This window comes from Amycolatopsis sp. 505, assembly GCF_031625235.1.
GTDB lineage: Bacteria > Actinomycetota > Actinomycetes > Mycobacteriales > Pseudonocardiaceae > Amycolatopsis.
The window spans coordinates 1-112905 of record NZ_JACKQP010000009.1 but is presented as its reverse complement, the minus strand read 5'-3'; the positions used below and the strand labels follow the sequence as shown (position 1 = coordinate 112905).

At 71.8% G+C, this 112905-nt stretch carries 108 protein-coding genes, 1 tRNA gene and 1 rRNA gene (1 of these 110 only partly in view); 59 read left to right on the top strand and 51 right to left on the bottom strand.

Annotated elements, in window-relative coordinates; all coding sequences use genetic code 11:
• The 3 genes from dxr to ispG all read left to right on the top strand — a co-directional run.
• Positions 1-539, top strand: the final stretch of a protein-coding gene (gene dxr, locus H5965_RS31340; RefSeq protein WP_310974393.1) for a 1-deoxy-D-xylulose-5-phosphate reductoisomerase. Its footprint begins 664 nt before the window's first position; the window shows 539 of its 1203 coding nt (coding positions 665-1203); its start codon lies off the left edge, out of view; the stop codon is at positions 537-539.
• Positions 540-542: 3 nt separating this feature from the next.
• Complete coding sequence (locus tag H5965_RS31335) at positions 543-1769, top strand: site-2 protease family protein (protein WP_310974392.1); 1227 nt, start codon at positions 543-545, stop codon at positions 1767-1769.
• A gap of 136 nt (positions 1770-1905) precedes the next feature.
• Positions 1906-3039: a flavodoxin-dependent (E)-4-hydroxy-3-methylbut-2-enyl-diphosphate synthase gene (ispG, locus tag H5965_RS31330; protein ID WP_310974753.1), complete on the top strand. Its 1134-nt coding sequence runs from the start codon at positions 1906-1908 to the stop codon at positions 3037-3039.
• A gap of 56 nt (positions 3040-3095) precedes the next feature.
• On the opposite strand, the gene H5965_RS31325 is transcribed toward ispG, so the two are convergent.
• Positions 3096-3350 carry a hypothetical protein gene (locus H5965_RS31325; protein WP_003057586.1) on the bottom strand — a complete coding sequence of 85 codons (255 nt, stop codon included), beginning with the start codon at positions 3348-3350 and terminating at the stop codon, positions 3096-3098.
• An 82-nt stretch (positions 3351-3432) separates the two neighbouring features.
• Here H5965_RS31325 and H5965_RS31320 point away from each other — a divergent pair, with 82 nt between their 5' ends.
• From H5965_RS31320 to map, 5 genes are all read left to right on the top strand, one after another.
• Entirely contained in the window at positions 3433-4227 is a 795-nt protein-coding gene (locus H5965_RS31320) for an AraC family transcriptional regulator (RefSeq protein WP_310974391.1), read from the top strand.
• A gap of 4 nt (positions 4228-4231) precedes the next feature.
• On the top strand, positions 4232-4621 hold the full coding sequence (locus tag H5965_RS31315) for a VOC family protein (protein WP_310974390.1): 390 nt from the start codon (positions 4232-4234) through the stop codon (positions 4619-4621).
• A 177-nt stretch (positions 4622-4798) separates the two neighbouring features.
• Positions 4799-5653: a GNAT family N-acetyltransferase gene (locus tag H5965_RS31310; protein ID WP_310974389.1), complete on the top strand. Its 855-nt coding sequence runs from the start codon at positions 4799-4801 to the stop codon at positions 5651-5653.
• A gap of 61 nt (positions 5654-5714) precedes the next feature.
• Complete coding sequence (locus tag H5965_RS31305; RefSeq protein WP_310974388.1) at positions 5715-7508, top strand: penicillin-binding transpeptidase domain-containing protein; 1794 nt, start codon at positions 5715-5717, stop codon at positions 7506-7508.
• Between the two features lie 23 nt (positions 7509-7531).
• Complete coding sequence (gene map / locus H5965_RS31300) at positions 7532-8389, top strand: type I methionyl aminopeptidase (protein WP_310974387.1); 858 nt, start codon at positions 7532-7534, stop codon at positions 8387-8389.
• Position 8390: 1 nt separating this feature from the next.
• Here map and H5965_RS31295 read toward each other — a convergent pair whose 3' ends face one another.
• The 5 genes from H5965_RS31295 to H5965_RS31275 form a co-directional block, all read right to left on the bottom strand.
• A complete protein-coding gene (locus H5965_RS31295) occupies positions 8391-9194 on the bottom strand; it encodes an ABC transporter permease (protein ID WP_310974386.1) in 804 nt (267 codons plus the stop codon).
• A complete protein-coding gene (locus H5965_RS31290; protein ID WP_310974385.1) occupies positions 9194-10150 on the bottom strand; it encodes an ATP-binding cassette domain-containing protein in 957 nt (318 codons plus the stop codon). Before H5965_RS31290 ends, H5965_RS31295 begins: the two co-directional genes overlap by 1 nt.
• 26 nt (positions 10151-10176) lie before the next feature.
• Entirely contained in the window at positions 10177-11019 is an 843-nt protein-coding gene (locus H5965_RS31285) for a DUF4097 family beta strand repeat-containing protein (protein ID WP_310974384.1), read from the bottom strand.
• A 55-nt stretch (positions 11020-11074) separates the two neighbouring features.
• Entirely contained in the window at positions 11075-11563 is a 489-nt protein-coding gene (locus H5965_RS31280) for a hypothetical protein (RefSeq protein WP_310974383.1), read from the bottom strand.
• Between the two features lie 81 nt (positions 11564-11644).
• Positions 11645-12328 (bottom strand): FadR/GntR family transcriptional regulator, encoded by a 684-nt coding sequence (locus tag H5965_RS31275; RefSeq protein ID WP_310974382.1) that lies wholly within the window; start codon positions 12326-12328, stop codon positions 11645-11647.
• Positions 12329-12375: 47 nt separating this feature from the next.
• Here H5965_RS31275 and H5965_RS31270 point away from each other — a divergent pair, with 47 nt between their 5' ends.
• The 3 genes from H5965_RS31270 to H5965_RS31260 all read left to right on the top strand — a co-directional run bounded on the left by H5965_RS31270 (position 12376) and on the right by H5965_RS31260 (position 16149).
• Positions 12376-13593, top strand: a complete 1218-nt coding sequence (locus H5965_RS31270) for an MFS transporter (RefSeq protein ID WP_310974381.1) — start codon at positions 12376-12378, stop codon at positions 13591-13593.
• Between the two features lie 51 nt (positions 13594-13644).
• Entirely contained in the window at positions 13645-14544 is a 900-nt protein-coding gene (locus H5965_RS31265; protein WP_310974380.1) for an XRE family transcriptional regulator, read from the top strand.
• Between the two features lie 78 nt (positions 14545-14622).
• Positions 14623-16149, top strand: a complete 1527-nt coding sequence (locus H5965_RS31260) for a proprotein convertase P-domain-containing protein (protein WP_310974379.1) — start codon at positions 14623-14625, stop codon at positions 16147-16149.
• 38 nt (positions 16150-16187) lie between these two features.
• On the opposite strand, the gene H5965_RS31255 is transcribed toward H5965_RS31260, so the two are convergent.
• Positions 16188-17582, bottom strand: a complete 1395-nt coding sequence (locus tag H5965_RS31255; protein ID WP_310974378.1) for a mycothione reductase — start codon at positions 17580-17582, stop codon at positions 16188-16190.
• Between the two features lie 96 nt (positions 17583-17678).
• Positions 17679-18533 carry a M15 family metallopeptidase gene (locus H5965_RS31250; RefSeq protein WP_396136964.1) on the bottom strand — a complete coding sequence of 285 codons (855 nt, stop codon included), beginning with the start codon at positions 18531-18533 and terminating at the stop codon, positions 17679-17681.
• A 162-nt stretch (positions 18534-18695) separates the two neighbouring features.
• On the opposite strand from H5965_RS31250, the gene H5965_RS31245 reads away from it, so the two are divergent.
• Together H5965_RS31245 and H5965_RS31240 are read left to right on the top strand one after the other, a co-directional pair.
• Positions 18696-19511, top strand: a complete 816-nt coding sequence (locus H5965_RS31245; protein WP_310974377.1) for a serine protease — start codon at positions 18696-18698, stop codon at positions 19509-19511.
• A gap of 17 nt (positions 19512-19528) precedes the next feature.
• Positions 19529-19960 carry a GNAT family N-acetyltransferase gene (locus H5965_RS31240; RefSeq protein WP_310974375.1) on the top strand — a complete coding sequence of 144 codons (432 nt, stop codon included), beginning with the start codon at positions 19529-19531 and terminating at the stop codon, positions 19958-19960.
• Between the two features lie 7 nt (positions 19961-19967).
• On the opposite strand, the gene H5965_RS31235 is transcribed toward H5965_RS31240, so the two are convergent.
• The 3 genes from H5965_RS31235 to H5965_RS31225 all read right to left on the bottom strand — a co-directional run bounded on the left by H5965_RS31235 (position 19968) and on the right by H5965_RS31225 (position 24110).
• The gene (locus H5965_RS31235; protein ID WP_310974374.1) at positions 19968-21143 is read right to left on the bottom strand and encodes an 8-amino-7-oxononanoate synthase; all 1176 of its coding nucleotides are present in this window, start codon (positions 21141-21143) and stop codon (positions 19968-19970) included.
• Positions 21144-21243: 100 nt separating this feature from the next.
• Entirely contained in the window at positions 21244-22827 is a 1584-nt protein-coding gene (locus H5965_RS31230) for a DEAD/DEAH box helicase (RefSeq protein WP_310974372.1), read from the bottom strand.
• Positions 22828-23150: 323 nt separating this feature from the next.
• Positions 23151-24110, bottom strand: a complete 960-nt coding sequence (locus H5965_RS31225) for an RIO1 family regulatory kinase/ATPase (RefSeq protein ID WP_310974370.1) — start codon at positions 24108-24110, stop codon at positions 23151-23153.
• A 274-nt stretch (positions 24111-24384) separates the two neighbouring features.
• Between H5965_RS31225 and H5965_RS31220 the strand changes: the two genes are divergently transcribed.
• The 4 genes from H5965_RS31220 (at position 24385) to H5965_RS31205 (ending at position 28212) form a co-directional block, all read left to right on the top strand.
• Entirely contained in the window at positions 24385-25920 is a 1536-nt protein-coding gene (locus H5965_RS31220; RefSeq protein ID WP_310974368.1) for an NAD(P)/FAD-dependent oxidoreductase, read from the top strand.
• A gap of 166 nt (positions 25921-26086) precedes the next feature.
• Entirely contained in the window at positions 26087-26377 is a 291-nt protein-coding gene (locus H5965_RS31215; protein WP_310974366.1) for a hypothetical protein, read from the top strand.
• 156 nt (positions 26378-26533) lie between these two features.
• A complete protein-coding gene (locus tag H5965_RS31210) occupies positions 26534-27313 on the top strand; it encodes a hypothetical protein (RefSeq protein WP_310974365.1) in 780 nt (259 codons plus the stop codon).
• Complete coding sequence (locus H5965_RS31205; protein WP_310974364.1) at positions 27310-28212, top strand: hypothetical protein; 903 nt, start codon at positions 27310-27312, stop codon at positions 28210-28212. The genes H5965_RS31210 and H5965_RS31205 overlap by 4 nt, the downstream gene beginning before the upstream one ends.
• 6 nt (positions 28213-28218) lie before the next feature.
• On the opposite strand, the gene H5965_RS31200 is transcribed toward H5965_RS31205, so the two are convergent.
• The 3 genes from H5965_RS31200 to H5965_RS31190 all read right to left on the bottom strand — a co-directional run bounded on the left by H5965_RS31200 (position 28219) and on the right by H5965_RS31190 (position 32447).
• Positions 28219-30903 carry a tetratricopeptide repeat protein gene (locus tag H5965_RS31200; RefSeq protein ID WP_310974362.1) on the bottom strand — a complete coding sequence of 895 codons (2685 nt, stop codon included), beginning with the start codon at positions 30901-30903 and terminating at the stop codon, positions 28219-28221.
• Between the two features lie 113 nt (positions 30904-31016).
• The gene (locus tag H5965_RS31195; RefSeq protein WP_310974360.1) at positions 31017-31469 is read right to left on the bottom strand and encodes a hypothetical protein; all 453 of its coding nucleotides are present in this window, start codon (positions 31467-31469) and stop codon (positions 31017-31019) included.
• Positions 31470-31565: 96 nt separating this feature from the next.
• Positions 31566-32447, bottom strand: a complete 882-nt coding sequence (locus H5965_RS31190) for an MBL fold metallo-hydrolase (protein WP_310974359.1) — start codon at positions 32445-32447, stop codon at positions 31566-31568.
• 82 nt (positions 32448-32529) lie between these two features.
• Between H5965_RS31190 and H5965_RS31185 the strand changes: the two genes are divergently transcribed.
• Genes H5965_RS31185 through H5965_RS31175 form a run of 3 tightly spaced genes read left to right on the top strand, consistent with a single transcriptional unit; the run spans position 32530 to position 34766 of the window.
• Positions 32530-33381: a LysR substrate-binding domain-containing protein gene (locus H5965_RS31185; protein WP_310974357.1), complete on the top strand. Its 852-nt coding sequence runs from the start codon at positions 32530-32532 to the stop codon at positions 33379-33381.
• A 50-nt stretch (positions 33382-33431) separates the two neighbouring features.
• Positions 33432-34235, top strand: a complete 804-nt coding sequence (locus H5965_RS31180; protein ID WP_310974355.1) for an SAM-dependent methyltransferase — start codon at positions 33432-33434, stop codon at positions 34233-34235.
• Positions 34236-34766, top strand: a complete 531-nt coding sequence (locus tag H5965_RS31175) for a TetR/AcrR family transcriptional regulator (RefSeq protein ID WP_310974354.1) — start codon at positions 34236-34238, stop codon at positions 34764-34766.
• Here H5965_RS31175 and H5965_RS31170 read toward each other — a convergent pair.
• Positions 34763-35317 (bottom strand): suppressor of fused domain protein, encoded by a 555-nt coding sequence (locus H5965_RS31170; protein ID WP_310974353.1) that lies wholly within the window; start codon positions 35315-35317, stop codon positions 34763-34765. The genes H5965_RS31175 and H5965_RS31170 overlap by 4 nt on opposite strands.
• Before the next feature lie 83 nt (positions 35318-35400).
• Between H5965_RS31170 and H5965_RS31165 the strand changes: the two genes are divergently transcribed.
• The gene (locus H5965_RS31165; RefSeq protein ID WP_310974351.1) at positions 35401-36489 is read left to right on the top strand and encodes an FAD-dependent oxidoreductase; all 1089 of its coding nucleotides are present in this window, start codon (positions 35401-35403) and stop codon (positions 36487-36489) included.
• Here H5965_RS31165 and yaaA read toward each other — a convergent pair.
• Positions 36476-37222 (bottom strand): peroxide stress protein YaaA, encoded by a 747-nt coding sequence (gene yaaA / locus H5965_RS31160; protein ID WP_310974350.1) that lies wholly within the window; start codon positions 37220-37222, stop codon positions 36476-36478. The two genes, H5965_RS31165 and yaaA, sit on opposite strands and share 14 nt — an antisense overlap.
• A gap of 55 nt (positions 37223-37277) precedes the next feature.
• On the opposite strand from yaaA, the gene H5965_RS31155 reads away from it, so the two are divergent.
• Entirely contained in the window at positions 37278-38243 is a 966-nt protein-coding gene (locus H5965_RS31155) for a GNAT family N-acetyltransferase (protein ID WP_310974348.1), read from the top strand.
• On the opposite strand, the gene H5965_RS31150 is transcribed toward H5965_RS31155, so the two are convergent.
• From H5965_RS31150 to H5965_RS31140, 3 genes are all read right to left on the bottom strand, one after another.
• Entirely contained in the window at positions 38224-39126 is a 903-nt protein-coding gene (locus H5965_RS31150; protein WP_310974346.1) for a 2-hydroxyacid dehydrogenase, read from the bottom strand. The genes H5965_RS31155 and H5965_RS31150 overlap by 20 nt on opposite strands.
• 16 nt (positions 39127-39142) lie before the next feature.
• Positions 39143-40945 carry a S1 family peptidase gene (locus tag H5965_RS31145; protein ID WP_310974344.1) on the bottom strand — a complete coding sequence of 601 codons (1803 nt, stop codon included), beginning with the start codon at positions 40943-40945 and terminating at the stop codon, positions 39143-39145.
• 407 nt (positions 40946-41352) lie between these two features.
• Positions 41353-41703: a VOC family protein gene (locus H5965_RS31140; protein WP_310974343.1), complete on the bottom strand. Its 351-nt coding sequence runs from the start codon at positions 41701-41703 to the stop codon at positions 41353-41355.
• A 122-nt stretch (positions 41704-41825) separates the two neighbouring features.
• On the opposite strand from H5965_RS31140, the gene H5965_RS31135 reads away from it, so the two are divergent.
• The 3 genes from H5965_RS31135 (at position 41826) to H5965_RS31125 (ending at position 45127) form a co-directional block, all read left to right on the top strand.
• Complete coding sequence (locus H5965_RS31135) at positions 41826-43574, top strand: proline--tRNA ligase (protein ID WP_310974341.1); 1749 nt, start codon at positions 41826-41828, stop codon at positions 43572-43574.
• Between the two features lies 1 nt (position 43575).
• Positions 43576-44391, top strand: a complete 816-nt coding sequence (locus tag H5965_RS31130) for a hypothetical protein (RefSeq protein WP_310974340.1) — start codon at positions 43576-43578, stop codon at positions 44389-44391.
• A 61-nt stretch (positions 44392-44452) separates the two neighbouring features.
• Positions 44453-45127, top strand: coding sequence for a hypothetical protein (locus H5965_RS31125; protein WP_310974339.1), 675 nt, complete (start codon positions 44453-44455; stop codon positions 45125-45127).
• On the opposite strand, the gene H5965_RS31120 is transcribed toward H5965_RS31125, so the two are convergent.
• The gene (locus tag H5965_RS31120; protein ID WP_310974337.1) at positions 45105-47168 is read right to left on the bottom strand and encodes a DUF2156 domain-containing protein; all 2064 of its coding nucleotides are present in this window, start codon (positions 47166-47168) and stop codon (positions 45105-45107) included. The two genes, H5965_RS31125 and H5965_RS31120, sit on opposite strands and share 23 nt — an antisense overlap.
• Positions 47169-47342: 174 nt before the next feature.
• A complete protein-coding gene (locus H5965_RS31115; RefSeq protein WP_310974335.1) occupies positions 47343-48038 on the bottom strand; it encodes a haloacid dehalogenase-like hydrolase in 696 nt (231 codons plus the stop codon).
• 104 nt (positions 48039-48142) lie between these two features.
• On the opposite strand from H5965_RS31115, the gene H5965_RS31110 reads away from it, so the two are divergent.
• On the top strand, positions 48143-49135 hold the full coding sequence (locus H5965_RS31110; RefSeq protein WP_310974333.1) for an ABC transporter permease: 993 nt from the start codon (positions 48143-48145) through the stop codon (positions 49133-49135).
• Here H5965_RS31110 and H5965_RS31105 read toward each other — a convergent pair.
• Both H5965_RS31105 and H5965_RS31100 read right to left on the bottom strand, forming a co-directional pair.
• A complete protein-coding gene (locus tag H5965_RS31105) occupies positions 49073-49483 on the bottom strand; it encodes a secondary thiamine-phosphate synthase enzyme YjbQ (protein ID WP_310974331.1) in 411 nt (136 codons plus the stop codon). The two genes, H5965_RS31110 and H5965_RS31105, sit on opposite strands and share 63 nt — an antisense overlap.
• Positions 49484-49493: 10 nt before the next feature.
• Positions 49494-50705, bottom strand: a complete 1212-nt coding sequence (locus H5965_RS31100; RefSeq protein WP_310974329.1) for an MFS transporter — start codon at positions 50703-50705, stop codon at positions 49494-49496.
• A 72-nt stretch (positions 50706-50777) separates the two neighbouring features.
• On the opposite strand from H5965_RS31100, the gene H5965_RS31095 reads away from it, so the two are divergent.
• The gene (locus H5965_RS31095) at positions 50778-51437 is read left to right on the top strand and encodes a TetR/AcrR family transcriptional regulator (RefSeq protein ID WP_310974327.1); all 660 of its coding nucleotides are present in this window, start codon (positions 50778-50780) and stop codon (positions 51435-51437) included.
• On the opposite strand, the gene H5965_RS31090 is transcribed toward H5965_RS31095, so the two are convergent.
• From H5965_RS31090 to H5965_RS31070, 5 genes are all read right to left on the bottom strand, one after another.
• The gene (locus H5965_RS31090) at positions 51422-52066 is read right to left on the bottom strand and encodes a response regulator transcription factor (protein WP_310974324.1); all 645 of its coding nucleotides are present in this window, start codon (positions 52064-52066) and stop codon (positions 51422-51424) included. The two genes, H5965_RS31095 and H5965_RS31090, sit on opposite strands and share 16 nt — an antisense overlap.
• Positions 52067-52075: 9 nt before the next feature.
• Positions 52076-53338: a sensor domain-containing protein gene (locus H5965_RS31085; protein ID WP_310974322.1), complete on the bottom strand. Its 1263-nt coding sequence runs from the start codon at positions 53336-53338 to the stop codon at positions 52076-52078.
• A 339-nt stretch (positions 53339-53677) separates the two neighbouring features.
• On the bottom strand, positions 53678-53878 hold the full coding sequence (locus H5965_RS31080) for a hypothetical protein (RefSeq protein ID WP_310974321.1): 201 nt from the start codon (positions 53876-53878) through the stop codon (positions 53678-53680).
• A 7-nt stretch (positions 53879-53885) separates the two neighbouring features.
• Positions 53886-54992, bottom strand: coding sequence for an acyl-CoA desaturase (locus tag H5965_RS31075; RefSeq protein WP_310974320.1), 1107 nt, complete (start codon positions 54990-54992; stop codon positions 53886-53888).
• A gap of 11 nt (positions 54993-55003) precedes the next feature.
• Entirely contained in the window at positions 55004-56062 is a 1059-nt protein-coding gene (locus H5965_RS31070; protein WP_310974318.1) for an FAD-binding oxidoreductase, read from the bottom strand.
• Between the two features lie 94 nt (positions 56063-56156).
• Here H5965_RS31070 and H5965_RS31065 point away from each other — a divergent pair, with 94 nt between their 5' ends.
• From H5965_RS31065 to H5965_RS31045, 5 genes are all read left to right on the top strand, one after another.
• Positions 56157-56816, top strand: a complete 660-nt coding sequence (locus H5965_RS31065; RefSeq protein ID WP_310974317.1) for a TetR family transcriptional regulator — start codon at positions 56157-56159, stop codon at positions 56814-56816.
• A 123-nt stretch (positions 56817-56939) separates the two neighbouring features.
• On the top strand, positions 56940-58052 hold the full coding sequence (locus H5965_RS31060; protein WP_310974315.1) for a Re/Si-specific NAD(P)(+) transhydrogenase subunit alpha: 1113 nt from the start codon (positions 56940-56942) through the stop codon (positions 58050-58052).
• A gap of 5 nt (positions 58053-58057) precedes the next feature.
• Positions 58058-58360 (top strand): NAD(P) transhydrogenase subunit alpha, encoded by a 303-nt coding sequence (locus tag H5965_RS31055; RefSeq protein ID WP_091319377.1) that lies wholly within the window; start codon positions 58058-58060, stop codon positions 58358-58360.
• The gene (locus H5965_RS31050; protein WP_310974313.1) at positions 58357-59745 is read left to right on the top strand and encodes an NAD(P)(+) transhydrogenase (Re/Si-specific) subunit beta; all 1389 of its coding nucleotides are present in this window, start codon (positions 58357-58359) and stop codon (positions 59743-59745) included. Before H5965_RS31055 ends, H5965_RS31050 begins: the two co-directional genes overlap by 4 nt.
• Complete coding sequence (locus H5965_RS31045; protein ID WP_310974312.1) at positions 59742-60473, top strand: lipoate--protein ligase family protein; 732 nt, start codon at positions 59742-59744, stop codon at positions 60471-60473. Before H5965_RS31050 ends, H5965_RS31045 begins: the two co-directional genes overlap by 4 nt.
• Positions 60474-60489: 16 nt before the next feature.
• Here H5965_RS31045 and H5965_RS31040 read toward each other — a convergent pair whose 3' ends face one another.
• Positions 60490-60879, bottom strand: a complete 390-nt coding sequence (locus H5965_RS31040) for a histone-like nucleoid-structuring protein Lsr2 (RefSeq protein ID WP_310974309.1) — start codon at positions 60877-60879, stop codon at positions 60490-60492.
• Between the two features lie 139 nt (positions 60880-61018).
• On the opposite strand from H5965_RS31040, the gene H5965_RS31035 reads away from it, so the two are divergent.
• A complete protein-coding gene (locus tag H5965_RS31035) occupies positions 61019-62407 on the top strand; it encodes an NAD(P)/FAD-dependent oxidoreductase (RefSeq protein ID WP_310974307.1) in 1389 nt (462 codons plus the stop codon).
• A gap of 3 nt (positions 62408-62410) precedes the next feature.
• On the opposite strand, the gene H5965_RS31030 is transcribed toward H5965_RS31035, so the two are convergent.
• Complete coding sequence (locus tag H5965_RS31030; protein ID WP_310974306.1) at positions 62411-64804, bottom strand: hypothetical protein; 2394 nt, start codon at positions 64802-64804, stop codon at positions 62411-62413.
• A gap of 275 nt (positions 64805-65079) precedes the next feature.
• On the opposite strand from H5965_RS31030, the gene H5965_RS31025 reads away from it, so the two are divergent.
• Together H5965_RS31025 and H5965_RS31020 are read left to right on the top strand one after the other, a co-directional pair.
• A complete protein-coding gene (locus H5965_RS31025) occupies positions 65080-65583 on the top strand; it encodes a DUF3145 domain-containing protein (protein ID WP_191315073.1) in 504 nt (167 codons plus the stop codon).
• A gap of 31 nt (positions 65584-65614) precedes the next feature.
• Entirely contained in the window at positions 65615-66211 is a 597-nt protein-coding gene (locus H5965_RS31020) for a hypothetical protein (protein ID WP_310974304.1), read from the top strand.
• A 51-nt stretch (positions 66212-66262) separates the two neighbouring features.
• Here the strand turns inward: H5965_RS31020 and H5965_RS31015 are convergent, their stop codons facing one another.
• The 7 genes from H5965_RS31015 to H5965_RS30985 form a co-directional block, all read right to left on the bottom strand.
• Positions 66263-67513 (bottom strand): beta-ketoacyl-[acyl-carrier-protein] synthase family protein, encoded by a 1251-nt coding sequence (locus tag H5965_RS31015; protein WP_310974303.1) that lies wholly within the window; start codon positions 67511-67513, stop codon positions 66263-66265.
• A 28-nt stretch (positions 67514-67541) separates the two neighbouring features.
• Positions 67542-67787, bottom strand: coding sequence for an acyl carrier protein (locus H5965_RS31010; protein ID WP_004559006.1), 246 nt, complete (start codon positions 67785-67787; stop codon positions 67542-67544).
• 74 nt (positions 67788-67861) lie between these two features.
• Positions 67862-68845, bottom strand: a complete 984-nt coding sequence (locus tag H5965_RS31005; protein ID WP_310974283.1) for a beta-ketoacyl-ACP synthase III — start codon at positions 68843-68845, stop codon at positions 67862-67864.
• The gene (locus H5965_RS31000) at positions 68842-69765 is read right to left on the bottom strand and encodes an ACP S-malonyltransferase (protein WP_310974280.1); all 924 of its coding nucleotides are present in this window, start codon (positions 69763-69765) and stop codon (positions 68842-68844) included. Before H5965_RS31000 ends, H5965_RS31005 begins: the two co-directional genes overlap by 4 nt.
• A 182-nt stretch (positions 69766-69947) precedes the next feature.
• The gene (locus tag H5965_RS30995; protein ID WP_310974278.1) at positions 69948-70403 is read right to left on the bottom strand and encodes a nitroreductase family deazaflavin-dependent oxidoreductase; all 456 of its coding nucleotides are present in this window, start codon (positions 70401-70403) and stop codon (positions 69948-69950) included.
• Between the two features lie 21 nt (positions 70404-70424).
• Positions 70425-70862, bottom strand: a complete 438-nt coding sequence (locus H5965_RS30990) for a VOC family protein (RefSeq protein WP_310974276.1) — start codon at positions 70860-70862, stop codon at positions 70425-70427.
• A gap of 74 nt (positions 70863-70936) precedes the next feature.
• On the bottom strand, positions 70937-72151 hold the full coding sequence (locus H5965_RS30985) for a helix-turn-helix domain-containing protein (protein WP_310974275.1): 1215 nt from the start codon (positions 72149-72151) through the stop codon (positions 70937-70939).
• 118 nt (positions 72152-72269) lie between these two features.
• On the opposite strand from H5965_RS30985, the gene H5965_RS30980 reads away from it, so the two are divergent.
• From H5965_RS30980 to H5965_RS30960, 5 genes are all read left to right on the top strand, one after another.
• The gene (locus tag H5965_RS30980; RefSeq protein ID WP_310974273.1) at positions 72270-73178 is read left to right on the top strand and encodes an ATP-binding cassette domain-containing protein; all 909 of its coding nucleotides are present in this window, start codon (positions 72270-72272) and stop codon (positions 73176-73178) included.
• On the top strand, positions 73175-74392 hold the full coding sequence (locus H5965_RS30975) for an ABC transporter permease (RefSeq protein WP_310974271.1): 1218 nt from the start codon (positions 73175-73177) through the stop codon (positions 74390-74392). Before H5965_RS30980 ends, H5965_RS30975 begins: the two co-directional genes overlap by 4 nt.
• 321 nt (positions 74393-74713) lie before the next feature.
• Complete coding sequence (locus tag H5965_RS30970) at positions 74714-75490, top strand: mechanosensitive ion channel family protein (RefSeq protein ID WP_310974269.1); 777 nt, start codon at positions 74714-74716, stop codon at positions 75488-75490.
• 152 nt (positions 75491-75642) lie between these two features.
• Complete coding sequence (locus H5965_RS30965) at positions 75643-76347, top strand: MOSC domain-containing protein (RefSeq protein ID WP_310974267.1); 705 nt, start codon at positions 75643-75645, stop codon at positions 76345-76347.
• Between the two features lie 54 nt (positions 76348-76401).
• A complete protein-coding gene (locus H5965_RS30960) occupies positions 76402-77040 on the top strand; it encodes a nicotinamide mononucleotide transporter family protein (protein WP_086852227.1) in 639 nt (212 codons plus the stop codon).
• Here the strand turns inward: H5965_RS30960 and H5965_RS30955 are convergent.
• Together H5965_RS30955 and H5965_RS30950 are read right to left on the bottom strand one after the other, a co-directional pair.
• Positions 77021-78631: an L-lactate permease gene (locus H5965_RS30955; RefSeq protein ID WP_310974265.1), complete on the bottom strand. Its 1611-nt coding sequence runs from the start codon at positions 78629-78631 to the stop codon at positions 77021-77023. The genes H5965_RS30960 and H5965_RS30955 overlap by 20 nt on opposite strands.
• A 117-nt stretch (positions 78632-78748) precedes the next feature.
• On the bottom strand, positions 78749-79339 hold the full coding sequence (locus H5965_RS30950) for a TetR/AcrR family transcriptional regulator (protein WP_310974263.1): 591 nt from the start codon (positions 79337-79339) through the stop codon (positions 78749-78751).
• Positions 79340-79421: 82 nt separating this feature from the next.
• Here H5965_RS30950 and H5965_RS30945 point away from each other — a divergent pair, with 82 nt between their 5' ends.
• The gene (locus H5965_RS30945; RefSeq protein WP_310974261.1) at positions 79422-80165 is read left to right on the top strand and encodes an SDR family oxidoreductase; all 744 of its coding nucleotides are present in this window, start codon (positions 79422-79424) and stop codon (positions 80163-80165) included.
• On the opposite strand, the gene H5965_RS30940 is transcribed toward H5965_RS30945, so the two are convergent.
• Both H5965_RS30940 and aceE read right to left on the bottom strand, forming a co-directional pair.
• Entirely contained in the window at positions 80162-81373 is a 1212-nt protein-coding gene (locus tag H5965_RS30940) for an alpha-hydroxy acid oxidase (RefSeq protein WP_310974259.1), read from the bottom strand. The genes H5965_RS30945 and H5965_RS30940 overlap by 4 nt on opposite strands.
• A 74-nt stretch (positions 81374-81447) precedes the next feature.
• The gene (gene aceE / locus H5965_RS30935; protein ID WP_310974258.1) at positions 81448-84243 is read right to left on the bottom strand and encodes a pyruvate dehydrogenase (acetyl-transferring), homodimeric type; all 2796 of its coding nucleotides are present in this window, start codon (positions 84241-84243) and stop codon (positions 81448-81450) included.
• Positions 84244-84660: 417 nt separating this feature from the next.
• Between aceE and H5965_RS30930 the strand changes: the two genes are divergently transcribed.
• From H5965_RS30930 to H5965_RS30920, 3 genes are all read left to right on the top strand, one after another.
• The gene (locus H5965_RS30930) at positions 84661-85092 is read left to right on the top strand and encodes a DUF3052 domain-containing protein (protein WP_003084504.1); all 432 of its coding nucleotides are present in this window, start codon (positions 84661-84663) and stop codon (positions 85090-85092) included.
• Between the two features lie 73 nt (positions 85093-85165).
• The gene (locus H5965_RS30925; RefSeq protein WP_310974256.1) at positions 85166-85630 is read left to right on the top strand and encodes a peroxiredoxin; all 465 of its coding nucleotides are present in this window, start codon (positions 85166-85168) and stop codon (positions 85628-85630) included.
• Positions 85631-85670: 40 nt separating this feature from the next.
• Positions 85671-85745 (top strand) — tRNA-Val (locus H5965_RS30920).
• 217 nt (positions 85746-85962) lie between these two features.
• On the opposite strand, the gene H5965_RS30915 is transcribed toward H5965_RS30920, so the two are convergent.
• Complete coding sequence (locus H5965_RS30915; RefSeq protein ID WP_310974255.1) at positions 85963-87423, bottom strand: MFS transporter; 1461 nt, start codon at positions 87421-87423, stop codon at positions 85963-85965.
• A gap of 284 nt (positions 87424-87707) precedes the next feature.
• Between H5965_RS30915 and H5965_RS30910 the strand changes: the two genes are divergently transcribed.
• A complete protein-coding gene (locus H5965_RS30910; protein ID WP_310974254.1) occupies positions 87708-88031 on the top strand; it encodes a hypothetical protein in 324 nt (107 codons plus the stop codon).
• A gap of 28 nt (positions 88032-88059) precedes the next feature.
• On the top strand, positions 88060-88926 hold the full coding sequence (locus H5965_RS30905) for a hypothetical protein (RefSeq protein ID WP_310974253.1): 867 nt from the start codon (positions 88060-88062) through the stop codon (positions 88924-88926).
• A 43-nt stretch (positions 88927-88969) separates the two neighbouring features.
• Here H5965_RS30905 and H5965_RS30900 read toward each other — a convergent pair whose 3' ends face one another.
• Positions 88970-89464, bottom strand: coding sequence for a carboxymuconolactone decarboxylase family protein (locus tag H5965_RS30900; protein ID WP_310974252.1), 495 nt, complete (start codon positions 89462-89464; stop codon positions 88970-88972).
• Positions 89465-89589: 125 nt separating this feature from the next.
• On the opposite strand from H5965_RS30900, the gene H5965_RS30895 reads away from it, so the two are divergent.
• The gene (locus H5965_RS30895) at positions 89590-90054 is read left to right on the top strand and encodes a MarR family winged helix-turn-helix transcriptional regulator (RefSeq protein WP_310974251.1); all 465 of its coding nucleotides are present in this window, start codon (positions 89590-89592) and stop codon (positions 90052-90054) included.
• On the opposite strand, the gene H5965_RS30890 is transcribed toward H5965_RS30895, so the two are convergent.
• Entirely contained in the window at positions 90051-90467 is a 417-nt protein-coding gene (locus H5965_RS30890) for a cupin domain-containing protein (protein WP_310974249.1), read from the bottom strand. The two genes, H5965_RS30895 and H5965_RS30890, sit on opposite strands and share 4 nt — an antisense overlap.
• A gap of 62 nt (positions 90468-90529) precedes the next feature.
• Between H5965_RS30890 and H5965_RS30885 the strand changes: the two genes are divergently transcribed.
• From H5965_RS30885 to H5965_RS30875, 3 genes are all read left to right on the top strand, one after another.
• Complete coding sequence (locus H5965_RS30885; protein WP_310974247.1) at positions 90530-91666, top strand: acyl-CoA dehydrogenase family protein; 1137 nt, start codon at positions 90530-90532, stop codon at positions 91664-91666.
• 40 nt (positions 91667-91706) lie between these two features.
• Positions 91707-92657 (top strand): SDR family NAD(P)-dependent oxidoreductase, encoded by a 951-nt coding sequence (locus H5965_RS30880; RefSeq protein ID WP_310974245.1) that lies wholly within the window; start codon positions 91707-91709, stop codon positions 92655-92657.
• Between the two features lie 146 nt (positions 92658-92803).
• Positions 92804-93625, top strand: coding sequence for a serine protease (locus H5965_RS30875; protein ID WP_310974241.1), 822 nt, complete (start codon positions 92804-92806; stop codon positions 93623-93625).
• Here the strand turns inward: H5965_RS30875 and H5965_RS30870 are convergent.
• The gene (locus H5965_RS30870) at positions 93622-94791 is read right to left on the bottom strand and encodes an aminotransferase class V-fold PLP-dependent enzyme (protein WP_310974239.1); all 1170 of its coding nucleotides are present in this window, start codon (positions 94789-94791) and stop codon (positions 93622-93624) included. The two genes, H5965_RS30875 and H5965_RS30870, sit on opposite strands and share 4 nt — an antisense overlap.
• 46 nt (positions 94792-94837) lie before the next feature.
• Here H5965_RS30870 and H5965_RS30865 point away from each other — a divergent pair, with 46 nt between their 5' ends.
• Positions 94838-95464 (top strand): GntR family transcriptional regulator, encoded by a 627-nt coding sequence (locus H5965_RS30865; RefSeq protein WP_310974237.1) that lies wholly within the window; start codon positions 94838-94840, stop codon positions 95462-95464.
• A complete protein-coding gene (locus tag H5965_RS30860; protein WP_310974236.1) occupies positions 95461-96213 on the top strand; it encodes a metallophosphoesterase in 753 nt (250 codons plus the stop codon). The genes H5965_RS30865 and H5965_RS30860 overlap by 4 nt, the downstream gene beginning before the upstream one ends.
• A 5-nt stretch (positions 96214-96218) precedes the next feature.
• Here the strand turns inward: H5965_RS30860 and H5965_RS30855 are convergent, their stop codons facing one another.
• Positions 96219-96944 (bottom strand): hypothetical protein, encoded by a 726-nt coding sequence (locus H5965_RS30855; protein ID WP_310974234.1) that lies wholly within the window; start codon positions 96942-96944, stop codon positions 96219-96221.
• Between the two features lie 154 nt (positions 96945-97098).
• On the opposite strand from H5965_RS30855, the gene H5965_RS30850 reads away from it, so the two are divergent.
• The 3 genes from H5965_RS30850 to H5965_RS30840 are packed head-to-tail and all read left to right on the top strand — an operon-like array spanning position 97099 to position 99210.
• Complete coding sequence (locus tag H5965_RS30850) at positions 97099-97524, top strand: hypothetical protein (RefSeq protein ID WP_310974232.1); 426 nt, start codon at positions 97099-97101, stop codon at positions 97522-97524.
• A gap of 13 nt (positions 97525-97537) precedes the next feature.
• Positions 97538-98053, top strand: a complete 516-nt coding sequence (locus H5965_RS30845; RefSeq protein WP_310974230.1) for a hypothetical protein — start codon at positions 97538-97540, stop codon at positions 98051-98053.
• The gene (locus H5965_RS30840) at positions 98050-99210 is read left to right on the top strand and encodes a M48 family metalloprotease (protein ID WP_310974229.1); all 1161 of its coding nucleotides are present in this window, start codon (positions 98050-98052) and stop codon (positions 99208-99210) included. Before H5965_RS30845 ends, H5965_RS30840 begins: the two co-directional genes overlap by 4 nt.
• Here H5965_RS30840 and H5965_RS30835 read toward each other — a convergent pair.
• From H5965_RS30835 to H5965_RS30815, 5 genes are read right to left on the bottom strand one after another with little or no spacing between them, the layout of a single operon-like run.
• Entirely contained in the window at positions 99200-100825 is a 1626-nt protein-coding gene (locus tag H5965_RS30835; RefSeq protein WP_310974227.1) for a CocE/NonD family hydrolase, read from the bottom strand. The genes H5965_RS30840 and H5965_RS30835 overlap by 11 nt on opposite strands.
• Before the next feature lie 50 nt (positions 100826-100875).
• Complete coding sequence (gene aspA, locus H5965_RS30830; RefSeq protein ID WP_310974226.1) at positions 100876-102267, bottom strand: aspartate ammonia-lyase; 1392 nt, start codon at positions 102265-102267, stop codon at positions 100876-100878.
• Positions 102264-103181, bottom strand: a complete 918-nt coding sequence (locus H5965_RS30825; RefSeq protein WP_310974224.1) for an asparaginase — start codon at positions 103179-103181, stop codon at positions 102264-102266. Before H5965_RS30825 ends, aspA begins: the two co-directional genes overlap by 4 nt.
• On the bottom strand, positions 103178-104608 hold the full coding sequence (locus H5965_RS30820) for an amino acid permease (RefSeq protein WP_310974222.1): 1431 nt from the start codon (positions 104606-104608) through the stop codon (positions 103178-103180). Before H5965_RS30820 ends, H5965_RS30825 begins: the two co-directional genes overlap by 4 nt.
• Complete coding sequence (locus tag H5965_RS30815) at positions 104605-105252, bottom strand: FadR/GntR family transcriptional regulator (protein ID WP_310974751.1); 648 nt, start codon at positions 105250-105252, stop codon at positions 104605-104607. The genes H5965_RS30820 and H5965_RS30815 overlap by 4 nt, the downstream gene beginning before the upstream one ends.
• A 389-nt stretch (positions 105253-105641) precedes the next feature.
• Between H5965_RS30815 and dnaE the strand changes: the two genes are divergently transcribed.
• The 4 genes from dnaE to H5965_RS30795 all read left to right on the top strand — a co-directional run.
• Complete coding sequence (gene dnaE, locus H5965_RS30810; RefSeq protein ID WP_310974220.1) at positions 105642-109229, top strand: DNA polymerase III subunit alpha; 3588 nt, start codon at positions 105642-105644, stop codon at positions 109227-109229.
• Positions 109230-109296: 67 nt separating this feature from the next.
• Positions 109297-110766 (top strand): MFS transporter, encoded by a 1470-nt coding sequence (locus H5965_RS30805; RefSeq protein WP_310974218.1) that lies wholly within the window; start codon positions 109297-109299, stop codon positions 110764-110766.
• A gap of 428 nt (positions 110767-111194) precedes the next feature.
• Positions 111195-112376 carry a low temperature requirement protein A gene (locus H5965_RS30800; protein ID WP_310974216.1) on the top strand — a complete coding sequence of 394 codons (1182 nt, stop codon included), beginning with the start codon at positions 111195-111197 and terminating at the stop codon, positions 112374-112376.
• 424 nt (positions 112377-112800) lie between these two features.
• Positions 112801-112905, top strand: a 16S ribosomal RNA gene (locus H5965_RS30795); the annotation flags it as partial.

Genomic DNA, 112905 nt, shown 5'->3' with positions numbered 1-112905 from the left:
TCAACTCGGCCACCCTGGTCAACAAGGGCCTGGAGCTGATCGAGGCGGCGCTGCTGTTCGACATCGCTCCCGAAAAGATCGACGTCACCGTGCACCCGCAGTCGATCGTGCACTCGATGGTGACCTTCACCGACGGCTCGACGATCGCCCAGGCCAGCCCGCCCGACATGCGGCTGCCGATCGCGCTCGCCCTGCACTGGCCCGACCGGGTGCCCGGCGCCGCCCCGGCCTGCACCTGGGACAAGGCCGCCACCTGGACCTTCGAGCCGCTGGACGACGACGCCTTCCCGGCCGTCGAGCTGGCCCGCCACTGCGGCAGCGCCGGCGGCTGCCTGCCCGCGGTCTACAACGCCGCGAACGAGGAGCTCGTGGCAGCTTTCCTCGCGCAGAACACCAGCTTCACGTCGATAGTGGACACTGTTTCCGAGGTGGTGGGAGCCGCCGACGAATGGCGTCGCGAACCACGCGACGTGGAGGACGTACTCGCGGCCGAGCGCTGGGCTCGTGCGCGGGCCGGTTCGATCATCGAGGGGAAGTAGCGGGTGCTCGCCTACATCATCGGTGTGGTGCTCTTCGCGCTGGGGATCTGCGTCTCAGTCGCACTGCACGAGGCCGGTCACATGCTGACCGCGAAAGCCTTCGGCATGAAGGTCCGCCGGTACTTCGTGGGCTTCGGGCCCACGGTGTTCTCCTGGCGCCGCGGCGAGACCGAGTACGGCCTGAAGTGGATCCCGCTCGGCGGGTTCTGCGACATCGCCGGCATGACTGCGCTCGACGAGGTGACGCCGGACGAGGCGCCGCGCGCGATGTGGCGGTTCAAGACCTGGAAGCGCACCGTCGTGATGTCGGCCGGGTCGATCACCCACTTCATCCTCGGCTTCGTGGTCCTCTACCTGATGGCCGTGACGATGGGCCTGCCGAACCTGGCCCCCGTCGACACCACGCCGGTGCTGGCGGCGACGTCGTGCGCGCAGTCGGCGACGACCGAGGCGCAGGCCCAGGCCCAGTCCGACGACCCGAGCTGCCCGCCGGGTGCGGTGCGGCCGGCCGAGGCGGCCGGGCTGCGGGCCGGCGACAAGATCCTCGCGGTCGGCGGCAAGCCGGTCGCCAGCTGGACCGAAATGCTCGCCGCCGTGCAGGCCACCAGCGGCCGGACCCAGTTCGACGTCCAGCGCGGCGACCAGCGGCTCGCGCTCATCGTCGACGTGCCGCAGGTGCAGCGCTGGACCAGCGCCGGCGTCAAGACGGTCGGCATGATCGGTGCGTCCCCGAAGCAGCCCGCGGTCACCACCCAGTACGGCCCGGTCGCCGCGGTCGGCGCCACCTTCAGCTTCACCGGCACGATGTTCGCCGAGACGGCGCAGCGGCTCGTCGAGTTCCCCCAGCGCATCCCCGCCGTCGTCACCGCGATCTTCGGCGGCGAGCGCGACCCGAACACCCCGGTCAGCGTCGTCGGCGCCAGCCGGATCGGCGGCGAGGCCGTCGAGCGGGGTATCTGGGTGCTGTTCTTCTTCCTGCTGGCCAGCCTGAACTTCTTCATCGGCGTGTTCAACCTGCTGCCGCTGCTGCCGCTGGACGGCGGGCACATCGCGGTGGTCTGGTACGAGCGCGTCCGCGACTGGATCCGGGCCCGGCGGGGCAAGGTCGCCGGCGGGCCGGTCGACTACACCAGGTTGTCCGGGATCACGATGGTGCTGGTGCTCATCGGCGGTGCGGTCACGCTACTCACGGTGACCGCGGACATCGTCAACCCGATTCGGCTGCAGTAGCGAACCGCCACGGAGGGGTTCCGGCCCCTCCGTGGCGCGCCACACGGCGCGTAATGCTGCTCACCGTGACGGTTGACATGGTGAAGGTGGCCCAGTAGGCGTGGGTACGCTGGAAGCCGTGACCGTCGCACTCGGTATGCCCGCCCTGCCCCCGCCCGTCCTCTCCGAGCGCCGCAAGACCCGCCAGCTCCAGGTGGGTCCGGTCGGTGTCGGCAGCGACTTCCCGATCTCCGTCCAGTCGATGACGACGACGCTCACCTCCGACGTCAACGCGACGCTGCAGCAGATCGCCGAGCTGACCGCCGCGGGCTGCGACATCGTCCGCGTGGCGTGCCCGTCGGCCGACGACGCCGAGGCGCTGCCCGCGATCGCGAAGAAGTCGCAGATCCCGGTGATCGCCGACATCCACTTCCAGCCGAAGTACGTCTTCGCGGCGATCGAGGCCGGCTGCGCGGCGGTGCGCGTCAACCCCGGCAACATCCGGAAGTTCGACGACCAGGTCAAGGAGATCGCGCAGGCCGCGAAGGACCACGGCACGCCGATCCGGATCGGCGTCAACGCCGGCTCACTGGACAAGCGGATCATGGACAAGTACGGCAAGGCGACGCCGGAGGCGCTGGCCGAGTCGGCGCTCTGGGAGGCGTCGCTGTTCGCCGAGCACGACTTCCACGACATCAAGATTTCGGTGAAGCACAACGACCCGGTGGTCATGGTGCGCGCGTACGAGCTCCTCGCCGAGCAGTGCGACTACCCGCTGCACCTCGGCGTCACCGAGGCGGGCCCGGCGTTCCAGGGCACGATCAAGTCGGCGGTCGCCTTCGGCGCGCTGCTGCGCCAGGGCATCGGCGACACGATCCGCGTCTCGCTGTCCGCGCCGCCGGTCGAAGAGGTCAAGGTCGGCATCCAGATCCTGCAGTCGCTGAACCTCAAGCAGCGCAAGCTGGAGATCGTCTCGTGCCCGTCGTGCGGGCGCGCGCAGGTCGACGTCTACACGCTCGCCGAGCAGGTCACCGCCGGGCTCGAGGGCATGGAGATCCCGCTGCGCGTGGCGGTCATGGGCTGCGTCGTGAACGGCCCGGGCGAGGCCCGCGAGGCCGACCTGGGCGTCGCGTCGGGCAACGGCAAGGGCCAGATCTTCGTCAAGGGCGAGGTCATCAAGACCGTGCCCGAGCACGCGATCGTCGAGACGCTCATCGAAGAGGCCATGCGCATCGCCGAGGAGGCGGGCGAGTCCCTCGGCGAGGGCGCGCCGGTGGTCACCGCCGGCTGAGCACTCCCGCTCGGAGCCCTCCTCGCCGGATCGGTGAGGAGGGCTCCGGCGCGTTTTCAGCCCTGCAGGTGGTGCTGGGCGGCGTCGCGGATCTGCAGCCGCACGTTCTCGAGCGCGGCCGCGACCTCGTCGATCTGCTGGGAAGCGAGTTGGATGGCACCCTGGATCGCGGTCGCGGTGGACGTCTCCCCGAGCAGGCCGAGCACCTGGGCCTGGAGGTCTTCGAGGTCGCTCTTCGTGGCGAGCGCGATGCCGGTCGGCACCTGGTCGGCGAGCAGCTCCAGCTGCTGCGCCTGCTCCTGGATCGTCATCGGGTGGTTCCTTCCGCGGTGGGGACGCACGTCCGTGTTATCAGACCCGGAACTGTCGGTGGTGACCTTTACCCTGGCAACCGTGAGCGTGACCTGGGCCGTCCACGAGCCGCACCCGGTGGTGCGGCCCCTGGTCACGCGCTATGTCGGGTACGCCCAGGACGACGTCACGCTGCCGGTCCACCGCGGCCTGCCGTCCCGGCATGTGACGCTCGTCATCAGCCTCGCCGGGCCGGTGCGCATGGGCGGGCAAAGCCTGCAGGCGCTGGTCGGCGGGCTCCACACGCGCGCGGTGCTGATCCGGCAGGACCGCGTGCAGGAGGGCATCCAGCTGGAGCTCGACCCGCTGGGCGTGCGGACGCTGTTCGGCGTGACGGCGGCGGAGCTGAGCGGCGAGGTGGCCGACCTCGCCGGATTCGGTCTCGGCTCGCTGCCGGATCGGCTGCGGGAGCTGCCGTGGCGCGAGCGGTTCGCGCTGCTGGACGACGTCCTGGCCGCCCGGGCCGTCGAGCCGGTGGTGCCGCCGCCCGAGCTGGGTGAGGCGTGGCGCCGGATGCGCGGCGCGGACGGGCAGGTGCGCGTCGCGGACCTCGCCGAGGAGGTCGGCTGGAGCCGTCGCCACCTGGGCGAGCGGTTCCGCACCGAGCTGGGTCTGGCGCCCAAGCAGGCGGCGCGGGTGCTGCGGTTCGAGCGGGCCGGGCGGCTGCTGCGGCGCGGCCGGACGGATCTGGCGGCGCTGGCCGCGGAGTGCGGGTTCTACGACCAGGCACACCTGACCAACGAGTGGCACGCGCTGGCGGGCTGCACGCCGGGCACGTGGATCGCCGAGGAGCTCCCGTTCCTCCAAGACCAGGAGGCGGAGGTGGCGCGAAGCTGACGGCATGACTCCTGAACCGAACGTCTGGCCCGCTCTCCGGTACGACGACGCCCCGGCCGCGGTCCGCTTCCTCGTCGACGTCCTGGGCTTCACCGAGGCGCTGGTGGTGCCCGAGGGCGACCTGATCGCGCACGCCGAGCTGCGCTGGCCCGAGGGCGGCGCGGTGATGCTGGGCAGCGTCCGGCCACCGGACGGCGTCCACGACGCGATGAAGCCGGGCGCCTCCGCGGTGTACGTGGTCTCGGACCGGGTGGACGAGGTGCACGCGCGGGTGACGGCGGCGGGCGCCGAGATCACGGCCGAGCTGACGGACACCGAGTACGGCTCGCACACGTTCAGCCTGCGCGACCCGGAGGGCAACTCCTGGACGATCGGCACCTACCGCGGTGCCTGACCGCGCCGGGGAGTGCCGCGAATGACTCATTCGGGACCTCCGACGTCCCGGATGAGGCATTCGCGACGCGGGCGGCCGCGGCACCGGCCGCCCGAGGTGGCCGTCGGCGGCTGTTCATCTCACCGTGTCGGGAGGCTTGCGTTCCGTTTAGCAGTCGAATCTGGCACCCTGGAGCCCGTGTTGCGGCTTGCAGGTGCACGGCTGCTCGATGATCGGGACTATCCGGCGGTCCGTGCCGCTCTGGCCGCGGACCCGGTGGGCAGCTGCATGGTCAGCGCCCGGGTCGAGGCCGCGGGCCTCGACCCGTGGCGGCTCGGTGGTGAGCTCTGGGCCGCCGACAGCCGTCCGGTCCGGGCCGGACGGCTCCAAGGGCTGTGCTTTTCCGGGCCGAACCTCATCCCGCTGAGGGGCAACGCGCCCGCGTTGCGCTCCTTCGCCGACCGCGCCCTGAGAAGGCAGCGCACCTGCTCCTCGCTCGTCGGCCCGGCCGAACAGGTCCTCGGCCTGTGGGACGAGCTCGAAGGCGAGTGGGGCCCGGCCCGCGAGGTCCGCGACGACCAGCCGCTGATGGCCCTCGACGCCACCCCGCTCGTGGCCGCCGATCCGCTCGTGCGGCCCGTCCGGCCGGACGAGCTCGAGCGGTACCTGCCCGCGGCCGTCTCGATGTTCATCGAGGAGGTCGGTGTCGACCCGCGCAGCGGCGACGGCGGGGCCAGCTACCGCGCCCGGGTCACCGAGCTGATCGGGGCCGGCCGCGCGTTCGCCCGTTTCGAGGACGGCGAGGTCGTCTTCAAGGCCGAGATCGGCGCCATGTCGGCCACCGTCGGGCAGATCCAGGGCGTCTGGGTGCACCCGGACCGCCGCGGCGACGGGCTCGGCACCGCCGGCACCGCCGCGGTCGTGAACCGGCTCGTCCGCGGCCTCGGCCGCACCGCCAGCCTCTACGTCAACGCCTTCAACACCCCCGCCCTCGCGGCCTACCGCAAGATCGGCTTCCAGCAGGTCGGCCAGTACGCGACGGTGCTGTTCTAACCACTCTTCCGTGGCGGTGTTGCGAAGCCGCCACAACGCTCTGACCAGGCATGATCCGGCCATGAGTGCACGTCGACACCGTGCTCTCGCGGCGCTGCTGCTGCTCGTCGCCGCGACCACGGCCGGGTGCTCGGGCGACGGTCCCGAGGAAGCCCTTTCCGCCTTCCTGGACGCCCTCGCGTCCGGGGACGTCGCCGCCGCGGCCGCGAACACCGACTCACCCGATGCCGCCAAGACCGTGCTGAGCCAGGTCCGCGGCGTGCTCGACCCCGAGGCCCTCGACGTCGACGACGAAGAAGTGAAACAGCCGGAGGGCGACGTCGTGACCGCCGGCTACCGGCTCACCTGGCACCTCCCGCACGGTCGCACGTGGTCCTACCGCGCCGACGCCCAGCTGCGGGCGGCCGAGAGCGGCTGGCAGGTGCACTGGCAGCCGACGGTCGTGCACCCTCAGCTCGCCGTCGGCCAGACCCTCGGCATGCTGCCGCAGCTGCCCGAGACGGCGCCGGTCCTCGACCGCGACGGCGTGGCGCTGATGCGCCCGCAGACCGTGATCGGCGTGGTCGTCGACCCGCAGAAAACCGGCAACGCGAGCGCTGTCGCCGGGACGCTGGCCAAGGCGCTGCACCGGTACGAGCCGTCGGTCACCGGCCGGTCCGTGCTGGACGGGATGAACAAGACCAAGCCCGGCGACGCCTACCCGGTGATCACCCTGCGCGCCGGCGACTACCAGCGGGTCAAGCCGGTGATCTACGACCTGCCCGGCGTCCGCTTCGCCAGCCAGGAGCGGCTGCTGCCGGTGACCCGCGGGTCCGGGCAGCAGGTCCTGCCGGGCATCCGCGCGCTGGTCGAGCAGCAGCTGGCCGGGGCGGCGGGCTGGCGGATCGTCACTCGCGACGTCACCGGGGGCGAGGCCGCCGAGCTCAAGGCCGAGCCGCCGCGGCCCGCGCCCGCCGTCACCAGCACGCTCAGCGCGAAGATCCAGGCCGCCGCCGAGAAGGCCCTCGAAACCGAGCCGTACTCCGCCGCGCTGGTCGCCATCCAGCCTTCCAGCGGGGACATCCTCGCCGTGGCCCAGAACGACGCCGCCGACGAGGAGGGCTCGCTGGCCTTGTCCGGGCGTTACCCACCGGGGTCGACGTTCAAGATCGTCACGGCGGCAGCCGCGCTGTCGGCGGGGGAGGTCGAAGCGGGTGGCCCGGTCGACTGCCCGGGGACGACGACGATCGAAAACCGCGTCGTGCCGAACGAGGGCCGGTTCGACCTGGGCCGGGTGCCGCTGAAGACGGCGTTCGCGCGGTCCTGCAACACGACGTTCGCCCGGCTCGCCGCCGGCCTCGACAAGGCGGCGCTCACCGACACCGCCCGCTCCTTCGGGCTCGGCGCCGACTTCGTCGTCCCGGGCCTGACCACGGTCACCGGGGACGTCCCGGCCGGCGACTCCGCCGTCCAGCGGGCGGAAAACGGCTTCGGCCAGGGGACGGTCCTGACCAGTCCGTTCGGCATGGCGCTGGTCGCGGCCACCGTGCAGGCCGGGAAGGTGCCGTCGCCGTCGATCGTCAAGGGCCTGCCCGCGGCGACGCAGAACGTCGGGGACCCGCCGTCGCCGGAGGTCCTCGACGCGCTGCGCGGGATGATGCGGGAGGTCGTCACGGCGGGCACCGCGACCGGCCTGCGGGACATCCCCGACGTCGCGGGCAAGACCGGCACCGCCCAGTTCGGCGACGGCTCCCGCTCGCACGGCTGGTTCGTCGGCTACCGCGGCGACCTGGCGTTCGCCGTGCTCCTCACCGACGCCGGGTCGTCGAAACCGGCGGTGCAGGCCGCGCACCGGTTCCTGGCGGGGATCGGCTGAGCGGACCGTCGTAAGGTGGAGGCATGTCCGTTCGTGCTCCGCTCGTTCCCGGCGTCCAGACGCCGCGCCGTGACGTCCCCAGTTCCATCGCCCGTCCCGAGTACGTGGACAAGCCGGCGCCGAAGCGGGACACCGGCAACGGCGTGCGCACGCCCGAGGTGATCGAGAAGATGCGGATCGCCGGCCGTATCGCGGCCCAGGCGCTGGAAGAGGGCGGCAAGGCCGTCAAGCCGGGCGCCACCACGGACGACATCGACAAGGTGGTGCACGAGTTCCTGCTCGACCACCACGCCTACCCGTCGACGCTGGGCTACCGCCGCTTCCCGAAGTCGTGCTGCACGTCGCTCAACGAGGTGATCTGCCACGGCATCCCGGACTCGACGGTGATCGAGGACGGTGACATCTGCAACATCGACGTCACCGCCTACATCGGCGGCGTCCACGGCGACACGAACGCGACCTTCCTGGCCGGCGATGTCTCCGAGGAGGCCCGCCTGCTGGTGGAGCGCACCCGCGAGGCGACCATGCGGGCGATCAAGGCGGTCCGGCCGGGCCGGCAGCTGAACGTCATCGGCCGGGTCATCGAGTCCTACGCCAAGCGCTTCGGCTACGGCGTGGTCCGCGACTTCACCGGCCACGGCGTCGGCCCGGCGTTCCACACGCCCCCGACGGTCCTGCACTACGAAGAGCCCTCCGTCGACACGATCATCGAGGAGGGCATGACCTTCACGATCGAGCCGATGATCACGCTGGGCACCATCGACTACGACATCTGGCCGGACGACTGGACCGTCACCACGAAGGACAAGAAGTGGACGGCCCAGTTCGAGCACACCCTCGTGGTGACGGCCGACGGCAGCGAGATCCTCACGCTGCCCTGAGTCAGTGGCTGGTGGCCTTCTTGTAGCAGCGCACCGAAAGCGGCACGAAGACCACCAGCAGCAGCGCGATCCACAGCACCGAGGCGAGCACGGCGTGCTGCATCGGCCAGGCGGCGTGCACCGGCATGGCCGCGCTCGTGTTGCCGAACAGCTTCCGGGACGCCTGGGTGATCGCCGAGACCGGGTTCCAGTCCGCGATCACCCGCAGCGGGGCAGGGAGGCGGCCGCTGTCGACGAACGTGTTGGCCAGGAACGTCAGCGGGAAGATCGCCACGCTGGAGACGTTGTTGAACACCTCCGGCTTGCGGACGGCCAGGCCGAGCGTGCCCATCACCCACGACAGCGCGTAGGCGAACGCGAGCAGCAGGAGCACCCCGCCGAGCGCTTCGAACACGCCGGTGTGGATGCGCCAGCCGACCAGCAGGCCGACCAGGCCCATGATCAGCAGGCTCGTCACGTTCAGGATGAGGTCCGCGGTGGTGCGGCCGATCAGCACCGCGGCCGGGGACATCGGCAGCGATCTGAACCGGTCGATGATGCCCTTCTGCAGGTCGTCGGTCAGCCCGTAGCCGGTGACGATGCTGCCCATCGCCACCGCGAGGACGAAGATCCCCGGGAGCATGAACTCGCGGTACGACATGCCGGGGATGTCGATCACGCTGCCGAAGACGTAGCCGAAGAGCAGCACGAACATCACCGGCATGAACACGATGGACCCGAGCAGGTCCAGCGACCGGACGATCTTGATCGAGTTGCGCTTGGCGACGGTCACGCCGTCGGTGACGGCCATCTGCACCGCGTTCATCACACGGCCTCCTTCGCGGGTTCGGCCGTCTCGTGGCCGGTCAAGGTGAGGAAAACGTCGTCGAGGGTGGGGCGGCGGACGCCGACGTCGCGGACGTCGACGCCTTCCGCGGCGAGCAGGGCGAGCGCTTCGGTAAGCGCTTTCGCGCCGTGGGTCACGGGCACGGTGAGCCGGAACGCCTCGGCCTGCGGCTCGCCGCTGGCCAGCCGGGCCAGCGCGCGCCGGGCCACGAGGACGTCGTCGTGGGTGCCGACGGTCAGCTCGATCCGCTCGCCGCCGACCAGGTCCTTGAGCTCGTCGGCGGTGCCGCGGGCGATCACGCGCCCGTGGTCGACGACGGCGATGCTGTCGGCCAGCCGGTCCGCTTCTTCCAGGTACTGCGTGGTCAGCAGCAGCGTGGTGCCGCCGGCGACCAGCTCGGTGATGACGTCCCACAGCTCGGTGCGGGCCCGCGGGTCGAGCCCGGTCGTGGGCTCGTCGAGGAACAGCACCGGCGGGTTGGCCACGAGCGCGCCGGCCAGGTCGAGCCGGCGCCGCATGCCGCCGGAGTAGCCCTTCACCGGCCGGTCGGCCGCGTCCTCCAGGCTGAACCGGGCGAGCAGCTCGCGGCCGCGGGCCTTGGCCCGCTTGGTACCCAGGTGGTAGAGCCGCCCGACCATCTCGAGGTTCTCCGCCCCGGTCAGTTCCTGGTCGACGGCGGCGTACTGCCCCGAAGCGCCGATGTGCGAGCGCAGCTCGTGGGCGTCCTTCACGACGTCGAACCCGGCGACGGTCGCGTGGCCCGCGTCCGGCTTCTGCAGCGTCGTGAGGATCTGGACGGTGGTGGTCTTCCCGGCGCCGTTCGGCCCGAGCACCCCCAGCACCGTGCCCTCCGGTACGCGCAGCGACATCCCGTCGAGCGCGGTGACCTTCCCGTACTTCTTGACCAATCCCTCGGCCACGATGGCGTCCGGCATGGATTTCCCCTGTCTGTGTGGAGTCTTCAGGCGCGTCGGATGACGATGTCGCCGGTGTAGGTGTGGGCCTTGACCTCGACGGTCTCGGTGGTGCCGCCCGGACCGTCGGACGGCGTGAGCGTGTTGCGCACGGACCCGGTCAGCGAGTTCAGCTCGAGCCACGCGGCACTGCCGTCGCGGATGCCGACCTCGATCTCGCCGACGGCGGTCTCGAGGACGACCCGGTCGCGGATGACCTCGCCGAGCCGGATGTCACCGGCGGCGGTCTTCGCGTTGACGGCGGCATGGGCGACGTCGACCAGGATGTCGCCGTTGGCGGTGTTGACGCGCAGTTCGCCGGTCACCTCGCCGACGCGGGTCTCGCCGTTGGAGTTCTTGAGGACCGCGGTGCCGTCGATCTCGCGGATCCGCAGCTCGCCGGAGCCGGTGCCGACCTCGGCGTGCCCGGTGGCCCGGTCGACGAAGACGTCACCGGTCGCGGTGTTCGCTTCGAGCCGCGAGGTCTCGTCGAGGTGGATGTTGCCTACGGACGTCTTGAGCCGGCTGTCGCCCAGGCGGCCGGTGACGTGGAAGTCGCCCATCGCGGACGTCGCCTTGACACGGGAGCCGGCCGGCAGCTCGACCGTGACGTGCAGCGCGCCGCCCTTGCCCCACAGTCTCGTCGTGTACTTCGGGCCTTTGACCAGCAGCTCGCCGTCGGCGAACTCGACGCGGGTCTTGGCCGCGGCCTTGACGTCCTCGTTGTCGCCGGGGTCGGCCGGCTGGACCTCGACGGTGGTTTCGGTGCGGTCGCCGGCGACGATCCGGACGTCGGCCATGCTGACGTCCAGCGTGGCCGTGATCGGCTCGGGGGTGGGGAAAATTGGCATGGCTGCGCCCTCCTGGGGTGCTTTGGGAGCGTTTTGGCTGGTCAGAACGGGTGGGTCAGCGAACCCAGCCGGTGTACTTCTCGCCGTAGACGGACCGGCGGTGCGCGGGCCGGCTCGCGTCGGCGCCGAGTGCGGCGTTCGCGGCCCGGACGAGCCAGGCGTTGATGGAGAGCCGGTCGCGGCTCGCGGCCTCCTCCACCCGCTGCTTCAGCTGGTCGGGGAGCCGCAGGTTGATCCGGGAGACGGCGCCGTCGTCGGCCTCGGGTGGTGGCGGGGCCTCCGCCGGAGCCGGTTCGGGCGCCGTGGGCACGGAAACCGCGAACTCCGCTTCGCGGCGGCGAAGGCGTACTTCGACGGATCCGGGAGCGAGGTCGCGGGTGATCTCGTCGGCCGCGGCCGACAGCGCGTCGAGCAGGGTGAGCCGGATAGCGGACTCCAGCGGGGAGGCCAGCCGTTCGGCCAGGGTGACAGCGTCCTCGCCGGCCGCCTCGGCGGCTACCGCGAACTCGCGGCGGAGGCTGTCCACGAAGGGTGTCAGGTCCATGGCACAAATATGGCACCACGGTGGTGCCACAACAACCCTGAAATGGCACCCTTAGGGGTCATCGATGGCAGAACCCGCAGGTCAGGCGTGTTCGATCCGCTCCAGGAGCTCGTCGAGGAACCCGCAGGCCTCCGCGGCCGCGCGGTCCGGGTCGCGGTCGGCGATGGCCTCGGCAAGGCCTTCGTGGCCGATCTCCGGTACGTGATCCGCGCCCGGCGCGATGCTGGACGTCGTCGCGATGCTCGCCGCGATGACCTCGGTCAGCCCGCGGTAGAGCTCGGTGAGCAGCCGGTTGTGCCCGGCGGCGACCACGGCGCAGTGGAACTCGGCGTCGGTGCGGGCGAAGTCCTGCCACTGGCCGGCCCGCAGGTCGGTTTCGCGGCGGGCGAGCAGGGCGCGCAGCTCGGCGACCTCGTCTTCGGTCCGCTCGACGGCCGCGAGCCGGGCGCCTTCGACTTCGAGGGTGCGCCGGACCTGCAGGACTTCACGCAGTTCCGTGCCGCAGAGCCGGCGGATCGCGCCGGAGACCTCGCTCGTGGCGCGCACGTAGGTGCCGTCGCCCTGCCGGACCTCCAGGAGCCCGGTGTGCGCGAGCGCGCGCACGGCTTCGCGGACGGTGTTGCGCCCGACGCCGAGCTGCTCGACCAGCTCGGCCTCGGTCGGGATGCGTTCGCCGATCGGCCATTCGCCCTGCGTGACCGCGGTCCGCAGCTGGTCGATGACCTGGTCGACGAGGCCTGCTCGGCGCGTGGTGGCCAGAGGCACAGGATTATCCCTTCATCCAATCATCCTACGTATGCGATAGTAGCGCCATGCCCGTCGAACACCGTGAACCCGAACTGGACGGCGTCATCGAAGTCCGGACGCCCGGCGTGGTCGCCGCCGGCGCGCTGCTCGCGGTCGCGGTGGTGCTCACCGCCCTGAACCTGCGCCCGGCGATCACCGGCGTCGGGCCGATGCTCGCCGAAATGCGCCAGGACCTGGGCACTTCGGTCGTCTGGGCCGGGCTGCTCACGACGTTGCCGACGCTCTGCTTCGCCGGCGCCGGGCTCGCCGCGCCACTGCTGGCGCGCCGGGCCGGGATCGGCGCGGCCATCGCGATCGCGCTGGCCGCCCTCGCCGCCGGGCTCGTGCTGCGCGTGCTCGACGGCCCGGCCGTGGTGCTCGGCGGGACGCTCGTCGCGACCGCCGGGATCGCCCTGATCAACGTGCTCATCCCGGTCGTCATCAAGGACTCCTTCCCGGCTCGGATCGGCGTGCTGACCGGCGTCTACACCGCCGCGCTGCAGGGCGGCGGCGCGCTCGGGTCGGCGGTGACCCCGCGGCTGGGCGACACCCTCGGTGGCTGGCGCCCGGCGCTGGGCGGCTGGGCGGTGCTCGCCGTCGTCGCGCTGCTGGCCTGGATCTTCGCAGCCCGCGGCACCGGCCGGGCACCGCGGCCCGCCGAAGGCGCCGAGGGTGGCCGGTCGCTGCTGCGCAACCGGCTGGCCTGGATCGTCACCGGGTTCTTCGGCCTGCAGGCGTTCTACGCCTACGCGGCGATGGGCTGGTTCCCGCAGGTGCTGATGGACGCGGGCGTCCCGCGCGAGGACGCCGGGCTGCTGTTCGGCCTGGTTTCGCTGATCGCCGTGCCGATCAGCCTCGTCGTCGCGCCGATGGCGGCCCGGCAGCGCGGGCAGAGCCCGTGGATCGTCGGGCTCGGCGTCTTCGGTGTCGCCGGGACCACCGGGCTGATGCTCGCGCCGTCGTGGTCGCCCCTGCTCTGGAGCATCCTCGTCGGGCTCGGGATGAGCACGTTCTCGCTGGCCCTGACCGTGATCGCGTTGCGCGCGCGGACCGGCGCCGACACCGCCCGGCTGTCCGGGATGGCGCAGGGCTTCGGCTACCTGTTCGCCGCGCTCGGGCCGTTCCTCTTCGGCCTGCTGCACGACCTCGCGGGCGGCTGGACCGTGCCGCTGGCGATGCTGCTCGGCTTGCTCGTGGTCCAGCTGGCGTTCGGCGCCCTCGCCGGCCGCCACCGCTTCGTCTGATTCTTGATTGTTAACGGCTTTCGCCCGGTTGCCGCGGCCTAAGATCACCGGGTGGCCGTGCCGGTGCCCGACCTCGGGACGTTGCTGCGCGAGGGCCCCTTCGACGCGGCTCTGCGCGCGGCCATCCGCGCCCGCGGGCTGAGCCTCGACCGGCTCCGCGAGCACCTGCGCACCCGCGGTGTCTCGGTCACGACGGCGACCCTGAGCTATTGGCAGTCCGGCCGCAGCCGCCCCCGGCGGCGCGACTCGGTGCACGGGCTGCGGCAGCTCGAAGCGATCCTCGAGGTGCCGGCGGGCTCGCTGGTCGCGCTGCTCGGCCCGCCGCGGACCGGCCGGTCCGCGCCCGCCGGGATCGGCCGGTTCTGGCCGGACGGGCCGCGCATCGAGGCCGCGGTGTCCGATGTGGACACCCGGTGGGACGAGCGGCTGACCCGGCTCAGCCAGCACGACGTCGTCCTCGTCGGCCCGGGTCGCGAGGAGCTGGAGATCCGGTCGCGGCAGGTGCTGCGGGCCGAGGCCGACGGCCCGGACCGGTGGGTGGTGATCCTGCACCTCGACGAGCACGACCGGCCCCTGCCGGAGCTGCGTTCGCTGCGCGGCTGCCGAGCGGGCCGCAGCGTGCTGCAGCCCGAAGACGGCCTTCTCGTCGTCGAACTGCTCTTCGGCAGGCCGCTGCTGCGCGGCGAAACGGTGATCACCGAACACACGCTGGCGAATTCCGCGCCGCACCCGGTCGCGCTGAACTACGAACGGAAGTTCCGGCTCCCGGTTCGCGAATACGTGCTCGAAATCCGGTTCTCCCCGGAGGCGGTGCCGCCGGTGTGCCGCCGGTTCGCCGAGCCCGGCGAAAACGCCGACGTCGTGCCGGAATCCGGTGCGGTGCACGGGGTCGCGCTCAATTTCGGGCCTGGCCGGTACGGCTTCGCATGGGACTGGCCGGTTGATTGTTAAGGACTTGCGGATCTGCACCGCGGACCTTCCGGCGGCTTACCGTCTGCGCACTCCACTCGCCGATCCGAGGAGAAACCGATGCGCAGATTCGTTTCCGCCGTCAGTGTGGCCGCGCTGGCCACGCTGGGACCGGGTGTCATGCCCGCCGAAGCGGCGCCGGACCATCCGGACGCCGAAGTGGCGGGTGTCGCCGCGGCGTTCGGGCTGTCCGCGGGCCAGGCCCGGACCCAGCTCGCCGCCCAGGATCGCGCGCACCGGCTGGCCGGGACCCTGCCCGCGGCCGTCCGTGCGCAGGCCGCGGGACAGTGGTTCGATGCCGCCGCCGGGCAGCTGACCATCGCCGTCACCACGCCGGAAGCGGCTGAGGAGGCCCGTGCCGCGGGGGCGGCGGCCCGGGTCGTGGCCCGGAGCCGAACCGAGCTCGACCGCACCGCCTCGGCCGTCCGCGACCTCGTCGGCGGGGGCGTCCCCGGCGTCTACGGCTGGGGCGTCGACGTCCGCGCCAACGACGTCGGGGTGGACGTCGACCGGACGAAGAAGACCGCCGCGACCGACAGCTTCCTTTCGCGCGTGCGGGAGCTGGGGGTCCGGATCACCGAGACCACGACGTCGCCACGGCAGCAGTCGGGCACGATCCAGACCGGCAACCCGTGGTGGCCGGGCAGTGAGAGCAACTGCTCGGTCGGCTTCCCGGTGACGGATTCCGCCGGTGCGAAGCACTTCCTGACCGCGGGGCACTGCACGAACGACCGCGACCAGGCCGCCTACGGCGCTTCGGGGCAACAGAACCGGATCGGCACGTCGAACGTCGGCGGCACGCACAGCGTCAACGCCCGCGAAGGCGACATGGGCGTCGTCGCGGTGACGGAGGCCGGGTGGAACCTCTCGGCGTCGGTGAACACCTGGGGCCAGCCGGCGATCACGCTGTCCGGCGCGGCCGAAGCGATGGTCGGCGACCGCGTCTGCCACTCCGGCAACACCTCGCACTGGCAGTGCGGCGAGGTGAAGTACACGCACAAGTCCGTCGACTACGGCGGCGGCCTGGTCATCGACGACCTGACCTGGACGACGGCGTGCTCCCTCGGCGGCGACTCCGGCGGCGGCTGGTTGCTCGGCGACAAGGCCACCGGCCTGCACGACGGCGGCCCGTCGCAGTGCGTCCAGAACCCTTCGGACGGGGATCTGTCACTCTTCCAGCCGGTGGCCGAGGCGCTGGCCAAGTGGCGGCTGACCCTGGTGACCGGCAGCGGCCCGGCGCCGGGCGGCCGGACCTTCACCAACGACACGGACTACCCGATCCGCGACCACCAGCAGGTGTTCAGCCCGGTCACGTCCACGCTGACCGGCCAGGCGGCGACGCCGCTTTCCGTCGCGGTGACGATCCGGCACACGTGCGCCGAGGACCTCGGCGTCACGCTGCTCGACCCCGGCAGCAAGGCGTACCCGCTCAAGTACAGCGGTGGCGGCACGTGCACGGCGTGGAACGGCACCCGGACGTTCTCGGTTCCGGCGTCCGCCCCGGCCGGCGGCCGCTGGCAGCTGCGCGTCACCGACTACGGGCCCGGCGACACCGGCACCCTCGACACCTGGTCGATCACCCTGTGAGCCGCCGCGGGCCGGGTGCGTCCCGGCCCGCCGGCGCCTCAGTCCAGGGGCAGGTTCAGCAGCGCGTTCTCGATCAGCTCCGGCATCGCCGGGTGGATCCAGTACTGTCCGCGGGCCATGCTGCGCGCGTCGAGGCCGAAGCTCATCGCCTGGATGAGCGGCTGGATCACCGACGACGCCTGCGGGCCGATGATGTGCGCGCCGAGCAGGTGCCCGGTCGCCGGGTCGGCCAGGAGCTTCGCGAAGCCCGTGGTGTCCTCCATCGCCCAGCCGTACGCGATCCCGGCGTAGTCCTGCTTCGAGACCACGTAGGACACGCCCAGCTCGCGGGCCTTCTGCTCGGTCAGCCCGACCGAGGCCACCTGTGGGTGCGTGAAGACGGCGTGCGGCACGAACCGGTGGTCGGCGGTGATCCGCTCGTCCGGGTGCAGGAGGTTGTGCTGCACCACGCGGGCTTCGTGGTTCGCGACGTGCTTGAGCTCGTGCGGCGACGACAGGTCGCCGAGGGCGTAGATGCCCTCGACCGCGGTCTGCTGGTAGTCGTCCACCACGACGTGTCCACTGTCCATTGTGGTCACCCCGGTGGCGGCGACGTCGAGGAGGTCGGAGTTCGGCTTGCGGCCGGTGGCGATCAGCAGGACGTCACCTTCGACGGTCTCGGCGCCCTGCGGCCCTTCGAGGTCCAGTGCGATGCCGCTGTCGGTCTTGCGCGCCCGCACGGTCTTGCGCTCGAGGCGGACGTCGAACCGCTCGGCGGCCAGCTCGGTGAAGCGGGCGCTGACGTCCTCGTCCTCCGAGCGCAGCAGCCGCCCGGACCGGTTGACCAGCGTGACCTGCACACCGAAGGAGGCGAAGACGTGCGCGAACTCGGCCGCGATGTACCCGCCGCCGAGGATGACGATCCGCTCGGGCAGCTCGTCGAGCCGCATCACGGTGTCGGAGGTGTGGTAGTCGACGCCGTCCAGGCCCGGGATGTCGGGGATGACCGGCCGGCCGCCCGCGGCGAGCACGAACTCGTCGGCGGTCAGCACCTCGTCGGGGCGCCCGTCGCCGAAGCTGACGCGCAGCTCCTTGTGCCCGGTGAAGCGGCCGGTGCCCTCGTAGACGTCGACGTTCGCGTTGTCCTCGTGGTGGCGCCGGTACTCCGCGCCGCCCTCGGCGATCGGGTCGATGCGGCCGAAGATCCGGTCGCGGATGTCGCGCCAGCGCACGCCCTTCAGCTCTTCGTCGACGCCGTACTTGGCGCTGTGCGAAGGCGTGTACGCGACGTCGGCGGCGTACACGAACATCTTCGTCGGGATGCAGCCCACGTTGAGGCAGGTGCCGCCGAAGGTGCCCTTTTCGACGATCGCCGTCTTCTTGCCGGCGAAGTCCGGGCCGAGGATCGAGTTCCCCGATCCCGTCCCGACGATCACCAGGTCGTAGTGGGGCACTGCATCCTCCGCGGGTCCGGTTCCGGTCGTTTCACCCTAGCCAACCCTGCCGTGGAGGCTGGTGTTCCCCGTTGTGCTTAACGTCGTATTACGTGGTCAGTGGCCGGTCGCGGTGAAGTGCATCCGGTCTTTCGGGCTGGCCCAGGCGCCGCCCCAGCTCCACCCGATCGCCGCGAACGCGCGCACGGTCGCGTCGCCGGCCAGCACCATGCCGGGCCGCTTGCGCGAACGGTCGACGTACGCCGAGGCCAGCTCGGGCAGCACGAGGTCGCCCTGGGTGTAGGGGTTGCAGAACGGGTTGACGTCCACCGCGAGCCCGGAGGCGTGCGCCGACCAGGTCGTCTGCCCGCGCACCGGGCGGCAGACGAACGCGCTGGTCGAGTTGCCGTCCCCGGTCGGCGGCGCGGTGAGCTCGGCCGGGCCGGTCACGCGCATCTCCTCCAGGGGGAAGCGGGCGGCGAAGAGCTGTCCGAAGACTTTCGTGATGCCCGCCGCGCCACGGGCGTTGACCAGCATTTCGCCGGTGTGCGCGCGGCCGTCGAAGCCCCAGAACGACATCGTGAGGTAGCGGAGGTCGCCGGCCTTGACGGGGCAGGCGGGCTGCCACGTGCTGCGCGCGAGGACGTCGGCGGGCACGGCGCTGATCGTCGACGCGTAGGCGGCCCCGGCGGGCGGCGGGAGGAGGTCTTTTGTCGGAAGTGCCCGATTCACCAGTTCGGGTGGCGTCGGCTCGACCTCGCCGAAGCCGTCGGGACGGCGGGGGAGCGGCCGGGCACCCACCTGCCAGGTGACGGCGGGCGCGCTCGACGTCGGCGCCGGCTTCGCCACCGTGGTCGTCGCCGTTGCCACTGGTGTCGCCGCAGGTGCAGGCGGGGATGGTGGCGGTGCTTCCGCCGAGCATGCGCACAGGGTGAGGGCCAGTGCTGCCCACACCGCCGCCGTCCGCCCCATCCGGTCAGCTTGGCAGAGGCGGCCGGGAGCGGAGACCACCCGTTCCAGTGACACCGTTTTGGGCCCCCTCGGCTTAGGGTATTGAGCGCACGTCGTTCACGCACCGGAGTTGTCCGGATGCCGAGTGCTTAGCTCCGTGCTGCGCCGAAAAGGGGAAGACCCATGCCCGTGAAGTTCCGCCGATCCCTGCTGTTCGCGAGCGGCGCGCTCCTCGCGGTCGCCGCGGTCGCCATCCCGGTCGTGGTGGGCACGGCGGTGGCCGGCCCGGCTTCGGCCAACCAGCCGCGGATCGTCGGCGGCGAAAAGGCTTCGCTGTCGGAGCACCCGTACGCGGTGTACCTGACCGACGCGGGCGGCAACCAGTTCTGCGGTGCGGTGATCGTGAGCTCGACGTCGGTCGCGACGGCGGCGCACTGCGCGAAAGCGGTGGCGAAGCAGGACATCCGCGTGGTCGCCGGCCGCGAGGACAAGCGCACGGGCGACGGCCAGGTCCTCGGCGTCTCGAAGGTCTGGGTCGCCCAGGGCTACAGCGACCCGACGAAGGGCGGCGACGTCGCGGTGCTGACCGTCCGCGGCCAGCTCGACTACCGGCCCGCGAAGCTGCCCGAAAGCGGCGACGCGGGGCTGTACGCCAAGGGCACCCAGGCGACCGTGCTCGGCTGGGGCCGCATCGCCGACGGCGGCGCCCGTTCCGACTACCTGCGCAGCGCCGACGTGCCGGTGGTCTCGGACAGCGAGTGCCGCACCGACTACGACGTCTACGACCAGCGAACCATGGTGTGCGCGGGCTACGCCGAGGGCGGCGTCGACGCCTGCCAGGGCGACTCCGGCGGCCCGCTCGTGGTCGGCGACACGCTGATCGGCATCGTCTCCTTCGGCGACGGCTGCGCGAAGGCGAACAGGCCGGGTGTCTACACGCGCGTCTCGACGTACGCCAACGACATCGAAGCCCAGGCCAGGCCCCGCCTCCTCGGCTGAGCGTGCTAAGCAGGGGTATGCCGACCCTGCACGACGCGACCGGTCCCGAGCTGACCGCCGCCCAGCTGCACGACATCCTCCGCCTGCGCGTCGACGTGTTCGTCGTGGAGCAGAAGGCCGCGTACGCGGAGCTCGACGGCCGCGACCTGCTCCCGGACACCCGCCACCTGTGGTTCGAGGACGCCGGCTCGGTCCTGGCGTACCTGCGGGTCCTGCTCGACCCGGGCGGCATCCGCCGCATCGGCCGCGTGGCGACGGCGGCGCACGCCCGTGGCGCCGGCCTGGCGGCCCGCCTGATGGACGCGGCCCTGACCGTCCCGGGCGAGTACGTCCTCGACGCGCAGACCTACGTCCAGGGCTTCTACGCGCGCTACGGCTTTGTCGCGGAAGGCGACGAATACACCGACGACGACGGGATCCCGCACATCAGGATGCGCCGCCGCCCGTGACCCCCGCTCAGGCGAGCGCGCCCCGTGGGGCCGTCGCGGTGATCACCTTCACCGCACGGTCCACATCGGACTCCGTGAGGTCGGCCCGCGCGGTCAGCCGCAGCCGCGAAATCCCGTCCGGCACCGACGGCGGCCGGAAGCACCCGACGCGGATGCCCTGCTCGGCACACGCCGCGGCCCACGCCACCGCCGTCTCCGCGGACGGCGCCTGAACCGAGATCACGGCGGCGTCCGGAACGCTCGCCTTCAACCCGTTCGCCTTCAGCGACATCGCCAGGTTGCCCGCGTTCTCGAGCACCTTCCCGGCCAGCCCCGGCTCTTCCTTCAGCGCGTGCAACGCCGCCAGCGCGGCCGCGGCGCTCGCGGGCGCCAGCGCGGTGTCGAAGATGAAGCTGCGTGCCGTGTCCACCAGGTGTTTGATCACCCGGCGCGGCCCCACCACGGCCCCGCCCTGCGCGCCGAGGGACTTCGACAGCGTCAACGTCGTGACGACGTCGGGCGCGCCCGAAAGCCCGGCCGCGTGGACCGCCCCGCGGCCGCCTTCGCCAAGGACGCCGAAGCCGTGCGCGTCGTCGACCAGCAGCGCGGCGCTGTGCGATCGGCAGATCCCGGCCAGCTCGTCGAGCGGGGCGAGGTCGCCGTCGACCGAGAACACCGAGTCCGTCACCACCAGCGCCCGCGGCTTGCGCCGGGTCGCCAGGGCGTGCTTGATCGCCGACGGCGTCGAGTGCGCGACCGCGGCGACGTCGGCCCGCGACAGCCGGCAGCCCTCGATCAGCGACGCGTGGATGTACTTGTCGGTGACGATCGCCGACTCGGCCCCGGACAGCGCCGTCACCGCACCGAGGTTCGCGGCGAAGCCGGAGGAGAACACGAGCGCCGCCTGCGCGCCGCAGAACCGGGCGAGCTCCAGCTCCAGCTCGGTGTGCAGCTCGGTCGATCCGGTGACCAGCCGGGACCCGGTCGACCCGGCGCCCCAGCGCAGCGCGGCGGCCGCGGCGGCCCCGGCGACCCGCTTGTCGCGCGCCAGCCCGAGGTAGTCGTTGCCGGCCAGGTCCAGCTCGTCGGCCTGCGCGGGACGCGGCCGCAGCTGCCGCACGAGTCCCGCGTTCGCCCGCTTCTCCGCCTCGGCGTCGAGCCAGTCGAAAACCTCGTCGGGCGGGAGCGTCGGCGGCGTAGTCACGTCCCGCAGTCTCCCATCCGGGCCCCGGCGCCCGGCCAAGCGGGGCTGGAAACGCCGGAAGCCCCGGACCGCATGGTCCGGGGCTTCCGAAAGAGGACGATCAGCTGTCGTAGCCGCGACGCGGGCCACGGCTCGGGCGGCCGTAGCCACCGCCGTTGCCCGAGCGGGGCTGACGGCCGCGGCCGCCGAAGCCACCGGGACGGCCTTCGCGGTCGCCGCCGCGGTAACCACCACGGTCGCCGCCGCGCTCGCCGCCACGGTCACGGTCGCCGTAGCTGCGCTCGCCGCGGTAGGAACCGCCGCGCTCGCCGCCCCGGCCGCCGCCGAAGCCGCGGTCTCCGCGGAAGCCACCGCCGCCGCGGCGCGGGTTCTCACGCCGCCGCTCGACGACCGGCTCACCGCTGGGCTCCTGGGCACCGGTGATGCGGGACAGCTCGGCGTCGCCCGGGCGGACCGTCGTCGACTCCGCGCGCACGCCGGCGCGGTCGGTCAGCCGGCGGACCATCCGGCGCTGGTCGTGCGTCGCCAGCGTGACGACCACACCGGACGCCCCGGCGCGGGCCGTGCGGCCGGCGCGGTGCAGGTAGTCCTTGTGGTCGGCGGCCGGGTCGACGTGCAGCACCAGCGAGATGTCGTCGACGTGGATGCCGCGCGCGGCGACGTCCGTGGCGACCAGCACCGGGGTGTGGCCGTCCTTGAAGTCGGCGAGGACGCGGTTGCGCTGCCCCTGGGTCTTGCCGCCGTGCAGCGCCGCCGCGTGCACACCCTGCTCGCGCAGCCGCTCGGTGAGGCGGTCGACGTGGTGCTTGGTGCGCACGAACATGATCGTGCGGCCCTCGCGGGCGCCGATCTGCGTGATGACGTCCTGCTTGTCCTGGTGCGAGACCTGGAGCACGTGGTGGTCCATGGTCGTCACGCTGGCGGTCGACGGCGCGACCGAGTGCGTGACCGGGTCGGTCAGGTACTGCTTGACCAGGCGGTTGACGTCACCGTCGAGGGTCGCGGAGAACAGCAGCCGCTGCCCGCCCGGCGGGGTCAGATCGAGGATCTCGCGGACCTGCGGCATGAAGCCCATGTCCGCCATCTGGTCGGCCTCGTCGAGCGCGATGAAGTTGCAGTCGCCCAGGTGCGCGGTGCCCTGGCGGACGTGGTCCGACAGGCGGCCCGGCGTGGCGATCAGCAGGTCGACGCCGCGGGACAGCGCGTCGGCCTGACGGGCGAAAGCCATGCCGCCGACGGCCGTGCGGCACCACAGGCCCAGGGCCTTGGCCAGCGGGGTCAGCGAGTCGGCGACCTGCATGGCCAGCTCGCGGGTCGGGACCAGGATCAGCGCGCGGGGGCGCTTCGGGCGGGCCTTGCCGCCGTCGAGCCGGGCCAGCATGGCCAGGCCGAAGGCGAGGGTCTTGCCGGAGCCGGTCTGGGCGCGGCCCAGCACGTCGCGGCCGGCCAGGGCGTCCGGGATGGTCGCGGACTGGATCGGGAACGGGTTGGCGATGCCCGCATCGGCCAGCGCGCGGAGCAGCGGCTCCGGCAGGCCCAGCTGGGCGAACGTCTTGGTGACCACGGTCTCGACGGCGTCGTCGCGTAGCATGTCGCCGCCCGCAGGCCGCTGGCGCGGCTTGTGGTCGGGACGGCCCGCGCGGGCGGACGTCGAGGAGTGGCCGGAGTTGAACGTGACTGTCACAAATGCCTCTCGGACGTGGTTCGTCGCAAGGGAGGCCCGGGCTGCCCGCGCGCAGGCAGGGCAAGATGGTGTGCGATGGGCGTTCACAGGGACGGACCCGGCACACCGTGTCATCGCTTGCCGACACTGCGCGCCGCTTGGGTTACGGATTACCGCGAGCCATTCGGTGGCTCTGGAGGCGACGGACACCAACTCATCCACGCCGCCGGTTGCGGTCTGTGTTCACTGTACCCGAGCCGGAGCTGGGACTACGCATCGAGGTCACCGGTTGTGGGCGGGGTCGCAGGCGTGTTCCACGCCACACCTGCGACGCCGCCGCGGAATCAGTCCATGCCGGCCGCGGAGACGAGCTCCGCCAGCAGTTCCCCGGTGTTCGTGACGTCCTCGCCGAGGCCCCGGCCGTGGAACCAGCCGGCCAGGTTGCGCACGTCCCGCGCCAGGAACTCGACGCCGCCGGGGTTGGCGACGACGTCGACGACCTGGGGCAGGTCGATCACCATCAGCCTGCCCCGGTGCACGAGCAGGTTGTACGCCGAGAGGTCGCCGTGCGCGAGCCCTTCGGAGGCGAGCAGTTCGAGCGCCGCGGTGGCCTGGAACCACAGGTCCGTCAGCTCGTCCGGGTCCGGGCGGACCTGGGCCAGCCGGGGCGCGGCGGTGCCGTCGTCCTCGCCGAGGAACTCGAGCAGCAGTTCCGTCCCCTCCCGCTGCACCGGGTAGGGCACCGGCGCGCCGAGCGTCCACAGGCGACTCAGCGCGGCGAACTCCGCCACCGCCCACTGCTCGGCGATCAGGTTGCGGCCGAACGCGCTGCGCTGGGCCATCGCGCGCATCTCGCGGGACCGGCGCATCCGCCGCCCTTCGAGGTAGCCCGCGTCGCGGTGGAACAGCTTGTGCTCGTCGCTGCGGTAGCGCTTCGCGGCGAGGAGCGTGCCCGGCGTGCCGGGCAGCCCGCGCCGCAGCAGGTGGACGTCGGCCTCCTTGCCGGTCTTGAGGACGCCGAGGTCGGTGTCGACCGCGGCGAGCTCGGTGATGACCCAGTCCGGCCGGGGGAGCGGGCCGTGCTCGGCGTCGTCCCAGGTGGACCAGCGGTCGGCGCCGTCGGGCAGCTGGTTTTCGGTGTAGGCGTCGTCGCGCAGTTTCGCGAGCCGGACGCGCTCGGCTTCGGTCAGCCGTCCGCTGCGGGTGGGTTCGGGTTCGTCGAACCGGCCGCGCCGCGGGCTCTTCCGGCGCCGGGTGGGCTGGTCGTCGAACAGGTCGAAGTCTTCGTAGTCGTGCTGGCGCACTGGTGGGTTTCTCCTTGATCAGGGATGCCCCACCGGGCGCGTGGTCAGCCTCGGGGGGCGGGTGGGTGAGGGCGCGAAAAGGCCCGGACAGTCCTCACGTCAGGCACCTCCCGTTCTCACCACACCGGCTCCCTGCCGGGTGCGCACAGGATGCCGGACTTCTCCGCCGCCGCGCAACCGAATAGCGCGAACGGTCCATTCGTGACGTTTCCTTGAATTCGCCCCGGCGCCGTGGTCACGATGAACGGGCAGGCCGAACCAGGAAGGGCGGCAGATGGACAGCTACGACGTGGTGATCGTCGGCGGTGGGCACAACGGCCTGGTGGCGGCCGCGTACCTGGCGCGGGCGGGCCGGTCCGTGCTCGTGCTCGAACGGCGGGAAGAGACCGGTGGCGCCGCCGTCTCGTTCCGCGCGTTCGAGGGCGTGGACGTCCGGCTTTCGCGCTACTCGTACCTGGTCAGCCTGCTGCCGAAGAAGATCGTGGCCGACCTCGGCCTCGACGTGGAACTGCGACGGCGCCGGATGTCGTCCTACACCCCGTCGGGCGGCTCCGGTCTCCTTGTCGACAACGACGACGCCGTCCGGACGGCGTCGTCGTTCCGGGCGGTCACCGGGTCCACTTCGGACTTCTCGGCCTGGCAGCGGTTCTACGAGCTGACCGAGCGCGTCGCCGGGCGTGCGTTCGGGACGCTCACCGAACCGCTGCTGTCCGAAGTGGACTTCCGCGAGCGCGTCGGCGATGCCGAGGCGTGGTCCTTGCTGTTCGAACGGCCGATCGGCGAAGCGCTCAGGTCGTGGTTCGGCCACGACACGGTGCGCGGCGTGGTGCTCACCGACGCGCTGATCGGCACGTTCGCCCCGGCGGACGGCGAGGACTTGCGGCAGAACCGGTGTCTGCTGTACCACGTGATTGGCAACGGCACCGGCGACTGGGACGTCCCGGTCGGCGGCATGGGCGCGGTCACCCGTTCGCTCGCGGCGGTCGCCGCCGCGGCGGGCGCGTGCCTGGTGACCGGGGCCGAGGTGCTCGCGATCGACCCGGACGGCGAGGTGCGTTACCGGCGTGACGACACCGAACTCGTCGTCCGGGGCGGGCACGTCCTCGCGAACGTCGCGCCGGCGGCGCTCGCGCGGCTGCTGGGCGAGGATCCGGCGGAGCGCCCGGAAGGCGCACAGCTGAAGGTGAACATGGTGCTGACGCGGCTGCCGAGGCTGCGTGACCCGGACGTCGATCCGGCCGAAGCGTTCGGGGGCACCTTCCACGTCAACGAGACCTTCAGCCAGCTGGAAACGGCGTACCGCGAGGCGGCGGCGGGCGGGATCCCCACGCTGCCGCCCTGCGAAATCTATTGCCACTCGCTGACGGATCCGTCGATCCTCGGCCCGGCCGAACGCGCGGCCGGCACGCACACCCTCACCCTGTTCGGCCTGCACATGCCGGCACGCCTCTTCGAGGGGCGCAACGAAGAGGCACGCGAAGCGGCGTTGCGCGCGACGCTCGCTTCGCTGAACAGCGTGCTGGCCGAGCCGATCGAGGACTGCCTGCTGATCGCGCCGGACGGCAGGCCCTGTGTGGAAGCGAAGACCCCGCTGGACCTGGAAGCCGAGCTGGGCCTTCCGGCGGGGCACATCTTCCACCGGGACCTGTCGTGGCCGTACGCGGAAGATCCGGCCCAGGCCGGTCGCTGGGGCGTCGAGACCGCCCACGAACGCATCCTGCTGTGTGGTGCGGGTGCCGCGAGAGGAGGTGGTGTCAGCGGCATCCCCGGCCACAACGCGGCAATGGCGGTGCTCGGCGCCCGAGCGTGAACGGTGACCCGGAATTGCGCACGGCCCGCAACCGGTGAAAAAGAAACGGTCCCCGGGAATCGACGCTGCCCCATGCAGGTGCATCGCGCGGGGCAGCGTTGACACCCGGTTTCGCCGGGTGCTCCCATGGAAAGACCGGCGGCGGTGGGGCGTGGGAGGGGTCAGGATGGGCGACGAAGCTGCCTTCACGGATTTCCCGCTCGAAATCCGGAAGCGGGTGGCGAGCTACCTCGACGTGACTTCGGCTTCGCATGCCGGACTCCCTGAAGTTTCGAGGTTCGGTTCCGAGGGGTCCGAGAGCACCGAGAGTTCCGAAAACACCGAGCGATCCGAGGGCAAGGAAGGCACCGAAGGCAGCGAGACCTCCGAGCGTTCCGAAAGCACGGAAACCAGTGAGTCGACCGAAACCAGCGAAATGATGGAGCGGTATGCCGGACGGTTCCCTGGGACCCGCTGACGCCCACGAGGGAACGACCTCGGCTCCGTCCGGAGATCGTTCCGGCGACACGCGGCCCTTCATTCCGCGCGAAGCACGGCCGGCTGTGGTCGAGGACCTCGCGAGAACGGCGTGGCAGGTAGCGGCTGCGCTTGAGGTCTGGGAAACGTCCCGGCGGTGACGCTCCTGGTGATCGCCCCCGGCTCGGACGAGACAGCCGTCCGGTTCGCCGGTTTTGCACTCCGGCAGGGGGTTCCGGCGGTGGTGTCGGCCGGGTTCGGCCGGGTCGGCGTCTCGGTGCACGCGACGCGTGATCGAGCATGCAGTACTCGGCTGACGCTCGACGGCGCCGAGGTGAGCGGAGTCCTGAACCGCGGAGTCGGCGACTGGGGCGAGGAGTCGGACCCGGATCGCAGCTTCGCCGCCGCCGAGACCTATGCGGCTTTCTGGTCGGCCGTCGCGCTGTGGCCGGGGCCGGTCGTCAACCGGCCGTCGGAGCGCGGGTTCTTCGCGCGCCTGGACCCGCTGGAGCAAGCGGGAACCGGGCTCGTCGAGCCGCCGCGCACGGTGGTCCTCAATGACGGTTCGGCGCCGGGCAACGACGTGTATCGGATTCCCGAGTGGACAGCGATGGCACCCGAGGCGCCGCGCAGTCGGTTCGACGTAGTGCAGATCGCAGACCGTGATCCGGCTCGCTCGCACCGGTTCGTCGTCGCCGGAGCCGGCGTCTTCGACGTGGGAGCGGCCGGAGGGGAACCCAGCGGGAAGACCGCGGATCTCGTAGCGCCGATCGCCGGCTGGCTCCGCCGCCGGGGCATGGGATTCGCCGACTTCACCGTCGAGTTCGAAGCCGAGGTCGTCCGGCTGACCGACGTCTCGTGCTGGCCCAGCCACCACCTGTTCCCGCACCTCGAAGATCGGATCTACACCGCGCTGCTGAGCGAGCTGACACCATGATCCTCTGCCTCGGTGCCGCCGCCGATCCCACGTTCACGGCGGGGCTGCGGGGATTGCGCCGGGCCGGGATCCCGTTCCGGCCGGTGGACCTGCCGTCGCTGGCGATGCGCGGGAAGATCCGCATTCCGCTGGACAGTCCGGCCGACACCGTGCTGTCGCTGGACGGCGAAAGTCATCGCCTCGGTGATTTCGGGGCCATCTGGTGCCGGCTCGTGGAGATCGCTTTCGCCGCACCCACTCCCGAACTGGCCGCGGCCTCCGCGGGCCAGACCGAGGCCCTGGCGCGGATTCTCGAGTTCGTTCCGCTCAAGGTGATGAACCCGCCGTTGCGCGAGGCTTCCGGATTCACGAAGCTGCTGCACGCGGTCGCCCTCGGCGAAGTGGGCGGCTGGCAGATCCCCGCGACCTGCCTCACCACGGATCCAGAGGAGGCGCTGGACTTCGTCCGCGGCTGCCGCACCGGCGCGATCTTCAAGGGCGTCAGTGCCACGAAGACCTGGGCGACGGTCTTCGAGCCACCCCACGAATCCCGGCTGCCGCGGCTGGCCCACCTGCCGGTCCTGTTCCAAGAGCGGATCATCGGCCCGGACGTGCGGGTCCACGTCGTGGGCGACCAATCGTTCGGCGAGCTGATCGACTCGCCGGTTCTCGACTACCGGACCGTCCGCGGGGTCAACGACTACCGCCCGCTGGAGGTACCCCGGGAAATAGCCGAAGGCTGCACGCGGCTGACCGGGCACTGCCGGGTGCCGTTGCTGGGCGTCGACTTCAAGATCGAGCGCGCGACCGGGCAGTGGGTCTTCCTGGAGGCCAATTCGATGCCGTGTTTCGAGGGCTACGACGAGCGAGCCGGCGGTGCGATCTCCCGCGCGATCGCCGAGTGGCTTGCCGAGGCATGACCACGATCAGGGCGCGCCGCCTTCACGCCCGTTGTCGAGCAACCAGCTTCGCACTTCGGCGGCGAATTCGGCTTCGCCGGTTTCGGTCAACACCTCGGCGGCTTCCGTCCACGCCCGGACCGCGCCGTCTCCGCCTCCGGTCCGGCTCAAGGCGTGTCCGAGCTTGATCAATGCCTCGGCTGTGCCCCGCTGATCGCCGTCCTCGCGGCAGCGGACGGCGGCCGTCCGGTGGGCGTCGATCGCCTCGGCGAACCGCCCGGCGCGTGACAGCGCGATCCCGAGGTTGTTCCAGGCCGTGCCTTCGCCGTAACGGGCGTCGAAGTCGCGGAAGATCCGGAGATCTTCCTTGTGTGCGCTGATCGCTTCGTCGAACCTCTCCAACACCCGCAGGGCGATCCCTAGGTTGTTCCACGCGGCGCCTTCGCCGTAGTGGTCCCCGACTTCCCGGAAGATGTCGCGGGCCTGCCGGTGGGCTGTGACTGCTTCTTCGAAGCGGCCACAGGCGCTTTCCGCCAGCCCGAGTCGGTTCCACCCCTCACCTTCGCCCTGGCGGTCGCCGATCTCGCGACAGAACTCGATGTCCGCTCGATGGATGACGATCGCCTCCTCGAACTTCCCCGCCGTCCGCAGCGCGGATCCGAGGTCGCCGGACGCCGTCGCTTCGCCGGCCCGGTCACCGAACTGCCGGAAGATGTCGCGGGCTTGCCGGTGGGCCGTGGCGGCTTCGTCAACCCTCCCTGCCACGCCGAGCGCGAGGCCGAGATCGTTCAACGCCAGGGCTTCGCGGTAGCGATCACCGAGTCGGCCGAAGATGCCGCGGGCCTGCTCGTGCGCTGTGACAGCCTCGCCCGCTTTCCCGGTCTGGCGCAGCGCGAGGCCGAGGCCGTTGCACGCGATGGCTTCGCCGCGGGGGTCGTTGAACCTCCGGTGCATGTCACGAGCACGTTCGTGTGCGGTGATCGCTTCGGCGAATTGCCCCAGTTCGCGCCGGGCGAGCCCGAGATTGTTCCAGGCCACGGCCTCGCCGTGGCGATCGTCGAACCTTCGGAAGATGTCGCGGGCCTCTTCGTGCGCCGTGATGGCTTCGTCGAACCGGTGTACTTCGCTCAGGGCGAGACCGAGGCCGTTGCCCGCCATGGCTTCGCCGTGGCCGTCGCCGAATCTGCGGAAGATGCTGCGCGCTTGCCGATGGGCGGCGATGGCCTCGTCGAACCGCCGCACCGCGCACAGCGCGAAACCCAAGCGGTTCAACACCGCCGCCAGCCGCTGCGGGGAACCCAGCTTGGCCGCGGCCGCGGCGGCATGCTCGGCGACGGTGATCCAGTCGGTGAGGTGACGTCGCCAGCGCAGGTACTCGGCGATGCTCGACGCGAGGACACAGGTGTCCTCGTACCGGCGGGTGTGGTGGGTCAGAGCGACCAGCGCGGTGATGTTCGCTCGCTCGGCGTCGAACCACGCCAGCGCCTGGTCCCGGCCGGTGAACCGGTCGGGGAGCGATTGGCCGTCGAGGGCGTGCAAGTGCTTGTCACCGTCTTTGGTGACTTCGGAGTAGTGGTGCACGAGCCGGTCGACAGCCGCATCGCCGATGTCATCGGACAGGTGACGGCGGGCGTAGAGGGCGACCAGGTCGTGGAGCCGCCACCGGTCGGCCGCGGTGTACTGGAGCAGCGATGCGGCACGCAGTATCCGCAGCAGGGTGGCGGTCTCCGCGGGTTCGGCACCGGCAAGAGCGGCGGCCGCCTCGGTGGCCAGATCCGGTCCCGGGTTGACGGTGAGCAGGGGCAGCAGTCCGGCAGCGGCGGGTTCGCGGGCGGCGAGGCGCCGGTAGGAGACGTCGATGACGGACGTGACCTTCGGGCCGGCGCGCCGCAGCCCGGGCAGCCGGGTGTTCGCGTCGGCGAACTGTTCCGCGAGACCGGCGATGCTGCTGCCGGGTTCGTCGGCCAGGATCGCCGCCGCGATTTCGATGGCCAGCGGAAGGAACCCGCACAGCCGGACGAGGCGTCCGACGACATCCGGCTCCCGGACCGGCCGGGCGTCCGCCGGGTCGGCGTCCACCAGCGTTCGGGCCAGCAGGTCGGCGGCCTCGGCCGGACTGAGCACGTCGAGTGGGATGCGCCGCGCGGCCGGCAGGTCGAGAACGTCGCGGGTGGTCACCAGGGCGCGGTGGGCGCGGTCGCGGGGGAGCAGGTCCTTCACCTGTCCGCCTTCGGCGACGTTGTCCAGCACCAGCAAGACCCGTTTGCCCTGGTCGGCCAGCTGGTCGAGGAACTGGTGATAGACGAAGGCCAGCCGGTCCGCGGTGCCCGGCAGTTGCTCGGCGGGAAAATTGAGCGCCAGCAACAGCGACGCGTAGGCCTGGGCGGCTTGCACCGGGGCGACCTCGGGGTCGTAGCCGCGAAGGTGCACCAACAGCACCCCGCCCTCGTACCAGTGCCGCCCGGCGGCGAGCACCGCGGTGTGCACGGCCAAGGCGGTCTTGCCGATCCCGCCCATGCCCGATACTGCCGACACCACGACAGCTCCGGCCGGGTCTTCTTCGGGCGCCAGTAGCTGCAGGAGCCGTTCGACTTCCCGGGCCCGGCCCACGAACAGGCCGCCGGCGCGCCGGGGGTGGAGGATTTCCACCACGGCGCCCGGTCCCGTGGTGGTGCCCGGAGTGCCGAGGTTGAGCGTGACGTCCCCGGTCACGTTCCCGAAGGCCGGTCCGCTTCCGTTCGTACGCGCGGCGAAGTTCGCCGCGGCGAGTCCGTCGCCGATCCGGAGCGGGGCGAGAGCCGGAGTGCGGCCGGGTCCGGGTGGCTCTACTCCCGGTCCGGCGTCCGAGGGTCCCGCGGCTGCCCGAAGTTCACGTCGCGGCCGACCGTGCCGAACGCGGTCCCGTGATCGTGGGCCTCGGCGGTGCTCGACACGGCGATCCCGCCGTGCGAAGCCACGACTCCGCCTTGCGGGCGCGCTTCGGCCAGGGCGGTTTTCAGGGCTTCGGCGAATCGAGCGTCGTCATCGGCGGCGGCCTCCAAGGCCAGCTCCACCCGCTTTCGGGTCCGCTCGCTCACTTCGCCCGTCTCGGCCGCCTCCGCAGCCAGTTTCTGGACGGAAGAGTCGTCGCCGAGCTTGGTCAGCACGACGTCCCGAACCTTCGCCGCACCCGCGTCCACGACGTCGTCCGCGATCCCGTCGAGCGCCTTTCCAGCCCGCCGCGCCTTCGCCACCGCCCAGGCGATGAGCGCTCCGATCACGACCTCCACACCCACCACGACGAGGCCCCTTCGCTCGGCTGCTATCGCACCGTGAGTCGCCGGTCGCCCATCCTACGTAACAGTGGAGGCCGTTCGCGCCGACCGAAAGGGCGGTCAAGCGTGCTCAGCGCAGAGGCACCCGATGCCCGGCTCGATCCACTCCCGGCCGGCCCACTCGGGATGGCGCTCGACGAGCAAAGCGCGCACCTCGGCGGTGAGCTCGTCCATGCCCATCGCCGAGTCCCGGCGGCGCCAGGTTTCGTCGCGGAGTTCGCGGAGGTAGTCGCGGACGTCGGTGAGCACCGGCAGCCCTCCGAGGTCGCCGTGGCCCGGTACGACCACGCGCGGTCCGGCCGCGATCAGCCGGTCCAGGACCGCTAGCCAGCCCACGCCCGAGACGTCCGTGTCGTGCGGCGGGAACCACGGGAAGATCGCGAACTGCCCGGTTTCGGCCAGGTCGCCGGTGAACAACACGCCGGCGTCCGGGATCTCGACGACCTGGTCGCCGGCGGTGTGTCCCCGGCCGGTGGGCCGCAGCCGGACGGTCCGGCCGCCGAGGTCGAGCGTGTGCTCGTCGTAGACCACGTCGGGGGTGGGCACGTTGACGCCGTCGAGGCGGCGGGCGATCGTCTCGCCCAGGCCGCGGAACATCTCCAGGTAGCCGGGGCCCCGGGTGGCGAGGTCTTCGGCCTGGCCGCGGTTGACCAGGTAGGTGGCTTCACCGGCGAACACCTGCGCGCCGAACGCGTGCTCGGGGTGGAAGTGGGTCGTGGTCAGATAAAGGCGACGGCCCTTCGTCACTTCGCGCGCGAAGGCCAGCACCTGTCCGGCGTTGGCGGTGCCGATGCCGGTGTCGACGACCAGGACGGCCTCGGTGCCGCCGATGACTCCGATGTTCGGCACCAGGTCGACGTGGTCGTTCGGGATCACCAGCAGGTCGGGGGCGATCTCTCGGGCGCCGGAGACACGCACGGCGGGATCGTTCAGCTCGGTCATGCCCCGATTCCACCGCCGCTCGCCCGCCGCCGTCCAAGACCGGTTCGGTGGCGCCGATACCGGGCGCCTATCGTCGCCGGTCATGGAGCTGCGCACGCTGCGGTACTTCGTCGCGGTCGCCGAGGAACTCCACTTCGGCCGGGCCGCGGCGCGGCTGCACATGAGCCAGCCGCCGCTGAGCCGGGCGATCAAGCAGCTGGAAACCGACGTCGGGGCCGTTCTGCTGCTGCGGTCCGCCGCGGGCGTCACGCTCACCCCGGCCGGAACGGCGTTGCTCACCGAGGCGCGGGCGCTGCTCGACCAGGCCGACCAGGCCCGCGTGCGTGTCGCCACGGCGGCGGGCACGCCGACCCTGACCGTCGGCATCCTCGGTGACGGGGCCGACCCCGCCGCAGCCCGGCTCGCCGATGCCTACCGGGCCCGGCACCCGGACGTCGAGGTCCGCGTCCGCGACGCCGACCTCACCGACCCGACCTGCGGCCTGCGCGCCGGGCTCGTCGATGTCGCGCTGACCCGCGGGCCGTTCGACGAGACCGGCCTGACGGTGCACGAGCTGCGTGCCGACCCCGTGGGCGCGGTGCTGCGGGCCGACGACCCGCTGGCCGGCCGCGACCACCTCGCGCTCGCCGACCTGGCCGGACGGCGCTGGTTCCGGTTCCCGGACGGCACCGATCCGGTCTGGCAGGCGTACTGGCACGGCGGCGAACCCCGCGAGGGCCCGGTGGTGCGGGCGGTCCAGGAGTGCCTGCAGGCCGTGCTGTGGAACGGCACGGTCGGGCTGATGCCGCTCGGGCACCGGCCGCCCGGGGAGCTGGCCGTGGTGCCCTTGCCGGACATGGCCCCGAATCCGGTGGTCGTCGCGTGGCAGGACGGCGACGCGAACCCGCTGATCCGCTCGTTCGCCCGGATCGCGGCGGCTGCCTACCGGGCCTGAACGGCGACGGACCTGATAAAAAATGAACGTTCATTCGCTATGCTGGCCGCATGCGCTCCGCCAGCCGAACCGCCGAGCACGTCGCCCTGTTCCGCGCCCTGGAGACGCGGCGCCGCGACCGGCTCTTCGCCGACGACCTCGCCATCCGGTTCCTGCCGGCCCGTTACCGCTGGCTCGTGCGGGCCGCGGCCGTCCGGCCGCTCGGGCACGGCATCGCGCGCGTCATCGACCACTACTACCCGGGCGGCCCGCGCATGTCGGCGGTCGCCCGCACCCGGCTGATCGACGACCTGCTCACCGAGGCCGAGCCGGACCAGGTGCTCCTGCTCGGGGCCGGGTACGACAGCCGCGCCCACCGCATCCCCGGCGGGCTGCCCACCTACGAGGTCGACCACCCCCTGACCCAGCGCGCCAAGCGCCGGCGCGTCGCGGACCGGCCGCACGTGCACTACGTCCCCGTCGACCTCGGCACTGACAGCCTCGTCATGGCCCTCGACGGCTTCCCGCGCAAGCGCACGGCCGTCGTCTGGGAAGGCGTCACCAACTACCTCACCGAGCAGGCCGTCGACTCGACGCTGCGCGACCTCGCCGCCATCACCGCGCCGGGCAGCACGATCATCTTCACCTACGTCGACCGGGCGGTGCTCGGCGCCGACGTCGCCTGGCAGCGGAAGGTCGCGCAGGTCGGTGAGCCGTGGACGTTCGGCTTCCGGCCCGCCGACGTCCCCGGCTACCTGGCCGAACGAGGTCTGGACCTCAAGGGTGACCTGTCGGCGAAGGACGCGGCCGCCCGCTACCACCGGGACGAGCCGGCCGCCGGGTTCTACCGGATCGCGTGGGCGGTGGTCCGGTAGATGCCCAAGGTCAGTGAGGAACACCTGGCGAGCCGTCGCCGTCAGATTCTCGACGCCGCGGCCGGCTGCTTCGCCCGCGCCGGGTTCCACCGCACTTCCGTGCAGGACATCGTTAAGGAGTCCGGCCTTTCCGCCGGGCTGATCTACCGGTACTTCACCGGCAAGGAGGACATGATCCTCGCGATCGTCGGCGAATGGCACACGGCCCGGGCGGCCGGCCTGGGCGACGCCGACGATCCCTTGGCCGGCTACCTCGGACTGTTGCGGGAGATCGCCGGGCCGGGTGCGGCACAGCAGCGGAACCTCGGGATGCAGGCCTGGGCCGAAACCGTCCGCGAACCCCGGATCCGCGCCCTGGCCCGTCAAGGCGTCGACGACCAGCGGGAGGCGTTCGGCGGTGTGGCGCCGGACGCGGTGATCCGGGTGCTCGTGGCCATCTACCAGGGCTTGCTGCTGCAGGCTGCGTGGGACGACGAGCTGGACGCCGAGGCGTTCGTCGAGGCGGTCCGGGAATTGGTGCAGCGTCGCTAGACCACCGGCGGGCGGCGGACGTCGTAGAGGTCCCAGTCCAGCTGCCAGAACGCGTCGATGCCGTGCTCGCGGATGTACTTCCGCTCGGTGTCGTGCACCGGGTAGCAGCCCGCGATGCTGATCGGCGCGCCACCGATGTCGATCAGCGTGTACTGGTGCGCGTCGAGGCCCGCGGGCGCCGAAACCGCGAACGCCGTCATCGACGACTCCGGGGCGATCGGCTGGCCGAAGTCGATGGTGTCGCCGTAGACGAACGGGCACGTCCCGCGCAGCTGCTCGGCCAGGTAACCGATGGCCAGGGCCCAGACCGGGTCGTCGGACCGGACGCTGATCCACAGCTCGGGCCGGACGCCGTGCCAGTCCGGGTGGTCGGCCAGCGAGAGGCCGTAGGTCGCGCCGGTGAGGTAGCGCGGCTCGGGTTCGTCGGCGTAGACGAACGAGATGACGTCGTCGAGCCCGGGCTGCGTCGACGGGATGGGCTGCAGCCGGGGCGCGGCGGACCCGGTCAGGGTGTCGAGATGGGCGAAATACCGCTCGGCACGGCTCGGCATGGCGCGCAGCATACGACCGGCCGGGCGTCTGCGTGGGTTATCCCGTTGGCCCGGGCGCGGCAAGATCGGGCAGGGTGGGAAGCATGCGAGTGCTTGTGATCGGCAGCGGAATCGGCGGCGCGGCGACGGCCTGGCACCTGGCGGGCCGCGGCGCGGAAGTGATCATCGCGGACGCGGCGCGCCCGGGGACGGCGACCGAAGCCGGCGCCGGCATCGTCAGCCCCTGGACATCGCGCTGGAACGACGCGCTCTACCCGCTCGCGGCGGCCGCGGGCCGGTACTACCGGGAGTTCACCGCGGAGCTCGAAGGTTCCTCGTTCGAGGTGGTCGGCGGAATGGTGGTCTCGGCCGACGACGCGGAACTGGCCGAAGCCCACGAGCGGCTGACGTCGCGGGCGGCGGACGCGCCCGAGATGGGCGAGGTCCGGCGGCTCGACCCGGCGCAGGCCCGTGAGCTGTTCCCGGCGCTGGCGCCCGGGCTGGGTGCGGTGCACCTGGCGGGCGCCGGGCGCGTCGACGGCCACCAGCTGCGCCGGGCCTTGCTGGCGGCCGCCGAGGCGAGGGGCGCGAAGTTCGTCGAGGGCGAGGTCGCGTTCCGCGCGGACGGCACGGTGGCGACCCCGGACGGCCCCCTGGACGCCGACAGCGTGGTGGTGGCGGCCGGCGCGTGGAGCCGCGAACTGCTGGCCCCGCTGGGGATCGACCTGCCGGTGACGCCGCACCGCGGCCAGATCAGCCACTTCGACCTGCCGGGCACGGAAACCGCGGCCTGGCCAGTGGTCCTGCCCCGCACCAGCCACTACCTCCTGGCCTTCGGCGGCGGCCGGGTGGTGGCGGGCGCGACGCGCGAGGCGGAGGCGGGCTTCGACTACCGCGTGACGGCGGCCGGGCAGCGCGAAGTGCTGGAGAACGCGCTGGCGGTGGCACCGGGTCTCGCGGATGCCACCCTCGCCGAGACCCGGGTCGGCTTCCGCCCGGGAACACCCGACGGCCTGCCGATCCTGGGCACGATCCGGCCGGGCCTGGCGGTGTCGACGGGCTTCGGCGCCGGCGGGCTGACGAACGCGCCGTTCGCGGGAAAGCTCGTGGCGGCGCTGGCCCTGGGGGAGGACCCGGGCTTCGACCTGAGCCCGTTCGCCCCGGACCGGTTCACGGGCCTCAGCCCTCGGTGACCAGCTCCAGCGCGTGCTCGCCGGTGCGCTCGACCACCAAGCCCGCCTTGGTGATCACCTTCGCCAGCTGGTCCACAGTGGACGGCTCCGCGCGGGTGGCCGCCAGCACGTGCGCCAGGCGGCCCTTGTACGCCTTGTTGAAGTGGCTCACCGTCACGCGCTCGCCGCGGGCGTTCTCCGTCACCACCCGGACGGTCACCGCGTCCGGGCGCAGCTTGGCGAACGCCGAGTACGTGCCCGAGCGCAGGTCGACGACCAGGCCCTCGACCGCCTGCAGCACCGGCTCGAGGACCGGCTTCCACAGCCCGCGGACGGTGCCCAGCGCCGGCAGCGAGTTGCCGCCCGAGAGCCGGTACGCCGGGATCGGATCGGTGGCCGACACCACGCCGAACAGCGACGACGTCACCGCCAGCCGCCGGTGGGCCTTCTCCAGTCCCGCCTTCGTGAAGCTCTTCACGTCCAGCGCGTCGTACAGGACGCCGGTGTAGCGGCGCAGCGCCGGCATCGTCGGGGACGTCCACAGCTGCGCGTTGCGCGCGACCTCGCCCGCCTGCCGCTCGGTGAGGCCCAGGGCCGCGATGCTCGCCGGGACGTCGGTGGCCAGCTCGGCCAGCGCGTCGGCCAGCTTCGCGCGCGTCGGGTTCAACTCGGGGAACGACAGCCCGTCGAGGCGGAGCGGGCCGCCGCGGCCGCCGTCGGCCTTGGTCTCGGAAGGGGGGAGGAGCACCAGCACGCCCCGAGCGTAAATCGGGGTGCGTGGGCGCCGCTGCCCGGCCTAGCCTCCCGGCATGGACCTGACCTGGCGACCGTTGACCCTCGGCGACGCTCCCGCTCTCGCCCGGCTGTACGCGGCGGCCGAGGAAGTCGACCGGACGGGTGAGCACTTCAGCGCCGAAGACTTCCGCGAAGAGCTGGCGGGCCCCAACGTCGACCTGGCCCGTGCCACCGTCGGGGCCTGGGCCGGCGACCGGCTCGTGGGCTACGGCCTGGTTCGCCGCCGCGACGCCGCCGACCCCGTGCACATGATCCGGCTCCAGTCGATCGTGCACCCGGACTCCCGGACCGACGCCGTCGGCGCTCACCTGGTCGAGTGGTTCACGCGCACGAGCCGCGAGGTCCACGAGCGCGTCTTCCCGGGCGCGCCCCTCGAACTGCACTACGGCAGCCACGAGAACGAGCGCTGGATCGCCGGTGTCCTCACCCGGGCGGGCTACACGAACAGCCGGACGATGGTCACCATGCGCGTCGGCCTCGCCGACCTGCCGCCGCAGCCCCCGCTACCCGACGGGTTCGCCGCGGTGCCGTTCGAGTTCAAGTACGACCTCGCCGCGCTCGACGCCCGCAACGACACCTTCGCCGACCACTGGGGCAGCACGAGCTACGAGCCGGACGCCTGGCGCCACCTGGTCACCGGCTCGAAGGACTTCCGCCCGGAGTTGTCGTTCCTCGTCCTGGACGGCGACAAGGTGCTGGCGTTCGTGCTGAGCCACCACTACGTGTCCGAAACCGAGGCGACCGGCATCCGCGAGCTTTACGCGACCTGGGTGGGCACCCGGTCGGCCCTGCGTGGCCGCGGCATCGCGTCGGGGCTGCTGGGGCACACCCTCCTGGCGGCGAAGGAGGCGGGATTCGACCGGTCCGCCCTCAACGTCGACGTCGACAACGCCCACCGCGCCCTGGGTGTCTACGAACGCTGCGGATATCGCGTCGTCGACGAATGGCACGTGTACGTGCTCAAGCCCGGACGAGGTTGAGCAACTCCTCGCCCTGCGCGTACCGCCGCAGCTGCTCCGCCGCGAGCTTCTTCGCGCGCGGGTAGAACGACGCCGACCCGCCCGCGATGTGCGGGGTGATGACCACGCCCGGAACCGTCCACAGTGGATGATCCGCGGGCAGGGGTTCCGGGTCCACGACGTCGAGACCGGCGCGGAGACGCCCGGTGCGCGTCTCGGCGAGCAACGCGTCCGTGTCGATCGCCGTGCCGCGGCCGACGTTGACCACCAGGGCGTCGTCGGGGAGGGCGGCGAGCTCGGCGGCGCCGATGAGGCCGCGCGTCGCCGGGGTCTCCGGCAGGACCAGCACGACGATGTCGGCTGCGGGCAGCAGCGCGGGCAGTTCGGCGACGCCGTGGACGTCCTCGTCCGGGCGGGGACGGCTCGCCACCCGCGTCACCACGGCCTCGGCCGCGACGAGCTGGCGTTCGATGGCCTGCCCGATCGAGCCGTACCCGACGAGGAGGACCCGGCTGTCGGCCAGCGACCGCGTGTGCTCCCGCACCCACTCGCCGCGGGTCTGCTGCGCGAACCAGCGCCGCAGCTCCCGCTGCGCGGCGTGGATGAGCGCGAGGGCGTGCTCGGCGACGCTCAGGTCGTGCAGCCCGCGCCCGTTCGCGAGGCGCACGCCCTCGGGCAGCAGCGGCACGATGGCCTCGACGCCGGCCGACAGCGACTGCACCACCCGCAGCGACGGCAGTTCCCGGATCAGTTTCGGCGGCTCCGGCCCGCGGTCGTAGGGCAGCACGTAGAACTCGACGTCCCCGAGATCGGCCGGAGGGGCGCCGGCGCCGTCGTAGTACGCGGCGCCGAGCCCCTCCGGCACGTCGATGTCGGTCCACGGCAGCAGTACGCGAGCGCTCATGCCGCCTTTCTACCCGCTACCGCGTGTAGTAGCCCTGCAGGTCGACGACCAGGTGCGTCGAGCCGGCGGAGTTGAGCACGTCGAAGCGTGCTCCCGAGCCGAGCCGGACCGTCGCGGCGTTGGACGTGTTCTCGCCCGCCATGACGTTCACCGTCGAGGGCACGCCGCTGTAGGGCAGGTCGTGCGACCAGGCGGCCAGGAACGTCGTGGCGCTCGGCTGGACGCCGGTGACGTTGACCGCCACGGCGGTCGCGCCGGACGGCAGGCCGGCGGCCGGCACCGTGACGATCCCGCCCGGGCCCAGCGGCGCCGCCGGGCCGGTGCGGGTGTCGACCAGGCGGGTGGGCGTGCCCAGCGCCGCGTACCGGCTGCCCGTATCGCCGGGGACGAACGAGCCGACCAGGGACAACAGGACGTGGCTCTGGCCGTGGTGCAGGAAGATGCGGATGGCGCCGTCGTCGCCGATCCGCACCAGCGACTGGGTCGCGCGGTGCTCGTTCGGCACGATGTTCAGCGTCGACGGGCCGGGCGTGCCCTGGGCGAAGACGCTGAAGAAGGTGTCGGAGTCGCTTTCGGTCCCGGTGAGGTTGACGGCCACCGCGACGGCGTCGGCGGGGACGCCCGCGACGCCGCGGACCGGCACGGTCACGACCTCGCCCGGGGTCAGCCGGCCCGGGTGCCCGCCGAGCGAGGTGCGGGTGTCGAGCACCAGGCCGGGCTTGTCCTTCGGTTGGTAGGTCGACTCGCCGGAGGCGCTGTAATAGCCGAGGTAGTCGACGATGACGTCGATGGTCCCGGCGTTGTTGCGGACCTTGATCCGGCCGTCCGCGCCGACCGGGACGATCGCCATGCCGGCGGCGGTGCGGCCGCCGGTGATGTTGACGTTGGACGTCGTGGGCAGGGCGTCGCCGTAGGCGGTCAGGAAGGTGCTCGCGGTGCCACCGGTGCCGACCAGGCTGACCGCGACGGCACTCGCGGCGGCGGGCAGGCCGGGGATGGCGACGGACACGGATTCGCCGGCCGCGACGGGCTTCTGGTGGCCGCCGGTGTCGGTGCGGGTGTCGAGCACGCGCTGGGCGGTGGGCAGGGCGGTGTAGGCGTCGCCGCGGAGGCGGAGGCCGATCCAGCCGGCGATGTCGTCGACGCGGGTCTCGACGGTGCCCTGCCGGGTCTCGGTCGAGCCGAGGCAGCCGGCCTGCCAGGACGCGTGGTGGATCCCGGCGAGCTCGACGACGCCGTTGCGCTCGCGGAGGAGGGGACCGCCGGCGTCGCCCTGGCAGGTGGTGGCGGCCGCCGGGTCACCGAGGACGGCGAGGGTGGTGGCGGTGACGCTCTGCACGGAGGCGGGGACGGTGTGGAGCTGGTCGGGGACCCATTCGGTGGCGGTCCGGCCGTAGCCGGCGATGCGCAGGACCTCGTCCGGCGCGGGAGCGGCGGTGCCGATGGCGACGGGCGTGACGCCGGTGACCGGCGCGGCCAGCTTGGCGAGGGCGAGGTTGCGGTCGGCCCGGAAGAGGAGGTCGACGACGGCGCGTTCGGTGCCGGCGGCGCCCCGCTGCCCGACGATCGCCTTCGTGGCGAGCTTCGGCGGACCGGCTTGGCCGCCGTTTTCGGGGAAGCAGCCGGCGGCGGTGACGACCCACTGCGGCGCGACCAGGGCACCGCTGCACCCGTGCAGCCCGCCGACGTCGATCTTGGTGGCGAAGGTGTAGGCGCCTGCGGCGGCCGGGCTGCCCCCGGTGACGGCGGACGCGGGAACGGCGGCGAGGAGGCCGGCCACCGCGACGGCGGCGAGCGTGGCCCCGGCTCTTCCGGGCATGGCGAAGGCACCCTTGACGGGCGGCATGGATCCCCCTGTGATTCGGAAACTCCGTCGCGAACGGGAACTGTCGCGGGCACCCCGCACCAAGGACCCCCCGTTCCTGGTCGCGCCGATGCTAGCCGGTTGTGTTGGCGGGGGGCCAGTAGCCGAAAGGCGGGTGAGGAGGGGGTTGGGCCGAACGGACGATCATGGGGCCGGTCTGGGCGGGAATCGTTGTGGGACAGGGGATCTGTTGACGGCTGAGCCGGGGCAGCATCGGCCGGCGGAGGAGCGGTGGGCTCGGCGAGCGGGCCGGGCCGGCTGGGTGCGGCAGCCGCCGGCCGCGCCGTCGCGGGATGGGCCGGGGAGCGCCGGCCCGGCGAGCGGGCCGGTCGCTTCGACGCAGCCCGCCCTCCCGGTCGAGCTCAGTGCGCGCCGGCCGATACGCAGAACTCGTTGCCCTCCGGATCCACCAGCACCGTCCACGCCAGGCCCGGGACCTCGTGCTCCGCCACCTCCTTCGCGCCCAGCCCCACCAGCCGTGCCACCTCGGCCCGGCGATCCTCGCAGCCGAAGTCCACGTGGACGCGGTTCTTGCCCGCTCTCGGCTCCGGGACCCGCTGCAGCCCCACCGTCAGGCCGCCCTCCGGTGGGGCCAGCATCAGGAAGTCGCCGTGGTCCTGGGCCACGTTTGTGCCCAGCGCCGCCGTCCAGAACTCCGCCAGCCTCTTCGGGTCGGCGCAGTCGATCGTGATCATGCCCATTTGCATCGCCATGTCCCGAAGCTAGCGGCCACCACCGACAAAACCGGCCGCCGAGTAACCCGTTGGAGTCACGGCGGGGGGATTGACTACCCTGAGCGGGACTTTCACACCCGCCCGGCGCAGGGAGCCCCGCAGTGATCACCAGGACTTCGTCGTTGTTCCTTCGCACGTTGCGCGAGGATCCGGCGGACGCCGAGGTACCGAGCCACCGGCTCCTGGTACGTGCCGGCTATGTCCGCCGGGTCGCTCCGGGCGGGTACTCCTGGCTGCCGCTCGGCCTGCGGGTGCTGCGCCGCATCGAGGCCGTCGTGCGCGAAGAGATGAACGCCATCGGCGCGCAGGAGATCCAGTTCCCCGCGCTGCTGCCGAAGGAGCCCTACGAGGCCACCGGCCGCTGGACCGAGTACGGCGACGGCCTCTTCCGCCTCAAGGACCGCAAGGGCGCCGACTACCTCCTCGGCCCGACGCACGAGGAGCTCTTCGCCCTCACCGTCAAGGGCGAGTACAGCTCGTACCGCGACTACCCGGTCACGCTCTACCAGATCCAGACCAAGTACCGCGACGAAGCGCGCCCCCGGGCCGGCATCCTGCGCGGCCGCGAGTTCGTCATGAAGGACTCCTACTCCTTCGACCTCGACGACGACGGTCTCGCGCGCTCCTACCAGGCCCACCGGGACGCCTACACGAAGCTGTTCGACCGGCTCGGCCTCGAATACGTCGTCGTCAAGGCGACGTCGGGCGCCATGGGCGGCTCGGCGTCCGAGGAGTTCCTCGCGGTCGCCGAGACGGGCGAGGACACCTACGTCCGCAGCACCGAGTCCGGCTACGCGGCGAACGTCGAAGCCGTCGTCACGCCCGCGCCCCCCGCGCAGCCGATCGAGGGCCGTCCCGAGGCGCAGGTGCACCACACGCCGAACACGCCGACCATCGAGACGCTCGTCGACTTCCTCAACAACGCGGGCCTGGGCCGCACGTTCACCGCCGCGGACACGCTGAAGAACGTCATGCTCAAGACGCGTCAGCCGGGCTCGGCCGAGTGGCAGCTCGTCTGCGTCGCCGTCCCGGGCGACCGCGAAGTGGACATGAAGCGCCTCGAAGCGTCGCTGGAGCCGGCCGAGGTCGCGCTGCTCGACGAGGCCGACTTCGCGAAGAACCCGTTCCTCGTCAAGGGCTACATCGGCCCGAAGGCGCTGCAGGACAACGGCGTGCGCTACCTCGCCGACCCGCGGATCGTCCCCGGCACCGCCTGGGTCACCGGGGCCGACAAGGTCGACCACCACGTCGTCGATCTGCTCGCCGGCCGCGACTTCACGCCGGACGGCACCATCGAGGCCGCCGAGGTCCGCGAGGGCGACGCGTCGCCGGACGGGCACGGCACCCTGGTCGCCGCGCGCGGCATCGAGATCGGGCACATCTTCCAGCTGGGCCGCAAGTACACCGACGCCTTCGAGGTCGACGCGCTCGGCCCCGACTCGAAGCCGATCCGGATCACCATGGGGTCCTACGGCGTCGGCGTCTCGCGGCTGGTCGGCGTGCTCGCCGAGCAGAACCACGACGACCTCGGCCTGATCTGGCCGCGGGTGGTCTCGCCGTTCGACGTGCACATCGTCATCGCGGGCAAGGACGAGGCGGTCGCGGCCGGTGCCGAGAAGATCGCCGCCGAGCTGGACGCGGCCGGCGTCGAGGTCATCCTCGACGACCGGAAGGCGACCCCGGGCGTCAAGTTCGCCGACGCCGAGCTGGTCGGCGTCCCGACCATCCTGGTCGTCGGGCGCGGCCTGGCCAACGGCGTCGTCGAGGTCAAGGACCGGCGTTCCGGCGAGCGCGAGGAGATCGCGGTCGACGCCGTCGTCGAGCACCTGGTCAAGCTCGTCCGGAGCTGAGATGAACCGGCGCTCCGACGATGAGACGCCGGGGTACGAGGACAACGCGGCGCTCCGCGGGTTCGGCGGTTACGAACCCGCGGACGCCCCGCGCGCGCAGCCGAAGCGGATCCGGCCGAAGCTGAAACCGCTGAAGTGGCGGCGGGCGCCGTGGTTCGGCCTGGTGTTCATCGCCCTGGTCGCCGGCGTGCTGAACGCGCTGGGCGTCGGCAAGCCGCACCCGGCCTCGTCCTCGCCGTCACCCGCGCCGCTGGTGGTGACGCCCTCGCCGCGTGCGGTGGTGCCGGCGGCGGTCGAGGGCTGGCAGCCCGTGGCCGGTCGCGACGGCGCGTACGCCTACGACGTCCCGCCGAATTGGCAACCGACGCCCGACACCCAGCACGGCTGGGCCGGGATCAGGCTGATCACCAGCGCGTTCCTCGGCAAGTGCGGTGGTGGCGCCGGCCTCACCACGGAGCCACTGGCCGACCTCGAGGCGGCAGCCCGCAAGGCGGCGACGGACCTGGCGAAGGGCGCGTATGGTGCGGTGCCGGAGATCGGGCCTGGGACGGACGCGCAGGTTCCCCGGGCCGACGGCACGGCGGTTCCCGCCCGGGTGGTGGTCGCTTCGGTGACTCCGGCGCAGACGGGGGAGTGCGCCGTCCCGCACGCGCAGCTGGCGGTGCTGGCGTTCGGTGGGGATTCGGGGACGTCCGGCGTGCTGGTGGCGTACGGGGAATCGGCGCGGGAGGACCTGGTGCGGATCGTGCGGAGCTACCGGTTCGTCCCGGCGGCGGACCGGGGGACGACGACCCCGCCGCCGACGACCGTCCGTTAGAGCGGCCGCGGACCGGCAGCGCCGCTTCCGTTGAGCGCGGGAATTCGGCAGGCTGCGGGGCATGAGTGGGGATGCGGGCAGACGGCTGGGCCGGATCCGGGCCGTCGCGTTCGGGGTGCTGGCCGTCTCAGGGGTGCTGCTCCTTTTCGGACCGCTGCTGGCCAAAGCGTGGATCTGGCTCGTCGAGCCGCGGGATCCGGACTGGTGGGGTGCCTCCGGCCAGTGGGTCGGCGGCATCGGCACGATCGCAGCCGTCGTGGTCGCGCTGTGGATCGCCATCCGCGACGGCCGGCTCGCGCAGGCCGACCGCCGGGAGCGGGACCTGCGCGAACGGCAGGAGCAGGCCGCGAAGGTCACCGCGTGGATCGAGTACGCCGGCGGCCAGGGCTTCATGGTCGTCTCCAACGCGAACGCCGAAGCGGTCAACCACGTCGTCGTCTCGTTCGACCTCGTGCACAACCTGCCGATGACCGGGTCGACCCTGCACCGCGGGCCGGACATCGAGGACGACGAATACCTCTACGCCATCCTGCCGCCCGGGAAGTGGCGGATGCCGATCCGCGAGGAGTGGCAGCGCCCGGACATGACGCCCGGGGTGATGCTCGCCTTCACCGACTCGCGGAACGGCCACTGGCTCCGCCTGACCGACGGACGGCTGATCCCGAAGGAGCACAACGTCGTCACCCGGCGGAAGATCCGCTTCCCGCAGCGGATCAGCGTGCCCGAGAGCTACTGACCAGCTTCGCCAGCTGCCGCAGCCGGACGTCCGGCAGGTAGGCCCGGCTCAGCGCCAGCCCGATGCGCGGAAGGTCGGCTTCGTCGCGGAAAGCCAGGTACAGCGGGACGTGGCGCGGCTGGAACTTCGCCTTGAACGCGTGCAGGGAACGGAATCCGTAGTACGGCTCCATCACGCGGCCCAGCGACTCCAGGACCCGGTCCACCGGCCGCGCCGCGAACCCGTCGCCGCTGCGGGCCAGCGGCGCACCCGACAGCGAGACGAACCGCGCGCCTTCCTCGCGGAAGGCCAGGCACGCCGAGGCGATGAGGAACTCCATCACCGGGCGGAAGCCGTGGGCGCTGCGGCGCATGACGTCCAGCGTCCAGCCGCCGATCTTGCCCGCGCCGGTGTGGACCGGCAGCCACGACGTCACGCCGTGGACCGTGCCCTCCGCGTCGACCGCCAGGCCGACCCGGGTCGCCGGGTCCATCGCCTCGTCGAGGCCGCCGAGGGTGAAGCCCATCTCCGGCATGGCCTTGCCGGACATCCACTCCTCCGACAGCGCCCGGACCTGGGCCAGGATCGGCTCGGGCTGGTCGGCCAGGCGGACCAGCCGGAACTCGATGTCCTGCTTGGCCGCCTTGTTCAGCGCCGAGCGGACGTCCTGCCACGCCTTGCCGCGGAACTCGAGGCCATCGAGGTCGAGCACGTTGTCCTCGGCCACCTGGACGTGCTGCCAGCCCAGCTCGCGCGTCGCCGCGACGGTGGCTTCCGTCGCCGAGAACACGCACGGCACCAGCCCGGAGTTCTCGCACATCGCGGCGAATTCGGTGACCGTGGCGGCCGCCGTGCCGTCCGGCGCGATCGGGTCGCCCAGCGCCACCGCGACCCCCGCGTGACGGCGGTACGCGAGGTAGGACAGGCCGTCCTCGCGGACGAAGTAGGTGTTGCGCGGCCAGGTCGTCATCCACGACAGCGTGCTGCCGCCGTGGCGCCCCAGCAGGGTGCGGGCCAGCGCCGGCCCCGGGCCCTGCGCGTGCCGCCGCAGCCGGCGCCGCGAAGGCACCCGGAAGGCGTGGCGGGCGGCGATCAGGACGGCCAGCTCGACCGTCCACAAGAGATTGTCCACGAAGAACAGCGGCAGACCCGTGACGTCGTAGTCGCCGCCGAAGATGTCGGCCACCCCGAGCAGCGTCGCGACGGCGAGCCCCTGCACCGTCACGAACGCCGAAAGCCCGACGGCCCAGCGCCACGCGACGCGGCTGCCCTTGCGCAGCCCGTTGAGCATCGGCACCACCAGCAGCACCAGGATGCCGAGCTCCGGCGCCGACAGCGAAACGCCGTCGTCGGACCCGAACGGGCCGTCGCCGGGCACCAGGAACATCACGATCTCGGCGATGGTGAGCAGCAGCAGGCCGGCCACGGCCAGCACCCGCCACTCCCGCAGGTTCGGGGCCGCCTGGGCGCCGATCCGCCGGGTGCCGACCAGGCGCTTGCCGAGCGGAAGGGCCAGCAGCAGCGCGAAGAAGTGCACGAGGTCGGCCAGCGTGCCGACGTAGACGATCGCGACCCCGGCGTACACGCACAGCCCGGCCCGCAACCGCAGCGCCCACGGCGGCCGCAGCGTCGCGCTGGCGATGGCCACCGCGGCGAGCGCGCCGCCGGAGAACCCGACGTCGAGGCTGCCCGCGACCCGCTCGGCCCACAGCCAGCCGGAATTGCGGGACAGCGCGAGGAACTGGGTCGCGGCGAGCACCGCGACGAGCTGGCCGCCGATGGTCACCGCCATCGCGCGCCGCGTCCCCAGCTTCCACTCGGCGAAGCCGGCGAAGAGCGCGAAGCTGCCGACCATCGGGAGGTAATACCAAGGGATGACGGCGAAGAACGGCCCGGTGAGCATCGTCCACCACCGGCCCGCCTCCAGTGACGGCAGTCCATAGGCGACGAACGGGTAGACCGCGCGGTCTTCGGCGGCGTTCCACAACGCCCCGGTCGCGACGGCCAGCACCAGCATCGCGAGCGTGACACCGCTGGTGAACGGCAGTCGCTGTCTCAACACCGCAACCGTGCTCCGGATGCGGCCCCCTCCGGCGGTTCCGGCCGCCGCCCCTGCGTCAGTCATGGGGAGAAGTCTGTCGAGTTCCCGCCACCGCGGACATCGGGCAAGGGAACGAGATTTCCCCTAGGGGTGTCGTCCTTTCGGCTGAGGGATGTCCCCCTCTGCAGGACGACGTCAGCCGAGGACGGCGCGCCGGACCGCGTCGGTGTCGGTCAGGTCGGGCAGCACCGTGTGGGCGCCCTCGGCCTGCAGTTCTTCGGCGGAGTAGTGCCCGGTGGCCACCGCGACGGAGACCGCGCCGTTGGCCACCGCGGCCCGGACGTCGTTCGGCGTGTCGCCGATGACGACCACCGCGTCGGCGTCGAATTCCGTGCCGTGCTTGGCCGCCGCCAGCGCCATCGCGTGCGGAACCAGGTCCGGGCGGTGCACCGAGAGCGTGCCGTAGCCGCCGATCTCGAGGTCGAGGTGCTCGTCCAGGCCGAACGGGGCGAGCTTGTGCCGGGAGATCTCCGGCAGGTTGCCGGTGACGAGCGTCTGGACGACGTCGCCGCCGGCGGCGAACGCGGTCAGCGCCTCGGCCGCGCCCGGCAGCGCGCGGGCCGTCTCCGCGAAGGTGTGCCGGTGGCGTTCGGACTCCGCCACCAAGGCCTTGAACAGCGCCTGGATCGTCTCCTCGGCGGCCTCGAAGCCGTTCGCGGTGAGCAGGTCGGTCGTCGTCGCCCGTTCCGTGCGGCCGCCGAACACCGGGTGCACGCGCAGGGTCGCGCCGGTCGCCGCGGTGAACGCGGTCCCGTACCAGGCCGCGCCCAGTTCGGAGAAGTCCACGAGCGTGTGGTCGATGTCCCAGAGCACCAGCCGCTTCTTCGTCACGGATCCGAGGCTACCGGGGACCCTATTCAACGCGTGTTGACTTCCGGGCGGCCGGGTCGTACCTTGAGCGTAATTCAACACGCGAAGAATAAATGGAGGCAGTGATGACCCGTCCCGCAGGGGCGCTCGCCCTGGTCGCCGCCCTGGCCGGCGCGCTGGTGGCGGTGGTGCTCGGATTCCTCACCTTCGGCGCGCAGGCCACCGTCGCGCCCGACGGCGTCCCGGTCGCCGTCGCCGCACCGCCGGAGATCGCGCAGCGCATCGCCGCCCACGGCGGTGGCCAGCTCGCCTGGACCGTCGCGACCCCGGCCGAAGCGCGACAGCTCCTGGAAGACAAGAAGGTCTACGGCGTGCTCGAACTCGGGCCGGGACCGTCCGCGACCGTCGTGACGTCGGGCGCGGTCAACCCGGCGGGCACCCAGGTCGCGCAGCAGGCGCTGACCGGCGCCGCGACCGCGCTGGCCGGCCCGCCGAAGCAGGAGGTCCTGCACCCGGTCGGGCTCGCGGGCCGGACCGCGCCGCTGGCCGCGAGCGCGCTGGCGTGGATCGGGGCGCTCGTCGCGGGTCTCGCGCTGACGCAGCTCGCGAAGCGGACCGGCCGGAGCGTCGGGGCCGGCGCCCGGTTCCTGCAGGTCGTCGGCGCGGGTGTGCTGATCACGGCGGTGGTGGCCGGGTTCTTCGCGCTGTGGGACGCGACGCTGCCGCTGACCGCGGACGTCCTCGGCTTCGTCTTCCTGGCCGCGACGGCGTTCGCGGCGCTGCAGGCCGGGTTGCTGCGCCTGCTGGGCCTGCGCGCGATGGCCGTCCTCGCGCCGCTGTACCTGGTCGCGCCCGCGGTGGCCGGGCAGGTGCCGGAGCTGCTGAACCCGGCCTACCGCGCGCTGCTGTGGTCGTGGACGCCGTTCCGGTTCTCCACCGAAGGCCTGCGCAGCCTGCTGCAGGGCGTCCCGGGCGCGCCCGACGTGACGACCGCCCTGTGGGTGCTCGGTGCGCTGCTGGCCGCGGGCCTGCTGGTGGCGCTGTGGCCGGTCCGCTCAGCCCGCGAGGAGGCTGAACCGCACCTTGCGGACGGGGTTGTCGAGGTTGGTGTCCACTAGGCAGATCGACTGCCAGGTGCCCAGCGCGAGGACGCCGCCGAGCACCGGGATCGTCGCGTACGGCGGCACCAGCGCCGGGAGCACGTGGTCACGGCCGTGACCCGGGCTCCCGTGCCGGTGCCGCCAGCGGCCGTCGCGGGGGAGCAGCTCGTCGAGCGCGGTCAGCAGGTCCTCGTCGCTGCCGGCGCCGGTTTCCAGGACGGCCAGCCCGGCGGTGGCGTGCGGGACCCAGACGTGCAGCAGCCCGTCGGTGGCGTCGGCGTCGCGCAGGAACGCCTCGGCTTCGTGGGTGAGGTCGTGGACGACGGCTTCCGAGCCGGTGCGGACCTCGATCTCGGTGGAATACATGCGGCCCAGCCTAGGGAGCGACGGGCTCCTTCGCGGGGTGACCGGTGCGGGTGAACGCGAACGCCGTCAAGGCCGCCAGGAGCACCGCGCTGGCGAGGTAGGGGACGACCGGGTCGATCTCGTACAGGCCGGTGCCCAGCAACGGCCCGCCCATGAACGCCAGCGCGCTGCTCGACCCCATGAGCCCGGCGACCGCGCCCTGCTCCTCCCGGGTGGCCGGCAGCGTCGGCGCCGACATGAACCCCGGCGTCGCGAACCCCATCCCCGCGCCGAGCACGCCCACGCCGGCGCCGAGCAGGAACCCGTCCGAGCCGGTGGCCACCACGAGCATCCCGGCGGTCATGACGACCGCGCCCACGCGGACCAGCCGCAGCGGCGTCCAGTCCAGGCGCGGGACGGCGAGCACCTGGACCAGGATGATCATCCCCGCTCCGGCCAGCATGACCAGGCTCGTCACCCGCCCGGTGTCCTGCGCGGCCAGGTGCAGGCGGTCCTGCACGAGGAACCCGATGGTCATCAGGACGATCGCCAGCGCGAGGTAGAGGCCGAAGCCGAGGGTCAGGAACGGCCACAGGCGCTTGTCGAACGGGCTGACCTTCACCGTCTCCGGCCGCGTGACGCGCTTCGGGGGCTTCGGCAGCGCGAAGGTGATCACGACGGCGATCGCGGCCAAGACGACCGGCGCGGCGTAGACCGGGACGAGCAGATTGCCGGTGAGGCTCAGGAGCCCGCCCAGCGCGGGCCCGACGGCGAGCGCGAGGCCCTGGGCCGCGCCGAAGACCGCCATGCCCCGCACGCGCGCGGCGGGGCCGTTGGTGACGTCGGCGATGTAGGACTGCGCGGTCACCGGCGTCGCGGCCCAGGCCAGCCCGAACGCGACGCCGCGGGTGAGCAGGACGGCCGTGAACAGCACCGGCACGGCGAGCGCCTTCGCCAGGCCGAGCTGGGCGACGAAGGCGAAGCCGAGCAGGCTCGCCATGGCGCCCAGCAGGGAGAGAAGCAGGACCGGCCGGTGTCCCCAGCGCGCGGTCCGGCGGCCCCAGAACGGGCTGGCCAGCACGACACCGGCCCCGCCGATCGCCCACACCGAGCCGAGCGCGAACTCGCTGAAGCCGAATTCGCGGGCCAGCGGCGGCAGGAGCGGGTTGAGCATCTGCTGGCCGGCCATCAGGCCGAAGACCGCCAGGCACACCACCAGGACAGGTCGTCTTTCCGTGGTCATGATCGTTCCCCAGTTCTGTCCGACGACTTTTCGAACATGTTCCGAAAGTAGCACGGCGGGCATGATGGGGGCATGCCTCGACCCGCCGGCCGCATGGGACGGCCGCCGACGACGTCCCGCGAGCAGATCCTCGAAGCGGCGCGGGTGATCCTCGACCGGGACGGCTGGGAAAAGCTGACGATCCGCCGGCTCGCCGCGGAGCTCGGCGTCGGCGCGACGACGCTGTACCACCACGTGCGCGACAAGGACGACCTGCTGATCCAGCTGCTCGAGCACTACGCCGGCCGGCTGCCGCGGCCGGCCCTGCCGGACGACCCGCGCGACCGCATCGTCGCCGCGGCGACCGTGATGCACGACGCGCTGGCCGCCTGGCCGCAGGTCGTGGAGGTGCTGACGGCCGACGACCTGCTGGGCGAGCCGGCGCTGTGGATGGTCGAGGGTATCGTCGGCGGGGCACTCGATTGCGGCTGTGCGCCGGAGCGGGCCGTCGAGCTGTACCGGAACATCTGGTACTACACGGTGGGCGAGATCCTCGTTCGCGCTCGCGCCGGGCGGCGGGCCGCCGAGGGCCGGCCCCGTTACCGCGACTCGGTGTTCGCGAACCTGGACGAGTCCCGGTTCCCCGGGCTGGCCGGCATCGGGGAACGCTGGCCGGAGCTGACCGCGCGCGACACCTACCGGGCCGGGCTGCGCGCCTTCGTCGACGGGCTGCTCGCTCAGGAATCCAAGTAGCGCAACACCGCGAGCACCCGGCGGTTGTCCCCTTCGGACGGTGGCAGGCCGAGCTTGCCGAAGATCGACGTCACGTACTTCTCCACCGAACCGGGGGAGAGGAACAGCTTCGTCGCGATCGCGGAGTTCGACCGGCCCTCCGCCATCAGGCCCAGCACCTCGCGTTCCCGCGGGGTGAGGCCGCCGAGCGCGTCGGTCTGGCGCGTCGCCGAGAACAGCTGGCTGACGACCTCGGGGTCGAGGACCGTTTCGCCGTCCGCGACCCGGCGCAGCGCGTCGAGGAAGTCCGACACCTCGGCGACGCGATCCTTGAGCAGGTAGCCGACGCCGCCCGCGCGGTCGGCCAGCAGCTGGGCCGCGTACTTCGTCTCGACGTACTGGGAGAACAGCAGGATCGCGCAGCCGGGGAGCTCGCGGCGCAGCGCGATCGCCGCGCGCAGGCCCTCGTCGGTGTGCGCCGGCGGCATCCTGATGTCCACAATGGACACGTCGGGGGCGTGGTCGTTGACCGCTTCGCGCAGGGCGTCGGCGTCCTTCACCGCGGCGACGACCTCGTGGCCGCGGAAGGTCAGCAGCTCGACGAGACCCTGGCGCAGGATGGTGGAGTCCTCCGCGATGACGATCCGCATGCCGCGACCCTAGCGGGGCAGCGGCACCCGCGCGGACACTTCGGTCGGACCGCCGGCCGGGCTGGTGACGGTCAGCTCGCCGTCGACCGTCCGCAGCCGCTCGGCGACGCCGGCCAGCCCGCCGCCCGGCACGATCCGGGCGCCGCCGGGACCGGTGTCGCGCACCCGCAGCAGCAGGACGTCCGGGGTTTCGGTGACTTCGACGAGCGTCGTCCCGCCGTGTTTCGCGGCGTTGGTGAGCAGTTCGGCGGCGCTGAAGTAGACGATCGTCTCCAGCGACGGCGGTGGGCGGCGCGGCAGGTCGACGGCGACCTGCGCGTCGATCCCGGAGGTGGCGACGAGCGTGGCGAGGGCGACGTCGAGGCCCGCGTCCAGGGCGGCCGGGTGGATGCCGCGGGCGAGGTCGCGCAGTTCGGTGAGGGCCTGCTTGGCGTTGGCGTGCGCGGCGGTGACCAGCTGCTTGACCTGCGGGAGGTCGACGTCGGCCAGCTCGTCCTTGGCCAGGCCGAGTTTCATGGCCAGCGCGACGAGCTGGGCCTGCGCGCCGTCGTGCAGGTCGCGTTCGATGCGCCGCAGCCGCAGGGCGGCGTCCTCGACGGCGGTCGCGCGGCTCGCTTCGAGGTCGCGGACGCGGGCGGACAGGTCGCGCTCGCCGAGCAGCCCGACGACCAGCAGCCTGTCGAGCGCGGCGAAGGCGTGCGTCACCCGCGGCAGCGCGACCAGCACGAGCAGCCCGGACGCCGACCAGGCCAGCGCACCCGCCCAGTGCTCGGCGCGGATGTCGAAGACGGGCAGTTCCCGTTCGCCCATCGGGAACCAGAAGAAGCAGTAGGTGGTGGCGGCGAAGCTGTAGAGGGTCGCGGTGAGGACGGTGCCGAGCCCGACGAGGGTCAGCGGCATTCGCAGCAGCAGGTAGCCGATGGCCCGCCAGCCCGCGGGATCGCCGACGCGCGCCTTCACCCAGCTCCACAGCCCGGGTTTGAGCTCGGGCCGCCGTGGGGCGGGGACGCTGACGCCGAGCAGGGCTTTCGCGAGCATCCGGTGGGCGGCCCCGATGCCCCGGGCGTAGAAGACGGCGCCGGCGAGGACGAGGAACCCGAGCAGGACGGGGGTGAGCCAGAGGCCGGCCGCGAGCACGACGAGGAAGGTGAGCAGGGCGAAGACGGTGAGCGGGGCGGCGAGCCAGAGCCAGAGGTACTCGGCCCGGAAGTCCCGCGTGGCCAGGGGGCCGAAGACGCGGCGCAGCGGGTGGGGTGGGTCGAGGGTGGTCACGGGATTCAGTGTTGCCCGCGGGCGGCGGGGTTGCCCATGGGGTTTTCCCCCGAGTCGGTTACGGAACTCCGCAGGGTGCCGGCGAACGGGGACCTGGTCGTCCGCGCTGTCGGAAGGCGGCGAAGCGGGTCCGGGCTTCGAGCTGGATCCTGTTCGCCGGCCTGGCGTACTTGCTGCTGGTCGACCGGCGGGTTCCGTTCGGTGCGGCACGTGAAGGCGGCGCCGGCCCGCCGGGGCGCCCCCCGTTTTCCACGCTACCGGTGACCACCGACAATTCCGTCCGCCGGAAACCGTGAACGGCCTCCCCGAAGCACGAGGAGGCCGTTCACGAAACCCGCGTCACGGCGTGTCCGGGTCGTCCTCCCGGGCTCGCTGGGCCGCCTCGCGCATCTCGATCACGTCCGTGAGCCACTCGCCCGTTTCGCGGGCGACGTCGCGGATCGCTCCCGTGATGATCGACGCTATGTTGCCGACGTGCGTCGCCGCTGATTCGGTGATCACCTGCAGGGTGTCCTTCTCTCGTTCGAACTGGCCCACCATGTCACCCTCACGCTGCTCGGAGCTGCCGGTCGGGTTCCACGGTAGCCGGGGACTGCGGGGCGGGCAGGGCCAGCTTCACGATCTTCTTCGCCACCGACCAGAGCTGCCGGCGCAGCGGGCCCGTGTGGTACGGCAGCCCGTACTTCTCGCAGATCGCGCGCACTTCGCCGGCGATCTGCGGGTAGCGGCGCGCCGGGATGTCCGGGAACAGGTGGTGCTCGATCTGGTGGGACAGGTTGCCGCTCAGGATGTGGAAGAGCGGGCCGCCGGTGATGTTCGCCGAACCCAGGATCTGGCGCAGGTACCACTGGCCCCGCGATTCCGAAGCGGTTTCCTCTTCGGTGAAGCTTTCGACGTCCGCCGGGAAGTGGCCGCAGAAGATGATCGCGAACGCCCACAGGTTGCGGGTCAGGTTCGCCGTCGCGTTGCCGAGGAACGTCAGCGGCGCCAGCGGGCCGGTCAGCAGCGGGAACAGCACGTAGTCCTTGCCGATCTGCCGCGACGCCTTCCGCACGATCTTCCGCAGCACCGGCACGTTGTCCGCCCAGGTCCGCGTGCCCTTGACGACGTTCTCCACCTCGAGGTCGTGCAGCATCACGCCCCACTGGAAGAAGATCGCCAGCAGCGTCGCGTACACCGGGTTGCCCAGGTAGTACGGGTGCCACTTCTGGGCGGTGTCCATCCGCAGGATCCCGTAGCCGACGTCGCGGTCCTTGTCGACGATGTTCGTGTACGTGTGGTGGATGTAGTTGTGCGAGTGCCGCCAGTTCTCCGCCGGCGCCACCGTGTCCCACTCGAACCGCTGCGAGCTCAGCGCCGGGTCGCGCGTCCAGTCGTACTGGCCGTGCATGACGTTGTGGCCGATCTCCATGTTGTCGAGGATCTTCGCCAGCGACAGCGCGCCGACGCCGGCCAGCCACGCCGGCGGGAAGAACCCGGCGAACAGCAGCGCCCGCCCGGCGACCTCCAGGCCGCGCTGGGTCTTGATGACGTTGTGGATGTAGTCGACGTCCTCCTGGCCGAGGTCGTCGACGATCCGCTGCCGCAGCGCGTCGAGCTCGCGGCCGAACTCCTCGACCTGTTCCGGGGTCAGGCGGTCCTGCAGACCGGTCATGACAATCTCCTCTAAGCGTCGATCTCGACGTCCCCGACCGGGACGGAGATGCAGAGCTGGATTTCTTCGTCTTCGTCGCCGGACACCTCGCCGGTGCGCGCGTTGCGGACGCGCCCGGCCGTCTTCAGCTGGGTGCAGGAGAAGCAGATGCCCATCCGGCAGCCGTGCTCCGGCGCCAGCCCGGCTTCCTCGGCCTGCTCCAGCAACGGCTTCCCCGAGTTCGCGCATTCGCGGCCGCTGCGGCGGAACCGCACCCGGCCCTCGGCGTCCGCCGTGTCGAAGGTCAGCGCCGGCGGCGTGAACTCTTCGGTGTGCACGCGTTCACCGAGCTCCTCGCGCACGGCGTCCATCAACGGCTTCGGGCCGCAGACGAACGTCTCCGCGTCGCGGAACCCCGGCTCGATGTGCTCGACCGAGAAGAACCCGGTCAGGTCGCCGCCCTTCGAGTGGGTGTAGGCGTGCACGACCCGCAGCCCCGGGTGCCGGGCGGCGAGCTCGGCCAGTTCGGTGCGGTACAGCGCGTCGGCCGGGCCGTTCGAGTACTGCACGAACACGATCTCGCCGGGGTGACCTTCGTCGACCAGGGTGCGCGCCATGGCGAGCACCGGCGTGATGCCGCTGCCGCCGGCGATCAGCAGCACGCGGTCCGGCCGGGTGGCCGGGAGCGTGAAGCCGCCGTCCGGAGTGGACAGATTGACGACCGAGCCGACGCCGATCGCCCGGTTCAGGTGCCCGGAGACCAGGCCCTGCTCCTTGACCGTGAACTCCAGTTCGCCGTCGTACTGCGAACCGCACGGCGAATAGCAGCGCGTGCGCCGGACGCCGTCGATCTCCACCTGCACGCGGACGTACTGGCCGGCGGTGAACCCGGGCCACGCGCGGCTCGGCCGGACGGTGAGGGTGACGCTGTCCGGCGTCTGCTTGCGCACCGCCGTGACCAGCCCCCGGATCTCGCGGCGGACCAGCATCGGGTCGACGAGCTCCAGGTACCGGTCCATCCCGTGCGGCGTCAGCAGCGCCTCGGCCAGCGAGGCGAGGCCGCGCACCCGCCGGGGGATGAGCGCCGTCATCTCCGAACCTCCTCGGTTACAGTGAACGACTGTGCACTCAATAGTGCACTGCAGGAGTGGACGCCCTGTCAACGCGAGACGCGAAGGATGTGACGTGAGCAACGCGGTGGACACCCGTACGCTGGAACCCGTGTCCGAACCACTGACGCCGGTGAGCCGCCAGGAGCGCAAACTGCGCACCCGCCAGGCGTTGCTGGACACCGCCCTCGAGCTGCTGGCCGACCGCCCGTTCGCCACGCTGTCCCTGCGCGAGGTCGCGAAGGGCGCCGGCATCGTCCCGACGGCCTTCTACCGGCACTTCGCCACGATGGAGGACCTCGGCGTCGCGCTCGTCGAAGAGGCGACGCGCACGCTGCGCGGCATGATGCGTTCCGCCCGCACCGATCCGGACACCTACCAGGGGATGATCAGCGCCTCGGTGGCCACGGTGCACCAATTCGTCCGGGCGAACGAGGACCATTTCCGGTTCCTCACCCGCGAGCGGTACGCCGGCGGCCCGCTCGCCCAGGCGATCGGCGTCGAACTGCGGATGTTCTCCGGTGACCTCGCGATCGACCTCGCGCGGTTCGCGCCGCTGCGGTCGTGGAGCACCGAAGACCTGCACATGCTGGCCGACTTGATCGTTTCCGTGATGCTGACGACCATTGTCGAACTGCTGGAAGCCCGCCCAGGCGAAGACGCGAAAATCACCGGAACGGCGGAAAAACGGCTGCGCCTGGTCCTGCTGGGCGTCCCGCACTGGAAAACGACCTGAACGTTTCCCGCACGACGCTCGTATTTCCCGGCACAACCGGCAGACTTGCGACCCAGGTCACTGGGGACTGTCGGTCCGGCGTGGTACAACCCTCGGATCGTGCCTCGCCGATGAGGAGGTCGTGTGACGGACAGCGAACAGAGTCAGCAGCTCACCGTGGGTGTGGTGGCCGAATCACGCCCCGGGGAGCGGCGGGTGGCGATGGTGCCCAAGCTCGTCGGGCGGCTGGCGCAGCGCGGGCTGCGCGTCGTCGTCGAGCCGGGCGCCGGATCCGGCGCGCACCTGAGTGACGACGCGTACACCCGAGCGGGCGCCGAACTCGGCGACGCCTGGGGCGCGCCGATCGTCGTGAAGGTCAACCCGCCTTCGCCGGGGGAAGTCGCGAAACTGAGCCGGGGCGCCGTGCTCGTCGGTTTCCTCGATCCGCGCGGCAACCCGGAAGGGCTCGCGAAGCTCGAAGAAGCGGGGTTGCGCGCCTTCGCGATGGAGGCGATCCCGCGGATTTCCCGGGCGCAGGCGATGGACGCGCTGTCGTCGCAGGCCAGCATCGGCGGCTACCGCGCGGTGCTGCTCGCCGCGCAGAAACTCCCGCGGTTCTTCCCGATGCTCACCACCGCGGCCGGCACCGTCCCCCCGGCCAAGGTGCTCGTCCTCGGCGCCGGCGTCGCCGGCCTGCAGGCGCTCGCCACGGCGAAACGGCTCGGCGCCCAGACCACCGGCTACGACGTGCGGCCCGAGGTCGCCGAACAGGTCAAGTCACTCGGCGCGCAGTTCCTCGACCTCGGCATCGAGGCGGTCGGCGAAGGGGGGTACGCCCGCGAGCTGACGCCGGAAGAGCGCGAGGAGCAGCAGCGGCGGCTCACCGAGGCCATCACGAAGTTCGACGTCGTGATCACCACCGCGCTGGTCCCGGGCCGCAAGGCGCCGACCCTCGTCACCGCGGACGCCGTCAAGGGCATGCCCGCCGGGTCCGTCGTGGTCGACCTCGCGGGCGAGACCGGCGGCAACTGCGAGCTGACCAAGCCGGGCGAGGACGTCGTGGAGCACGACGTCACCATCTCCTCCCCGCTGAACCTGCCCGCCGAAATGCCTTCGCACGCCAGCGAGCTGTACGCGCGCAACGTCGTCGAGCTGCTGGAGCTGCTCGTGACGAAGGAAGGCGCGCTGGAGCTGAACTTCGAAGACGAGATCGTCGCCGGTGCCTGCGTGGCCGGGCGCGAAGGGAGCGCGTCGTGAGCCCACTGGTGCAGAACCTGGCGGTGCTCGTGCTCGCCGGGTTCGTCGGCTTCGCCGTCATTTCGAAGGTGCCCAACACCCTGCACACCCCGCTGATGTCGGGCACCAACGCCATCCACGGCATCGTGCTGCTGGGCGGCCTGGTCGTGCTCGGCCTCGGCGTCGACGGCGTGTTCAACAAGATCCTGCTGGTGATCGCCATCGCCTTCGGCACGATCAACGTCGTCGGCGGGTTCCTCGTCACCGACCGGATGCTGTCGATGTTCAAGGCCAAGAAGCCGGTGCCCGGTGAGGAGGACGAGAAGTGACGGACTTCATCGCGATCCTCTACATCATCGCGTTCGCCCTCTTCATCTACGGCCTGATGGGCCTGACCGGCCCGCGCACCGCCGTCCGCGGCAACTGGATCGCCGCGGTCGGCATGGGCATCGCCGTCGTCGCCACCCTGCTGACCCCGGGGATGGGCAACTGGGTGCTCATCGCGCTCGGCGTCGGGATCGGCGTCGTCGTCGGCGTGCCGTCGGCGCGCAAGGTCAAGATGACCGCGATGCCGCAGATGGTGGCGCTGTTCAACGGCGTCGGCGGCGGCGCGGTCGCGCTCATCGCGTGGGTCGAGTTCAACTCCACCGACGGCTACGCCCACGAACCGGCGTACATCGCGATCGCCTCGCTGTTCGCCGCCATCATCGGCTCGATCTCCTTCTGGGGCTCGAACGTCGCGTTCGGCAAGCTCCAGGAGCTGATCAGCGGCCGCCCGATCACCCTCGGCAAGCTCCAGCAGCCGATCAACCTGCTGCTCCTGGCGATCGCGGTCGTCTGCGCGGTGCTCATCATCACCGGCAACGACAGCGAGCTGCTGATCATCGGGCTGCTGGTGGCGGCGGGCATCCTCGGCCTCACCGTCGTGCTGCCGATCGGCGGCGCGGACATGCCGGTGGTGATCTCCCTGCTCAACGCCTTCACCGGCCTCTCGGCCGCGGCGATGGGCCTGGCGCTGGACAACACGGCGCTGATCGTGGCGGGCATGATCGTCGGCGCGTCCGGCTCGATCCTGACGAACCTGATGGCCAAGGCGATGAACCGGTCCATCCCGGCGATCGTCGCGGGCGGCTTCGGCGGCGGTCCCGCGGTCGCGGCCGGCGGCGGGGCGAAGGAGGCCCGCCCGGTGCGTTCGACCAGCGCGGCCGACACCGCGATCCAGATGGCCTACGCCAGCAAGGTCGTCGTGGTGCCCGGCTACGGCATGGCCGTGGCGCAGGCGCAGCACACCGTCCGCGAGATGGCGAAGCTGCTGGAGAAGAAGGGCATCACGGTCGCCTACGCGATCCACCCGGTGGCCGGCCGGATGCCGGGGCACATGAACGTGCTGCTCGCCGAGGCCGACGTGCCCTACGAGCAGCTCAAGGAGATGGACGAGATCAACTCCGAGTTCGCCCAGACCGACGTCGCGCTGGTGATCGGCGCGAACGACGTCACGAACCCGGCCGCGCAGACCGACCCGAGCTCGCCGATCTACGGGATGCCGATCCTCAAGGTCAACGAGAGCCGGTCCGTGATCGTCTTGAAACGCGGGATGGCCTCGGGCTTCGCGGGCATCGACAACGACCTGTTCTACGATCCGAAGACCAGCATGCTCTTCGGGGACGCCAAGTCGTCGGTGGGCGAGATCGTGGAGGAACTCAAGGCGCTATGACGACCGGGTCGGATGTTCGTGCGGCGTTCACGGATCCGGCCGAGAATCTCGCTTTCGACGAAGCGCTCCTCCGGGTTGCGCCCGAGTCACCGGTGCTGTGGCTCTGGCGCAACCCGGTTTGCGTCGTGGTGGGGCGCGGGCAGCGGATCGCCCGCGAAGTGCGCGTCGACGAGTGCGTCCGCGACGGCGTCCCGGTGCTGCGGCGGGCCAGCGGCGGCGGCACCGTGTTCCACGACCCGGGCAACCTGAACGTCACGTTGGTCCTGCCCGGCCCGGCGGACCGGCCCCTCGAGGCACTCGGCCAGGTGATGAGCGCCGCCGTCGACCAGCTCGGGCTGGTGCCGCGGATCGGCGACCGCGGGCTGTTCATCGGTGACGCGAAGCTGTGCGGGTTCGCGGTGTTCCGCACGAAGACCGGCCTGCTGGCCCACTCGACGCTGCTGGTCGAGACGGCGGCCGGCCTCGTCGGCCGCTACCTGACCAGCGCACCGCCGGATCCGCGGCCGCTCGACTCGCACCGCAGCCCGGTGGCGTCGCTGGCCGAGCACGGCCTGCGCCCCGGGTTCCCGGCGGTCGAGGCGGCGGTGCGGGCGGCGGCGTCGCAGCTGCTCGGGACGTTCGTGCCCCGCCCGCCGTCGGCGGCCGAGCTGGCGCGGCAGCGGGCGTTGCTGCACACCCGCTACCGCTACCCGTCCTGGCACGCCGACGGCGCCCAGCGCGCGGCCTGAGCCGTCTACTGTGGACTTACTCGGCCGCCGAGAACATGACGGTCGGCACCTTGCGGGCGGCCGCGCGGGCGGTGGTCTTCGGCTCCGCGGCCTTCCTGGTGCGGGTGGTCTTCGCGGGTTCGGCCTTCTTCTCCGGGGCGGCCTTCGGCTTGGCGGCCTTCGTTTTCGGGGTGGTTCTCTCCGCTTCGGTCTTCTTCGCGCCGGGGACGGTCCGGGGGCGGTTCTTGCGGCCGCCGGTGCGGCGTCCGGCGTCGGCGTAGCGCTGCAGGAGTTCGCGCAGCGCTTCGGCGTTGGCGAAGGAGAGGTCGATGTCGTAGTCGATGCCGTCCAGCCCGAACCCGACGGTCTCCGCCGCGGGCTCGCCGGTCAGATCATCCAGCACCTGCACAGCCGTGTTCCTGGCCACGACAAACCTCCCGTGCTCGAACTCGTGTGTTCGCGCGCACCGGGCCCGACGGCATCCGGTGCCGCCGAAAACTTGCAGCTTCCTGACGGAGGATAGCCGCTGGCTTGCGTGATCCCGCGTAGTGGTGTGACCTGAACCCATGCCTGGAGAGACTTTTGACGTAGTGGTGATCGGCGCGGGTCCGGTGGGGGAGGTGGCCGCGGAACGGGCGGCTCGCGGAGGCCTGAAGGTCGCCCTCGTCGAGCACGAACGCTTCGGCGGCGAGTGCTCCTACTGGGCCTGCATCCCGAGCAAGGCGTTGCTGCGGCCGGGAAATCTGCTGGCCGCCGCCAAGCGGGTGCCGGGCGTGCCGGTCGGCGACCGGGTCGACCCGGCGGCGGTGTTCGCGCGCCGTGACTGGTTCACCGGCAAGGGCGACGACTCGGGACAGGTCGACTGGGCCCGCGGCGCGGGCATCGAGCCGATCCGCGGGCACGGCGAGATCACCGGTGAGCGGGAGGTGACGGTCGGCGGCGACCGCGTCCTGACCGCGCGGCACGCGGTGATCGTGTGCACCGGCAGCGTGCCGAGCACGCCGACGATCCCGGGCCTCGACACGATCCGGCCGTGGGGTTCGCGGGAAGCGACGTCGGCGTCCTCGGTGCCCGGGCGCCTCGGCGTCCTGGGTGGCGGCGTGGTCGGCGTCGAGATGGCGCAGGCGTTCGCGTCGCTGGGCTCGGAGGTCCACCTGGTGATCAGCGGCCCGCGTCCGCTGCCGCGCAACGCCTCCTTCGCCGGTGACCTCGTGCTGGCGGGGTTGCGCGAAGCCGGCGTCCAGGTGCACACGGACTCGGGGGTGTCCTCGGTGGCCGCGGGGGACGCCGGGACGACGTTGACGCTCAAAGACGGTTCGACGCTCGTCGTCGACGAGTTCCTGGTGGCGACCGGCCGCCGTCCGGCGACCGCCGGGCTCGAGCGCTTCGGCATCGAGCCCGGGCACCCGCTGGAGACCGACGACACCGGCCGCGTGTCCGCAGTGGACGGTGGCTGGCTGTTCGCGGCGGGCGACGTCACGGGCCGCGCGCCGCTGACCCACCAGGGCAAGTACGGCGCCCGCGCGGCGGGCGACACGGTGGCGGCCCTGGCGGCGGGCACGTTCACGGAGCCGTCGCCGTGGAGCCGCTTCACCGCGACGGCCGACCACCACGCGGTGCCCCAGGTGGTGTTCACCGACCCGGAGGTGGCGGCGGTCGGCCTCGCGGACGCGCGCCCGGGCTCGGCGGACCGCGTCGTCGACATCGACATCGCGGTGGCGGGCTCGTCGTTGCACGCGGACGGCTACACGGGCAAGGCCCGGATGGTGGTCGACACGGAGCGGAACGTGCTCCTGGGTGTGACGTTCGTCGGCCAGGACGTCTCGGAGCTGCTGCACTCGGCGACGATCGCGATCGTGGGCGAGGTGCCTCTGGACCGCCTGTGGCACGCGGTGCCGTCGTTCCCGACGATCAGCGAGGTCTGGCTGCGGCTGCTGGAGGCGTACGGGCTCTGAGGGTCACTGGGCGGGCAGGTCGAGGGCGGCCTTGGCGGCCCGGACCAGGCCGGGATCGTCCGCAGTGGACGGTCCCGGCACCCAGACGGCCTGCACGAGCCGCACGGACGAGCCATCGAGCTTGCTGGCGTAGGCGGCGTTCTCGAAGCGCGGCGTCGGGGTGGCGCCCCACTGGCCGGTCTCGGTGGCGAGGTCGAGGACCCCGCCCCCGCCGGGCGTATCGGCAACGGCTTTGAAGGCGGCGGCCTGGGCGGCATCGGGGAACGCGACGATCCCGACGGTGACGGCCCCGTTGCGGCCGTCGATGGTGGCGGCGTAGCTGGCGCGTTTGACGCCGGAGCAGCTGGTCTGCTGAAGGCTGGCTTGGGCATCGCCGAAGGCGTGCGAGGCACAGCCTTGATCCCCACCGGCGGCGCGGAGGGCGAACTGGAGGCTCCGCACGGCGGTGGTGGGCGGAGCGGTCTGGGAGGTGGCAGGGGGAGGAGGGGCGGGCGCGGCGGCGGTGCCATCCCCGGTGGTGGCCACGGCGATGGCGGCGACGGCGAGGAGGACGAGCCCACCGATGGCGCCGAGCGGCAGCCACCGGACGGTGCGGGGGGCCGGAGTGGCGGGTTCGGGCTTCGGCCGGGGGCGGGGGAAGGGCTGCGGGGAGGGCAGCGCGAGCTCGGGTGCTTGCCGCGGGTTGGGGGCGGGGTCGGGTTGCGCGGCTTCGGCTGGCTGGGAAGGAGTGCCCGGCTTGGCTTGGGTGGGGGTCGGCCCGGCTTCGGTCGACTGGGGAGGAATGCCCGGCTTGGCTTGGGTGGGGGGCGGCCCGGCGGTCGGCTGGGGAGGGGTGCTCGGCTCGGCTTGGGCGACGGTCGGCCCGGCTTCGGTCGACTGGGGAGGAATGCCCGGCTTGGCTTGGGTGGGGGGCGGCCCGGCGGTCGGCTGTGGAGGAGTGCTCGGCTCGGCTTTGGTGGGCTGCGGGTTGGGCTGCTCGGGTGCGGCTTGGGTGGCGTCGGCCGGTTGTGGGGAAATGCTCGGCCCGGCTTGCTCGGCCCGCGGGACATGCCGCTGGGGCACGGCGGTCTGCGAGCCCGCTGCCGCCGCCTCGGTGGGACGCGGAGTGGTTGGCCCGGTTTGGGCGGGGCGTGCGGGTGGGGAGTCGGGCGCCTCGGCGGTGCGCGGCGCGGCTTGCCCGGTTTCGGCTGGCTGCGGGGAAGTGCCCGGCTCGGCTCGGGCGGGCTCCGGGTCGAGCTGCTCGGCCGCGGCGGGCTGGGAGTCCGCCGCCGTGGGCTCGGGGGTCTGGGGTGTGGTCGGTTCGTCTTGGGCGGGCCGGGAGTCAGTATCGGCGGAGTCGGCAGGAGCCGCGGTCTGCTCGCCGCTCGGTGACGGCAGGTGGAGGTTTTCCGTCCGCTCAGTCTCGACGGCAACGGATTCAGCCGGTTCCGGACCATCCGAACGGGTGGCGTCGGCGGACCCGGACGGTTCCGTGCCGGGGAACACCGGGCGCCCCTCGGGATCGGCGGGGCGGTCCGGCTCCGCCGACGCGGGCGGCCGGAGTACCTCGGTGGGTTCGGCCGGCGGCGAAGTGGCGCCCGGGAACACCGGGCGCGCCTCGGGATCGGCTGCGCGGTCCGGTTCCGGCTGGAGCACCTCGGTGGGTTCGGCGTCGGCGGGTGGTGTGGCCTCCGCCGGGGTCTCCGTCCGCCAGCCGGTCACGCCCACCGAAACAGCCGAAGCAGCCGAACCAGCCGCAGCAGGAGCGACCGCCGGGGGATCGTCCCAAAGGGACTCCGGAGGCGCGTCGTCCGTCAACCTGCTGAAGCCTTCGCCCAGCAGCACTTCGTCCGAAAACTCCGGGGCCGAGGGCGCCAGACCGCGGATCAGCGCCCGCACCTGGTCCACCGACCGCGGCCGGTGGGCCGTGCACAACGACACCGTTGCCGCCAGCATCGTCGTCGGGGTCGGGTGCAGCACTCGTACCGGGCCCGCCAGGTCCGCCGCCGGCTGGTCGACCGTCTCCACGTACGGCCCCACCGCGACGATCGTGCCCACCGGGGCCGTTCCCGGGACCAGTTCGGCAATTCGCCGTTCGCAAGCCTGCGAAACGTCCAGGGCCTCCGTGGCCGGGTTCACCGAATCGTCGTCCGCGACCAGGGGCCAGCCGTCCGCCTTCCAGGGGCCTCCCAACGGCGCCTCCAGGCGCAGGGCCGGGTCCGGGAGGTCGACGCCGATCACGATGATCACGCCGTGGGGGAGCAGGACCACGGCCTCGATCGGGCGGTCCGTCACGCCTCCGACACCCACCAGGGCGATGCCGCCGATGACGGTGCTGCCGCGGCCCAGGGATGCCAGCGCGGCCCGGATGTCGTCCGCCACCCGGGACTGCTGCCTCTCCAGGCGCACCAGTCGCACCGAAAGCCCCTTTCCGCTCGTCGTTCCGGGTCAACACGCTAGCGCGCGCAGCGCAGCGAACCGCGCGACACGGGGACGGCACGGCGCGGTGCCCTCCGAAAGTGGGGCGGCGGGTGACTTGTGGTGTTCATGTGGCCAAACGGCACGGTTGGGGTGCAGAATGTGCTACAACGCATCGGAGGCGGCATTCGGGAGCCGCGCTGAGGCCCGCGCTGAAAGCTCGGAGTAGGGCGTAGGGGAAGACGTCCCTCGTCGAGCAACAAGCGGAGGTAGCAGTGAGCACCCGTGGCAGCACCCGAGGTGTGGTGTACGTCCACTCGTCGCCGTCTGCGGTGTGTCCGCACGTCGAGTGGGCCATTTCGGGCACCCTGGGTGCCCGCGTTGACCTGAAGTGGACGGCGCAGCCGGCCAGTCCGGGTCAGCTTCGCGCCGAGTGCGGCTGGCGCGCGCCCGCGGGCACCGGCGCCAAACTGGCGTCCGCCCTCAAGGCGTGGCCGATGATTCGGTTCGAAGTCACCGAAGAGCCCAGCGCGGGCGTCGACGGCGAACGGTTCTGCTTCGCGCCCGGCCTCGGCCTGTGGCACGGCCGGACCAGCGCCAACGGCGACATCGTGGTGGGCGAGGACCAGCTGCGCGCGCTCGTCAGCATGACCCGCGGCGGCGAATCCCTCGCGCACAAGCTGGACGAACTCCTGGCCGCGAGCTGGGACGAGGCGCTCGAGCCGTTCCGCCACGCCGGCGACGGCGCGCCGGTGACCTGGCTGCACCAGGTCGGCTGAGCCCCGGGACGGGGGCCGGTACGCTCTCCGCGTGACCACCCCCGCCCCCAGCTCTCGCCAGCGCTGGCTGGTGCCCGTCGTGGTCGTGGTGCTGTCCGTGACCGTCGGCGGCGGCCTGCTCGCGCGCGAGCTCTACCGCCGGCCCGACCAGCCCGTCGACGACACCTCCGTCGCGGTCACGACGCCGTCGCCGTCCAGCGTCGGCGCGCCGGCCGCGGTGGACGACGACGTCCGGATGACCGACGACGCCAAGCGGCACCCGCAGGGCGACGCCGTGCGCCGGGTGCTGCAGAAGTACTTCGCGGCCATCAACAGCAAGCAGTACCAGCAGTGGGTCGCCGTGGTCACCGACGAGCGGGCCGCCGGCCAGTCGCAGAGCGACTGGAAGAAGGGCGTTCGCACCACAGAGGACAGCGACGCCCTCGTCTACCGGATCGAGCGCTCGTCCGGGAATTCGCTGCGCGTCCTGGTCGGGTTCACCAGCAGGCAGAACGTCGAGGACGCCCCGCTGTTCTTCCGCGAGCCGTGCATCAAGTGGCGGCTCGTCATCCCGATGGTGGCCGACGGCAAGACGCTGAAGGTCGCCGCCATCGACGGCGGGCCACCACCCGAACACGAGAAGTGCTGAAACTGAAGAAGGGCCCGGCCGGAGCCGGGCCCTTCTTCAGTTCCGGGACGGTCAGGCCGCCGGGGTGAACAGCAGCGCGGTGTTGTGGCCGCCGAACCCGAACGAGTTGCTGATCGCCGCGGTCAGCTCGACCTTGCGCGGCTCGCCCGCGACGACGTCCAGCTGCACCCGCGGGTCCAGGTCGGTCAGGTTCCGGGTGGCCGGCACCAGGCCGTGGTAGAGCGACAGGATCGTGATGATCCCCTCGACCGCGCCGGCCCCGCCGACGAGGTGGCCGAGCGAGGCCTTCGGCGCCGTCACGATCACGTGGTCGCCGACCGCCTTGCGGATCGCCGCCGCCTCGCCGATGTCACCCACCACAGTGGACGTCGCGTGCGCGTTCACGTGCCCGACGTCCGCCGCGGTGACCCCGGCCATCTTCATCGCCGCGCGCATGGCGGCGATCTGGCCGACGCCCTCGGGGTGGTTGCCGGTGATGTGGTAGGCGTCCGAGGTGATGCCGTGTCCCGCGATCGTCGCGTAGACGCGCGCCCCGCGGGCCTTCGCCAGGTCCGCGCGCTCCAGGATGACCACGCCGGCGCCCTCGCCGAGGACGAAGCCGTCGCGGTTGGCGTCGAACGGCCGCGACGCGCTCGCCGGGTCGTCGTTGCGCGTGGAGACCGTGCGGGCCTGGGCGAACCCGGCCAGCGTGATCGGGTGGATGCACGCTTCGGCGCCGCCGGCGATCACGACGTCGGCGCGCCCGGAGCGGATCATCTCCACGCCGCTGGCGATGCCCTCGGCACCCGAGGCACAGGCCGAAGCCGGGGAGTGCACCCCGGCCCGCGCCTTGAGGTCGATGCCCACGTGCGCGGCCGGGCCGTTCGGCATCAGCATCGGCACGGTCAGCGGCGACACCTTGCGGAGACCCTGCTGGTGCAACAGGTCGTTCTGGGTGAGCAGGGTGACCGGGCCACCGACCCCGGTGCCGATCGACACGCCGAGGCGGTCGGGGTCGACGTCGGTGTGCTCGTCGGTCGGCTCGGTGTACCCGGCGTCGGCCCACGCCTGCCGGGCGGCGATCAGCGCGACCTGCTCGCAGCGGTCCATCCGGCGGGCCTGGACCCGGGGCAGGACCTCGGTCGGCTCGACGGCCAGCTGACCGCCGATCTTGACCGGCAGCTGCAGCTCCTCGACCCAATCGGCCTCGATCGCGCGAACCCCGCTCGCCCCGGCCAGCAGACCGTCCCAGGTGGACGTGACGTCCCCGCCGAGCGGTGTGGTGGCGCCGAGACCGGTGATCACGACGTCGATGTTGCTCATGGGAGTCTCCTCAAGGAGGGAAGAGGACTTACTTCGAGTTGGCCGACACGTAGTTCACCGCGTCGCCCACGGTCTTCAGGTTGGCGAGCTCGTCGTCCGGGATCTTGACGCCGAACTTGTCCTCGGCCTGCACGGCGATCTCGACCATCGACAGCGAGTCGATGTCCAGGTCGTCCACGAACGACTTCTCGGCGGTGACGTCGTCCTGAGCCACACCGGCGACCTCTTCGACGATCTCGGCGAGGCCGGCGAGGATCTCAGCGTTGTCAGCCATGGGGTAGTTCCCTTCTCGGTCTTTCTGGGGGTCTGTTTCCCTCGGGCGAGTGCCCGCGGGGAGCGTAACGGTGGTCAGGGGCAGATGAACGCCTGCCCGGCGTAGGACAGGCCCGCGCCGAACCCGACCGCCAGCACCACGTCGCCGGTCTTCGCCGTCCCGGCCTTGCGCATGTGGTCCAGCGCGAGCGGGATGGACGCCGACGAGGTGTTGCCGGAGTACTTGATGTCGTCGGCGACGACCATGTCGTCGCGGGCGCCGTTGGCCCGCAGCTTCTTCGCGATCGCCTCGACGATGCGCAGGTTGGCCTGGTGCGGGATCAGCACGTCCACATCGGACGGCTTGAGCCCGGCGACCTCGAGCGCCTGCATCGCGATCGGCGCGATCTTCGTGGTCGCCCACCGGAAGACCGACTGGCCCTCCTGGTAGATGTACTTCTGGTCGCGCATGTAGATCAGGTCGACCAGGTCGCCCGCGCTGCCCCAGGAGACCGGGCCGATCTCCGGCTCGTCGGAGGCGCCGACCACCGCGGCGCCCGCGCCGTCGGCGAAGATGATCGCGTTGGCCCGGTCGACCGGGTCGACGGAGTCGGTGAGCTTCTCCGCGCCGATGACCAGGACCTTCTTCGCCGAGCCGGCCCGGATCAGGTCGGAGGCGACACCGAGGCCGTAGCAGAACCCGGCGCACGCGGCGTTGAGGTCGAACGCGCCGGGGCTGGGGATGCCGATCCGGGCCGCCACCTGCGCGGCGGCGTTCGGGATGAGCGTCGGCATGGTGCAGTTCGGCAGGATGACCGTGTCCACTTCGGACGGGTCGACCCCGGCGTCCTCCAGCGCGGCCTTGCCCGCGGCGACGGCGAAGTCGGTGAGCAGCTCGTCCTTCTCGGCGAACCGGCGCTCGACGATCCCGACCCGGGACTGGATCCACTCGTCGCTGGTTTCCATGATCTGGGACAGGTCGTCGTTGGTGACGATCTTCTCCGGCTGCGCGCTGCCGATGCCCAGCACGCGGCTGCCGCGGGAGCCGGTGTTGAGGCTCAGGGCGGGTCGGTCGGTCACGAGGCGTCCTCCTGGCGCAGCGCCGCCAGCTCGGCCGGCGTCTTCAGCGCGGTGATAGTGGTGACGACGCCCTTGAGCTGCCGCTTGACCAGGCCGGTCAGGGTGCCCGCGGGCGCGAGTTCGATCGTGCGGGTGACGCCGAGGGAGACCAGGCCGTCCATCGTCAGGTCCCAGCGGACCGGGCGGGTGACCTGGGAGACCAGCCGCGCCAGGTACTCGGCCCCGCTGGTGACGACGGCACCGTCCGCGTTGGACAGCAGCGGGCGGGTGGGGTCGGCCGGGGTCAGCTCGGCGGCGTGGGCGCGCATCGCCTCTTCGGCGGACGCCATGTAGGGCGTGTGGAACGCGCCGGCGACCTTGAGGGCGCGGATCTTCGTGCCTTCGAGGGGCTCGGCGACGATCTTCGCGATCGCGTCGGCGGCACCGGAGGCGACGATCTGGCCGGCACCGTTGCGGTTCGCCGCGGTCAGGCCCTGCTCTCCGAGCCACGCGACGACCTGCTCGGGGTCCCCGAGCATGACCGCGGCCATCGACGTCGGTTCCAGCGCGCACGCCTTCGCCATCTCGGCCCCGCGGACGGCGGCGAGCGCGACGGCGTCTTCGGGCTTCAGCACCCCGGCGATCGCGGCGGCCGCGAGCTCGCCGACGGAGTGGCCGGCGACCGGCGCGTCCGCGGGCACCGGCGCGGTGGCCTGGAGGTGCTCGAAGGTGAGCAGCGACAGCGCGACGATCAACGGCTGGGCGATCGCGGTGTCCTGGATCTCGTCGGCGTCCGACTCGGTGCCGAGGCGGAGCAGGTCGAGCCCGGCGCGCTCGGACCACTGCGCGACGCGCTCGCGCGCGCCGTCGAGGTCGAGCCAGGGCGTGAACATACCGGGGGCCTGGGACCCCTGGCCGGGAGCGAGGACTGCTGCTGTCACCCTTCAAGACAACACGGCGGAGGGCGTTCCCCGGGATGCCGACGTTCACAGTGTCTGTGCGGCGTCTTTGTCGGAACCCTCCAAAGACGCGCCGCAGAAGCTCGCGCGTAACCCGGAAGCCTTGTCGGGTTCAATCACCTTTCGCTGTTAAGTCCATCACGTGACGCCCGTCTCGGGAAGGCTCACTCCCGCGGGGTGAGCACGACGACCGGGATGACGCGATCGGTCTTGCGCGCGTACTCGTCGTAGAGCGGGAAGAGGCCCGCCATCGTGGTCCACAGCGGACCGCGCTCGGCCGCGGAGGCCGGCCGGGCGCGGGCGGTGAACCGGCGCGGGCCGACCTGGACGCCGACGCTCGGTTCGGCCAGGAGGTTCTTGAACCACGCGGGGTCCTCGTCGGCGCCGCCCTTGGACGCGACGACCACGAAGTCGTCCCCCGCGGTGCCGTAGATCAAGCACGTGCGCCGGGGCACCCCGGTCCGGCGGCCGGTCGTGGCGAGGATGAGCGTGCGCAGGCCGTTCGACTCGTGGCCCACGGCGCCGCCGGAGGCCAGGTAGGCGCGGGTCTGTTCGGCCACCCACGCCCACTGCGGGTCGGTGGAGTCGGTGGCGCGGTCGAGGTCGTCGGCGACGGCCATGAGGTGTCCTTTCCCAGTGGGTCAGCGGAGGTTTTCGGCGAGCGCGACGATGAGGCCCTCGGGACCGCGGACGTAGGCGAGCCGGTGGCTGCCCTCGTATTCGACCACCTCGCCCAGGAGCTCCGCGCCGTGCGGGCGCACGCGAGCGAGGACGGTGCCGAGGTCCTCGACGGCGAACATGATGCGGCGCATCCCGAAGGCGTTGACCGGCTCGGCGGCCCCGGCGGCCGGGGCCACCGGCGCGTGGAACTTCATCAGTTCGAGCCGCCCGTGGCCGTCCGGCGTGCGCACCACGGCCAGGTCGCACCGCACACCTTCGAGCGCGACGAGGCTGTCGACCTCCGGCCCGCCGACCGTCGCTTCGCCCTCGAGCTCCAGGCCGAGGGCGACGAAGAACGCCGTCACCGCCGCCAGGTCGTCGACGACGACGCCGACGTTGTCCATCCGCTGGATCGTCACGGGTTTCTCCCCGGGTCACGCGGCCGGGTGGCCGCTCCTGCCCTTGAGACGAAGCCGGCGCCGGGTTCTCGACATCACCAGAGGCCGCGGGCGCGCGCCAGCCGTCCGACGGTCAGCGCGATCCGCAGCACCAGCGCGTCGCGCGGGTCGGTCGCCTGGCAGCCGGTCAGGTCCGCGGCCTTGCGCAGCCGGTAGCGGACCGTGTTCGGGTGGACGAACAGCGTCTTCGCGCACGTCTCCAGCACGCCGCCGCTCTCCAGGTACGCCTCCACCGTGCGCTGCAACGTCGGGCCGGCCTCCTCCAGCGGGCGCGCGATCGTGTCCACCAGCAGGCGCTCGGCCTCCGCGTCCCCGGACAGCGCGCGCTCGGGCAGCAGGTCGCCCGAGCGCACCGGGCGGGGCGCGCCCGGCCAGCCGACCACCGCGCGCAGCCCCGACAACGCCTCCGTCGCGCTGTGGTGGGCCTCCGCCAGCGTCGGCACCGTCGGGCCGGCCACCACCGCGCCGTCGGCGAACGCCACCGACATCCGGGTCAGGATCTCCCGCTCCTTCACCCCGCCGTCGGTCGGGCCGCCCACCACGACCACCAGCCGGGAACCCTGCACCGACAGCAGGACCGGACGCCCGACGCGGGCCGCGCGGCTGCGGACCTCGAACACCACCGTCGGCGGGTCCTCCGACGGCGGGTTGCCGACCAGCACCGTCGCCGCCGCCGTGGGGTCCCAGCCCAGCGCCGTCGCCCGGGAGAGCACCGACTCCTCGGCGTCGCCGCGGACGATGCCGTCGACGACCAGCGCCTCCAGGCGGGCGTCCCAGGCGCCGCGTGCTTCCGCCGCCGCCGCGTAGGAATTCGCCGCCGCGAAGGCGATTTCCCGGCCGTAGCGCAGGATCCCTTCGATCAGCGCGGCCCGTTCGGCTTCGTTCGCGGCGAAATCGGGCAGCTGCTCCTCGAACACCTCGATGGCCAGCCGCACCATGCCGACCGCCTGGCGGAGGCTGATCCACCGCGAAAGCTCGGCCGGCGCGTCGCGGAACGCCTCGGTCGTGAGCTTCAGCGCCTCTTTGGAGTCCCGCAGCCAGTCGACGAACCCGGCGGCCCCGGCCTGGGTGATCAGCAGGACGCTCGCGCGCTGGTCGGCGGGCAGCCGGGCGAACCAGGGCAGCCGCCGCTCCATCACCGAGATGCTCGCGCTCGCCAGGCTGCCGGACGCGTGCTCCAGCCGCCGGAGCGTCTTCGCGGACAGTCCGTGGTGCTTCGGCACCCGGCGCGGGGCGGTGGTTCCATCCATGGCGGAGGCGATCCTACGTGCCCGCAACTTTGGTAGCCCCTCGCGGCAACGCGCGAGGGTAGGCGGCGCGTGTACGCACTGCCTAGGATCGGGGCCACACGAGAACGGGGGAACCGGAATGACCGGTTTGGAAATAGACGGGATCTCCAAACGCTACGGCGACGTGGTCGCCCTGCGCGAAATGACCTTCGACGTCCGTCCGGGCGAGTTGTTCGGCTTCGTCGGCAGCAACGGTGCCGGCAAGACCACGACCATGCGGATCGCGCTCGGCGTGCTCTCCGCCGACGCCGGCGAAGTCCGCTACGACGGCGCGCCCGTGACGCACGAAACGCGCCGCCACATCGGCTACATGCCCGAAGAACGCGGCCTCTACCCGAGGATGAAGGTGGCCGAGCAGCTGACGTACCTCGCGCGGCTGCACGGCATGCCCGCCGCCGACGCGCAGGCGTCGGTGACCAAGTGGACGGAACGGCTGGGCGTCGCCGGCCGCCGCGACGACGAGGTGCAGAAGCTCTCGCTCGGCAACCAGCAGCGCGTCCAGCTGGCCGCGGCGCTGGTGCACGAGCCGCGGATCCTGGTGCTCGACGAGCCGTTCTCCGGTCTCGACCCGGTCGCGGTCGACGTGATGAGCCAGGTGCTCAAGGAAAAGGCGGCCGAGGGGGTGCCGGTCGTGTTCTCCAGCCACCAGCTCGATCTGGTGGAACGGCTCTGCGACCGGGTCGGCATCGTCCGCAGTGGACAGATGGTCGCCAAGGGCACGGTCGACGAGCTGCGTGCCGGCGGCGCGCTGCGGCTGCGGGTCGACGTCCCCGAGGCCGCCGACGGGTGGGCCGACGGCCTGCCCGGGGTGAAGGTGCTCGGCCGGACGGGCGCGGTGACCGAGCTCGAGCTGGGCGCGGACGCCGACGACCAGGCCGTGCTCAAGGCGGCGCTGGCCACCGGGCCGGTCCGCGAGTTCGCCCGCGAACAGCCGTCACTGACCGAACTGTTCCGCTCCGTCGTCACCCACCAGGAGGTCCCGGCATGACCACCCCGGCTCCGGACGTCCGGATGAGCCCCGCGGCGGCGGTGGGCCTGGTCGCCTCGCGCGAGATCAGCACCCGCCTGAAGTCGAAGGCCTACCGCATCAGCACCGCGGTCACGCTGCTGCTGATCGTGGTCGGCATCCTGGCGATCAAGCTGTTCTCCGGTGGCGGCGCCGACTCGAAGGTCGGCTACACCCCGGCGACCGCCGGGTTCTCGGCGCCGCTGAAGGCGACCGGCCAGGCGATCGGCGAGACCGTCGACGTCATCCCGGTCGCCGACGAGGCCGCCGGGCGCGCCAAGCTGGCCGACGGCTCGCTCGACGCGCTGCTCACCGGCGACGGCAAGAGCTTGCACGTCCAGGTGAAGAAGGACCTCGACGGCAACCTGAAGGACGTCCTGCAGGTGCTGTCGCAGCAGGTGGCGGTCAGCCAGCAGGTCGCGGCGCTGGGCGGGGACCCGGCCCGGTTCCAGGAAGCGGTCGCCTCGGCGAAGTTCGTCGAGGACCCGCCGTTGGAGCAGCCCTACGACTACAACGGCCAGCAGCTCGTGCTGGGCATCATCGCCGGCATCCTGATCTACATGTCGCTGCTGATGAACGGCCAGATCGTCGCGCAGGGCGTCGTCGAGGAGAAGACCTCGCGCGTGGTCGAGCTGCTGTTGTCGACGATCAAGCCGTGGCAGCTGATGGCGGGCAAGGTGCTCGGCATCGGGGCGGTCGGGCTGATCCAGATGGTCGTGATCGGCGTCGGCGGGGTGGTGACCGCGCTGGCCACCGACGTGCTGACGATCTCCGTCTCGGCGGCGGTGGGCACGGTCGTCTGGCTGATCGTCTGGTACCTGCTCGGGTTCTTGATGTACTCGATCGTGTTCGCCGCGCTCGGGGCGCTGGTTTCGCGCCAGGAGGACGTCGGCGGCGTGACGACGCCGGCGCTGATGTTCGTGATCGCCGGGTACGTGATCGGTATTTCGGTGCTGCCGTCGGATCCGGGCAACACGTTCGTCGAGGTGCTTTCGGTGATCCCGGTGTTCTCGCCGACGCTGATGCCGATGCGGCTGGCCATGGGCGGGGTGCCCGTGTGGGAAGCCGTGGTGTCGGTGGGGCTGGTGGTGCTGCTGATTCCGGTATTGATCTGGTTTGCCGCGCGGATCTACCGGAACGCCGTCATGCGCACCGGCGCGAAAGTGAAACTCCGCGACGCCCTGCGCGCGGCCTGAGCGCCCGGCGAACGTCGCGAATGACTCATTCGGGACCTCTGACGTCCCGAATGAGTCATTCGCGACATCGGTGCCGGCCCCGCGCTCCGGGGCCGGAATCGTCCGGTTGCGGGGGCGTGTGCGCTAAATGCTCGAGGCCGCCCGGCGCTTGCGGTTTACGCTGCGCCGGACGGCCTCGTCTCCCCGGTCCCCACCGGTAGAACCAGTATGGCCACGGGTGATCTTCGCGCGCCAGTCGTCTCACTCGATCGTGGGGCGCACGAGTTGCCGCCCCTGGGTACTTGATCGACGATCCGGTGCAAATCCGTGGAGGGAGTCGGTATGGGCGAGCAACTGAAGGACGGGCTCGGGCAGGCGTGGGCCATGGTGGCCACGTTCGTCCCGAAACTCGTGGGATTCCTGATCATCCTGCTGATCGGCTGGTTGATCGCGAAAGCCGTCTCGAAAGGGCTGGCGCTCGTGCTCGGGAAAGCCGGTTTCGGGAAACTGGTCGAGCGGACCGGGCTGAGCGGAAAGGTCGGCCAGCAGAAGATCGACGCGACCGGGATCCTGGTCAAATTGGTCTACTACTTCATTCTGCTGATCGCGCTGCAGCTGGCGTTCGGCGTGTTCGGGCCGACCAACCCGGTGAGCCAGCTGCTCAACGACATCATCGCGTTCCTGCCGCGGATCGTGGTGGCGCTGGTGCTCGTGGTGGTGGCCGCGGCGATCGCGAAGGTGGTGCGTGACGTCGTCGCGTCCGCGCTGTCCGGCCGGGGCGCGGCCCGCCCGCTGTCGCTGGGGGCCTATTGGCTGATCATGGCGTTCGGCATCATCGCGGCCCTCGGACAGGTGAACATCGCGACGGCGATCACCGGCCCGGTGCTGATCGCGGTGCTGGCGACGATCGGCGGCGTGATCGTGGTCGGCTTCGGCGGCGGCCTGATCAAGCCGGCCCAGGACCGCTGGCGCGGCTGGATGGCGAACATGGAGCACCAGCTGGAGACCCCGGCCCAGCGCACGGGCGAGATGGGCACCGGCCCGGCCGCCCCGCGCGCGGCGGTCGGCGTGGACAGCACCCCGACGCCGCCGGTGGGCACCCCGCGCCCGCAGGTCTGATCGAAGGATCGCGGGGGAGTGGCGCGGGCCCGGCGGACGGGGATGCCGCCGGGCCCGCGCCGCGCTCCGAAGTCGCGAATGACTCATTCGGGACCTGCGAAGCCGCGAATGACTCATTCGGGACATCCCGCGGTGCCCGTTACCCTCATGGCATGGGGGTCGTCGCGGCGCTGTGGCGCTATCCGGTGAAGTCGATGGCCGGCGAACGCCTGGCCGAGGCGAAGGTCGGCGAACGCGGCCTCGACGGCGACCGCCTGTACGCGGTCCGTGATCCGGACGGCAAGTTCGGCAGTGGCAAGAACACCCGCCGTTTCCGGCGGATGCCCGGCCTGAACACCTTCGCCGCCCGCTACGACGGTGACGTCCCGGTCGTGACCCTGCCGGACGGCCGCACCGCCCGGGGCGACGCCGACATCGCGGCCGCCCTCGGCCGGCCCGGCGTCGCGCTGACGAAGGAAGCGGACGTCCCGCACCACGACGAGGCCGCCGTCCACCTGCTGACGACGTCGTCGCTGGCCTGGCTGGCCGAGCGCGCTCCCGGCGCCGGGATCGACGCGCGGCGGCTGCGGCCCAACATCCTGCTCGACACCGGCCCGGCGCCGGAGCTCGCCGAAGAGGCCTGGCTGGGGCGGCACGTCCGGATCGGCGAGGTCGAGCTGGAAATCCTGCGCAAGGCCGTCCGCTGCGTGATGGTCGACCTGCCCTGGGACGGGCTCCCGGCCGCGCCCGGGCTGCTCAAGACGATCACCGGCGCGAACGGCATGACGCTCGGCGTGCACGCCCGGGTCGTCCGCGGCGGCACGCTCCGCGTCGGGGACGTCCAGTCCGTGGGATGTCTCGCCCCTCACACTCCCTAGGGAATTCGCCCGCCGGCGAGCATGTTGGGAGCGGTAGGACGAAAGGGGCGTGACGTGGACTTCCTGCTGCACCACGGGATCACCGTGCTCGGCCAGTGGATTTCGATCGCGGAGCTCGCCGGGCAGGTGTTCGCGCTCGCCGTCGTGTTCCTCGCGCAGCGTCGCACCCTGTGGACGTGGCCGGTGCAGGTCGGGGCCACCGTGCTGCTGTTCGCCGTCTACGTCTCCGCGCACCTCGGCGGGCTCGCCGCGCGGCAGGTCGCCATCCTCGCCATCTCCGTCTACGGCTGGTGGGCCTGGACGCGCCGCCAGGACCCGGTGTTCGGCGTCGTCGTCCGCAAGGGCCGGCTCGCCGAACGGCTGGCCATGATCGGCGCCTTCGTCGTCGGCACCACCGTGATGGCGCTGGTCCTCGACGCCCTGAACGCGTCCTGGGCGCCCTGGCCGGACGCCGCCATCTTCGTCGGCACCCTCGTCGCCTTCGGGGCGCAGGGGCTCGGGCTGGTCGAGTTCTGGCTGGTCTGGCTGGCCGTCGACGCCATCGGCGTCCCGCTGCAGATCTCCTCCGGGCTCTACTTCTCCGCTGCGATCTACATCGTGTTCGCCGGCCTGGTCGTGCACGGCTGGTGGAGCTGGAACCGCTCCGCCCAGCGCGTCGCCGCCCGGCCCGGGGTCACGGCAGCATCCAGCTGAGCACCGCGGTGCTCTGACCCAGGACGATCAGGCACATCACCAGCAGCAGCCCGACGCTCCACGGCAGCACCTTCCGCAGCAGTTTTCCCTCTTCGCCGGGCAGGTTCGCCGCCACGCAGGCAATGGTGAGGTTCTGCGGCGACACCATCTTGCCGAGGACGCCGCCGGAGCTGTTGGCCGCGGCCAGCAGGTCCGCGGGCAGGCCCGTCTGGTGCGCCGCCGTCACCTGCAGGGCGCCGAACAGCGCGTTCGCCGAGGTGTCGGACCCCGAGACGGCGACGCCGAACCAGCCCAGCACCGGGGAGAGGAACGCCAGCCCGGCGCCCGCGGCGGCGATGAACGTGCCGATCGTGGTCGTCTGGCCGGACAGGTTCATCACGTAGGCCAGCGCGAGCACGCCGGTGACGGTGAGGATCGCGAACCGCAGTTCCTTGACCGTGGCCAGCCACTCCCGCGCGGTGTCGCTCGCCGAAACGGCCAGCAGCGCCGCCGTGATGACGCCCGCCAGCAGCACGAGTGTCCCGCCGGTGTTGAGGAACGGCAGCGAGAACGTGTTGCCGGACACCGGTTTCCCGTTCGGCCCGGCGACGTTCAGCCCGGGCCAATGGAACTTCCAGGTCGCCTTGTCCAGCAGCCGCTTGACCGGCGGCAGCACGGCGACCGAGAAGATCACGATGATGAGCAGGTACGGCAGGTACGCCTTGACGACGTCGCCGCGCGCGTCCTCCGGCGGCGCTTCGGCGGTCGCCGTGCCGCCGGTGCCGATCCGGACGGCTTCGGGCACCGGGCGCCGGGTCTGGGGGAGGGCGACCAGCGCGGCCGCGCCGGCCAGCGCCGCGCCGATGTCGGCCAGCTGCGGGGACACGTAGTTCGACGCGAGGAACTGCACGAGCCCGAACGCGACCCCGCAGACGAGCGCGGGCAGCCAGGTGTCCTTCAGGCCGCGCTTGCCGTCGACGATGATCACCAGCAGCAGCGGCACGACCAGCGCGAGCAGCGGCGTCTGCCGCCCGACGATCGACGAGACGTCCTGCAGCGGCAGGCCGGTGACCTGGGCGAGGGTGACGACCGGGGTGCCCATGGCGCCGAACGCGACCGGCGCGGTGTTGGCGACCAGCGCGACGACGGCGGCCTTGACCGGGTGGAAGCCGACCGCCACCAGCATCACGGCGCTGATCGCGACCGGCGCGCCGAACCCGGCGAGGGCTTCCATCAGCGCGCCGAAGCAGAAGGCGATGATCAGCGCCTGGATGCGCGGGTCGTCGGAGATCCGGCCGAACGAGCGGCGCAGGACGTCGAAGTGCCCGGTTCGCACGGTGAGCCGGTAGATCCACAGCGCGTTGACGACGATCCACATGATCGGCCACAACCCGAACGCGGCGCCTTCGAGCGCCCCGGAGACGGCCTGCACGACCGGCATCCCGTACGCGGCGACGCCGACGACGAGGGCGACGAGCAAGCCGATGAGGGCGGCGTGGTGCGCTCGCATCCGCACGGCGCCGAGCAGCACGAGGACGGTGGCGAGCGGCAGCACGGCGACCAGCGCGGACAGGCCCAGCGAACCCAGCGGAGTCAGATCCTGGACGAACACGGGCGACCTCCGTTTCCACGATGCGAAAACGGCCTTTCGGCGGGTGCCCGAGATCTTCGTCACAAACCAGGCGGTCCGTCAAGAAGTTGAGACCAGTTGGCCCAACGGGTCAGTGCTTCACGGCTTCGGCAGCACGGCCAGGGCGGTCTCGGCGATCGCACGGATCTCGTCCGGTCCGACGCCGCCCTTGCCCAGGGCTTCGAGCCCGCGCAGGACGGCCAGCACCAGTCCGGCGAGGTGGGCGGGGTCGGCCTCGGCAGCGATGTCGCCCGCGCGCTGCGCACCCGTGATGCACGCCGTCAGGGAGTCCTGCAGGGCGCGGAACGCTCGCCCGGTCCGCGTGGCGACGGCCTCGTCGTGCTCCGAGCATTCGGCCGCGCCCTTGGCCATCAGGCAGCCGCGGCGGTCCCGGTCGGCGACGACCGACTCGGCGATGGCTCGCACGTGGTCGCACAGCCGCCGGTGGGCGGTGTCGTCGGGGCCTTCGAGCTGGTGTCGTACGCCGTCGGTCGCTTCGGTGCAGTAGTAGTCGTAGACGCGCAGGTAGAGCGCGTGCTTGTCGCCGAAGGCGCCATACAGGCTGCCCTTGCCGAGGCCGGTCGCGGCGGCGATGTCGTCGACCTTCGTGCCGGCGTAGCCGTGTTCCCAGAACTGGTCCCTGGCCGCGCGCAGGACCGCTGTCTCGTCGAAGCTCCGGGGTCTCGCCATGGGATCAGGCTACCCATTCTTGACTATCTCGTCCAGAACGGCGTACGTTCTGGACGAGATAGTCAAGAACTGGAGGAGCAGCGTGAACCTGGAGAACAAGACCGCGGTCGTGACCGGCGGCGGCACCGGCATCGGGCTCGCCATCGCGAAGCGTTTCGCGGCCGAAGGTGCGCACGTGTTCATCACCGGCCGCCGCAAGGAAGTCCTCGACGAGGCGGTCGCCGAGATCGGGGGCGACGTGACGGCGATCCGGGCGGACTCGGCGAACTTGGCCGACCTGGACGCGCTCTACCGCGCGGTGGCCGAGCGCGGCCGCGGCCTGGACGTGCTGGTGGCCAACTCCGGCGGTGGCAGCTTCGCCCCGCTCGGCGAGATCACCGAGGAGCAGTTCGACAAGACCTTCGCCACGAACGTCAAGGGAGTGCTCTTCACCGTCCAGAAGGCGCTGCCGCTGCTGAACGCGAACGCGTCGATCATCCTCACCGGCTCGACGGCGTCGACCCGGGTCGACCCGGCCTTCAGCGTCTACGGGGCGACGAAGGCGGCGGTGCGCAACTTCGCCCGCGGCTGGGCGACCGACCTCAAGGGGACCGGGACGCGGGTCAACGTCCTGGCCCCGGGACCCACGCGCACCCCCGGCCTGCTCGGCCTCGTCGCCGAGGACGAGCAGCAAGGTTTGCTCGACAACCTCGCGGCGCAGGTCCCGCTCGGCCGGGTCGGGGAACCGGCCGAGATCGCCGCCGCGGCGCTGTTCCTGGCTTCCGAGGAGTCGAGCTTCGTCAACGGCATCGAGTTCTTCGTCGACGGCGGCGCGGCACAGGTCTAACGCAGGGTGGCGTGGCTCGGCGTCAGGTCCTTCAGGGTCCGGACGCCGAGCAGCTGCATCGTGCGGACCAGCTCGGTCCGCAGGATGTCGACGCAGCGCTGGACGCCGCGTTCGCCGCCGGCCATCAGGCCGTACAGGAACGCGCGGCCGATCAGGACGGCGTCCGCACCGCGGGCGATCGCCGCCACGATGTCGCCGCCGGACAGGATGCCCGTGTCGATCCAGACCTCCGCGCCGCCCTGGAGCTCGTCCAGCACCGCCGGGAGCAGTTCCAGGGGCGTGGGGGCGCGGTCGAGCTGGCGGCCGCCGTGGTTGGAGAGCAGCACCGCGTCCGCGCCGTGCTTGACGACGTCGCGGGCGTCGTCGACGTTCTGCACGCCCTTGACCACGAGCTTGCCCGGCCAGGTCTGCCGTACCCAGTCGAGGTCGTCGTAGTTCAGCGTCGGGTCGAACAGCTTGTTCAGCAGCTCGGCCACGGTGCCGCCGAACTGGTTGAGCGACGCGAACGTCAGCGGCTCGGTGGTGAGCAGGTTGAACCACCACGCCGGGTGGGTCGCCCCGTCGAGGAACGTCTTGAGGGTCAGCGCCGGCGGGATGGTCAGGCCGTTGCGGACGTCCCGCAGCCGGGCGCCCGCGACCGGGGTGTCCACGGTCAGCATGAGCGTGTCGTAGCCCGCGGCCCACGCCCGATTCATCAGATCTTCACCGGCGCCGTGGTCGCGCCAGACGTAGAGCTGGAACCACTTGCGCGCGCCGGGCGCGGCTTCGGCGAGATCCTCGATCGACGTCGTCGCCATCGTCGAGAGCCCGACCGGGATCCCGGTGCGCTCGGCGACGCGGGCCACCGCGCGTTCGCCCTCGTGCTGCATCATCCGGGTGAACCCGGTGGGGGCGAAGGCGAACGGCAGCGCCGACGTCTTCCCGAGGATCTCGCGGGTGGTGTCCACATCGGACACCCCGCGCAGCACGTTCGGGTGGAACTCGATGCGCCGGTACGCCTGCCGGGCACGCAGCAGGCTGTCCTCGAGCTCGGCCGCGCCGTCGGTGTAGTCGAACGCCGCCCGCGGGGTGCGCTTGCGGGCGATCATCCGCAGGTCGGCGATGGTGTGCGCGTTGGCCAGCCGCCGGTCCGTCGGGTTCAGCACGATCGGCTTCGGCCGCAGGATCTGCTGCAGCTCGCTCGGCTTGGGCAACCGGCGCTTCGTCACCTTCATCAACTCCCTACGTGCCACGGGACCCGGCAGACATCGGATGTCTGCCGGGTCCCGAACCTAGCAGGAGATCACGCGTTCCCGGAATCCGACGTCTGCGGCCCGGCGGCCGCGATGTCGTCGAGCCGGTACTTCGTGGCCGCTTCGAGGACCTTCGCCTGGTCGACCTCGCCCCGCTTGGCCAGGATCGACAGCGCCCCGACGGTGATCGACTCGGCGTCGACCAGGAACTTCCGCCGCGCCGCCGGCCGCGTGTCGGAGAAGCCGAAGCCGTCCGTGCCCAGCGTCAGCATGTCGGTCGGGACGTACGGGCGGATCAGGTCCGGCACCGCGCGCATCCAGTCCGACACCGCGACGACCGGCCCGTTCGCGCCCTTGAGCGCCTCGGTGACGTACGGCACGCGCGGCTCGCTGCCCGGGTAGAGCAGGTTGTCGTGGTCGATCTCGACGGCCTCGCGCCGCAGCTCGGTCCACGACGTGGCCGACCACACCGCGGCCCGCACGCCCCACTCCTCGGCCAGCAGCTTCTGCGCCTTCAGCGCGTCCGGCATCGTGACGCCCGAGACCAGGATCTGCACCTCGGGACCGTCGCCTCCGGGCGCGTCGGCGTACTTGTACAGACCCTTGAGCAGGCCGTCGACGTCGAGGTTCTCCGGCTCGGCAGGCTGCTGGTACGGCTCGTTGTAGATCGTCATGTAGTAGAAGACGTTCTCGCCGTTGCCGTCCGGGCCGGTCTCGCCGTACATCCGGCGCAGGCCGTCCTTGACGATGTGCGCGATCTCGAACGACCACGCCGGGTCGTAGGCCACCGCGGCCGGGTTGGTCGCCGCCAGCAGCAGCGAGTGCCCGTCCGCGTGCTGCAGACCCTCACCCGTGAGGGTGGTCCGGCCGGCGGTGGCGCCGAGGACGAACCCGCGGGCCATCTGGTCGGCGGCCGCGTACAGGCCGTCACCGGTCCGCTGGAACCCGAACATCGAGTAGAAGATGTAGATCGGGATCATCGGCTCGCCGTGCGTCGCGTACGACGTGCCGACGGCGGTGAACGACGCCGTCGAGCCGGCCTCGTTGATGCCTTCGTGCAGCAGCTGGCCCTTCTCGGACTCCTTGTAGGCCAGCATCAGGCTCGCGTCGACCGACGTGTAGGTCTGGCCGTGCGGGTTGTAGATCTTGGCCGTCGGGAACATCGAGTCGAGGCCGAAGGTGCGGGCCTCGTCCGGGATGATCGGGACGACGCGCTTGCCGATCTCGGAGTCCTTCGCCAGCTCGCGGACCAGCCGGACGAACGCCATCGTGGTGGCGACCTCCTGCTTGCCGGAGCCCTTCCGGATGCCCTCGTAGACCTTGTCGCCGGGCAGCACCAGGGCCTTGGCGGCCTTGGGACGACGTTCCGGCAGGAACCCGCCGAGCGCCTTGCGGCGGCCGATCATGTACTCGATCTCGGGCGAGTTGGCGCCCGGGTGGTAGTACGGCGGCAGCTTCGGGTTGCGCTCGAGCTCCTCGTCGCTGATCGGGATCCGCTGCGAGTCGCGGAACAGCTTCAGGTCGTCGAGGGTGAGCTTCTTCATCTGGTGCGTGGCGTTGCGGCCCTCGAACGCCGGGCCGAGGCCGTAGCCCTTGATGGTGTGGGCCAGGATCACCGTCGGCTGGCCGTGGTGCTCCAGCGCCGACTTGTACGCCGCGTACACCTTGCGGTAGTCGTGGCCGCCGCGCTTGAGGTTCCAGATGTCGGCGTCGGAGAGGTCCTTGACCAGGTCCTTCGTCCGCGGGTCGCGGCCGAAGAAGTGCTCGCGGACGAAGGCGCCGTCGTTGGCCTTGTACGTCTGGTAGTCACCGTCGGGGGTGACGTTCATCAGGTTGACCAGCGCGCCGTCGCGGTCGGCGTGCAGCAGCGAGTCCCACTCGCGGCCCCAGATCACCTTGATGACGTTCCAGCCGGCGCCGCGGAAGTACGACTCCAGCTCCTGGATGATCTTGCCGTTGCCGCGCACCGGGCCGTCGAGCCGCTGCAGGTTGCAGTTGATCACGAAAGTCAGGTTGTCGAGGCCCTCGCCGGCCGCGACGTGGATGAGGCCGCGGGACTCGGCCTCGTCCATCTCGCCGTCGCCGAGGAACGCCCAGACGTGCTGGTCGTCGGTGTTCTTGATGCCGCGGTCGCGCAGGTAGCGGTTGAACCGGGCCTGGTAGATGGCGTTCATCGGGCCGAGGCCCATCGACACCGTCGGGTTCTCCCAGAACTCCGGCATCAGCCGCGGGTGCGGGTACGACGGCAGGCCGCCGCCCTCGCCGGCGTGGCTGAACTCCTGGCGGAAGCCGTCGAGCTGCGACTCGCTCAGGCGGCCTTCGAGGAACGCGCGGGCGTAGATGCCGGGGGAGGCGTGGCCCTGGATGTAGATCTGGTCGCCGCCGCCGGAGTGGTCCTTGCCGCGGAAGAAGTGGTTGAAGCCCACCTCGTAGAGCGCGGCCGAGGAGGCGTAGGTCGAGATGTGGCCGCCGACGCCGACGCCGGGACGCTGCGCGCGGTGCACCATGATCGCGGCGTTCCAGCGGATCCAGGCGCGGTAGCGGCGCTCGATGTCCTCGTCACCGGGGAACCAGGGCTCGTTCTCGGTGGGGATCGTGTTGACGTAGTCCGTCGAGGTCAGGGCCGGGACGCCGACGTTCCGCTCCCGGGCGCGCTCGAGGATGCGCAGCATCAGGTACCTGGCTCGCTGCTGCCCGCCCCTCGCGAGGGCCTCGTCGAAGGAGTCCAGCCACTCGGCGGTCTCCTCCGGGTCGATGTCGGGCAGGTGCGCCGCCAGTCCGTCACGGATGACGCGTACGCGTGCCGGGGTCTCCTTGCCGGAGGCGCCGTCGTTCTGCGGGGCCAAGGGGTCTCCTTGCGAAAAGTTGTAGCCGGTGGTGCTCGTACGCGGGGGTGTACGACTCTCCATCGTCGTCTTCCGTCCCGGCTTCCGCACCGCTACTTGGCGGTAACATAGACCGGCCCGGTCGAGCCACTCCCTGCGCGCGGTGTATCGCGCGCGCGTTTTCTTCTCCCCCACCCTAGGGGACGACCCCCGGAGGGGTGGCAGACCGGGGGCGCCAGGCACCCGAAACGCCGTCGCGGGCGGCCGGTGGCGGGCCGTATCCTGCGACACGAGTTGTCAAAGATCCGGTGTGGACGGTTGCGCGCGGAGCCTCACCAGTGTTCGCTATCGGCAACCGGGTAGCCGAGTGTGGCGCCGTCGTACCCTCCGAGGGGCTGGGGGACGCCGCACTCCGTCGCAGTTGGAGGAGTGAAAGCAGTGGTCGCCGCGGGAGACGCTGATCAGAGCAGCGTCGCCGAGAGGCTCGGCATCAAGCCCGAGATGGTGGTCCAGGAGATCGGCTGGGACGAGGACGTCGACGACGACGTCCGCGCGGCGATCGAGGAGCAGATCGGCGGGGACATCCTCGACGAGGACGCCGACGAGGTCATCGACGTGGTGCTGCTCTGGTGGCGCGAGGACGACGGCGACCTGGGCGACGCGCTCATCGACGCCAGGGGCCCCCTGGAGGAGACCGGCGTGATCTGGGTGCTCACCCCCAAGACGGGACAGCCCGGGCACGTCGAGCCGAGCGAAATCGCCGAAGCGGTGCCCGCCGTCGGCCTGGCCCAGACCGCCAACATCAGTGTCGGCCCGAACTGGATCGGCACCCGCCTGGTGTCGCCGAAGTCGAAGTCGAAGCAGCGCTGAACAAGTCCCGCCGGACGGACACGATAGGGTTGTCGTCGCAGGCACGTGTCCGTTCGGGAGAGGAAACGCTGGTATGACTGTCGCGGTCGGTTCTGAGGCCCCCGACTTCACGCTCAAGGACTACAACATGCAGCCGGTCCAGCTGTCGTCCTTCCGGGGTGACAAGCCGGTGCTGCTGGTCTTCTACCCGTTCGCGTTCAGCGGCATCTGCACCGGCGAGCTCTGCCAGCTCCGCGACGAGTTCGCGGACTACGACGGCAAGGGCGTCCAGGTCCTGGGCGTCTCGGTCGACACGCCGTTTTCGCTCAAAGCGTGGGCCGAGAAGGAGGGCTACCAGTTCCCGCTGCTCTCGGACTTCTGGCCGCACGGCGAGGTGGCCCAGGCGTACGGCGTGTTCAACGCCGAAGCCGGCCTGGCGATCCGCGGCACGTTCCTGATCGACTCGACCGGCATCGTCCGGTTCGCCGAGGTCAACGGGCCCCGCGACGCGCGCGACCAGCAGGGCTGGAAGAAGGCCGTGGCCGAACTGGCAGCTTGAGTTTCCGCGGCGGCGGTCCGGCACCGGCCCGCCCCCGTGAGGGCGCATAGCTCAGCGGAAGAGCACTCGGCTTACACCCGAGCGGTCGCAGGTTCGAACCCTGCTGCGCCCACCAGCGAAACGGGGCCCTCGAGCGCGTCGAGGGCCCCGTTGTCATCTCCGCGAGGTCAGGTCTCGCGGTAGCCGCTGACCGCGTGGACGGTGCCGTCGACGGAGGCCGAACGCCCGTCGGGCCAGGAGATGGTGCCCGCCGGGTGAGCCACGAAGGCCCGCGTGCCCGCCGGTGACCCGACCGCCCCGGCCGGCCGTCAACGCAGGCACTCCGGCCTTGGTCATCCGGCATTTTCCGGCACCGCCGTGACCGGCTCGGCGTCCACAGCCTCAGTCCGGCGCATGGTCGTCACCAGCAACGCCAGCCCCGCGAACAGCACCGCCGCGATCACGCCCGTCACGTTGAGCGCCGTCGTGAACGCCGCCTTCGCCTGCTCCGCCAGCGCCGGCCGGGTGATGTCCGCCGCGAGCGTCGTGCCCGCCGGGAAGACGCCGCGGTACACCGCCGCCGCCGTCAGGCCGATCAGGGCCAGGCCCAGCGAGCCGCCGAGGTAGTTGCCGGTGTCGGCCATCGAGGCCGCCGAACCCGCGCGCTCCGGTGGGACCGAGCCCAGCACCAGGCCGATGCCGAGGGCGAACAGCGGGCCCGTGCCCAGCGTCAGCACCGTGATGCCCAGCACGACCGGGACCAGGCCGTCGGTGACCACCAGCAGCAGGCTGCCCGCCGCCGACACCGCGAGACCGCCCGCGATCGCCGTGGCCGGAGGCATCCAGCGGGTCAACGCCGGCGCCGTCATCGTGCCCGCCGCCACGCCGAGGCCCATCGGAGCGAACAGCAGGGCCGAGACGAGCGGCGAATGCCCGAGGACGCTCTGCAGGTACTGCGTCACCAGCAGCCCGACGCCGGCCATCGCGACGCCGGCGAACACCAGCGCCACCAGCACCGCGGTGAACGGGCGGTTCCGGAACAGCCGCAGGTCCAACAGCGGCGACGACGTCGTCAGCTGGCGGCGGGCGAAGACGGCGCCCAGCAGCGCCCCGGCGGCGATCGCCGCGAGCGGCAGGACCAGCGAGCCGGTGGCCAGCTGCTTGAGGCCGAACACGATCAGCAGCACGGCGGTCAGCGAGAGCGCCACGCCGGGCAGGTCCAGCCGCCCGGACGCCGGCGCGCGGAACTCCGGCAGCAGGAACGGGCCCGCGACGAGCAGCACGGCGACGGCCGGAACGGCGACCAGGAACACCGAGCCCCACGAGAAGTGCTGGAGCAGGAAGCCGGCGAACACCGGGCCGGCCGCGCCGCCCGCGAACTGGCAGGTGGCCCAGATCGAAACGGCCTTCCCGCGCTGCTTTTCGTCGCGGAACATGTTCGTGATCAGGGCGAGCGTCGACGGCATGAGCGTCGCCCCGGCCACCCCGAGCGCCCCGCGCACGACGATGAGCATGATCGGCCCGGTCGAGAACGCGGCGACGATCGAGAGGAGCCCGAAGGCCCCGCCGCCGGCGAGCAGCAGCCGCCGTCGCCCGATCCGGTCGCCGAGCGTGCCCATGGTGATGACGAACCCGGCGACGACGAAGCCGTAGCTGTCGGTGATCCACAACTGCTCGGTGCTGTTCGCGCCGAGGTCCGCGCTCAGCTGCGGCAAGGCGAGGAACAGCGAGGTCATGTCCATCGCGACGAGCAGGGTGGGCAGCACGAGCACCGCCAGGCCCAGCCACTCCCGCCGTCCGGCCGGCTTCTCCATTTCGGCTCCTTCTCCGTGGTTCGTTTGCCGGGAGGTCGGAGCCGGGACGGGGGACCGGACACGGTCGCGGGAACTTTTTCGCGGCCGGCTCGTCGTGCGAGCCGTCGCCGCCGCGCTCGAACCGCGCCACGAGGTCGTTCCCGTGTCGCGGACGTCCCCGCTCGCCGCGGACCTCAACGACCCCGTCTCGCTCGATGCGCTGTTCGCGACCGCCGCGGACGCCGTCGTGTGCTGCGCCGCCAACGTCCTGCTGCGCCCGCTCGCCGTGCCGACCCGACGAGCAGGTGCTCGACGACCTGCGCGCCAACCTGCTCGGCCAGGTCGCGCTCGCCCGGCGCACGGCGAGGCACCTGCCCGCCGCGGGCTCGATCACGCTCACCGGCGGGACGTTCACCGAGCCGATCCCGGGCAGCGGTCTCGGCGCGCTCGTCAACGCCGGCGCCGCGGGACGCCGGTTGCCGTCGTCGTGCCCGCTGATCGGGAAGCTTTGTCAAAATCCGCGCGCGGAACCCCTATCTTGTTGTGCGAAAAGCAAAAATCGCTTCTCGGGCGTAACGGGTGATCGAGTCCGGCCGACAGGCAGGTCGGCAAGTGACCAACTCACCTGAGGGGGAACCTGTGAAGGGTTCAGGGTTTTTGAAGCGAGCCGTAGTCGTCGCGGTGCCCGTGCTGGCCGTGCTCCTGGGGGCCGTGCCGGCGCAGGCGCAGCCGGTCGCCACCGGAGCGCTGTCGTTCAGCGGGGACGAAGGCGACTACATCAGCGGGGGCGGTTCCTACGCCTACTCCACCGAAGCGAAGGACCGGCTCACGGTCAACGCGTCGGAGGACCGCAACCACATCGCGGTGAGCGTCAGCGGCTTCAACAGCGACTGGTGGACGCTCGACCTGGCCGCACCCAGCGGCACGGGCCTGACCGCCGGCACCTACGACGGGGCGACGCGCTACCCGTTCCAGGGTGCCAACGCGCCGGGGCTGGACCTGAGCGGCAACGGCCGGGGCTGCAACACCCTGACCGGGACGTTCACCGTGCAGAACGTCGTCTTCGGGCCGCACGGGTACGTCCAGGCGCTCGACGCCACCTACGAGCAGCACTGCGAAGGGGGCACGGCCGCCCTGCGCGGTGAGGTGCACATCGCGAACCCGCCGGCCCCGGCGGAGCTGGCGATCGGGCTCAAGGTGGCCACCGACGGCACCGCGAGCACGCTCAACGGCAACGCGTACCTGCACGGCACCGTCGAATGCACCGGCCCGGCGAAGGTCACCTTGAGCGGGGCGGCGACGCAGGTCAAGCACAACGTCATCATCCGCGGCACCTACTCGGTGCAGGTCGCCTGCACGCCGGGCACGGCGGCGCCGTGGAAGGCGACCGTGGTCCCGACGGGCACCACGCCGTTCCAGAAGGGCCAGGCCGAGGTCGTCACCCAGGCGACCGCGCTCGACCCGAACTACAACACCAACGTCTCGGTCGACACCACCACGGTCGTCACCCTGGCGAAGGGCTGAGTTCCCGGCCGTGGGGCCGCCTGCTCCGGGCGGCCCCACGGCCTTACGCCGCGTGCCAGGCGTGCTCGGCGAAGACCTCGTCGAGCGGGGCGCGGGTGAGGCGGTTCGCGTACGTCGACAGCGTGTACGTTCCGATGCCCAGCACCACCTCCAAGGCGTTCCGCTCCGTGTAACCGGCGCCGGTGAACGCCTCCAGCGCTTCGGCCGGCGCCTCGCCGCGCGTGTCCATCACCGCGTGGACGAAGACGCGCAGCGCCTCCAGCCGCGGGTCCGGCAGCGAGGCTTCCGCCCGCAGCGCCGCCACGAGTTCCGCCGGCGCGTTGAGGCGGGTCAGCGTGGCCGTGTGCATCGCCACGCAGAGGTGGCACTCGTTGCGCGCCGCCACGGTCATGATCAGCACTTCGCGTTCCAGCGCCGTCAGGGTCGTGGTCTCGAAGATGGCGCTGAGCTTCAGGAATCCGTTGAGCAGTTCCGGTGAGGTCGCCAGCCGGGCGACGGCGGACGGCACGCGGCCGAACTTCTTCGCGGTGGCCGTCATCGCGGGGCGGGCGGCGGGGGGTGCAGACTCCGGGGTGTGATCGGCGAACAAGGCGTCTCCCGAGTTAGGATCGACAACGTGGTTGTCGAAACCGTAAACCAGGTTGTCGAGTTTGGCAAGGTCCGATGACGGACACGCCGGGCTACGAGCTGCCCTTCCTGCTCTTCGGTGGTTTCCGCACGCTCATCGACCGCCTGCACGCCGAGCTCGCCCGCCGCGGCCACCCCGACGTGCGCCCGTCGTACGGCTTCGCGATGCAGGCCATCGGCGTCCAGGGCGCGACGGCATCGGAGATCGGCCGCCGCCTGGGCGTGTCCAAGCAGGCGGCGGGCAAGACGGTGGAACGGCTCGAGACGCTCGGGTACGCCGAGCGCGCCGACGACCCGGCGGATGCCCGCCGCAAGATCGTCCGCCTGACGGCGCACGGCGTCGACGCACTCCGGAAGTCCGCGGAGATCTTCGACGAGCTGCGCGCGGAGTGGGCGCGAGTGGTGGGGGCGGAGCGGATCGCCGCGCTGGAGAACGACTTGCGCGCGGTCGTGGGCCCAGCGGCTTATCGGCTGGACGCCGCCGGATGGCTGGCGGGCTAGAAGCCGCAGCCCGGGTTCGGGGCGTCCTCCGACAGCGGGCTGCCCTTCGGGAGCACGTACAGCACCTCCAGCACCAGCGGCGTCGACCCGAGGTTGCGGCCGATGTGCACCTGGTCCGGCTTCTCGGTGAACGCGCGACCGGTGCCGAAGACGCCGTCGATGCTGCAGTCGGCCAGGTTGTGCGTCAACGTGCCCGCCTTGACGTACGCGTAGAGCGTGCCGTCGTGGAAGTGCCAGCCCGTGTAGCCGCCCGGCTGGATGGTGATCTCCCGCAGCGTGTAATCGGTGTGGCCGATGGTCTTCTGGGCCAGGATCGTGCCGGCGACGCCGCTGCCGGGCGTCGCGGAGGCGGTGGCGGGCAGGACCAGGGCCGCGGCGAGGGCGGCCGTGACTACGGCGATCGGCTTGCGCATCGCCCAAGCTACCGCGTCCGGGTGTGCCCTTGGGGGCAGTGATCCGGGTAGCGTGCCGCGGCATGGACGCGGACGTTTTCGGGCAGGTCCTCGACGCGGTGCGGGACTTCGTGCGCAAGGAGGTCGTGCCGCGCGAGGCGGAGATCGACGAACGGGACGAAATCCCGGCCAGGATCCGGGAGAAGGCCGCCGAGCTCGGCCTGTTCGGGTGGGCGCTGCCGGAGGAGTACGGCGGGCTCGGGCTCGGCATGGCCGAGGACGTCCGGCTGGCGATCGAGCTCGGCTGGACGACGCCGGCCTTCCGGTCGCTGTTCGGCACCAACAACGGCATCGCCGGCCAGGCGATCGTGCACCACGGGACGCCGGACCAGCGCACCCGCTGGCTGCCGCGGCTGGCCGCGGGCGGGGCGATCGCGTCGTTCGCGCTCACCGAAGCCGAGGCGGGCTCGGACCCGGGCGGCCTGACCAGCCGCGCGGTCCGCGACGGCGACCGCTACCGGCTCTCGGGCACCAAGCGGTTCATCACCAACGCGCCGCTCGCCGAAGTGTTCGTCACCTTCGCCCGCACCGATCCGGAAAGCACCGGCCGCCACGGCATTTCCGCGTTCCTCGTGCCCGCGGGCGCGCCCGGCGTCACCGTCGGCCCGCACGACACCAAGATGGGCCAGGCCGGCGCCTGGACGTCGGAGGTGGTCTTCGACGACGTCGAGCTGTCGGCCGACGCGCTGGTCGGCGCGGAGGGCAAGGGGTTCGGCATCGCCATGGCCTCGCTCGCCCGCGGCCGCCTGCACATCGCGGCGCTGTGCGTCGGCCTGGCCGAGCGGGCGCTCGCCGAAGCCGTCGAGTACGCGCGGACGGCACGTCAGGGCGGCCGGGTGATCGGCGAGTACCAGCTGGTGCAGGCGCTGTTGGCGGAGTCCCACGCCGAGCTCGCGGCCGGCCGCGCGATGGTGCACGAGGCCGCGGCGAAGTACGACTCGGGCGAGGACCGCAAGCTCGGGCCGTCGTCGGCGAAGCTGTTCTGCACCGAGATGCTCGGCCGGGTCGCCGACCGCGCGGTGCAGGTCCACGGCGGGACGGGGTACGTCCGCGGCGTGACGGTCGAGCGGATCTACCGCGACGCGCGGCTGTTCCGGATCTACGAAGGGACCAGCGAAATCCAGAAGCTCGTGATCGCGCGGCAGCTGCTCAAGGGCTGAACTTGCGCTGGAGTCCGCTCCAGGTCCTACCGTCGCGGGCATGACCACCGCACAGCACAAGATCGGCTCCGGTTTCGGCGCCACCACCACGGCGGCCGAAGTCCTCGACGGCCTCGACCTGACCGGCAAGCTCGCGATCGTCACCGGCGGCTACTCGGGCATCGGCCTGGAGACCACGCGGGCGTTGACGGGGGCGGGCGCGCACGTCGTCGTCCCGGCCCGGCGGCCCGTCACGGCCGAGAAAGCGTTGCAGGGCTTCGAAAACGTCGAGATCGGCGAGCTCGATCTCGGTGACCTCGAAAGCGTCCGCGCCTTCGCCGAGCGGGTCCTCGCTTCGGGCCGCGGCATCGACGTCCTCATCGGCAGCGCGGGCATCATGGCGCTGCCGGAAACCCGCGTCGGACCGGGCTGGGAGGCGCAGTTCGCCACCAACCACCTCGGGCACTTCGCGCTGGTGAACCGCCTCTGGCCGGCGTTTCGCCCGGGCGCCCGCGTGGTTTCGGTGTCCTCGCGCGGCCACCACTACGGCCCGGTGCGCTTCGACGACCTGGACTTCGAGCGCGGCTACGACAAGTGGCTCGCCTACGGCCAGGCGAAAACGGCGAACATCCTGTTCGCCGTGCACCTCGACCGGCTGGCCCGCGAGCGCGGAATCCGCGCGTTCGCCCTGCACCCCGGGCGGATCCTCACCGAGCTCGTGCGCCACCTGGACCGCCAGGAGCTCGTCGACGCCGGCATGGTCGACGAGTCCGGCCGGGTCACCGGAGGGGCGAAGACGCCGGAGCAGGGCGCCGCCACCCAGGTCTGGGCGGCGACGTCCCCGCAGCTCGACGGCCTCGGCGGCGTGTACCTCGAGGACTGCGAGGTCGCCGAGCCCGCCCCGGCCGACGGCAGCCGCACCGGCGTGAAGGACTACGCGATCGACCCTGCGCTCGCCGAACGGCTCTGGACGGTGTCCGCCGAGCTGACCGGCGTGAACGCCTTCGCCTGAGCCGGACGGCGGAGGGTGGGGCGGACCCCACCACCCGGCGTCGCGTGGCCGCCCCGGCGGATCCGGGGGCGGACCTGGTGGTTCCGGCGGGGACCGACGACGAAGCTGATCTTCACCAGTCCGAAGTCGTCGAACGAAGGAACAGCATGTCGAAAGCGGAATCCGTGCGTCGCACCATGGTCCGGGTGGCGGGGGTCGTCCTGGCCGGAGCCTTCTGCGCGCTGGCGGTGCCCGGCAGTGCCGGCGCCGTGGTCAACGGGGAGGACTCCACCGAACGCTACGGTTTCATGGCCTCGATCCCGGAGGTCGTGCCCGAGCTGGGCAACGCCAAGGGCGTTTGCGGGGCGGTGCTGATCCACCCGCAGTGGGTGGTGACCGCGGCGCACTGCGTCGATCCGGGACGCAACCCGGCCAGGCCGGAGGGAACCGTGCGGATCGGCAGCGAGCGGCGGAGCTCCGGCGGCACGGTGCGCGCGATCGATCGGTGGGTGCGTCACCCGGGTTACCGGCCCGGGGCGCCGAACGAGAACGACATCGCGCTGGTGCGCCTGGACCGGCCGGTGCCGCACCGGCCGATCCGCGTCGCCGAGCGTCCCGGCCGCCCCGGCACGCCGACCCGCCTGCTGGGGTTCGGCACCACCGTCGACACCGCCGACGTCACCGAGGCGGTGTTCCCGGAGCGGCTCCAGCAGCTCGACACCCGTCGCGGCGCGGAATCGGAGTGTTCGCCCGGCTACGCGGATCGAACCCGGCTGTGCACCGTGAGCCGCAAGCCCGGTGCGATGGCGTGCATGGGCGACTCCGGCGGCCCGCAGATCCGGCGCGGGGCAGCCGGCCGGTGGGAGCTGATCGGAGTCACCTCCGGTCCCGGCGACGACGACGTGCCCTGCGCCAACGGACCCGGCCTCTACACCAGCGTGCCCGCCTACGCCGGCTGGATCCAGCGCACCATCCGCGGGCGCGGCTAGAGCTTCTCGACTTCCCGCACGAGCAAGTCGATCTCGTTCTCGGTGTTGTAGTAGTGCACCGACGCCCGCACCATGTCCGGCAGCGCCCGCGCGGTGAAGTCGTACTGCGCCGACGTGCGGGTCGACAGCGACGTGTTGATGTTCGCCTCCGCCAGCCGCGCCTTGATCTCCGTGGCCGGCGTGCCGTCCACGCTGAACGTGACCAGGCCGCACTTCCGCGCCCCGGCGTCGTGGACGCGCGCGCCGGCCTCGGTCAGCCGCTCGCGCAGCAACGCCGCCAGTGAAGCAACGCGCGACTCGATCGCGGGCAATCCCCAGTCGAGGGCGTAGTCGATCGCCGCGCCGAGGCCGCACACCGCGGCGAAGTCGCGTTCCCACACCTCGAAGCGTTTGGCCGTCGGGTCGACGACGTACTCCGTCGGCGACTCCCAGCTCGCCGAGTGCAGGTCGAGCATCGCCGGCTCCAGCCGCTCGCGCAGCCGTGGGTGCACGTACAGGAACCCGGTGCCGCGCGGGCCGCGCAGGTACTTGCGGCCCGTTCCCGACAGCGCGTCGCACTTGAGGCGGGAGACGTCGAGGTCGAGCTGGCCCGCCGACTGGCAGGCGTCCAGCAGGAACGGGATGCCGGCCGCCTCGGCGACCGCGCCGATCTCCTCGGCCGGGTTGACCAGGCCGCCCTGGGTGGGCACGTGGCTGACGGCGATCAGCTTGACGCTGCCGTCGACGCGCCGCCGCAGCTCGTCGACGTCCAGCTGCCCGGATTCGTCGTCGCCGATCACCTCGACGACCGCGCCGGTGCGCCCGGCGACCTGCAGGAACGCGATCGCGTTGCTGGCGTACTCCGCCCGCGAGGTCAGGATCCGGTCCCCGGGGCCGAACGGCAGCGCGTAGAACACCGCCTGCCAGGAGCGGGTCGCGTTGTCGGTGAGCGCGATGTCGTCGTGGCCGGCACCGAGCAGGCGGGCCACCGACGCGTACACCGCGTCCAGGCGTTCCGCGGCCGCGGCGGCCGCTTCGTAGCCGCCGACCAGCGCTTCGTGGCGCAGGTACTCGACGACGGTGTCGGTCACGACGGCCGGGGGCAGCGCCGCGCCCGCGTTGTTGAAGTGGACCACCTCGGCGCAGCCCGGGGTCTCGCGCCGCGCGCGTTCGACGTCGAAGCTCATACGAACTGAATACAGTAGATATCTATTGTATGCAATACTGCCCGGCATGGCCCGCACCCCGTTGCGCAGCGACCTCATCGAGCAGATCACCGCCCGCGTGCTCGACCGGCGGCTCGCGGCCGGCGCCCGCGTCAACGAGGTGCACCTGGCGCGCGAGCTGGGGGTCAGCCGGACGCCGCTGCGGGAGGCGCTGATCGGGCTCGCCGACCGCGGCCTGCTGGTCGCCGCGCCCGGCCGGGGGTTCCTGGTCCCGCCGTTCGACCTCGACGAGGCCCGCCGGCTCTACCCGCTGGTGGCCGAGCTCGAAGCGCTCGCGCTGCGCTGGACGTCGCCGCTGGAGCTGGCCGGGCTGCCGGACGCGCTCGACGCCGTGGCCGGCGAAATGGCCGTCGCCGACGGCGGTGATCTGTCCGCTTTGGACGATCGCTGGCACGCTCTGCTGCTGTCCCGCTGCCCGAACCCGCACCTGCTGCGCCTGATCGAGCAGACGAAGCCGCTGCTCAAGCGCTACGAGTCGGCGTACTTCGCCCGGCACGACCACGCCGGGGAGAGCATCGGCGAGCACCGCCGCATCGCCGCGGCCCTGCGCGACGGCGACCTGGCCGCCGCGTCCTCGGTGCTCGTCGCCAACTGGGTCAAGGCCTTGGCGTACCTGGGGAAGGACGGACCATGATCATCGCGCACCTGAGCGACCTGCACCTCGACGGCGGCTCGCGGGCGGAGGCCCGTGTCGCGGCGGCGATGGCCTACCTCGGGCAGCTGCCGGTCGACGCGGTCGTCGTCACCGGTGACATCGCCGACCACGGCACGGCCGAGGAGTACGCGCGTGCCGCCGAGCTGCTGAAGCACCCGGCACCGGTGCTGCTGTGCCCCGGCAACCACGACGTCCGCGCGGCGTTCCGCACGAGCCTGCTCGACGTGCCCGCGTCCGACGGCCCGATCGACCTCGCGCAGGAGATCGGTGGCGTGCTGTTCGCGCTGTGTGATTCGACGATCCCGGGCCGCGGCGCCGGCTTCCTCGCCGACGAGACGCTGGACTGGCTCGACGGCGTCCTTTCCGGCGGTGACGGCCCGGCGTTCGTCGCCTTCCACCACCCGCCGGTCGAGGTCGGCGTCCCGCTGGTGGACGCGATCCGCCAGGACGGCTCGGAGCGGCTGGCCTCGGTGCTGGAACGCCATCCGCGGGTGGTCGCGCTGCTGGCCGGACACGTGCACACGGGCGCTTCGACGACGTTCGCGGGCGTGCCGCTGCGCATCGCGCCCGGCGTCGTTTCGGGCTCCCTGCTCCCGATCGAGCCGGGCGGCGACAGCGGCTGGACCGACGGCGGCCCGCTGGAGTACGACCGCCCGCCGGCCCTGCTGCTGCACGTCCTCCACGACGACGGCCGGGTGACCAGCCACCACCGCGTGGTCCCGCTCTGAGGTACTCAGCCGGAGATCTTCGCGCTGTAGACCGTCTTCCCGCAGAACGCGCCGCCGTAGCCGGTGACCTCGATGCGGCCGGAAACGCCGCCGCCCGCGGTCACCCGCAGCCGTCCCGACACCGGGAAGAACGGGCACGCCGCGATGCTCGACGACGACGTGAAGACGTTGCCGCCGGTGGCGGCCATGTTCTCGACGGGCTCGACGGTGACCGTGTCCCCGTCCACGTCGACGGTCGCCAGGTCGAGGTGCCCCGCGCCGGCGCCGGGGACGCAGCCGGAGTTCGAGCCGAACCAGATCGCGCCTGGCTGCGGCTGCCCGGCCGGGTTGCCGGAAACCAGGCAGACGTCGACCGGGTTGACGTCGTTCGTGGTGCCGCTCGAGGAGATCGTCTCGACGATGCGGAGGGTGGCGGACCGGCGGAACGAGGTGCCCGAGACCGAGCCGGAAATCGTGACGTCGTAGGAGCCGGACGGCGTCCGTGGCGCTTCTTCTTCGGTCTCCGAGGTGGTCGTTTCTTCTTCGGTGGTCGTGGTTTCCGAGGTGTCCGCCGGGGTCGTCTCGGTCGTGGTCTCCGCCGTGCTGGTCGGAGTCGTCTCGGTGGTCGGCGCCGGCGTTTCGGTCGTCGAGACCGGTGCCGGGCTCGCGACCTGCTCGACGCCGCCGCAGCCGGCGGTGAGCAGCAGCAGCCCGGCGGTCAGCGCGGTGACGATCTTTCGGTTGCTGATCAAGGGAATCCCGATCTGACAGAGGCGGGGCGGTGCTGTCACCGGCGTAGACGCGGGCGGCCGCGGAGACGTTACGGCGGGGTTTGTAACGGCTTGGCCCGCCCGCGCGACTCGTGGACGAACGCCCGGCCGGGCGTTCGTCCACTGTGGAGGGTCGGTGCCGGGCGTTGTCCGTCGCGCGGGAGTGCACGCGCTCGCGGTGGTCGCGGGCTCGCTGCTGCTCGGATTCGTCCTTTTCCTGAGCCGGCCGGCCGCGCCGGTGCCCGAGGTCCCGCCGCCGCCGTCCGCGGTGGACGTCGCGGCGCGGGGGAGCGACCGGCAGTGGGACCTGAGCGGCGCTCGGCTGGGTGACGACGGCACCGGGTTCTTCACCGGCGAGATCACGGTGACGAACCGGGCGGACCGGCCGCGAACGGGATTGTTCCGGCTGACCCTCTTCGTCGGCGGCACGAAGGTGGCGGAGCTGTTCGGCCAGGCACGATCGGCGGTCGGCCCCGGCGCGACGGTGGTGGTCGAGCTGGGGCTCGGCGGGCCGTTCGTGCCCGGCCCGTACGAGGTGGAGTTCCACGAAGCGTTCGCATAGAGGGGCGGGACGGGTGAGCGACGAGGTCATCGGCTGGGCGGTGCGGCTGGCGGCGGAGGTGGCACCGGACGAGGCGGAACTGGTTCCGGCGGTGACGGCGGCGTACCTGGCGGGCGGCGCGGCCCGGCGGGAGCTGTTCGCGCGCACGAACGCGGCACCGGGCGGCTTCGACGTGACCGCGCCGATCGTGCTGTTCCCGCACGTGCTGGCGACGGTGACGCTGGCGGGCCACGCGATCTGGACGGCGCTGGGCGGCAACGCGAGCAGCGTCTCGACGCTGCTGAAGAACCTCGGCGACCTGTGGGACCGCCGCCGCGCGAAGCAGGTCCCGGCCGCGGAACCGCAGGCGCCGGGGCTGCCCGAGCTGAACCACCTGATCGACGCGATCAGCGCCGAGCTGAAGGCGGCGGGGGTGCCGGAGACCGACAGCGAGGTCCTGACGTTCCGCATCGTCCGGGCCCTGATCAAGGACGGCGCGGGCACCCGGGCCTACCTGGCCGCGGCCCCACCGGAGAACCCGAGCCGATGACCGGCGGCGACGCTCGGCAGGGCGTATCCGCACCACTCCGGCAAACCCTCACCCCACCCCGGTCGCCGGCGCCGCCCTGGCTGCTCTTCTGGTTCCTCACCGCCCTGTGCTGGACCGTGCCCCGGCAGCTCCCGACCTGGCGGGACAGCCTGTTCGACCTCCTCGGCGTCACCCCGAACCCCGCCACCACCGTCCCCGGCAGCGACGTCCTGCGCGTGGCCGGGCTGGTCGATCTCATGCCCGCTGTCGTGTTGCTCGCCGCCGTCGTCACCGTGGCGGGTGCCGGGGTGCGCGGGCGGCTCGTCGAGCGCCGGTACGGGCTGAGCGACGACCTCCGCACCCCGAGCCTCGCCGCCATCGCCGGCTACGCGCGGGCCCAGCTGCCCGGTGTCGAAGTCCGGGCCAACCCGCGGCGCACCGACCTGCTCGCCTTCGCCTACCTCCGCCGTCCCCGGCGGCCGCGGCTCGCCGTCTTCGCCCCGCTCGTCGTGCTCTGGCGGCGGGACCGCGCCGCCGCCGAAGCCGTCGTGCGGCACGAACTCGCCCACTGCCGGCATGGCGACACCTACCTCGCCGGCGCCACCAGCCCGCTCGCCTTCCTCGTCCGGCACTGGTTCGCCCTGTTCGCCTGGGCCGCCGTGGTGCCGGTCGGGGCAGTGTGGTTCGCCGACGTCCTCGCTCGCGCCGTGCCCTCCACCGGGCAGCTCTTCACCGGGCTGGGCCTGATGCTGCTCAACGCGCTCGGGCTGCTGCTCGCCGCCATCACGCTGCCCGTCGCCGGTTCGTGGAGCGCCGAGTTCGCCGCCGACCACGTCGCCGCGGCCGGACCGGCAATGCGGCTGGGTGCCACGCACCGCGGCCGCGTGCTTGCCAGGCTCACTCACCCGCCCATGGCCCTGCGCCGCCGGCTGCTGCGCGCGGGCCCGCGCGCCACCGCCTTCGCCGCGATCGCGTGCTACCCGCTGGGCTGGCTGGTCCAGCTGGGCTGGCTGCTGCTCGCCGCGCACGCCGCCTGGCTGCCGATCGGCGAATCCGGCACTCTCCGCGCGATCGGGCTCTGGGCGGCCGCGGGCTGGCCGGTCTGGACGGCCGCCGCGCTCTTCCTCGCCGCCTGGCCGCTGCTGCGCCGGCCGTGGGTGCGCCTCGTCAGCTGCTGAACACCGGCAGCGTGAGCCGGGACGGCCGGGCCGCGTCGTGGAACACCTCGAAGCGGTTCGGCTTCCCCGCCACCGCCGACGTCACCGGCTCGTCCGTCCCGTGGTTGCGCGCGAACCGCGGGAACGCGCCGCCCGCCACCTGGACGCGCAGGCGGTGGCCGCGGCGGAAGCGGTACGCCGTCGGGTCGAGCGTCACCTCCGCCGTCACCACGCCGTCCGCGTCCGCGGCCGGGACGCCTGGGCGCAGGCGCAGGATCCCGTCGGTCACGTTGCGCGAAACCCCGCCGGCGTCGACGTCGCAAAGCCGGACGTAGACGTCGGCGTGGCCGAGCTCGGTGCGGACGTGCACGGTCGCCGACACCTCGCCGATGACGTCGAGGTCCGACGGCAGTGGCTCGCCGGTGAACACCAGGACGTCCGGCCGGGCCTCGACCTGCTGGTTGTCGCGCTGCTTCCACTCGCCCGTCAGCAGCGGGCCGCCGACCGCGGGCGTCGGGTCGGCCGGGTCGTAGGTGAACGCCGTCGGCAACGCCGGCTCGCCGAAGCTCTCGCCGAGGCCGCCGATCGGCCGCAGGTGCGCCTCGGTCGCCTTCGACGGCGGCGGCCACGACTCGAAGTCCAGCCACGTCCCGGCGCCCTGCAGGAACAACCGGACCGGCGAGCGCTGCAGGTACGTCCGGTCGCCGAGCAGGTGCGCGCGCAGGAAGCCGAGCTGGTCCCGCAGCATCGGGCCCATGCTCGCGGGCTCGCCGTGCGCCCACGGCCCGATCGTGATCCGCGGCGCCTTGCCCGCGTCGGCGAGGGTCCGGAAGTCGCGCAGCTGCGAGCCGATGAACAGGTCGTACCAGCCGGTGACCATCGACACCGGGACGTCCAGCTTCGCCACCTCGGCGCTGTGGTCGGACATCGCCCAGTAGCCGTCGTCGGGGACGAAGTGCTCGGTGACGTCCTGGAGGAACTGCACCGGCTTGCCGATCGCGGCGACGTCGGCGCGGCTCAGCGGCAGGAACGACATCGCCTTACGGGTCTTCCGCTTCTGCAGCGGGTTCGGCAGCGCTGCGAAGCGTTCCTCCTGGCGGCCGATCATCGCCGACCAGGAGACCATGTTGTCCGCCGCGAGCACACCGCCCGGGTAGAACGTCGAGACGAACTCCGACGCCGTCACGCCGAGGCACATCGCGGCCAGCGGCGGGTCGAGGTACGGCCCGATCGCCCACTGCGTGTGCCCGAGGTAGCTGGCGCCGGCCATGCCGAGGGTGCCGTCGCACCACGGCTGCGCGCGCAGCCACTCGGCGGTGGCGATACCGTCCTCGCGTTCGAGGTGGAAGGGCCGGAACTCGCCGCCGGAGCCGAACGAGCCGCGGGTGCTCTGGACGACCGTCTGCAGCCCGTGCCGGGCGAACGTCTCGCCGAAGAGCTTCGACGCCAGGCCCTTGCGCCCGTACGGCGTGCGGATCAGCACCACCGGCGCCGACGTCGTCCCGGCCGGGGCGTACCGGTCGGCGAGCAGCGTGACGCCGTCGGGCATCGGCACGGCGAGGTCGCGCGTCACGACCGGCTTCGGTCCTTCGGCGCGGGGGAGCCCGAGCAACTTGTCGACAAGTCGGTCCAGCACGGGTGCCCGCCTTCCGAAGTGGAGTAGATCCTTCCGGATCCGACCGTACCTCAGTTCGCGCGGGCGAGGGTTTCCGGATGCAGCAGTTTCGCCAGCTCCTCGGCCGGGATCAGGCCCTTCTCGACGACGAGCTCGGCGACCCCGCGCCCGGTGGCCAGGGCCTCCTTCGCGATTTCCGTCGCGGCCGCGTAGCCGATGCTCGGGTTGAGCGCCGTCACCAGCCCGATCGAGTTCTCCACGTACGCGCGCAGGACGTCGACGTTCGCCGTGATCCCGGCGACGCACTTCGACGCCAGCGTCCGGCAGGCCGCGCCCAGGTGCGTGATGCTCTCCGAGAGCGAGTGCAGGATGATCGGCTCGAAGGCGTTGAGCTGGAGCTGGCCGGCCTCGGCGGCCATCGTCACGGTGACGTCGTTGCCGATCACCTCGAACGCGACCTGGTTGACCACCTCGGGGATCACCGGGTTGATCTTGCCCGGCATGATCGACGACCCGGCCTGCACCGGCGGCAGGTTGATCTCGTTCAGCCCGGCGCGCGGGCCCGAGGACAGCAGCCGCAGGTCGTTGCAGCTCTTGGACAGCTTGACCGCGATCCGCTTGAGGACACCCGAGAGGTGCACGAACGCGCCGCAGTCCTGGGTCGCCTCGACCAGGTCGACGGCGGTCACGACCGGCAGGCCGGTGATCTCCCGCAGGTGGCGGCACGCGGCTTCGGCGTACCCCGGCGCGGCGTTGAGGCCGGTGCCGATCGCGGTCGCGCCGAGGTTGATCTCGTGCAGCAGGGCGACGGCTTCGTTCAGCCGCTGCCGGTCCTCGCCGAGCATCACCGCGTACGTGCCGAACTCCTGGCCGAGCGTCATCGGCACGGCGTCCTGCAGCTGCGTGCGGCCCATCTTCAGCACGTCGTGGAACTCGACGGCCTTGGCCGCGAACGCCTTCTCCAGCACGACCATCGACTCGGACAGCTCGCGCACGGCGAGGATCGTCGCGACGTTGACCGCGGTCGGGTAGGCGTCGTTCGTCGACTGCGAGAGGTTGACGTGCTCGTTGGGGTGGACGACGTGGTAGTCGCCCTTGGCGTGCCCGAGCAGTTCCAGGGCGCGGTTGGCGATGACCTCGTTGGCGTTCATGTTGGTCGACGTCCCGGCACCGCCCTGGATGACGTCGACGACGAACTCGCCGTGCAGCGCGCCTTCGCGGATTTCCCGGCAGGCCGCGCAGATCGCGTCCGCGATGCCGGGGGCGAGCAGGCCGAGTTCGGCGTTGGCGCGCGCGGCGGCTTCCTTCACCGAGGCCAGCGCCTCGACCAGGTGCGGGTAGGCGGCGAGCGTCGTGCCGGTGATGGGGAAGTTCTCGCGGGCGCGGGCGGTGTGCACGCCCCAGTACGCGTCGGCGGGGACGTCCTTGTCGCCGAGCAGGTCGTGTTCGCGGCGGGTGGTCATACGGTGCTCCCCACAGGAAGATTTCCGGCGAAACGCAGGTTGTCCGGGCCGGGCGGGACGTCGACCCCGCACAGGCCGAGCAGCGCGGCCAGCACGGGGTAGCGCGCCCGGTCGCCGCCGTCGGCGATCTTGACCGCGATCGCCGTGCCGTCCGGCAGCGCGGCGACCTGGACGGCCTCGAACCCGTCCTTCGCGATCAGCCCCGGCACCGCCCGCATGACGGCGGTGACGTCCCGGCGGCTGCCGCCGACCAGCTCCGGGTGCTGCCGGATCCCGGCGGCCACCAGCCCTTCCGGCGTGTCCGGCGCGGCGAGCGCGATCTTCGACACCGCGGTCGCGAGCCCGCGCAACGTCGTCGCGAAGAGCGGCGCGCCGCAGCCGTCGACGGCCACCCGGGCGATGCCCCGGCCGGTCAGGTCCTCGACGGTGGCTGCGATCGCGCGCTGCAGCGGGTGGGCCGGGTCGAGGTAGCCCTCGACCGGCCAGCCGTTCAAAGCGCAGGTCGCGAGCATCGCCGCGTGCTTGCCGGAGCAGTTGTGCCCGAGCCGGCTGGGCGCCCGCCCGGCGGCGAGCCAGCGGTCCCGCTCGACCGGGTCGAACGGGAAGTCCGCGGGGTTCCCGAGCAGGTCGGGGGAGCGCCCGTCGAGGACGTCGAGAGCGGCGTCCAGGTGCATCGCCTCGCCGGAGTGGCTGGCCGCGGCGATCGCGAACCCGGCGGGGGACAGGCGCAGGCCGAGCCGGGCCATCGCGGTGGCCTGCAGCGGCTTCGCCGTCGACCGCGGGTACATCGGGGTGTCGACGTCCCCGGCGGCGAACCGCGCCGAGCCGTCCGGGGCGAGCACCACGGCCGAGCCGTGGTGGACGCCCTCGACCAGGCCGTCGCGGAGCAGCTCGACGAGGGGTTCGTGGCTCACATGCCCTCCTCGTCGAACGCCCGCATGTCGATCCGCTTGCGCACGCCGAACCAGCCTGCGACCAGCGCGACGGCGATGGCGGGCAGCGCGAGCAGGGTGATCCGGCCGGTCTCGTCGAAGCCCATCAGCACCACGACGGCGGCGAGGAACACCAGCGTCGCGATCTCGGTGTACGGCGAGAACGGCAGCCGGAAGGACGGCCGCTCGAGGCCGTCGCGCTTGGCCCGGCGCACGAACAGCAGGTGGCAGAGCACGATGATGGCCCAGGTGGCGAGGATGCCGATCGCGGCGAAGTTCAGCACGATGTCGAAGGCCTCCTTCGGCACCAGGTAGTTCAGCCCGACGCCGAGCACGCAGACGGCCGCGGTGAGCAGGATCCCGCCGTAGGGCACGTGGTTGCGGTTCATCACGCCGGTGAACTTCGGCGCCGAGCCCGCCGTCGCCATCGACCGCAGGATCCGGCCGGTCGAGTACAGGCCGGAGTTCAGGCTGGACAGCGCCGCGGTGAGCACGACCAGGTTCATCACGCTGTCCGCCGCGGGCACGCCCAGGTGCGAGAGCACGGTGACGAACGGGCTCTGGTCCTTCGTGTAGGAGCTCCACGGCAGCAGCATCGCCAGCAACACGACCGAACCGACGTAGAAGACGAGGATGCGCCACATGATGGAGTTGATCGCCTTCGGCATGATCTTCTCCGGGTTCTCGGTCTCGCCCGCGGCGACGCCGACCAGCTCGACCGAGGCGTAGGCGAACACCACGCCCTGCACGATCAGCACCATCGGCAGCAGCCCGGACGGGAAGATCCCGCCGTGGTCGGCGATCAGCTGCGGGCCGCCCGCGACGCCGTCGATCGGCGTCTGCGTCACCAGCAGGAAGATGCCGATCACCATGAACAGCACGAGTGCGGCGACCTTGATGATGGCGAACCAGAACTCCATCTCGCCGAACAGCTTCACCGACACCATGTTGAGCGTCAGGACGACGGCCAGCGCGATCAGCGCGAGCACCCACTGCGGGATCGGCGAGAAGAACGACCAGAAGTGCGCGTAGAGCGCGATCGCCGTGATGTCGGCGATGCCGGTGGTCGACCAGTTGAGGAAGTGCATCCAGCCGGCGACGTACGCGCCCTTCTCGCCCATGAACTCGCGGGCGTAGGAGACGAACGCGCCGCTGGAGGGCCGGTACAGGATCAGCTCGCCGAGCGCGCGGACGACGAAGAAGGCGAAGAGCCCGCAGACGCCGTAGACGATCGCCAGCGCCGGGCCGGCCTGGGCCAGCCGTCCGCCGGCGCCGAGGAACAGGCCGGTGCCGATCGCGCCGCCGATGGCGATCATGTTGACGTGCCGGGACTTCAGGGCCTTGCGGTAGCCGGCGTCGCCCGCGTCCGCGGTGGTGCCGGTCGTGGCCGGGAGGGTCTGTTCGGTCACTGGTCCCCGTTCACGATGCTGTTGAGGGTGGCTTCGACGTGCTCCAGGTGCGCGGACATGGCCGCGACGGCGGCGCTTTCCACGCGGCTCTCGATCGCCTTGACGATCGCCCGGTGCTCGATGTTCGACTGGCGGCGCCGGTCGCCGAGCTGGTTGAGGAAGGCGGACTGGCGGGCGAGCGCGTCCCGGATCTCCTCGATCACCTTCCCGAACACCGGGTTGCCCGAGGCCTGGGCGATGGTGATGTGGAAGAAGGAGTCGAGCGCGACCCAGGCGGTGTTGTCCGTCTCGGCGTCCATCCGGTCGAGCAGGTGGGCGAGCAGGTCGAGGTCGTCCTGGCTGCGCCGCACGGCCGCGTACCCGGCGACCGGGATCTCGACGTGCCGGCGCACCTCGATGAGGTCGCGGGCGGAGTAGGGCCCGAAGGTGGGGTTGTCGGCCGGGCCGGTCGCGGTGACGAAGGTGCCCTTGCCGGTCTTCGACTCGGTCATGCCGAGCGCCTGCAGACCGCGCAACGCCTCCCGGATCACCGAGCGGCTGACCTCGAACTCCCTGCTCAGAGCCGCTTCGGAGGGGAGCTTCTCGCCGACGGCGTGCTCGCCGCGCTCGATCGAGGCGCGCAGGTGGGCCAGCACGGCTTCCATGGCGCTCACCCGGCGAGGACCACCTTGTCCGGCTGTCTGGCTGTCAGACAGGTTCATGGCGGGAATGCTCGATCCCGGTGCCCCCGGTGTCAACGCGAGTGTCGCGGTCTGTGGCCCACCTCACCCACCGCCCCGCCCGGCCCGAGGGGTCGCGAATGACTCATTCGGGACGTGCGAGGTCCCGGATGAGTCATTCGCGGCACGCGGCGGGGTGCCGTCCGCGTGACCGTCCGGGCGCGGCGCGTGTCGTGATCGTTTCCGCCCGAAGGAGCCGCGCGTCGGTGCACTCCCGCGGCCCCGCCGAGGCGCACAATCGAGCCCGGCGAGTGCGGGATAAGGTGGGAGACCCGGGCGCGCCGGTCCGATCCACCTAGGGGAGGTTTTCGCTGGTGTCGAACGATTCCTTCGTCCACCTGCACGTCCACACCGAGTACTCGATGCTCGACGGTGCGGCGAAGATCGCCCCCCTCTTCGCGGAGGCCGCGCGCCTCGGCATGCCCGCGGTCGGCATGACCGACCACGGCAACATGTACGGCGGCGACGAGTTCTACCAGCAGTCCAAGAAGGCCGGGATCAAGCCGATCATCGGCATCGAGGCCTACATCGCGCCGGAGAGCCGGTTCCACAAGAAGCCCGTCTTCTGGGGTCAGGCCAACCAGCGCGGCTCGGACGAGTTCGGTGAGGGCGGCGACGTCTCCGGTGGCGGTGCGTACACGCACATGACCATGCTCGCCTCGAACGCGACCGGGCTGCGGAACCTCTTCAAGCTGTCCTCGCTGGCCAGCATGCAGGGCTACTACCGCAAGCCCCGGATGGACCGCGAGCTGATCTCCGAGAACCACTCGGGGATCATCGCCACCACCGGCTGCCCGTCGGGCGAGGTGCAGACCCGGCTGCGGCTGGGCCAGCGCGAGGAGGCCATCCAGGCCGCGTCCGACTACAAGGACATCTTCGGCGCGGACAACTTCTTTCTCGAGCTGATGGACCACGGCCTGCCGATCGAGCGGTCGGTCCGCGAGGGCCTCCTCGAGATCGGCCGGCTGCTCGACCTCAAGCCGATCGCCACCAACGACTCGCACTACGTCACCAAGGACCAGGCGGACACGCACTCGGCGCTGCTGTGCGTCCAGGCCGGCAAGACCCTCAACGACCCGACCCGGTTCAAGTTCGACGGCGACGGCTACTACCTCAAGTCCGCCGCCGAGATGCGCGAGTACTGGGACAAGGAGGTCCCGGGCGCGGCCGACACGACGCTGATGATCGCCGAGCGCGTCGAGTCCTACGAAGAGGTGTACGCGCACAAGGACCGGCTGCCGTTCTTCGAGGTGCCGGAGGGCTACGACCAGGGCAGCTGGCTGCGCGAAGAGGTCCAGCGCGGCCTCGAGTGGCGCTTCCCGGACGGCGTGCCGGACCCCTACTACAACGAGCGCATCGAGATCGAGCTCGACGTCATCATCGGGAAGGGCTTCCCGGCCTACTTCCTGATCGTCGCCGACCTCATCAGCTACGCCCGCCGCGTCGGCATCCGGGTCGGCCCCGGCCGTGGTTCGGCCGCCGGCTCGCTGGTCGCCTACGTCCTCGGTATCACCAACCTGGACCCGATCCCGCAGAAGCTGCTGTTCGAGCGGTTCCTCAACCCCGAGCGCGTCTCGATGCCCGACATCGACATCGACTTCGACGACCGCCGGCGCGGCGAGATGATCCGGTACGCCACCGAGAAGTACGGCGCGGACAAGGTCGCCCAGGTCATCACCTTCGGCACCATTAAAACCAAAGCGGCGATCAAGGACTCCGCGCGCGTCCACTTCGGCCAGCCCGGGTACGCGATCGCGGACAAGATCTCCAAGGCGCTGCCGCCGCCGATCATGGCGAAGGACATCCCGCTCTCGGGCATCGTCGACTCGAAGCACGAGCGCTACGGCGAGGCCGCCGAGGTCCGCGCGCTGGTCGAGACCGACGAAGAGTGCAAGACGATCTTCGAGACCGCCCGCGGCCTCGAGGGCCTGATCCGCAACGCGGGCGTGCACGCCTGTGCGGTCATCATGTCGTGCGACCCGCTGACCGACGCGATCCCGCTCTGGCAGCGCGACGACGGCTCGATCATCACCGGCTGGGACTACCCGTCGTGCGAGGCCATCGGCCTGCTGAAGATGGACTTCCTGGGCCTGCGGAACCTCACCGTCATCGGTGACGCGATCGACAACATCAAGGCCAACCGCGGGATCGACATCGACCTCGACACCCTCGGCGTCGACGACCCGGAGACGTACAAGCTGCTGGCCCGCGGCGACACGCTCGGCGTGTTCCAGCTGGACGGCGGCCCCATGCGCGACCTGCTCCGCCGCATGGAGCCCACGGTGTTCGACGACATCGTCGCGGTCGGCGCGCTCTACCGCCCCGGCCCGATGGGCATGAACGCGCACAACGACTACGCCGACCGGAAGAACAACCGGCAGAAGGTCAAGCCGATCCACCCGGAGCTCGACGAGCCGCTGCGGGAGATCCTGGCCGACACCTACGGCCTGATCGTGTACCAAGAGCAGATCATGCACATCGGCCAGAAGGTGGCCGGGTACACGATGGGGCGGGCAGATGTTCTGCGCCGCGCGATGGGCAAGAAGAAGAAGGAAGTCCTCGACCTCGAGTACGAGGGCTTCGAAGCCGGGATGAAGGCCAGCGACCTGGTCCCGGGCGGGTTCTCCGCCGAGGCCGTCAAGGCGCTCTGGGACACGATCCTCCCGTTCGCCGGCTACGCGTTCAACAAGAGCCACGCGGCCGCGTACGGCCTGGTCTCCTATTGGACCGCGTACCTCAAGGCGAACTTCACGCCCGAGTACATGGCCGCGCTGCTCACCTCGGTGGGTGACAACAAGGACAAGTCGGCCGTCTACCTGTCCGAGTGCCGCCGGCTCGGCATCAAGGTGCTGCCGCCGGACGTCAACGAATCGGCCCTGCGCTTCGCGGCCGTCGGGGACGACATCCGCTTCGGGCTGGGTGCCGTCCGCAACGTCGGCGCGAACGTCGTCGAGTCGATCATCAAGACCCGCGAGGAGAAGGGCAAGTACGCGTCCTTCACCGACTTCCTCGACAAGTCCGAGCTCGTGGCCTGCAACAAGCGGGTGATCGAGTCGCTGATCAAGGCGGGCGGGTTCGACTCGCTCGGCCACACGCGGCTGTCGATGATCCAGGTCCACGAAGACGCGGTCGAAGCCGTCGTCCCGCTCAAGCGCCAGGAGGCGATGGGCCAGTTCGACCTGTTCGGCTTCGGCGGCGACGAGGGGGAGGCGGCGCCGTCGTCGTCCCCGCTCGCGCACCTGAAGTTCGGCGAGGAGGAGTACCCGCGCAAGCAGCTGCTCGCCTACGAGCGCGAGATGCTCGGCCTGTACGTCTCGGCGCACCCGCTGGACGGCGCCGAGCGGATCCTGCGCAAGCACGCGCCCAAGCCGATCGCGAGCATCCTCAACGACCCGCCGAAGGAAGGTGAGCTCGTGATCTCCGGGCTGATCACCTCCCTCGAGCGGCGGGTCAACAAGAAGGGCGAGCCCTGGGCGATCTGCACGGTGGAGGACATGGACGCCTCCCTCGAGGTGCTGTTCTTCCCGAAGTCGTACGCGCTCTTCGCGAGTGAGCTGATCGAGGACAACGCGGTGCTGGTCAAGGGCCGGGTGAACTGGCGCGAGGACAAGATGTCGGTCTTCGGCGGCGGCCTGGCCACGCTGGACCTGTCCGAGGTCGGCACCGGCAACGGCGACGACGAGCCGCCGCTGGTCCTGCTGGCCGCGGCCGAGAAGATCGACCAGTCGGTGGTGAGCGAGCTGCGGTCGACGCTGCTCGCCCACAAGGGGGAGACCCCGGTGCACCTCAAGCTGGTGGGCAAGAACCAGACGGTCTTCGCGCTGTACGACTACCCGGTCAAGGTCAGCTCGATGCTGATCGGCGAGCTGAAGGGCATCCGCGGGATCACCGCGTCGACGTGACGTTCCGCGAGGCGGGATCCGGGCGCACAGCGCGCGCGGATCCCGCCTTTCGTGTTTGCTGGACAGGATGACGTACGAACCCGACCCCCGCCGCTGGAAAGCGCTTGCCGTCTCGCTGACGGCCGGGTTCATGGGCTTGCTCGACGTCAGCATCGTCAACGTCGCCCTGCCCTCGATGCAGGCCGGCCTGCACGCGAGCAGCGGCGGGATCCGCTGGGTCGTCTCCGGCTACGCGCTGGCGTTCGGCCTGGTCCTGGTCACCGGCGGCCGCCTCGGGGACGCGTTCGGCCGGCGGAACATGTTCCTCGGCGCCCTCGCCGCGTTCGTCCTCACCAGCGCGCTGGCCGGCGCGGCCCCGAACGAGCTCACGCTGGTCATCGCGCGGCTCGCCCAGGGGGTCGCGGCGGGCATGCTGACCCCGCAGAACACCGGCCTGATCCAGGACCTCTTCCGCGGAGCCGAGCGCGGCCGCGCGTTCGGGATGTTCGGCGCGGTCGTCGGGATCTCCACGGCGGTCGGCCCGATCCTCGGGGGCGCCATCATCGCGCTCTTCGGCGCGGAGGACGGCTGGCGCTGGGTGTTCTACGTCAACGTCCCGATCGGCGTGCTGGCGTTCGCCCTGGCCCTGCGGCTGCTGCCACGGAGTGAGAAGAAGCAGCTCCGGATCCGGTCGGAGATCGACTTCGTCGGCATCGGGCTGCTGGCCGTGGCCGTCCTCGGCGTGCTGCTCCCGGTCGTCGAGTCCGACCAGGGCGGTCTGGCCCGGCTGTGGTGGCTGTTCCCCGTCGCGCTCGTCTTCGGGGTCGTGTTCGTGCGCTGGGAGCACTCGGTGGTCCGGCGCGGGCGGTCGCCGCTGCTGGACACCCGCCTGTTCACCGGCACCCCCGGCTACGCGGCCGGCGCGGCGGTCGGTGCGCTCTACTTCTGCGGCTTCGCCGGGATCTGGCTGGTCTTCGCGATGTACTTCCAGCAGGGCCTCGGCTATTCGCCGCTGCAGTCGGGCCTGTCGGTGACGCCGTTCGCGCTCGGGTCGGCGGTGTCGGCCGCGGTCGCCGGGCGGCTCGTGCCCCGCTACGGCCGCCGCCTCACCGTGACCGGGCTGGCCATGGTCGCCGCCGGGCTGCTGGGGGTCGCGCTGCTCGCCGAGCTGGTCCCGCCGTCGGCGTCCGGGTGGGCGTTCGCGCTGCCGCTGCTGTTCGCGGGCGTGGGCGGCGGGATGGTGATCTCGCCGAACACGACGTTGACGCTGGAGTGCGTGCCGGTCCGGATGGCCGGGGTCGCCGGCGGCGCGCTGCAGACCGGGCAGCGGATCGGCACGGCGATCGGCACCGCCGTGCTCGCGTCGGTCTTCGGCCTGGTCCTCGGCCGCGGCTATCCCGTGGCGCTCACCGTCGCGCTCGGCTGTGCGGCCGTCCTGACGTGCGGCGCGCTCGCCCTCGCGGTCGCCGAGCTCCGGGCGCGGCGGCACCGGGCGTCCGAGCAGGAGCGGGAAGCCCGGAAGGCCGAGACGTCTGCCGCGGACGTCCACCGGGGTTAGGACACTACTTTCCGCAGATTCGCGATGCTCCATCCGAGTGACGAGCGGGGAAAGACACTGGTGCTACGGAGAGCGACCGGGTAGATCTTATGGAGCCTTCACTGCGCGGCTTCGGCTACCGACAGTGGCAATCAGTCGGCCACCCGGGGATGGGGTGACCGGCTTGAGCGATCGAGGCGTCCGGAGTTCGAGGGAATGGACACACTCGGTCACCTTCCGTCCAGTGGGTGTCGGCGTCCGCGGGGGACCGTCCGGCACTCGCGGAAGGGCTGCCCATCGGTGCCCGCCGGCGCGTGACGGCGGCGGGCGGGCCCGGGTGAGGGGGAACCGGGCCCGTCCGTCTTCTTCACCCGTGTCGTGCTCGCCGCTCCCGCGCTGCTCGTGCTGGGATGATCGCGTCCGTCCGAGGCCGACGCGGGGGAGTCCCGATGACCGAACAGCCGTCCGGGACCCGGGTCTGGTACCGGCCGATGCGCTCCCGCGATCGCGGTGAGCACCACCGCGTCGCGACTCCGCTGGAACTGCTCTTCGACCTGTGTTTCGTGGTCGCCGTCGGCCAGGCCGCGGCGGCGTTGCACCACGCGCTCGCGGAGGGGCACGCCGCGCACGGCGTGACGTCGTTCGCGATGGTGTTCTTCGCGATCTGGTGGGGCTGGCTCAACTTCAGCTGGTTCGCCTCGGCGTTCGACACCGACGACGTCCCGTACCGGCTGGCCACGCTCCTGCAGATCGCCGGCGGGCTGACCATCGCGGCCGGGGTGTCCACCGCGTTCGAGGGCGACTTCCGGGTGATCGTCGCCGGGTACGTCCTGATGCGCCTGGCGATGGTGGTCCAGTGGCTGCGCGCGGCGCGGTCGGAGCCGGAGTGCCGTCCGGCCGCGCTGCGCTACGCCGCCGGGATCGCGGTGGTCCAGGTGCTGTGGATCGCGCGGCTGTGGGTGCCGGGGACGGCGGGCGCCGTCGCGTTCGTCGTGCTGGTGGTGGCGGAGCTCGCCGTGCCGGTGTGGGCCGAGAGCCGCGGCGGGACGACGTGGCACCCGCACCACATCGCCGAGCGGTACGGCCTGTTCACGCTGATCGTGCTCGGCGAGACGATCCTGAGCGCGACCAACGCGATCAAGGAGGGCACGGCCGAGCCCGGGCACATCGGAGCGCTGGTGTCACTGGCCGCGGCCGGCCTGGTGCTCGTGTTCTCGATGTGGTGGCTGTACTTCGACCGGCCGGGACACGCCCGGCTGGTCCGCCGCCCGGGCATGTTCACCTCGATGAGCTGGGGCTACGGCCACTACTTCATCTTCGCCTCCGCGGCGGCGGTCGGGGCGGGCCTCGAGGTGGCGGTGGCGTACGACACGGGTGCGCTGCACCTCGCCGGGGTGGCGGCGGCCTTGCCGACCACGGTGCCGGTCGCGGTGTTCCTGCTGAGCGTGTGGTTGCTGCACATAGGGCCGACGAACGAGTGCCGCCCGATCGCCATCGGCTTCCCGGCAACGGCGGCGCTGGTATTGGCGGCATCGTTCACGCCGGCGCCGATCCACGTGGCGGCCGTGCTGACGGCTGCGCTGGTGGTGCTGACGGTCGTCGCGACTCATGGATCTCAGCGGCCGGCTTGAGGGGAGCACCGGTCTCCGCGAGCTGCGCACCGGTCTCCCCGGCCTGACGGGCGGTCTCCGGCCGTGGGGGCGTATCGGTGCAGGTCAGAGGCCTGGCGTGAAAAAAGGTACCCCCCTGTGCAAGGGGGTTTCGGGGGCATGTAAAGTTCTCCAAGTCGCCAGGGAAACCGAGCGGCCGCCGGGAACACGAACCAAGCTCCCACGATCGTGGTAGAGTGGGTGGTCCCGAACCAGGGTGGTATCCCTGGAACAAAGCTTGAAACAAAAGCCGAAGACCAAGGCGCCTTCGCGGCGCGGCGGTCCGAAGTGTGTTGCTTGAGAACTCAACAGTGTGCTAGTGAACTAAGCCAGTAGAGCTTATATTTGAAACCCCCTCGTCGGGGTTTCCTTTGAGAGCATTATATTGCCTCGATTAAACTATTCATTGTTGGAGAGTTTGATCCTGGCTCAGGACGAACGCTGGCGGCGTGCTTAACACATGCAAGTCGAACGCTGAAGCACCTTCGGGTGTGGATGAGTGGCGAACGGG

Coding starts and splice junctions, on each gene's coding strand:
- ispG (WP_310974753.1), top strand. CDS start 1,906: ATGCCCGCCCTGCCCCCGCCCGTCCTCTCCGAGCGCCGCAAGACCCGC.
- H5965_RS31325 (WP_003057586.1), bottom strand. CDS start 3,350: ATGACGATCCAGGAGCAGGCGCAGCAGCTGGAGCTGCTCGCCGACCAG.
- H5965_RS31315 (WP_310974390.1), top strand. CDS start 4,232: ATGACTCCTGAACCGAACGTCTGGCCCGCTCTCCGGTACGACGACGCC.
- H5965_RS31305 (WP_310974388.1), top strand. CDS start 5,715: ATGAGTGCACGTCGACACCGTGCTCTCGCGGCGCTGCTGCTGCTCGTC.
- map (WP_310974387.1), top strand. CDS start 7,532: ATGTCCGTTCGTGCTCCGCTCGTTCCCGGCGTCCAGACGCCGCGCCGT.
- H5965_RS31295 (WP_310974386.1), bottom strand. CDS start 9,194: ATGAACGCGGTGCAGATGGCCGTCACCGACGGCGTGACCGTCGCCAAG.
- H5965_RS31290 (WP_310974385.1), bottom strand. CDS start 10,150: ATGCCGGACGCCATCGTGGCCGAGGGATTGGTCAAGAAGTACGGGAAG.
- H5965_RS31285 (WP_310974384.1), bottom strand. CDS start 11,019: ATGCCAATTTTCCCCACCCCCGAGCCGATCACGGCCACGCTGGACGTC.
- H5965_RS31280 (WP_310974383.1), bottom strand. CDS start 11,563: ATGGACCTGACACCCTTCGTGGACAGCCTCCGCCGCGAGTTCGCGGTA.
- H5965_RS31270 (WP_310974381.1), top strand. CDS start 12,376: ATGCCCGTCGAACACCGTGAACCCGAACTGGACGGCGTCATCGAAGTC.
- H5965_RS31260 (WP_310974379.1), top strand. CDS start 14,623: ATGCGCAGATTCGTTTCCGCCGTCAGTGTGGCCGCGCTGGCCACGCTG.
- H5965_RS31250 (WP_396136964.1), bottom strand. CDS start 18,533: ATGGGGCGGACGGCGGCGGTGTGGGCAGCACTGGCCCTCACCCTGTGC.
- H5965_RS31245 (WP_310974377.1), top strand. CDS start 18,696: ATGCCCGTGAAGTTCCGCCGATCCCTGCTGTTCGCGAGCGGCGCGCTC.
- H5965_RS31240 (WP_310974375.1), top strand. CDS start 19,529: ATGCCGACCCTGCACGACGCGACCGGTCCCGAGCTGACCGCCGCCCAG.
- H5965_RS31220 (WP_310974368.1), top strand. CDS start 24,385: ATGGACAGCTACGACGTGGTGATCGTCGGCGGTGGGCACAACGGCCTG.
- H5965_RS31215 (WP_310974366.1), top strand. CDS start 26,087: ATGGGCGACGAAGCTGCCTTCACGGATTTCCCGCTCGAAATCCGGAAG.
- H5965_RS31205 (WP_310974364.1), top strand. CDS start 27,310: ATGATCCTCTGCCTCGGTGCCGCCGCCGATCCCACGTTCACGGCGGGG.
- H5965_RS31190 (WP_310974359.1), bottom strand. CDS start 32,447: ATGACCGAGCTGAACGATCCCGCCGTGCGTGTCTCCGGCGCCCGAGAG.
- H5965_RS31185 (WP_310974357.1), top strand. CDS start 32,530: ATGGAGCTGCGCACGCTGCGGTACTTCGTCGCGGTCGCCGAGGAACTC.
- H5965_RS31180 (WP_310974355.1), top strand. CDS start 33,432: ATGCGCTCCGCCAGCCGAACCGCCGAGCACGTCGCCCTGTTCCGCGCC.
- H5965_RS31175 (WP_310974354.1), top strand. CDS start 34,236: ATGCCCAAGGTCAGTGAGGAACACCTGGCGAGCCGTCGCCGTCAGATT.
- H5965_RS31170 (WP_310974353.1), bottom strand. CDS start 35,317: ATGCCGAGCCGTGCCGAGCGGTATTTCGCCCATCTCGACACCCTGACC.
- H5965_RS31165 (WP_310974351.1), top strand. CDS start 35,401: ATGCGAGTGCTTGTGATCGGCAGCGGAATCGGCGGCGCGGCGACGGCC.
- H5965_RS31155 (WP_310974348.1), top strand. CDS start 37,278: ATGGACCTGACCTGGCGACCGTTGACCCTCGGCGACGCTCCCGCTCTC.
- H5965_RS31150 (WP_310974346.1), bottom strand. CDS start 39,126: ATGAGCGCTCGCGTACTGCTGCCGTGGACCGACATCGACGTGCCGGAG.
- H5965_RS31145 (WP_310974344.1), bottom strand. CDS start 40,945: ATGCCCGGAAGAGCCGGGGCCACGCTCGCCGCCGTCGCGGTGGCCGGC.
- H5965_RS31140 (WP_310974343.1), bottom strand. CDS start 41,703: ATGGCGATGCAAATGGGCATGATCACGATCGACTGCGCCGACCCGAAG.
- H5965_RS31130 (WP_310974340.1), top strand. CDS start 43,576: ATGAACCGGCGCTCCGACGATGAGACGCCGGGGTACGAGGACAACGCG.
- H5965_RS31125 (WP_310974339.1), top strand. CDS start 44,453: ATGAGTGGGGATGCGGGCAGACGGCTGGGCCGGATCCGGGCCGTCGCG.
- H5965_RS31110 (WP_310974333.1), top strand. CDS start 48,143: ATGACCCGTCCCGCAGGGGCGCTCGCCCTGGTCGCCGCCCTGGCCGGC.
- H5965_RS31105 (WP_310974331.1), bottom strand. CDS start 49,483: ATGTATTCCACCGAGATCGAGGTCCGCACCGGCTCGGAAGCCGTCGTC.
- H5965_RS31100 (WP_310974329.1), bottom strand. CDS start 50,705: ATGACCACGGAAAGACGACCTGTCCTGGTGGTGTGCCTGGCGGTCTTC.
- H5965_RS31095 (WP_310974327.1), top strand. CDS start 50,778: ATGCCTCGACCCGCCGGCCGCATGGGACGGCCGCCGACGACGTCCCGC.
- H5965_RS31090 (WP_310974324.1), bottom strand. CDS start 52,066: ATGCGGATCGTCATCGCGGAGGACTCCACCATCCTGCGCCAGGGTCTC.
- H5965_RS31080 (WP_310974321.1), bottom strand. CDS start 53,878: ATGGTGGGCCAGTTCGAACGAGAGAAGGACACCCTGCAGGTGATCACC.
- H5965_RS31075 (WP_310974320.1), bottom strand. CDS start 54,992: ATGACCGGTCTGCAGGACCGCCTGACCCCGGAACAGGTCGAGGAGTTC.
- H5965_RS31070 (WP_310974318.1), bottom strand. CDS start 56,062: ATGACGGCGCTCATCCCCCGGCGGGTGCGCGGCCTCGCCTCGCTGGCC.
- H5965_RS31045 (WP_310974312.1), top strand. CDS start 59,742: ATGACGACCGGGTCGGATGTTCGTGCGGCGTTCACGGATCCGGCCGAG.
- H5965_RS31035 (WP_310974307.1), top strand. CDS start 61,019: ATGCCTGGAGAGACTTTTGACGTAGTGGTGATCGGCGCGGGTCCGGTG.
- H5965_RS31015 (WP_310974303.1), bottom strand. CDS start 67,513: ATGAGCAACATCGACGTCGTGATCACCGGTCTCGGCGCCACCACACCG.
- H5965_RS31010 (WP_004559006.1), bottom strand. CDS start 67,787: ATGGCTGACAACGCTGAGATCCTCGCCGGCCTCGCCGAGATCGTCGAA.
- H5965_RS30995 (WP_310974278.1), bottom strand. CDS start 70,403: ATGGCCGTCGCCGACGACCTCGACCGCGCCACCGACTCCACCGACCCG.
- H5965_RS30985 (WP_310974275.1), bottom strand. CDS start 72,151: ATGGATGGAACCACCGCCCCGCGCCGGGTGCCGAAGCACCACGGACTG.
- H5965_RS30980 (WP_310974273.1), top strand. CDS start 72,270: ATGACCGGTTTGGAAATAGACGGGATCTCCAAACGCTACGGCGACGTG.
- H5965_RS30975 (WP_310974271.1), top strand. CDS start 73,175: ATGACCACCCCGGCTCCGGACGTCCGGATGAGCCCCGCGGCGGCGGTG.
- H5965_RS30970 (WP_310974269.1), top strand. CDS start 74,714: ATGGGCGAGCAACTGAAGGACGGGCTCGGGCAGGCGTGGGCCATGGTG.
- H5965_RS30965 (WP_310974267.1), top strand. CDS start 75,643: ATGGGGGTCGTCGCGGCGCTGTGGCGCTATCCGGTGAAGTCGATGGCC.
- H5965_RS30950 (WP_310974263.1), bottom strand. CDS start 79,339: ATGGCGAGACCCCGGAGCTTCGACGAGACAGCGGTCCTGCGCGCGGCC.
- H5965_RS30925 (WP_310974256.1), top strand. CDS start 85,166: ATGACTGTCGCGGTCGGTTCTGAGGCCCCCGACTTCACGCTCAAGGAC.
- H5965_RS30915 (WP_310974255.1), bottom strand. CDS start 87,423: ATGGAGAAGCCGGCCGGACGGCGGGAGTGGCTGGGCCTGGCGGTGCTC.
- H5965_RS30900 (WP_310974252.1), bottom strand. CDS start 89,464: ATGACGGCCACCGCGAAGAAGTTCGGCCGCGTGCCGTCCGCCGTCGCC.
- H5965_RS30895 (WP_310974251.1), top strand. CDS start 89,590: ATGACGGACACGCCGGGCTACGAGCTGCCCTTCCTGCTCTTCGGTGGT.
- H5965_RS30890 (WP_310974249.1), bottom strand. CDS start 90,467: ATGCGCAAGCCGATCGCCGTAGTCACGGCCGCCCTCGCCGCGGCCCTG.
- H5965_RS30885 (WP_310974247.1), top strand. CDS start 90,530: ATGGACGCGGACGTTTTCGGGCAGGTCCTCGACGCGGTGCGGGACTTC.
- H5965_RS30880 (WP_310974245.1), top strand. CDS start 91,707: ATGACCACCGCACAGCACAAGATCGGCTCCGGTTTCGGCGCCACCACC.
- H5965_RS30875 (WP_310974241.1), top strand. CDS start 92,804: ATGTCGAAAGCGGAATCCGTGCGTCGCACCATGGTCCGGGTGGCGGGG.
- H5965_RS30870 (WP_310974239.1), bottom strand. CDS start 94,791: ATGAGCTTCGACGTCGAACGCGCGCGGCGCGAGACCCCGGGCTGCGCC.
- H5965_RS30865 (WP_310974237.1), top strand. CDS start 94,838: ATGGCCCGCACCCCGTTGCGCAGCGACCTCATCGAGCAGATCACCGCC.
- H5965_RS30860 (WP_310974236.1), top strand. CDS start 95,461: ATGATCATCGCGCACCTGAGCGACCTGCACCTCGACGGCGGCTCGCGG.
- H5965_RS30840 (WP_310974229.1), top strand. CDS start 98,050: ATGACCGGCGGCGACGCTCGGCAGGGCGTATCCGCACCACTCCGGCAA.
- aspA (WP_310974226.1), bottom strand. CDS start 102,267: ATGACCACCCGCCGCGAACACGACCTGCTCGGCGACAAGGACGTCCCC.
- H5965_RS30815 (WP_310974751.1), bottom strand. CDS start 105,252: ATGGAAGCCGTGCTGGCCCACCTGCGCGCCTCGATCGAGCGCGGCGAG.
- H5965_RS30805 (WP_310974218.1), top strand. CDS start 109,297: ATGACGTACGAACCCGACCCCCGCCGCTGGAAAGCGCTTGCCGTCTCG.
- H5965_RS30800 (WP_310974216.1), top strand. CDS start 111,195: ATGACCGAACAGCCGTCCGGGACCCGGGTCTGGTACCGGCCGATGCGC.